General features: G+C 73.0%; 101 protein-coding genes and 2 pseudogenes (1 of these 103 cut by a window edge). 51 read left to right on the top strand and 52 right to left on the bottom strand.

Annotation, left to right across the window (positions count from 1 at the left end; translation table 11 throughout):
- Positions 1 to 297, bottom strand: the start of a protein-coding gene (locus ABD236_RS08680) for a hypothetical protein (protein ID WP_344071998.1). Its footprint begins 705 nt before the window's first position; the window shows 297 of its 1,002 coding nt (coding positions 1-297); the start codon lies at positions 295 to 297; its stop codon lies beyond the left edge, outside the window.
- Positions 298 to 301: 4 nt separating this feature from the next.
- A complete protein-coding gene (locus ABD236_RS08675) occupies positions 302 to 778 on the bottom strand; it encodes a hypothetical protein (RefSeq protein ID WP_344071996.1) in 477 nt (158 codons plus the stop codon).
- 238 nt (positions 779 to 1,016) lie between these two features.
- On the opposite strand from ABD236_RS08675, the gene ABD236_RS08670 reads away from it, so the two are divergent.
- On the top strand, positions 1,017 to 1,796 hold the full coding sequence (locus ABD236_RS08670) for an SDR family NAD(P)-dependent oxidoreductase (protein WP_344071994.1): 780 nt from the start codon (positions 1,017 to 1,019) through the stop codon (positions 1,794 to 1,796).
- Positions 1,797 to 1,822: 26 nt separating this feature from the next.
- Positions 1,823 to 2,194 carry a MerR family transcriptional regulator gene (locus ABD236_RS08665; RefSeq protein ID WP_344072267.1) on the top strand — a complete coding sequence of 124 codons (372 nt, stop codon included), beginning with the start codon at positions 1,823 to 1,825 and terminating at the stop codon, positions 2,192 to 2,194.
- 48 nt (positions 2,195 to 2,242) lie between these two features.
- Here ABD236_RS08665 and ABD236_RS08660 read toward each other — a convergent pair whose 3' ends face one another.
- Entirely contained in the window at positions 2,243 to 2,698 is a 456-nt protein-coding gene (locus tag ABD236_RS08660; protein WP_344071992.1) for a hypothetical protein, read from the bottom strand.
- Between the two features lie 381 nt (positions 2,699 to 3,079).
- Here ABD236_RS08660 and ABD236_RS08655 point away from each other — a divergent pair, with 381 nt between their 5' ends.
- Positions 3,080 to 4,939: a M1 family aminopeptidase gene (locus ABD236_RS08655; protein WP_344071990.1), complete on the top strand. Its 1,860-nt coding sequence runs from the start codon at positions 3,080 to 3,082 to the stop codon at positions 4,937 to 4,939.
- Between the two features lie 33 nt (positions 4,940 to 4,972).
- Here the strand turns inward: ABD236_RS08655 and ABD236_RS08650 are convergent, their stop codons facing one another.
- The gene (locus ABD236_RS08650) at positions 4,973 to 6,196 is read right to left on the bottom strand and encodes a citrate/2-methylcitrate synthase (RefSeq protein WP_344071988.1); all 1,224 of its coding nucleotides are present in this window, start codon (positions 6,194 to 6,196) and stop codon (positions 4,973 to 4,975) included.
- Positions 6,197 to 6,308: 112 nt separating this feature from the next.
- Between ABD236_RS08650 and ABD236_RS08645 the strand changes: the two genes are divergently transcribed.
- Complete coding sequence (locus ABD236_RS08645; RefSeq protein WP_344071984.1) at positions 6,309 to 7,472, top strand: citrate synthase; 1,164 nt, start codon at positions 6,309 to 6,311, stop codon at positions 7,470 to 7,472.
- 144 nt (positions 7,473 to 7,616) lie between these two features.
- Here the strand turns inward: ABD236_RS08645 and ABD236_RS08640 are convergent, their stop codons facing one another.
- From ABD236_RS08640 to ABD236_RS08630, 3 genes are all read right to left on the bottom strand, one after another.
- Positions 7,617 to 8,066: a hypothetical protein gene (locus tag ABD236_RS08640; RefSeq protein WP_344071982.1), complete on the bottom strand. Its 450-nt coding sequence runs from the start codon at positions 8,064 to 8,066 to the stop codon at positions 7,617 to 7,619.
- Positions 8,067 to 8,125: 59 nt separating this feature from the next.
- The gene (locus tag ABD236_RS08635) at positions 8,126 to 9,397 is read right to left on the bottom strand and encodes a phage baseplate protein (protein WP_344071980.1); all 1,272 of its coding nucleotides are present in this window, start codon (positions 9,395 to 9,397) and stop codon (positions 8,126 to 8,128) included.
- A gap of 169 nt (positions 9,398 to 9,566) precedes the next feature.
- Positions 9,567 to 10,733 (bottom strand): phospholipase D-like domain-containing protein, encoded by a 1,167-nt coding sequence (locus ABD236_RS08630; RefSeq protein WP_344071978.1) that lies wholly within the window; start codon positions 10,731 to 10,733, stop codon positions 9,567 to 9,569.
- A 470-nt stretch (positions 10,734 to 11,203) separates the two neighbouring features.
- Here ABD236_RS08630 and ABD236_RS08625 point away from each other — a divergent pair, with 470 nt between their 5' ends.
- Genes ABD236_RS08625 through ABD236_RS08615 form a run of 3 tightly spaced genes read left to right on the top strand, consistent with a single transcriptional unit; the run spans position 11,204 to position 12,778 of the window.
- On the top strand, positions 11,204 to 11,359 hold the full coding sequence (locus ABD236_RS08625) for a hypothetical protein (RefSeq protein WP_344071976.1): 156 nt from the start codon (positions 11,204 to 11,206) through the stop codon (positions 11,357 to 11,359).
- Complete coding sequence (locus ABD236_RS08620) at positions 11,356 to 11,946, top strand: RNA polymerase sigma factor (protein ID WP_344071974.1); 591 nt, start codon at positions 11,356 to 11,358, stop codon at positions 11,944 to 11,946. Before ABD236_RS08625 ends, ABD236_RS08620 begins: the two co-directional genes overlap by 4 nt.
- Complete coding sequence (locus tag ABD236_RS08615) at positions 11,930 to 12,778, top strand: hypothetical protein (RefSeq protein WP_344071972.1); 849 nt, start codon at positions 11,930 to 11,932, stop codon at positions 12,776 to 12,778. Before ABD236_RS08620 ends, ABD236_RS08615 begins: the two co-directional genes overlap by 17 nt.
- 106 nt (positions 12,779 to 12,884) lie before the next feature.
- Here the strand turns inward: ABD236_RS08615 and ABD236_RS08610 are convergent, their stop codons facing one another.
- Positions 12,885 to 13,823 (bottom strand): GDSL-type esterase/lipase family protein, encoded by a 939-nt coding sequence (locus tag ABD236_RS08610; protein WP_344071970.1) that lies wholly within the window; start codon positions 13,821 to 13,823, stop codon positions 12,885 to 12,887.
- Between the two features lie 262 nt (positions 13,824 to 14,085).
- Here ABD236_RS08610 and ABD236_RS08605 point away from each other — a divergent pair, with 262 nt between their 5' ends.
- Together ABD236_RS08605 and ABD236_RS08600 are read left to right on the top strand one after the other, a co-directional pair.
- A complete protein-coding gene (locus ABD236_RS08605; protein ID WP_344071968.1) occupies positions 14,086 to 14,772 on the top strand; it encodes a GNAT family N-acetyltransferase in 687 nt (228 codons plus the stop codon).
- Between the two features lie 60 nt (positions 14,773 to 14,832).
- Positions 14,833 to 15,732, top strand: a complete 900-nt coding sequence (locus ABD236_RS08600; RefSeq protein WP_344071966.1) for an aminoglycoside phosphotransferase family protein — start codon at positions 14,833 to 14,835, stop codon at positions 15,730 to 15,732.
- 45 nt (positions 15,733 to 15,777) lie between these two features.
- Here the strand turns inward: ABD236_RS08600 and ABD236_RS08595 are convergent, their stop codons facing one another.
- The 4 genes from ABD236_RS08595 to ABD236_RS08580 all read right to left on the bottom strand — a co-directional run bounded on the left by ABD236_RS08595 (position 15,778) and on the right by ABD236_RS08580 (position 20,153).
- A complete protein-coding gene (locus tag ABD236_RS08595; protein ID WP_344071964.1) occupies positions 15,778 to 16,242 on the bottom strand; it encodes a hypothetical protein in 465 nt (154 codons plus the stop codon).
- 53 nt (positions 16,243 to 16,295) lie between these two features.
- Positions 16,296 to 17,552, bottom strand: coding sequence for a phage baseplate protein (locus ABD236_RS08590; protein WP_344071962.1), 1,257 nt, complete (start codon positions 17,550 to 17,552; stop codon positions 16,296 to 16,298).
- 207 nt (positions 17,553 to 17,759) lie between these two features.
- A complete protein-coding gene (locus ABD236_RS08585; protein ID WP_344071960.1) occupies positions 17,760 to 19,583 on the bottom strand; it encodes a choice-of-anchor A family protein in 1,824 nt (607 codons plus the stop codon).
- Between the two features lie 165 nt (positions 19,584 to 19,748).
- Positions 19,749 to 20,153 (bottom strand): DUF4440 domain-containing protein, encoded by a 405-nt coding sequence (locus ABD236_RS08580; protein ID WP_344071958.1) that lies wholly within the window; start codon positions 20,151 to 20,153, stop codon positions 19,749 to 19,751.
- A 222-nt stretch (positions 20,154 to 20,375) separates the two neighbouring features.
- Here ABD236_RS08580 and ABD236_RS08575 point away from each other — a divergent pair, with 222 nt between their 5' ends.
- Entirely contained in the window at positions 20,376 to 21,644 is a 1,269-nt protein-coding gene (locus ABD236_RS08575; protein WP_344071956.1) for a serine hydrolase domain-containing protein, read from the top strand.
- 32 nt (positions 21,645 to 21,676) lie between these two features.
- On the opposite strand, the gene ABD236_RS08570 is transcribed toward ABD236_RS08575, so the two are convergent.
- From ABD236_RS08570 to ABD236_RS08560, 3 genes are all read right to left on the bottom strand, one after another.
- A complete protein-coding gene (locus ABD236_RS08570; RefSeq protein ID WP_344071954.1) occupies positions 21,677 to 22,492 on the bottom strand; it encodes a hypothetical protein in 816 nt (271 codons plus the stop codon).
- 134 nt (positions 22,493 to 22,626) lie between these two features.
- Complete coding sequence (locus ABD236_RS08565) at positions 22,627 to 23,817, bottom strand: GDSL-type esterase/lipase family protein (protein WP_344071952.1); 1,191 nt, start codon at positions 23,815 to 23,817, stop codon at positions 22,627 to 22,629.
- 86 nt (positions 23,818 to 23,903) lie between these two features.
- Positions 23,904 to 24,473: a TetR/AcrR family transcriptional regulator gene (locus ABD236_RS08560; RefSeq protein WP_344071950.1), complete on the bottom strand. Its 570-nt coding sequence runs from the start codon at positions 24,471 to 24,473 to the stop codon at positions 23,904 to 23,906.
- A gap of 81 nt (positions 24,474 to 24,554) precedes the next feature.
- Between ABD236_RS08560 and ABD236_RS08555 the strand changes: the two genes are divergently transcribed.
- The 7 genes from ABD236_RS08555 to ABD236_RS08525 all read left to right on the top strand — a co-directional run bounded on the left by ABD236_RS08555 (position 24,555) and on the right by ABD236_RS08525 (position 29,843).
- The gene (locus ABD236_RS08555; protein ID WP_344071948.1) at positions 24,555 to 25,049 is read left to right on the top strand and encodes an FBP domain-containing protein; all 495 of its coding nucleotides are present in this window, start codon (positions 24,555 to 24,557) and stop codon (positions 25,047 to 25,049) included.
- 441 nt (positions 25,050 to 25,490) lie between these two features.
- Entirely contained in the window at positions 25,491 to 26,072 is a 582-nt protein-coding gene (locus tag ABD236_RS08550) for a type 2 periplasmic-binding domain-containing protein (RefSeq protein ID WP_344071946.1), read from the top strand.
- Positions 26,069 to 27,337: a DUF6421 family protein gene (locus tag ABD236_RS08545; RefSeq protein WP_344071944.1), complete on the top strand. Its 1,269-nt coding sequence runs from the start codon at positions 26,069 to 26,071 to the stop codon at positions 27,335 to 27,337. The genes ABD236_RS08550 and ABD236_RS08545 overlap by 4 nt, the downstream gene beginning before the upstream one ends.
- 31 nt (positions 27,338 to 27,368) lie before the next feature.
- Positions 27,369 to 27,830 (top strand): nuclear transport factor 2 family protein, encoded by a 462-nt coding sequence (locus tag ABD236_RS08540; protein WP_344071942.1) that lies wholly within the window; start codon positions 27,369 to 27,371, stop codon positions 27,828 to 27,830.
- Positions 27,827 to 28,804 (top strand): branched-chain amino acid transaminase, encoded by a 978-nt coding sequence (locus tag ABD236_RS08535; protein ID WP_344071940.1) that lies wholly within the window; start codon positions 27,827 to 27,829, stop codon positions 28,802 to 28,804. Before ABD236_RS08540 ends, ABD236_RS08535 begins: the two co-directional genes overlap by 4 nt.
- Positions 28,801 to 29,529 (top strand): AzlC family ABC transporter permease, encoded by a 729-nt coding sequence (locus tag ABD236_RS08530; protein ID WP_344071938.1) that lies wholly within the window; start codon positions 28,801 to 28,803, stop codon positions 29,527 to 29,529. The genes ABD236_RS08535 and ABD236_RS08530 overlap by 4 nt, the downstream gene beginning before the upstream one ends.
- The gene (locus ABD236_RS08525; RefSeq protein ID WP_344071936.1) at positions 29,526 to 29,843 is read left to right on the top strand and encodes an AzlD domain-containing protein; all 318 of its coding nucleotides are present in this window, start codon (positions 29,526 to 29,528) and stop codon (positions 29,841 to 29,843) included. The genes ABD236_RS08530 and ABD236_RS08525 overlap by 4 nt, the downstream gene beginning before the upstream one ends.
- Here ABD236_RS08525 and ABD236_RS08520 read toward each other — a convergent pair.
- The 5 genes from ABD236_RS08520 to ABD236_RS08500 form a co-directional block, all read right to left on the bottom strand.
- Positions 29,815 to 33,024 carry an AfsR/SARP family transcriptional regulator gene (locus ABD236_RS08520; protein WP_344071934.1) on the bottom strand — a complete coding sequence of 1,070 codons (3,210 nt, stop codon included), beginning with the start codon at positions 33,022 to 33,024 and terminating at the stop codon, positions 29,815 to 29,817. The two genes, ABD236_RS08525 and ABD236_RS08520, sit on opposite strands and share 29 nt — an antisense overlap.
- 142 nt (positions 33,025 to 33,166) lie before the next feature.
- Positions 33,167 to 33,487 (bottom strand): nuclear transport factor 2 family protein, encoded by a 321-nt coding sequence (locus ABD236_RS08515; protein WP_344071932.1) that lies wholly within the window; start codon positions 33,485 to 33,487, stop codon positions 33,167 to 33,169.
- A gap of 47 nt (positions 33,488 to 33,534) precedes the next feature.
- Positions 33,535 to 33,960 (bottom strand): nuclear transport factor 2 family protein, encoded by a 426-nt coding sequence (locus ABD236_RS08510; RefSeq protein ID WP_344071930.1) that lies wholly within the window; start codon positions 33,958 to 33,960, stop codon positions 33,535 to 33,537.
- Positions 33,961 to 34,147: 187 nt separating this feature from the next.
- Positions 34,148 to 35,887, bottom strand: a complete 1,740-nt coding sequence (locus tag ABD236_RS08505; RefSeq protein WP_344071928.1) for a glycoside hydrolase family 6 protein — start codon at positions 35,885 to 35,887, stop codon at positions 34,148 to 34,150.
- A gap of 48 nt (positions 35,888 to 35,935) precedes the next feature.
- A complete protein-coding gene (locus ABD236_RS08500) occupies positions 35,936 to 37,423 on the bottom strand; it encodes a cellulose binding domain-containing protein (protein ID WP_344071926.1) in 1,488 nt (495 codons plus the stop codon).
- Positions 37,424 to 37,768: 345 nt separating this feature from the next.
- Between ABD236_RS08500 and ABD236_RS08495 the strand changes: the two genes are divergently transcribed.
- The 4 genes from ABD236_RS08495 (at position 37,769) to ABD236_RS08480 (ending at position 39,948) form a co-directional block, all read left to right on the top strand.
- Positions 37,769 to 37,930 (top strand): hypothetical protein, encoded by a 162-nt coding sequence (locus ABD236_RS08495; RefSeq protein ID WP_344071924.1) that lies wholly within the window; start codon positions 37,769 to 37,771, stop codon positions 37,928 to 37,930.
- A gap of 130 nt (positions 37,931 to 38,060) precedes the next feature.
- The gene (locus tag ABD236_RS08490) at positions 38,061 to 38,288 is read left to right on the top strand and encodes a DUF5133 domain-containing protein (protein WP_344071922.1); all 228 of its coding nucleotides are present in this window, start codon (positions 38,061 to 38,063) and stop codon (positions 38,286 to 38,288) included.
- Between the two features lie 50 nt (positions 38,289 to 38,338).
- Entirely contained in the window at positions 38,339 to 39,208 is an 870-nt protein-coding gene (locus ABD236_RS08485; RefSeq protein ID WP_344071920.1) for an ANTAR domain-containing protein, read from the top strand.
- A gap of 89 nt (positions 39,209 to 39,297) precedes the next feature.
- Entirely contained in the window at positions 39,298 to 39,948 is a 651-nt protein-coding gene (locus ABD236_RS08480) for an HAD family hydrolase (RefSeq protein WP_344071918.1), read from the top strand.
- Positions 39,949 to 39,984: 36 nt separating this feature from the next.
- Here ABD236_RS08480 and ABD236_RS08475 read toward each other — a convergent pair whose 3' ends face one another.
- Positions 39,985 to 40,155, bottom strand: a complete 171-nt coding sequence (locus tag ABD236_RS08475) for a hypothetical protein (protein WP_344071916.1) — start codon at positions 40,153 to 40,155, stop codon at positions 39,985 to 39,987.
- Between the two features lie 2 nt (positions 40,156 to 40,157).
- Here ABD236_RS08475 and ABD236_RS08470 point away from each other — a divergent pair, with 2 nt between their 5' ends.
- Entirely contained in the window at positions 40,158 to 40,613 is a 456-nt protein-coding gene (locus ABD236_RS08470) for a response regulator (RefSeq protein WP_344071914.1), read from the top strand.
- Positions 40,614 to 40,617: 4 nt separating this feature from the next.
- Here the strand turns inward: ABD236_RS08470 and ABD236_RS08465 are convergent, their stop codons facing one another.
- Positions 40,618 to 41,274, bottom strand: coding sequence for a maleylpyruvate isomerase N-terminal domain-containing protein (locus ABD236_RS08465; RefSeq protein ID WP_344071912.1), 657 nt, complete (start codon positions 41,272 to 41,274; stop codon positions 40,618 to 40,620).
- A gap of 121 nt (positions 41,275 to 41,395) precedes the next feature.
- Positions 41,396 to 41,755: a helix-turn-helix transcriptional regulator gene (locus tag ABD236_RS08460; RefSeq protein ID WP_344071910.1), complete on the bottom strand. Its 360-nt coding sequence runs from the start codon at positions 41,753 to 41,755 to the stop codon at positions 41,396 to 41,398.
- A gap of 139 nt (positions 41,756 to 41,894) precedes the next feature.
- Between ABD236_RS08460 and ABD236_RS08455 the strand changes: the two genes are divergently transcribed.
- Positions 41,895 to 42,317, top strand: coding sequence for an ANTAR domain-containing protein (locus ABD236_RS08455; RefSeq protein WP_344071908.1), 423 nt, complete (start codon positions 41,895 to 41,897; stop codon positions 42,315 to 42,317).
- Between the two features lie 138 nt (positions 42,318 to 42,455).
- On the opposite strand, the gene ABD236_RS08450 is transcribed toward ABD236_RS08455, so the two are convergent.
- Positions 42,456 to 42,950, bottom strand: coding sequence for a hypothetical protein (locus ABD236_RS08450; RefSeq protein WP_425543841.1), 495 nt, complete (start codon positions 42,948 to 42,950; stop codon positions 42,456 to 42,458).
- Between the two features lie 433 nt (positions 42,951 to 43,383).
- On the opposite strand from ABD236_RS08450, the gene ABD236_RS08445 reads away from it, so the two are divergent.
- The 3 genes from ABD236_RS08445 to ABD236_RS08435 all read left to right on the top strand — a co-directional run bounded on the left by ABD236_RS08445 (position 43,384) and on the right by ABD236_RS08435 (position 46,622).
- Entirely contained in the window at positions 43,384 to 44,382 is a 999-nt protein-coding gene (locus ABD236_RS08445; protein ID WP_344071906.1) for an SMP-30/gluconolactonase/LRE family protein, read from the top strand.
- 281 nt (positions 44,383 to 44,663) lie between these two features.
- Positions 44,664 to 46,163: an IMP dehydrogenase gene (locus tag ABD236_RS08440; protein ID WP_344071904.1), complete on the top strand. Its 1,500-nt coding sequence runs from the start codon at positions 44,664 to 44,666 to the stop codon at positions 46,161 to 46,163.
- A gap of 90 nt (positions 46,164 to 46,253) precedes the next feature.
- Positions 46,254 to 46,622: a VOC family protein gene (locus ABD236_RS08435; RefSeq protein ID WP_344071902.1), complete on the top strand. Its 369-nt coding sequence runs from the start codon at positions 46,254 to 46,256 to the stop codon at positions 46,620 to 46,622.
- Between the two features lie 53 nt (positions 46,623 to 46,675).
- On the opposite strand, the gene ABD236_RS08430 is transcribed toward ABD236_RS08435, so the two are convergent.
- A complete protein-coding gene (locus tag ABD236_RS08430; RefSeq protein ID WP_344071900.1) occupies positions 46,676 to 47,563 on the bottom strand; it encodes a LysR family transcriptional regulator in 888 nt (295 codons plus the stop codon).
- A 146-nt stretch (positions 47,564 to 47,709) separates the two neighbouring features.
- Here ABD236_RS08430 and ABD236_RS08425 point away from each other — a divergent pair, with 146 nt between their 5' ends.
- Positions 47,710 to 48,768, top strand: a complete 1,059-nt coding sequence (locus ABD236_RS08425) for a YncE family protein (RefSeq protein ID WP_344071898.1) — start codon at positions 47,710 to 47,712, stop codon at positions 48,766 to 48,768.
- Positions 48,769 to 48,847: 79 nt separating this feature from the next.
- On the opposite strand, the gene ABD236_RS08420 is transcribed toward ABD236_RS08425, so the two are convergent.
- The 7 genes from ABD236_RS08420 to ABD236_RS08390 all read right to left on the bottom strand — a co-directional run bounded on the left by ABD236_RS08420 (position 48,848) and on the right by ABD236_RS08390 (position 62,018).
- Entirely contained in the window at positions 48,848 to 49,339 is a 492-nt protein-coding gene (locus tag ABD236_RS08420) for a Gmad2 immunoglobulin-like domain-containing protein (protein WP_344071896.1), read from the bottom strand.
- An 84-nt stretch (positions 49,340 to 49,423) separates the two neighbouring features.
- Entirely contained in the window at positions 49,424 to 52,339 is a 2,916-nt protein-coding gene (locus ABD236_RS08415) for a condensation domain-containing protein (protein WP_344071894.1), read from the bottom strand.
- The gene (locus ABD236_RS08410) at positions 52,329 to 54,116 is read right to left on the bottom strand and encodes a non-ribosomal peptide synthetase (protein WP_344071892.1); all 1,788 of its coding nucleotides are present in this window, start codon (positions 54,114 to 54,116) and stop codon (positions 52,329 to 52,331) included. Before ABD236_RS08410 ends, ABD236_RS08415 begins: the two co-directional genes overlap by 11 nt.
- Position 54,117: 1 nt before the next feature.
- Complete coding sequence (locus ABD236_RS08405) at positions 54,118 to 56,004, bottom strand: non-ribosomal peptide synthetase (protein WP_344071890.1); 1,887 nt, start codon at positions 56,002 to 56,004, stop codon at positions 54,118 to 54,120.
- Positions 56,004 to 59,147 (bottom strand): non-ribosomal peptide synthetase, encoded by a 3,144-nt coding sequence (locus tag ABD236_RS08400; protein ID WP_344071888.1) that lies wholly within the window; start codon positions 59,145 to 59,147, stop codon positions 56,004 to 56,006. Before ABD236_RS08400 ends, ABD236_RS08405 begins: the two co-directional genes overlap by 1 nt.
- A 186-nt stretch (positions 59,148 to 59,333) precedes the next feature.
- Positions 59,334 to 60,629 (bottom strand): condensation domain-containing protein, encoded by a 1,296-nt coding sequence (locus tag ABD236_RS08395; RefSeq protein WP_344071885.1) that lies wholly within the window; start codon positions 60,627 to 60,629, stop codon positions 59,334 to 59,336.
- A 54-nt stretch (positions 60,630 to 60,683) separates the two neighbouring features.
- Positions 60,684 to 62,018, bottom strand: a complete 1,335-nt coding sequence (locus ABD236_RS08390) for an MFS transporter (RefSeq protein WP_344071883.1) — start codon at positions 62,016 to 62,018, stop codon at positions 60,684 to 60,686.
- A gap of 415 nt (positions 62,019 to 62,433) precedes the next feature.
- Between ABD236_RS08390 and ABD236_RS08385 the strand changes: the two genes are divergently transcribed.
- From ABD236_RS08385 to ABD236_RS08375, 3 genes are all read left to right on the top strand, one after another.
- Positions 62,434 to 63,081, top strand: coding sequence for a carbonic anhydrase (locus ABD236_RS08385; protein WP_344071881.1), 648 nt, complete (start codon positions 62,434 to 62,436; stop codon positions 63,079 to 63,081).
- A 129-nt stretch (positions 63,082 to 63,210) separates the two neighbouring features.
- Entirely contained in the window at positions 63,211 to 63,981 is a 771-nt protein-coding gene (locus ABD236_RS08380; protein ID WP_344071879.1) for an IclR family transcriptional regulator, read from the top strand.
- Entirely contained in the window at positions 63,978 to 64,820 is an 843-nt protein-coding gene (locus tag ABD236_RS08375) for an SMP-30/gluconolactonase/LRE family protein (protein ID WP_344071878.1), read from the top strand. The genes ABD236_RS08380 and ABD236_RS08375 overlap by 4 nt, the downstream gene beginning before the upstream one ends.
- Before the next feature lie 28 nt (positions 64,821 to 64,848).
- Here the strand turns inward: ABD236_RS08375 and ABD236_RS08370 are convergent, their stop codons facing one another.
- The 7 genes from ABD236_RS08370 to ABD236_RS08340 form a co-directional block, all read right to left on the bottom strand.
- Positions 64,849 to 65,997 (bottom strand): aldose epimerase family protein, encoded by a 1,149-nt coding sequence (locus ABD236_RS08370; protein WP_344071877.1) that lies wholly within the window; start codon positions 65,995 to 65,997, stop codon positions 64,849 to 64,851.
- Positions 65,998 to 66,040: 43 nt separating this feature from the next.
- Positions 66,041 to 67,276, bottom strand: a complete 1,236-nt coding sequence (gene mmsB / locus ABD236_RS08365) for a multiple monosaccharide ABC transporter permease (protein ID WP_344071875.1) — start codon at positions 67,274 to 67,276, stop codon at positions 66,041 to 66,043.
- A gap of 5 nt (positions 67,277 to 67,281) precedes the next feature.
- Positions 67,282 to 68,817: a multiple monosaccharide ABC transporter ATP-binding protein gene (gene mmsA, locus ABD236_RS08360; RefSeq protein ID WP_344072261.1), complete on the bottom strand. Its 1,536-nt coding sequence runs from the start codon at positions 68,815 to 68,817 to the stop codon at positions 67,282 to 67,284.
- A gap of 32 nt (positions 68,818 to 68,849) precedes the next feature.
- Positions 68,850 to 69,971 carry a multiple monosaccharide ABC transporter substrate-binding protein gene (gene chvE / locus ABD236_RS08355; RefSeq protein ID WP_425543840.1) on the bottom strand — a complete coding sequence of 374 codons (1,122 nt, stop codon included), beginning with the start codon at positions 69,969 to 69,971 and terminating at the stop codon, positions 68,850 to 68,852.
- A gap of 5 nt (positions 69,972 to 69,976) precedes the next feature.
- Positions 69,977 to 70,966: a hypothetical protein gene (locus ABD236_RS08350; RefSeq protein ID WP_344071871.1), complete on the bottom strand. Its 990-nt coding sequence runs from the start codon at positions 70,964 to 70,966 to the stop codon at positions 69,977 to 69,979.
- Positions 70,967 to 71,072: 106 nt separating this feature from the next.
- Positions 71,073 to 72,125, bottom strand: coding sequence for a zinc-dependent alcohol dehydrogenase (locus tag ABD236_RS08345; RefSeq protein ID WP_344071868.1), 1,053 nt, complete (start codon positions 72,123 to 72,125; stop codon positions 71,073 to 71,075).
- Positions 72,122 to 73,288, bottom strand: coding sequence for a mandelate racemase/muconate lactonizing enzyme family protein (locus tag ABD236_RS08340; protein ID WP_344071866.1), 1,167 nt, complete (start codon positions 73,286 to 73,288; stop codon positions 72,122 to 72,124). The genes ABD236_RS08345 and ABD236_RS08340 overlap by 4 nt, the downstream gene beginning before the upstream one ends.
- A gap of 267 nt (positions 73,289 to 73,555) precedes the next feature.
- Between ABD236_RS08340 and ABD236_RS08335 the strand changes: the two genes are divergently transcribed.
- From ABD236_RS08335 to ABD236_RS08320, 4 genes are all read left to right on the top strand, one after another.
- Positions 73,556 to 76,150 (top strand): alpha-L-arabinofuranosidase C-terminal domain-containing protein, encoded by a 2,595-nt coding sequence (locus ABD236_RS08335; protein WP_344071864.1) that lies wholly within the window; start codon positions 73,556 to 73,558, stop codon positions 76,148 to 76,150.
- A 111-nt stretch (positions 76,151 to 76,261) separates the two neighbouring features.
- A complete protein-coding gene (locus tag ABD236_RS08330) occupies positions 76,262 to 77,170 on the top strand; it encodes a DUF4232 domain-containing protein (protein ID WP_344071862.1) in 909 nt (302 codons plus the stop codon).
- A 152-nt stretch (positions 77,171 to 77,322) separates the two neighbouring features.
- Positions 77,323 to 79,080, top strand: a complete 1,758-nt coding sequence (locus ABD236_RS08325) for an NlpC/P60 family protein (protein WP_344071860.1) — start codon at positions 77,323 to 77,325, stop codon at positions 79,078 to 79,080.
- Between the two features lie 353 nt (positions 79,081 to 79,433).
- Positions 79,434 to 80,549: an enolase C-terminal domain-like protein gene (locus tag ABD236_RS08320; RefSeq protein WP_344071858.1), complete on the top strand. Its 1,116-nt coding sequence runs from the start codon at positions 79,434 to 79,436 to the stop codon at positions 80,547 to 80,549.
- Between the two features lie 71 nt (positions 80,550 to 80,620).
- On the opposite strand, the gene ABD236_RS08315 is transcribed toward ABD236_RS08320, so the two are convergent.
- Positions 80,621 to 81,220 carry a cupin domain-containing protein gene (locus ABD236_RS08315; RefSeq protein ID WP_190089390.1) on the bottom strand — a complete coding sequence of 200 codons (600 nt, stop codon included), beginning with the start codon at positions 81,218 to 81,220 and terminating at the stop codon, positions 80,621 to 80,623.
- A gap of 261 nt (positions 81,221 to 81,481) precedes the next feature.
- On the opposite strand from ABD236_RS08315, the gene ABD236_RS08310 reads away from it, so the two are divergent.
- A complete protein-coding gene (locus ABD236_RS08310; protein WP_344071853.1) occupies positions 81,482 to 81,910 on the top strand; it encodes a nuclear transport factor 2 family protein in 429 nt (142 codons plus the stop codon).
- Between the two features lie 188 nt (positions 81,911 to 82,098).
- Here ABD236_RS08310 and ABD236_RS08305 read toward each other — a convergent pair whose 3' ends face one another.
- Positions 82,099 to 83,250 carry an MFS transporter gene (locus ABD236_RS08305; RefSeq protein ID WP_344072259.1) on the bottom strand — a complete coding sequence of 384 codons (1,152 nt, stop codon included), beginning with the start codon at positions 83,248 to 83,250 and terminating at the stop codon, positions 82,099 to 82,101.
- A 354-nt stretch (positions 83,251 to 83,604) separates the two neighbouring features.
- On the opposite strand from ABD236_RS08305, the gene ABD236_RS08300 reads away from it, so the two are divergent.
- The 10 genes and pseudogenes from ABD236_RS08300 to ABD236_RS08255 all read left to right on the top strand — a co-directional run.
- A complete protein-coding gene (locus ABD236_RS08300) occupies positions 83,605 to 84,795 on the top strand; it encodes a 3-dehydroquinate synthase family protein (RefSeq protein WP_344071851.1) in 1,191 nt (396 codons plus the stop codon).
- Between the two features lie 122 nt (positions 84,796 to 84,917).
- Complete coding sequence (locus ABD236_RS08295) at positions 84,918 to 86,132, top strand: sedoheptulose 7-phosphate cyclase (RefSeq protein WP_344071849.1); 1,215 nt, start codon at positions 84,918 to 84,920, stop codon at positions 86,130 to 86,132.
- Positions 86,125 to 86,865: a cupin domain-containing protein gene (locus ABD236_RS08290; RefSeq protein ID WP_344071847.1), complete on the top strand. Its 741-nt coding sequence runs from the start codon at positions 86,125 to 86,127 to the stop codon at positions 86,863 to 86,865. Before ABD236_RS08295 ends, ABD236_RS08290 begins: the two co-directional genes overlap by 8 nt.
- A complete protein-coding gene (locus tag ABD236_RS08285) occupies positions 86,862 to 87,263 on the top strand; it encodes a hypothetical protein (RefSeq protein ID WP_344071845.1) in 402 nt (133 codons plus the stop codon). Before ABD236_RS08290 ends, ABD236_RS08285 begins: the two co-directional genes overlap by 4 nt.
- Positions 87,260 to 87,832 (top strand): VOC family protein, encoded by a 573-nt coding sequence (locus tag ABD236_RS08280; protein ID WP_344071843.1) that lies wholly within the window; start codon positions 87,260 to 87,262, stop codon positions 87,830 to 87,832. The genes ABD236_RS08285 and ABD236_RS08280 overlap by 4 nt, the downstream gene beginning before the upstream one ends.
- Positions 87,829 to 89,385 (top strand): FAD-dependent oxidoreductase, encoded by a 1,557-nt coding sequence (locus tag ABD236_RS08275; RefSeq protein WP_344071841.1) that lies wholly within the window; start codon positions 87,829 to 87,831, stop codon positions 89,383 to 89,385. The genes ABD236_RS08280 and ABD236_RS08275 overlap by 4 nt, the downstream gene beginning before the upstream one ends.
- A gap of 21 nt (positions 89,386 to 89,406) precedes the next feature.
- Positions 89,407 to 90,330 carry a VOC family protein gene (locus ABD236_RS08270; protein ID WP_344071839.1) on the top strand — a complete coding sequence of 308 codons (924 nt, stop codon included), beginning with the start codon at positions 89,407 to 89,409 and terminating at the stop codon, positions 90,328 to 90,330.
- Positions 90,331 to 90,413: 83 nt separating this feature from the next.
- Positions 90,414 to 91,088 (top strand): response regulator, encoded by a 675-nt coding sequence (locus tag ABD236_RS08265; RefSeq protein ID WP_344071837.1) that lies wholly within the window; start codon positions 90,414 to 90,416, stop codon positions 91,086 to 91,088.
- 13 nt (positions 91,089 to 91,101) lie between these two features.
- Positions 91,102 to 93,120, top strand: coding sequence for a GAF domain-containing sensor histidine kinase (locus ABD236_RS08260; RefSeq protein ID WP_344071835.1), 2,019 nt, complete (start codon positions 91,102 to 91,104; stop codon positions 93,118 to 93,120).
- An 80-nt stretch (positions 93,121 to 93,200) separates the two neighbouring features.
- A pseudogene (locus ABD236_RS08255) lies at positions 93,201 to 94,703 on the top strand (carboxylesterase/lipase family protein); the annotation flags it as partial.
- Here the strand turns inward: ABD236_RS08255 and ABD236_RS08250 are convergent.
- The 5 genes from ABD236_RS08250 to ABD236_RS35000 all read right to left on the bottom strand — a co-directional run bounded on the left by ABD236_RS08250 (position 94,685) and on the right by ABD236_RS35000 (position 100,231).
- Entirely contained in the window at positions 94,685 to 95,629 is a 945-nt protein-coding gene (locus tag ABD236_RS08250) for a cytochrome c oxidase assembly protein (RefSeq protein ID WP_344071833.1), read from the bottom strand. The pseudogene ABD236_RS08255 and the gene ABD236_RS08250 sit on opposite strands and share 19 nt — an antisense overlap.
- Positions 95,629 to 96,150 (bottom strand): DUF2243 domain-containing protein, encoded by a 522-nt coding sequence (locus ABD236_RS08245; RefSeq protein WP_344071831.1) that lies wholly within the window; start codon positions 96,148 to 96,150, stop codon positions 95,629 to 95,631. Before ABD236_RS08245 ends, ABD236_RS08250 begins: the two co-directional genes overlap by 1 nt.
- Before the next feature lie 132 nt (positions 96,151 to 96,282).
- Complete coding sequence (locus ABD236_RS08240; protein ID WP_344071829.1) at positions 96,283 to 97,167, bottom strand: anti-sigma factor; 885 nt, start codon at positions 97,165 to 97,167, stop codon at positions 96,283 to 96,285.
- The gene (locus ABD236_RS08235; RefSeq protein ID WP_344071827.1) at positions 97,164 to 99,236 is read right to left on the bottom strand and encodes a PEP/pyruvate-binding domain-containing protein; all 2,073 of its coding nucleotides are present in this window, start codon (positions 99,234 to 99,236) and stop codon (positions 97,164 to 97,166) included. The genes ABD236_RS08240 and ABD236_RS08235 overlap by 4 nt, the downstream gene beginning before the upstream one ends.
- Positions 99,237 to 99,658: 422 nt before the next feature.
- A complete protein-coding gene (locus tag ABD236_RS35000) occupies positions 99,659 to 100,231 on the bottom strand; it encodes a hypothetical protein (RefSeq protein WP_425543839.1) in 573 nt (190 codons plus the stop codon).
- Positions 100,232 to 100,511: 280 nt separating this feature from the next.
- Between ABD236_RS35000 and ABD236_RS34995 the strand changes: the two are divergent.
- Positions 100,512 to 101,393: pseudogene (locus ABD236_RS34995) on the top strand (low temperature requirement protein A); the annotation flags it as partial.
- Positions 101,394 to 101,434: 41 nt separating this feature from the next.
- Positions 101,435 to 101,671: a hypothetical protein gene (locus tag ABD236_RS08225; protein WP_344071823.1), complete on the top strand. Its 237-nt coding sequence runs from the start codon at positions 101,435 to 101,437 to the stop codon at positions 101,669 to 101,671.
- Between the two features lie 7 nt (positions 101,672 to 101,678).
- Here the strand turns inward: ABD236_RS08225 and ABD236_RS08220 are convergent, their stop codons facing one another.
- The gene (locus tag ABD236_RS08220) at positions 101,679 to 102,230 is read right to left on the bottom strand and encodes a GNAT family N-acetyltransferase (RefSeq protein ID WP_344072257.1); all 552 of its coding nucleotides are present in this window, start codon (positions 102,228 to 102,230) and stop codon (positions 101,679 to 101,681) included.
- Positions 102,231 to 102,278: 48 nt separating this feature from the next.
- Between ABD236_RS08220 and ABD236_RS08215 the strand changes: the two genes are divergently transcribed.
- On the top strand, positions 102,279 to 102,863 hold the full coding sequence (locus tag ABD236_RS08215) for a TetR/AcrR family transcriptional regulator (protein ID WP_344071821.1): 585 nt from the start codon (positions 102,279 to 102,281) through the stop codon (positions 102,861 to 102,863).
- A 240-nt stretch (positions 102,864 to 103,103) separates the two neighbouring features.
- Entirely contained in the window at positions 103,104 to 106,817 is a 3,714-nt protein-coding gene (locus ABD236_RS08210; protein WP_344071819.1) for an nSTAND1 domain-containing NTPase, read from the top strand.
- A gap of 21 nt (positions 106,818 to 106,838) precedes the next feature.
- On the opposite strand, the gene ABD236_RS08205 is transcribed toward ABD236_RS08210, so the two are convergent.
- The 3 genes from ABD236_RS08205 to ABD236_RS08195 all read right to left on the bottom strand — a co-directional run bounded on the left by ABD236_RS08205 (position 106,839) and on the right by ABD236_RS08195 (position 109,644).
- Complete coding sequence (locus tag ABD236_RS08205; protein WP_344071817.1) at positions 106,839 to 107,309, bottom strand: DUF3592 domain-containing protein; 471 nt, start codon at positions 107,307 to 107,309, stop codon at positions 106,839 to 106,841.
- Between the two features lie 134 nt (positions 107,310 to 107,443).
- Entirely contained in the window at positions 107,444 to 108,685 is a 1,242-nt protein-coding gene (locus tag ABD236_RS08200) for a serine hydrolase domain-containing protein (RefSeq protein WP_344071815.1), read from the bottom strand.
- Positions 108,686 to 108,801: 116 nt separating this feature from the next.
- Positions 108,802 to 109,644 (bottom strand): SAM-dependent methyltransferase, encoded by an 843-nt coding sequence (locus ABD236_RS08195; protein WP_344071813.1) that lies wholly within the window; start codon positions 109,642 to 109,644, stop codon positions 108,802 to 108,804.
- Between the two features lie 194 nt (positions 109,645 to 109,838).
- Between ABD236_RS08195 and ABD236_RS08190 the strand changes: the two genes are divergently transcribed.
- Complete coding sequence (locus ABD236_RS08190) at positions 109,839 to 110,456, top strand: dihydrofolate reductase family protein (RefSeq protein ID WP_344071811.1); 618 nt, start codon at positions 109,839 to 109,841, stop codon at positions 110,454 to 110,456.
- A 19-nt stretch (positions 110,457 to 110,475) separates the two neighbouring features.
- Here ABD236_RS08190 and ABD236_RS08185 read toward each other — a convergent pair whose 3' ends face one another.
- Both ABD236_RS08185 and ABD236_RS08180 read right to left on the bottom strand, forming a co-directional pair.
- Positions 110,476 to 111,279: a maleylpyruvate isomerase family mycothiol-dependent enzyme gene (locus ABD236_RS08185; RefSeq protein ID WP_344071809.1), complete on the bottom strand. Its 804-nt coding sequence runs from the start codon at positions 111,277 to 111,279 to the stop codon at positions 110,476 to 110,478.
- Between the two features lie 71 nt (positions 111,280 to 111,350).
- A complete protein-coding gene (locus ABD236_RS08180; protein WP_344071807.1) occupies positions 111,351 to 112,349 on the bottom strand; it encodes an aldo/keto reductase in 999 nt (332 codons plus the stop codon).
- 252 nt (positions 112,350 to 112,601) lie between these two features.
- On the opposite strand from ABD236_RS08180, the gene ABD236_RS08175 reads away from it, so the two are divergent.
- Positions 112,602 to 112,916, top strand: coding sequence for a hypothetical protein (locus ABD236_RS08175; protein WP_344071805.1), 315 nt, complete (start codon positions 112,602 to 112,604; stop codon positions 112,914 to 112,916).
- The last annotated feature ends 31 nt before the right edge of the window (positions 112,917 to 112,947 follow it).

Genomic DNA, 112,947 nt, shown 5'->3' with positions numbered 1-112,947 from the left:
GCCCTTGCCCGGGCCGGTGGATCCGGTGTCTTCCGGGTCCGGGGATCTCGTACTCCCGGGACCGGACGAGCTGGTGCCACCGGAGCCGCTCCGGCCGGGGTCGGTGGTCGTCGAGCCGTCCGGTGTGCCACTCGCGTCGGGGTCGCCGGGCGACGGGGACTCCTGACCGCCCCCGTCGGTGACCGCCGTCGCCGGTGGCCGTACGGTGTCCTCGTGTCCGCCCGGGGATCCGCAAGCGGCGGCGGCCAGGACGAGGACGGCGGCGGCCAGTGCCGCGTTGACTCTTCTGTACCGCATGGCCTCAGCCGGCCGTCCGGCCGGAGTCCGCCCCAGGCGGCTCCTGCCCGTCGGTGGTCCGCTGCTGGAAGAAGCCGCTGACGGTGACGTCCCGGCCCGCCGCGATACCGCCGCCGCGGATGTCGACGCTGCCGCCGCCGACGACGGCGGCGCCGGAGTTCTCGACCCGGGACCCCTGGGTCCGCCCCTCGCGCTCGGCCGCGACGAGTGCCGCCAGCGTCCGGGCGAACTCCGCGTCCGCCGCCATGAGTTCCTCCAGGTGGTCCGCGACCGCCGCGCGGCGGTTGGTGTTGCCCGGCTGGTCCCCGAGGCGCCGCAGGGCGCCGTCCGCCTGGGGGTCGCCGCGAAAGCGCTGGGCGACGGCGTCCCACACGGACCGGGCCCGGTCGCCGACGATGCCGTCGACGGCGACACCGGCCGTGTGCTGGGCCCAGCGGACCAGGACCGCGGTGATCGCGCCGACGGTCACGGGATCGGTCATGAGGTTCGTCCCCCCGGCCATGGTGATGGGACCTGTCCATGAGGTCCGTTTCTGCGGCTCGGAGCCGTCCGGCTGTCCGGAACAGCCCGGTGGGCCACCAGGATTGTCGTCCCGCCCGGTTGCGGGCGCAGGACCTGTGCGCATCTGTCGAGCCGGAATACGTCCGCTGTCGTATCCGGGGCGAGGCCTCTCGCGTAGAGCCTCTGCTTGACCCTGTCACTGGCGGCAGGGTTGAACGATGTGCGGCATGAACACCCACACCACCGCTCACTCAACCACCGCCGACAGAGTGGTTGTCGTCACCGGCGCCGGCACGGGTATCGGCCGGGCCACCGCGCACGCCTTCGCCGACGAGGGCGCCCATGTCCTGGCTGTGGGGCGGCGGGCCGAACCGCTGCACGAGACCGCCGCCGGCCGCGGGCGGATCACGCCGCTGGTCGCCGACATCACCGCCGGGGGCGAGCCCGCGAGGATCGTGGGGAGCGCGCTGGAGCTGCACGGCCGTCTGGATGTGCTGGTCAACAACGCCGGCATCGTACGCAGCGGTGCGCTCGCCACCCTGGACCCCGGGCTGATCGCCCCGCAGATCGCCACCAACCTGGTCGCGCCGCTGCTGCTGGCACAGGCCGCGCTGCCGTCCCTGGAGGCGTCCGGCGGGGTGATCGTCAACGTCAGTACGTCGGTGGGGCAGCGGGGCTGGCCCGGGAACTCCCTCTACGCGGCCACCAAGTCCGCGCTGGAGACGCTGACCCGCAGCTGGGCCGTCGAGCTGGCGCCGCGGGGCGTGCGGGTGGCGGCGGTCGCGCCCGGAGCGATCGAGACGCCGATCGGAGAACACCAGGGCCTGACACCGCAGCGGCTGGCCGCGCTGCGCGCCTGGCAGCTGGCGCACACCCCCCTGGGCCGGATCGGCCGACCCGAGGACGTCGCCCGAGCCATCACCCACCTCGCCGCAGCGGCCGCGTCGTTCGTCACCGGGGTGGTCCTCCCGGTCGACGGAGGGGCGGTGGTGGCGTGATACATCTGGTCCGGGAGGTGGAGCGGGTGCGGATAGGCGAACTGGCGAAGGCCACCGGCACGACGGCACGCGCGTTGCGCCACTACGAGGAGGCGGGCCTGATCGCCTCGGAGCGGGCCGCCAACGGCTACCGCGTCTTCGACGAGCGCATGGCCGTCCGGGTCCGCAACATCCGCCATCTGCTGGGCGCGGGGCTCACCTTGGAGGACGTCCAGGTCTTCCTGCCCTGCCTGGACGGCGACGTGTCCGCCGCGCCCCCGTCCGACCGGGGACTGCGCGTCGCCCTGGACCGGCTGGCGGTCCTCGACGCCCGCATCGCCGCCCAGACCGAGGCCCGGAACCGGCTGGCGGCCGCGCTCGGGGAGAGGGCCGGGGGACGGATCCGCCCGGTGGCCTGACGAGCCACCCTCCCTCGCGCGCGACCGTCATCCGTCACGCCGGACGCCTCACACCGAGGAGTCGTCGAACGGCGCGCTCATCACGTCCGAGGCCTGGCAGTACGCGATGACGCCCGTGCTCACCTTGATCTTGCAGACCTCGATGTAGGCGTTGTCGATGTAGCCGCCCGGCTCCGCGTACGTCGTCCACGTCGCGGTGTCCTGGCCCGTCGGGATCGTCCGCATCCGCCAGACGATGTGGCCGTTGGCGCCGTTGGTGACCAGGCGGGCGCCGATGGCGTAGCCGTCGGGCGAGGTGTCCTGGACGCTGATCGTGACCGGGTCCAGGCGGTACGGGCTGATCCGCCAGCCGAGGCTCACGCTGCCGGCGAACGAATAGTCCGTCGCTCTCAGGCTGGACGACGTGGTGAGCGGGGCCGCGGCGGCGGGTGTGGCGGCCGCCGGGACGACCACGGCGGCCAGGGCCACCGTCGTGCAGGCGGCCAGGGCGTGCTTGAGACGCATGAATCCCCCGAAAGTAGAGCTCAGTTGAACTGAGGTGCGAGATGATCACTTTAGCGCCACTCGGCTTGTTCTGATGCACGCTCAGCCGGCGCTCACCTCGCACTCCGGCGCCGCCTCGTGTGCGGATCGCCGCCACCGGCGAGGGGGGGAGGAGGTGACGAGCAGAAGACAGTTTTACCTGGTCCTGATGGCATGCTCTGGTCAAATCTGCCAGGCTTTCCGGCAGTCGCCGCCCTGGACCGCCCCGGGGAGGCGCGGCAGAAATCTCACCGCAGCGATCGCGTCAGCGATACGCGCAGTCCGCGGCCGCCCCCGGCGAACCCGAGCCGACGAGCGGCCACCGAGCACGCCGGAATCCCGGCCGCGTCAAAGGAGTCACGTGTGAGACCCACCCCCCACAAGGCCCTCGCTGCGGGCGCACTCGCCGTCGCCGCGCTGGCCGGCCTCTCGCTGACCGGCAGCGCCGCGGCGGCCGCCCCGCAGGCCGCCCCCCGGGCCGCCGCCTGCACCCCGGCCCAGGCCGTCGCCAACGGCGGCTTCGAGAGCGGGACTTCGCCCTGGACCCAGTCCCAGACCAGCGTGATCACCAACCGCGCGGGCCAGAGCGCCCACGGCGGAAGCTACTTCGCCTGGCTGGACGGAGTCGGCCGCACCCACACCGACACCCTCTCCCAGAGCGTCACCATCCCCTCCGGGTGCGCCTCCGCCACACTCACCTTCTGGCTGCACATCGACACCGCCGAGACGACGTCGTCCACCCAGTACGACAAGCTGACGGCAAAGATCGGCAGCACGACGCTGGCGACCTACTCCAACCTCAACAAGAACACCGGCTACGTCCAGAAGTCCTTCGACGTGTCGGCCTTCGCGGGGCAGACCGTGAGCCTCGCCTTCACCGGCACCGAGGACTCCAGCCTCCAGACGAGCTTCGTCGTCGACGACATCGCCCTCAACACCTCCGGCGACACCACCCCGCCGGGCGACTCCACCCGTACGCCCGCCGCACCCGCGTACACCGTCAACCTCAGCAGTGACACGAGTGGTTCGGTCTGGAACGGGCACGAGAGCGCGACCTTCACCAACGCCTCCGCCACGCCGCTGAGCGAGGTGTATCTGCGGCTGTGGGACAACTACCACGGCACCTGCTCGGCCATGCCGATCACCGTCACCAACGTCACCGGCGGCACGGCGGGCTCGCTCTCGGTGGGCTGCACCGCCCTCCAGATCGCCCTTCCCGCCCCGCTCGCCCAGGGCCAGAGCGCCACGATCGGCTTCGACCTGGGCATCACCGTGCCCAGCGGAGCCGACCGCTTCGGCCACGACGGGGCGTTCAACAACATCGGCAACGCCCTGCCCGTACTCGCGGTCAAGGACGGGGCCGGCTGGCACCTGGACCCGTACACCAACAACGGCGAGTCGTTCTACTCCCTGGCCGCCGACTTCAAGGTGACCCTCGACCACCCGTCGTCGCTGCTCGTGCCCGCCACCGGCACCTCGGTCGACACCCCCGGCTCCAGCGGCCGTACGGTCACCACCGCCACCGCCGCCAAGGTCCGTGACTTCGCCTGGGCGGCGGGTCCGTTCAGCAAGATCTCCGGCACCTCGGCCGCCGGGACCGCGATCAACATCTACTCCGTCTCGGGCATCAGCTCCACCGACGCCCAGTCGATGCTGAGCACCGCCAAGAGCGCGGTGGACAGCCACGCGGCACGCTTCGGGGCCTACCCGTACGGCGAGCTGGACGCGGTGATCGACAACAACTACTGGTTCGGCGGCATGGAGTACCCCGGCTTCGTCCTCGACCTGGTCAGCACCACCGCGCTCACCCACGAGATCGGCCACCAGTGGTTCTACGGCATCGTCGGCGACGACGAGTACACCAGCCCCTGGCTGGACGAGTCGTTCACCGACTACGCCACCGACCTGGCGCTGAACAAGACCGGCAGCGGCTGCTGGAACAGCGTCTCCTGGGCGTCGTCGGCCGAGAAGATCACCAACTCGATGGCCTACTGGGATGCCCACTCCTCGCGCTACTCCACCGTCGTCTACGGCTACGGCAAGTGCGCCCTGCACGACCTGCGGCGCGTCCTCGGTGACACCGCGATGGCCACACTCCTGAAGGACTACGCCACCGCGCACTGGTACGGCGTCTCCACCACCGCCGAGTTCAAGGCCGCCGCCCAGGCGGCCACGACCACGGACCTGACGTCGTTCTGGACCCAGCACCGCATCGACGGCTGACGCCGCAGCCCGAAAGGTGTCTTCCCTCGCCCGTCACGGCAGCGGCTGTGGCGGGCGAGGGCCCGTGTAGTGGGCGCTCGGGCGCATCCGCAGCGGGTGCTCCTCGTACTCCTCCAGGGCGTGCGCGATCCAGCCCGCCGTGCGGGCCACCGCGAACACCGTCTCGCCCGCCTCGGCGGGCATTCCGCAGGCCACGCTGAACACCGCGAGCGCGAGGTCGACGTTGGCGTGCAGCTCGGTGTGCCGGGCGGTGGTGGCGACCACGTCCCGGGCGGCGGCGAGCGCCTCCTCGGCCTGCGGAACCTGGGCGAGCAGTGTGAACAGGGCCTGCGCGCGCGGGTCCTCGCCCGGGTAGAGGCGGTGGCCGAGGCCGGGCACCCGGCGACCCGAACGCAGGTGCGCGGCGACCACGGGGGCCGCGCCGCCGCGCTCCAGCACCTCGGCCAGCATCTGGTGGGCGAGCCCGCTGGCGGCTCCGTGCAGCGGACCGTCGAGCGCGCCGAGCCCCGCCGAGACGACGGCGTACGGATGGGCGCGCGCCGACGCCGCGACCCGGGCCGCGAGGGTGGACGCGGCCAGATCATGGTCGATCAACAGGGCGAGGGCGGTGTCCAGTACGTTGACCGACGCCTCGTCGGGGAGCCTGGGTGTGAGGCGGTGCCAGAGCTGCCAGGCGAGCCGCTCGGCGCCCCGGTGGCGCTTGCCCACCGGCGGCAGCGCCCCGACCAGGGTCGGGATCAGCGTCCGGGCGCAGCCGAGCACCGCCGCGGGCTCCAGGTCGAAGCGGAGCGGATCGGCGGCCGAGACGGCGACCGCGGCGGCCCGCAGCCGGTCCATGGCGCCGCTGTGCGCGGGCAGCGCGCCGATCGCCAGCCGCGCCGCGTCGAGGAACTGCTGGGGGGCGGTGAACCGGGCGCCGCGCGGCAGCGTGCCGGTCCACACCCACTCGGCGACCTCCTCGAAGCCGTATCTCCCGGCGAGTTCGACCGCGTCAACGCCACGGAAGTAGTAGCGGTCCCTGTCGATGAAGGTCAGTCCGGTACGGAAGGCCAGCTCGCCGGTGCGTACGGCGGGCTCGCGGCGGGCGCTGCGCCGGGCCAGCGCGTCGACCTCCTTGGCGTCGAAGGTCGAGCCGCGCCCGCCGGGCGCCCGCTCACTGCTGAGCTGGCCACGGCTGACATACGCGTACACCGTCTCCGGCTTCACACCGAGCCGTTCGGCCGCCTCGCGGGTGGTGAGTCGCGACTGATCCGTCATGAGGTCACCGTATCCAAGATCGATCAACGTTGATTCAATCAATATTGACAGGAATCTCGTCAATCATAGACAGTCGAATCAATATTGAGGGAGATCGAGGGAGGAACAGACCATGCCGACCACGACCATGCCGACCACCACCCCGGCAGTGCCCCGCGGGCTCGCGGGCGTCGTCGTCACGGACACCGCACTCGGAGACGTCCGCGGCCGCGAGGGCTTCTACCACTACCGCCAGTACTCGGCCGTCGAGCTCGCGCGGACCCGGAGCTTCGAGGACGTCTGGCATCTGATGTTCCACGGCGAACTGCCCGACGCCGCCGCCCGCGCCGACTTCACCGCCCGCACCGCGACCCTGCGCCGACTGCCCCGTGAGGTGAGCGAGGCCCTGCCCGGTATCGCCGCGGCGGGCGCGGCCTCCGGCCCGCTCGCCGGACTGCGCACCGCGCTCTCGCTGCTCGGTGCCGCCCAGGGGCTGCGGCCGGTCTACGACCTCGACGCCGAACAGCGCCGCGCGGACGCGCTCGCGGCCTGCGCCGCCGTCCCGACCCTGCTGACCGCGCTGTACCGGCTCGGCCAGGGCCTCGAACCCGTCGAGCCGCGCGACGACCTCTCGTACGCCGCCAACTACCTCTACATGATGACGGGTTCACAGCCCCAGGCCGAGCGTGTCCGGGCGATCGAGCGCTACCTCATCTCCACCGTCGACCACGGCTTCAACGCCTCCACCTTCACCGCGCGCGTCGTCGCCTCCACCGGCGCAGACATGGCGGCGTCGCTGGTAGCGGCGGTCGGGGCGCTCTCCGGCCCGCTGCACGGCGGCGCCCCCAGCCGCGCCCTGGACACGCTCGACGCCATCGGCTCGCCCGACCGCATCGACGCCTGGGTGCGCGAGCGCGTCCTCGCGGGCGACCGGATCATGGGCTTCGGCCACCCCGTCTACCGCACCGAGGACCCGCGCTCGCGGATGCTGCGTGGTATCGCCGAGGGCATCGGCGGCCCGCTGGTCACCTTCGCCGTCGAGGTGGAGCGGCGCGTCGAGGCGATCCTCGCCGAGCTGAAGCCCGGCCGTGAACTGCACACCAACGTGGAGTTCTACGCGGGCGTGGTCATGGAGCTGTGCGGGGTGCCGCGCGAGATGTTCACCCCGACGTTCTGCGCGGCGCGCGTGGTCGGCTGGAGCGCCAACATCCTGGAGCAGGCGACGGACTCCAAGATCATCCGCCCGGCGGCCCGCTATGTGGGCCCGCCCCCGCCGCAGCCCGTCCCGGCGCCCTGACGTGACCGCGCGAGGCCCGGCTGCGGGCGGGCCGGTCGCGCACCCGCCGGGGCCCCGACGGGGGGCGGCCCCGGCGGCGCGGCGGCCCCGCTCGGGCCGAGGCCTGAGCGGGCCGCCGTAGGACGGGGTGTCAGGCGGTCGGTGTCAGCGCCAGATCGTCTGGACCGAGTCGAACTGCACCCAGGTGATCGCGTTGCCCGAGTTGCCGCCGAAGATGGTCACGGAACCGGCCGTGTTCACCTCGAAGCGGCAGGAGTTGATGCCCTGGCTGTTGTTGCGGGGCGCGGTGGCCCGGATGTACGAGGTCGGCCTGGCCATGGCGGCGGGCAGCGTGGCGACCTTGGTGTCGGCGGCGAAGCTGCCGTTGATGATGCCGCGGGCCTGGAGGAACTGGGTGCCCGCGATGGTGACGAGGCGGACCTGCGGGGTCGCGCCGGTCTGCGCGGTCACACCGGGCTCCAGGACGAGGTCGGCCCAGTCGCCGGCCTCCACGCCCGCGGCGGCCGCGGGGGTGGCGGTGGCGATGTTGGCGACGGCGACGGCGGCGGGCAGCGCGAAGGCGGCACCGAGGATGCTGCGGCGGTTGTAGGACATGCTGGTTGGTCTCCTTGACGAGGCCTGGTACGAGATGACGGAGAGGTCGGGGGGCGCGGTCAGCGCCAGACGGCGCTGAAGCTGTCGAGCTGGGCCCAGGTGATGGCGTTGGTGTCACGCCCGCCGAAGAGCCGCAGCACGCCGTCGGTACCGGCCTCGACCCGGGCGACGCACGTGCCGCCGTTGTTGTTGCGCGGGACGTTGCAGCGGGCCGCCACGCTGGGGGTCAGCGCGTCCGGCAGCGTGCCGAGGTCCACGTCGCCCGTGAAGCTGCCCTTGACGCCACCGCTGAGCTGGAGCGTCGTGGTGCCGGCGACGCTGATGAGCCGGCCCTGGGGCGGGTTCACGTCGGCGGTGACACCCGAGGCGAGCGCGATGGGCGTCCAGTCCGTCATCACCTTGACGCCGTCGACCTCGACGGTGTCCGGGATCGTCAGGAGGGTGCAGGTGCGCGGGCCGGGGTCCTCGCAGGCGAAGCCGAAGTGGAGGTTGGTCACGCCGTTGCGCGTGTCCACGTGCATGCCCTCGGGCTCGCGCCACTCCAGGCCCGGCGCGGCGGTGATGAACTGGTGGGCCAGGACGTTGCCGGTGGCCCACTCCATCGCGGTGATGTAGGTGTTGCCCGGCGGCGGGTTCCTGGTGGCGGTGCTGGACTCGCCGTTGAGCATGTACAGCACGCCCCGGTGGGAGGCGTACCCCTGGAAGACGCCCAGGTCCGCGGGCAGCTCGACGCGCTGGAGCGGCTCGAAGACGCCCGCCGAGGCCTTGGCCAGGTCGTACCGCTCGAAGTGCGTCGCGCCGTCGGAGTAGAACCGCACCACGAGCTCGTTGGAGCTGCGGTCGATGGTGGGCGTGGCGAAGAGCGCGGTCGGCGTGGGGCGGTACGGCTTGGCGTGCAGCGAGGAGCCGAAGTCGAGCACCGAACCCGAGCGGAAGTCGAAGTTGGTGATGGAGGTACCGAAGCCCTCGTTCTTCGAGTTGGGCTGCGAGGCCGTCTCGGTCCACAGGCGGATGGTGCCGTTGCGGTTCTCGACGCCGAGGTTGACACCGTGGCCGAAGCCCCGCAGATACATGTATCCGGTGATGGCGCCCGACCGGTTGAGGCGGGTCACGCACATGTCGCCGCGGCTGTTGCGGGTGTCGTAGTCGACCGGAGCGGACTCCCCGCTGAGGGTGAGCCCTCCCTGCATCAGCTGGAGCACGAAGATATCGCCCGACACCGGGTCGGTGTGGAACGACTGCATCACGGTGCTGTTCTTGAGCGGGCGGCGGTGCAGCAGCTTGCCCACCGGGCCCGCGATGTCTATCTGTCCTTCAATGGTGACGCTCAACGACGCCGCTCCTTCATGCACATTTCGGTGCTGCCGTGATCGGAACGGCGTCAGTGTCGCATGGGTGTTCCCCGGAAGAGGAGCCGTGGTGCGCCGGGAAGGGCCGCAGCCCCGCCCGGCGTACCAGCAAGCCCGACATGTCAGGAATGGCTGCCTCCGGTTGTCGGTGTCAGCCGGTCAGGGTCGCCTTGGCGCGCATCGCCAGGAAGTTCGTCCGGTAGGCGTCGTGGGTCGCGGCGCCCTCGACGCGCAGCAGCGCCTCGTCGTTCTCCCTGAGCGAGGAGACGTCGAGGTTGTGCGAGCCGGTGAAGGTCCACTTGGTGTCCGGGTGCCCCGCGTAGTTCCCCTCGACCAGCAGGTACTTGGAGTGGACGAACAGGTCGTCCGCCTCGCTGTCGGGCGTGCCGTTGTCGAGGTGCAGCCGGTACGGCTTGATCCGGGCGTGGTTGCCGAGGGTGGCGAGCTGGCTGGTGTCGTTGTAGACGACCTCGATCCAGCAGTCCTGGTCGGCCAGCTGCCGCAGCTTGCTCGCCACCTCGGTGCGAGTGAAGGCGTAGGCGGCGACGCGGACGACCGTCTTGTGGGAGGCGGAGCCGACCGTCGTGTTGCCGGTGCAGGAGACGTTGTTCAGCACGTCGACCATGAGGTCGCCGGTCGACTGCGGGAAGAAGTAGTACTTCTCGCCCCCGGCCGTGCTGCCCTGCCGGTAATAGTCGGCGTTGCGCTTCTCGGCGGCGAGGTCGTTGAAGTACGCCGTGTACGCGGTGTAGAGGTCCGTGTTGCCCACCGAGGTGTAGGCGTTGTTCCAGAACCGGGAGGTGTTCGCCGCGGTCTGGTTGGCGGACGTCTGGATCACCACGTCCTCGGCGACACCGGGGTCTCCCACCCGGGAGAAGAGGAAGAACTTGTTGTGGTTGATGTGGTTCTTGCTCGGTTCGAGCGTGGTGTCCGCGATGCACGCCCGGTCCTTCGGGCACACATGGACCCAGGACGGCTGGGTCATGTCCTTGCCGAGGGCGGCGACCAGCTGGGTGGCCGCGGTGGAGGTGGAGTACGAGTAGTCCAGGACGACCCGGACCTGCACACCCCGGTCGTGGGCGCGGGTGAGCGCGTCGCTGTAGACGGTGTCGGTCAGGGCGTACAGGGCGGCGCGCAGCGTGCGCCCGCTCTGGGTGTTGTCGATCGCCCCGATGATGTGGTCCTTGATCGCGTTCTGCTCGGCCACGGTGCCCTGCGGGTCGTTGAAGACCGCGCCCGTGGTGGGCATCGGCGCCGGGTCCGCCACGGCGGCCGGGGCCGGGACGAGCAGCGCGGCCAGAAGGGACCCGGCGAGCAACGCCGCGGCACATATGCGTCTGATGTCTCTCACTCCTCGACAAAGATCGTTCCTGCTGTGAGCAGGTGCACGATAGCCCCCCGGCGCCGGTCCCCCGACGGCGCCCGGCGAAATCGGTTGCCTCGCCTGTCGTGTGTCTTGCATCACATGCGCCACGGACGTTGCGTTGCTTCCGGTTTGCGCAATCTTGCGCCAGTGCGCTCCGCCGACCGCGCGAACGGCAGGTCAGGCGCCGGGTGTCGAGACGTACGTACCCTCGCCGCCTGCCCGGACGGGCAGCGGGAAAGGCGCTGCAAACGCATGTTCGGGACGGGAGCGCAAGTGCCCGGTGACCTTTCACGGCTCCGCGGTTGCACATTCCGGCGCCGCCGGGCGTCATCTGTTCGAAGGCCCGCACCGGCGCCTTCCGGGGCCGTCGGGGGGCGGGACGGACGGGCCCCGTCGTGCACCAGAAAGGAGCCCGAGGTCTCGTGACGAATGATCGGGTAGGCGATGTGGTCCTGGCGGTTCTCGCGCTGCGGGTGTTCGGCCGCGACGCGGCCCTGTTACTGCGGCGCGCGGCCGCCGCCGGCGTACGCACCGGCGTGAGCGAGTTGCTGCGCACGGGCGGTGAGGGAGACCGGTGACCCAGGAACTCCCGCACGGCGCGCCGGGCAGACCCGCGATGACGAACCAGCAACTTCCGGTGGACTTCAGCGCGTTCCACCATATGCACCGGCCGGTCTATCTGCGCTGGGCGCAGACGATCCTCAACCACCGCGCGGACGCCGAGGAAGCCGTCGACGCCGCCTTCGAGCAGCTCCTGATGATCTGGACGGTCGTCCTGTCGAAGGAGAACCCCGCCGCGTACGCCTGGAGCGTGCTGCGCAGCCGCACCCTGGACCTGGCCCGCGCCCGCAGCCGCCGCCCGGCGCTGCTGGAGGCGGCCGCCTTCGAGACGGTGGCGCTCACCCGCACCGCCGACCCCATCGGCCAGTTGGAGGAGAGCCTCGCCCTCTTCCACGCCATGAACCAGCTCCCGCCGCGCCAGATGGACGTCATGGTGCTGCTCCACCTGCACGGCCTGACCCCCGCACAGGCCGGCGACCACCTCGGCATCACCGCGGCCGCCGTCCGCTCCACCGCCCGCCACGCCAAGCGCCGGCTGCGCCACACCCTCGGCCTGGCGGCCCAGCAGACCGAGGAGGGACACGCTGATGACATCGCCCATTGACGCAGTGCTCGCCCGGGCCCGTCTGACCCACCGGCCCTGCACCGAGGCCGAGGTCGGCGCCGCCGAGCAGCGCCTCGCCGCGTGGGTCGGCGCCCCGCCGTCCCGCCTCGCGGCCCGGCCGGGGCGTTCCCGGCCGGCGGTCTGGCGCGCGCTCCTGTCCGAGCCCGGGCCCCCGCTGGACGAGCTCAGCGCGGCCCAGGACCTCACCGTCGTCTGCGAGATGTTCGTCATCCACCCCGACGCGCTCGACGACCTCACGCTCTTCTTCGCCCGCGCGCTGCCCGAGCCGGCGGGCGCCCGGGTCCTCGGTTGCATGCTGCATCTGACCGGCCGCCCCGAGTCCGCCCGGTTCTGGTGGCAGTACGCGGCGGGAGCGGGCGACGCGGCCGCCACCTTCTGCCTCGGCCTGCACCACCGAGCCCTGGGCGAGCACCCCGAAGCCGACTGGTGGCACCACCAGGCAGACACCCTCGGCGCCCACCGGACGACCGCCGGGGACGTCGACCTGACCACCACCCTGCGCATCCTGCGCGCCCTGCGCACCGGCCCCCTGCCGGTGCCCGATCTCGTCCACGCCGTGCTCGACTACATACCCGCCGCCCTCTCGTACGTCGACGACGACCTCGACCTGCCCCTGCCCGACCCCGACTTCGCCGACCACATCACCGCCCTGACCACGCACGCGGCCACCACCACCGGCTCCCCCCGCACCCCGCCCGGCCGCGCTCCCGTCCCCCTGCCGGAACGCCCCACCCGCGACCGCCCGGCCTCCTGCGCGTCGGGCCGGTGCGTCACGGGCGAGCCGTGGCCGCGCCGTCCTGGAGGCGGGTGAGGAAGGTGAGCACCCGGCGGGTGAGCAGCGCGGCCGCGCTTTCTCTGTACGAGGGCAGGCTGTCGTCGGCGGGGCGGACCACCGAGCGTCGCCCCGGCCCCCGCGCTCAGCGGCCGACGGTGAGGAGGTGCTGGTAGAGCGCCTCGTGTCCCTCGGCCGCCGGGTGCAGGCCGTCCACCAGCAGGTCGCTCTTGCCGTGCAGCGGCTCCCACATGTCGAGGTAGTCGATGTGGTTCTCCCGGCACCAGGCGCGCAGGGACTCGCGTACGGCCAGCGCCCGGGCCTCGGTGAAGCGCAGGCCCCCGTAGTCCGTGGTGCGCTCCTCGTCGAGCCAGGTGGGTCCCATGACGACGAGCCGGGCGTTATGGGCGTGGGCGGTCGCGGCGAGCGAGTCGAGGCTGTCCGTGAGGTGCGCCAGTGCGTCGCGGGAAGACTGCGCGGGGGCGAGCGGTACGGCGGAGTCGTTGATCCCGGCGGCGACGAGGAGGGTGTCCGGCAGACGGGGAGCCAGCAGGGCCGGTGTCTGCTCGCCGACCTGGGCCAGGGTGCTGCCGGGGATGGCCAGGTTGAAGACCCGGTGGCCGGCCTCGTTCGCGGCGATGTGGGAGGCCGCCAGCCGGGCCGCCCACCCGCCCCGAGGATCGCAGCGCCCGTACGCGATGCTGTCGCCCACGATCACGATGCGCGCCGCCGGGCGCAGCGGCCGGGCGTCCAGGTAGGCCCAGGCGCTCTCCCCGGAGGAGAGCAGGACCCGCCGGCGGGTGTAGTCGTCGACCTCGTAGGCGTCGGCCGCGGCGAGGTCCTGGTCGGTGAGGCGCAGCACCGCGCCCTCGACCGAGGCGCCGTACTCGCGCTCCAGGGTCAGATGGACGTCCAGGCCGCTGGTGGCGATGACGGCCGGGTCGGTGATCGGCAGTGGCCGGGTGGTGTACCCGGCGAGCGACGCGGGGGAGGTCGGCACGGCCTGGCCGAAAAGGGCGGTCTGGACCCGCTCGTCCCTGAGCGTGCCGAAGGAGAAGAGAGCGTGAGGGCGTGAGGCGGTCACTTTGGGGTGCGGGGCCTTTCTTGACGGGTTGATCAACATCACCCTAACGGGTGCCCCGGACCCGTCCCTGGGCGCCGAGGACCGTGGCCCACCCCGCATTCATCCCGGCGTCGGCATCCCTTCACGTACCGGTCCTCCCCAAAGCGGCCCTCGGGCCCCACACTGATCCACATCCCGCACGCAACGGTGGCGAGAACCGTCCGCCGTGCCGTCGACCGGGCGCCTCACCCACCCCGCCCCTTCGCTCAAGGACGCAAGGCCCGTGCCCGAACCCGTCACCCTCCACGGCCGCACCGTCCGGCTGGAGCCGCTCGCCGAACACCACGTCGAGGCCCTGGCCGGGGCCGCCGCCGAGGACCGCGGCAGCTATGCCTTCACCCCCGTGCCGTGCGGCGTCGAGGCGACGAGGCGGTATGTCGCCGACGCGCTGACGGCTCGCGCGGCGGGCCGGGCCCTGCCGTTCGTCACCGTCAGGGTCGCGGACGGCCGGGTCGTGGGCTCGACGCGGTTCTGCGAACTGGACTACTGGCAGGGGCCGGTGCCCTGGCCGCCGGCCCCGCGCGGCCCGCTGGGACCGGTGGCCACCGCCGTCCCCGACGCGGCGGAGATCGGCGGCACCTGGCTCTCCGCCCGTGCTCAGGGCACCGGCATCAACACCGAGGCCAAACTGCTGATGCTGCGCCATGCCTTCGAGACCTGGGGCGTCAGGCGCGTCTCGCTGCGCGCCGACGCCCGCAACCTGCGCTCCCGCGCCGCGATCGAACGACTCGGCGCGACCCTCGACGGAGTGCACCGGGCCCACTCCCGGGGCCTGGACGGCACGGTGCGCGGCACCGCCTTCTACTCGATCCTCGACGAGGAGTGGCCCGGAGTACGGGAGCGGCTGCGCCGGCGCGTCGACGTGCGGCCGAGCCCCACGGACAGCATGCGCTCGCTCGTCCCGGCGTGAGAGGGGCGCGGCACAAAAGGGTTTGACGCCCTCCGCCCTGCGACGATCGGATGGTGGCCCATGAGCACCGCGCAGCCGCACCCCGACGCACACCCCGTCGACGACGCCCTCGTACGGCGGTTGGTGGCCTCGCGGTTTCCCCGGTGGGCGGGGTTGCCCGTCGTGCGCTTCCCCTCCGGAGGGACGGTCAACGCCGTGTACCGGCTGGGCGACGACATGGCCGTACGGCTGCCGCTGACCCGGGGCGGAGCCGAGGACGTGGCGATGGAGCAGGAGTGGCTGCCGCGTCTCGCGCCGCTGCTGCCCACGCCGATCCCCGAGGTGCTCGGCGCCGGGCGGCCGGCCGAGGGTTTTCCCTGGGCGTGGTCGGTGCACCGGTGGCTGACGGGGGAGAACCCCGAGGCCGGGGCGCTGACCGAGCCCCTGCTGCTGGCCGAGGACCTGGCCGGGTTCGTGGGCGCGATGCGCGGCCTCACCCTGCCCGGCGCGCCCCCGGCCTATCGCGGCGGGCCCCTCGCCGCGCTCGACGTGGCGACGCGGGCGGCCGTCGACGAGCTGCGCGGGATCCCGGAGGAGGGGATCGACTGCGACGCCGTGCTCGCCGTGTGGGAGGACGCGCTGCGCGCCCCGGCCTGGAGTGGCCCGCCGGTGTGGCTGCACGCCGATCTGATGCCGGGCAATCTACTGGTGGACGGCGGCCGGCTGACCGCGGTGATCGACTTCGGGTGCATGGGCGTGGGCGACCCGGCCTGCGACCTGTTCCCCGCGTGGAACCTGCTGCCCGCCGACGCGCGGGAGGTCTTTTGCGACGCGCTCGCGGTGGACGACGCGACCTGGATCCGCGGCCGTGGCCGGACCCTGTCGCAGGCGCTGATCGCGCTGCCCCACTACCGTACGACCAACCCGGCGATGGCGGGCAACGCCCGGCATGTGATCCGGGCGGTGCTGGGCGAGGACTGAGAGCCTGGCCGCGGGTGGGGGCGTAGGCGCCCCCACCCGCCCGCGTCAGCGCTGTACGGACGAGAAGTTGTCGAGCTGGATCCAGGTGACCGGGTCCGAGGTCTGCGGGCCGTAGACCATGACGCGGCCCGCCGTGTCGGCCTCGATCCGCGTGGCGTTGACGCCGAGGTGGTTGTTGCGCGGGCAGACACCGCGGGTCATCTTCGGCGGGCGGATGGTCGCCGGGAGCGTGCCGAGCTGCGCGTCGTTGGAGAAGTTGCAGGTGACCACACCGCGCAGCTGGAGGAACTCGGTGCCCGCGATGCTCACCACCCGGGCCTGCGCGGGGGTGTCCGCGCCGGCGGAGACGCCCGCGGCCAGCGTGATGGCCGTCCAGTCCACGACGATCTGGACCCCGGTCGGCGCGGCCGCCGCGGGCGAGGCGGCGAGCAGCGGCACACCGACGGCCGCGGTGGGTACCGCAAGGGCGGTGGCGAGCAGGGAGCGGCGGCTGGTGCTGCGCGAGGGCATGGTCGATCCTCCGGATCGCGAGAGCTGGTGAGAGGGGGAGCGGTCCGGCGTGGTCATCGCCAGGCGACCGAGAAGCAGTCGAGGTCGATCCAGGAGATGGCGTTGTCCGCGCTGGCGCCGTACGCCCACAGCTCGCCGAGCTTGTTCGCCTCGACCCGGCACACACCCACCCCGTAGTACATGTTGCGCGGGGTGTTCTGCCGTACGGTCCGCGTGGGGTAGAGCCGCTGCGGCAGCGTCGCGACGAGGGTGTCGGCGGTGAGGGAGCAGCTGAGCGTGCCACGCAGCTGGAGGTAGGTGGTGTCGGCGATGGCGACCAGCCGGCCGCGCGGCGCCTCGGCGCCCGCCTGGACCCCGGCGGCGAGGTTCAGGTTCTCCCAGCCGCTGAGCACCTTCACCCCGTCGACCGCGGGCTGCGTCGGGTACCAGCCGATGGTGACGTTGCGCCGCCCGGTGGTGCCGGGAACCGTGTCGCTGAAGCCGAACAGCAGCCGGGTCTCGCCCGTCGCGGGGTCCACCTCGACGGCCAGCCCCTCGGGCTCGCGCCGCTCCAGACCGTCGGCGCCGGTGACCACCTGCGAGTCGATCCTGGTCTTGGAGTCCAGGGAGTACGAGGTGATGTACGTGGTCCCCGGGTAGGTCGTGACCGGGTCCTTCTTCCACTGGTACACGTACAGCACACCGCCCAGCGTGGTGTATCCCTGGAAGGTGAGGCCCGTCTCCGCTCCCGCCGGGAGCTCGAAGGTGCTGCCCACCTCCACCCACTCGCCCTGCGCCGCCCTGGCCAGGTCGTAGCGGGTGAAGCAGCGCACGCTGCCCTTGAAGTAGACGATCGTGAGGGTGTTGTTGGCCAGGTCCACCGACGGACCGGTGTTGCGCCCGCCCGGCGGGCAGAACTTCTGCGCGGCGGGGACGTCGGCCTGGTCGAGGGTGGCTCCGTCGACGAAGCGGAACCGGGTGACGGCCTGGCCGAAGGCGTTGCTCACACCGTCGTTGGGGGAGACCGGACCGACCTCGGTCCACAGATAGGTGTCCGCCCCGACCGGCTGCGCACCCATCGAGATCCCGTGCCCGAAGCCCGTCAGATACATGCTGCCCGTCAGCCGGCCGGTGGTCCGGTCGATGCGGTTGAGATACATGTTCCCGAGCGGCGTCTTGGCGGCGCTCTCCATCTGGAGCACGAAGACGTGCCCGTTGACCGGGTCGGACGCGATCGCCTGCGGAGCGGGATTCTTCGTCAGCGCCACGGTCTGGATGAGCTTGCCCGTCACTCCGGACAGGTTGATCCCGTTTATGTCGGTAATGGCCATGGATTCCCCTTCTGTGGGGCGCGAACCGGCCCCACCGACCGAGATCGTACGCATGTGCCACACCGGCTGATCACCGCCGACGGCCGCGCTGCCGCGAGCGGGTGTACGCGGGAGCGGCCGCGCACCGTGGGTCACACGGGGGCGCGGCCGCTCCGCGAGGTGACCGGCCGGGGTCCGGCCGGTCGCCCTCTCACTGGGGCGCGGGTGTCAGCGAGGCCCGCCCTTGCCGCCCTTGCCGCCCTTGTCGGGCTCCCCGCGCCGGTTGCTGAGGTTGACGGTGACACCCGTCGACGCGTTGGCCGCGGTCACCTCGTGGGGGCCGCTGACCCGGTTCGCCGGCAGCACATACCCCTCCGGTACGGCGGTCTCCTGGACGTAGTACGAGCCGAGGGCCAGATCCGTGAAGGCGCACCGGCCCGAGCTCCCGGTCGCGCAGCCGGGGCCGACCGGGGTGTCGGCGTCGGTCCCGGAGGTCTGCAGCCCGAGCACCCCGTTGGTCTCGTGCCACAGCCGGAACACCGCTCCGGCGAGCGGCCGACCGGTCTCGGCGTCCGTCTTGTGCACGGTCAAGGACCCCTTCGGCACGACGTGCCGGTGGTCGGCCGCCGTCACCGAGACACCCTGCGAGGCGTTGGCCGCGGTGAGGACGAGCGGCCCGAAGTGAGCGGGGGAGGGCAGGTCGTAGCCCTGCGGAGCCCTGGTCTCCACCCAGTAGTACGTGCCCGGCGGCACGGTACGGGTGCACAGACCGGACCCGCCGGTCGTGCACGCGCTGCCCCGGCGGGTGTCCGGCGTCTGACCCGACGTCTGGAGCCCGCGGACCCCGTTGGTCTCCTCCCACAGCTCGAAGACGGCTCCGGCGAGCGGGCGGCCGGTGGCGTAGTCCGTCTTGAGGACCCGTACCTCGCCCTCGGTGGGCGCGGTGCCGCAGTCGGGCAGGTTCCCGTCGAAGGCGTAGTTGTGGAACTCCTGGCCGCCCGCGCCCGACGGCGGGCTGGTGTGCGTGAGGGAACCGGTGGTGAAGAAGCGTCCGTTGACGCCGGGCAGACTCACCGTCGCCAGGGACCCCTGGTTGCCGATCAGCACACTGCCCTGGAACTGGCCGGTGCCCTTGAGGCCGACGGAGGTCGCGTCGGGGAAGTTCCACAGCAGTCGCCCGCGCAGATGGTTGAACGGGCTGGAGTCGTCGATCGTGCCGCTGTAGGTGTTGATGGTCCGGTTGGTCCCGAGCACGTTGACCAGCACGGTCGCCCCGGCCGGGATGCGGGCGAAGCGGATGCCCTCCTGGCCGCCGTTCGCGCTCTGCATGTCGAAGTCGACGGTGAACACCTGGAGCATGGCGGAGCCGTCACCGGTGAACAGCGTCTCGCCGCCCGCGTGGACGGCGGTGCCGGTGGGTGTACGGGTGACACCGCCGGGGTGCGCGTAGCACGTGCTGGCATCGGTGAGCCGACCGCGCAGCGCGGTGTACGGCCCTGCCGCGTCCGCGTCGTGGACGGTGCGCTGGGCCAGGACGGTCCCGCTGAGGGTGCCCGCGTGGCGTACCACGCCCTGCTCGGCGAGCAGCCGCTGCCCGGTCGCGACGGTGACGTCGCCGCCGGTGGTCAGCCAGTCGGCGCCGACGGGCGGGGCGACACGGGAGCCGACGCCCGCCTCGCCCACGTTGTAGATGGCGCTCGCCCCGGCCGCCTTGCGCTGGTCGAAGGAGCCGAGCACGACGACCCGGCCCTCGGCCTCCGCGGCCTTCTCCCGCACGTGGAAGTCGCCGCCGACGTACACGTTGACGCCGTTGTCGCGGAACCGGATGGGGCCGTTGTGGACGGGCGGATAGCCGTCGGGGGGACAGGTGCCCGGCACACACGGGCCGAGCCCGCCGGGCAGCGGAGCGGCGGCGAGGGCGGCCTCGCGGGAGAGCTGGCCGCCGGGCAGGGCCATCGCCGTGACGGGGAGCGCGGCCGCGCCCAGCACGGCCGCGGTCAGCAGGGGTCTGAGGGATCTCGCGCCGGGACGGGCCAGGGAGAGACGGAACACCGGAACAACCAGCTCCTCGGAAGTGGGTTGGTCCCCCCTCGGCGGCCAGGCTCACACACCGCCGGTCGCCGAGCGGCGCGACCCGGCGGGTGTGGCGGACGAAGACCACCGCAAAGGACCATCGCCGCCTCCGTGGCCGGCGCGGTGACGGCCCCCGCCTGTCGTCTAGATGTCGTCCCAGGCCATCGAGCTCATCCGCCAGCCGCCGGGCGTCCGGACGAACTGGGTGGTCTTGCGGCCGGAGCCCTCGAACCACTCGCCGTTGAGGCACCCGGACTTGCGGTACTCGCTGAACCGGTGCGCGATCGAACCGAAGATCTCGGTCCGCTCGGCCACCTCCCACTCGGAGAAGTCCGTCAGCGTCCCGTCCGTGAGCATCTTCTCCCGGGGCGCGATGAACGACTCGACGTCGTAGACCACGGGCTCGTCCCCGGCATTGCTGATGATCATGCCCTGCGGGATGAACACCTCGCGGATCAGCTCGACGCGCGGCCGGGTGCCACCGGTGTTGGTGAAGGCACCGAGGAAGGTGCACATCAACTGGTTGAGCTCGGCTTTGACCTCGGACACTGCTGTCCCTCCCACGGGTGAACGTTCGGCGCTTGATCGTCGCCTACGCCCGGTGGGTCGGCAAGGGCCGTTCGGGAAGACCAGGGGGAACCGGCTCCGGAAAGGAGGATTCCGTCGAGGGCCGGGCCGCGCCGCCGTCCTGACATATACGATCTTGGGCGTACGAGTGCTGCGCAGGCCGGGGCACTGACCAAGTCGCCGGGGAACAGGGGTACTTCTCATATGGCTGGAATCACGATCGCGCGTTCGCTGACCACGCTCGCGGCGAGCACGGCGCTGCTGGCCGGGAGCGCCGTGTGCGCGTCCGCCGCACAGGCGCCGGCCGAGCCGGACGTCACGGCGGTGCGCGCCGCTCTGCAGCGGGTGGTGGACGCGGGGGCGCCGGGCGCGTTCGCGGTGATCCGCGACCACGGCGCCCGCGGCGCCGGGCGGACGGTGACCCTGGGCAAGGCGAACCTCGACGGCACGCCCATGAACGCCGGCTGGCGCTTCCGGGTGGGCAGCAACTCCAAGATGTTCACCTCGGTCCTGGTGATGCGCCTGGCCGAGCAGGGCCGCATCGACCTCGACAAGCCGCTGCGCGACTACCTGCCCGCCGGGACGCTCCCCGAGAGCTGGTCGATCACCGGGCGCCAGGTCATGGAGCACCGCGCCGGTGTGTACGACCACACCAACGACCTCCTGGAGCAGAGCGGGGAGGAGACCACCGACGTCTACGAGAAGCGCATCCGCAACAACGTCTACGAGCCCAAGGACCTCGTGGCGATGTCGGTGAAGCACGGCCTCCAGTACACCCCGGGCACCGCCTACGCGTATTCGAACACCGACTACGTGCTGATGGGCCTGGCCGCCGAGCACCTCACCGGGCGCCCCTACGCCGAGCTGCTGCGCGAGCAGATCTTCAAGCCGCTGAAGCTCGACCAGACGACCTTCACCGTGCCGCAGAAGACCATCAGGGGCGCGCACGTCACCGGCTATCTGACCAACGACGACCGCACCAAACCGCTCCTCGACTCGACCGAGCAGACCGCGTCCTGGGTGTGGAGCGCGGGCGGTGTGGTCTCCTCCGCCCGCGACCTCGACCGCTTCATGACCGCGCTGCTCGCCGGGAGCTCCGGCGGGCTGGTCTCCGACGAGTCGCTGCGGCAGATGACAAACGTGCTCCCCACCAGCACGGCGAAGATCAGCTACGGCCTGGGGATCCGGGAGATCGCGCTCTCCTGCGGCAAGGTGCTCGGCCACGGCGGCATCGTCCAGGGTTACCAGACGCAGACGTTCTCCACCAAGGACGGCAAGCGCACGGTCGTCCTCTTCGCGAACGCCTCCAACAACGGTACGGTCACCAGCGCCTTGACGAACACGCTGGAGCCCGCGTTCTGCGGCACCGCCCCGGCCAAGTCCCCGGCGCCGCGCAGCTCGATCACCGGGAACGGGCACGCGGACCAGGACAGCGGCCGCTGGATCCCCACCGTGGAGGACACCCGCGTCTGATGTGACGCCGGAGCCTGTCCGACGACAGGTTCTCAGGCCGCCGGGAGCTCGTCGTACGTCTTGAAGGTGTAGTACGCCGTGTACGTGACGCTGCTCTCGGCGGCCTTGGCGGGCAGGCCGAAGTGGTGGTTGACCCAAGGGGTGAGCGGGCCGCAGCCGGTGGCGGCCGGGACGGTGAGGTCCCGGTCGTACGCGCTGAAGCGGACCAGCGGCGGGTTCTTCGACAGCCAGGTGCTCGGGCCGTCCTTCCTCAGATGCAGGGCGACGGGGCGGGTGTCGGTGCCGATGGCGCACCGCTCGCCCAGCAGCGGTGAGACGAGCCGGAACTTCAGGTCCAGCGCGCCCTTGTCGGTGCCGGTGCCCAGGAAGTCCGCGTACCCGCCGTACTCCGGCTGGATCGCCAGGCCGAGGAGCGGGTTGGGGCCGCCCTGCTCCGCCTTCCGGCCCAGCAGGCCGCCCGGTACCGGCGTCGGTTCGGCCCGCAGCGTTCCGAAGACCTGACCCGGCTTGCCGTCCGGCATCGGCCCTTCGGCGTGCGTCAAGGTGATCGGCTTCATGTCCGGCACGGCGATCCCGCCCAGTGCGAAGTGGGAGTAGCCCACGGTCACCTCGCAGCGCCACTCCTTCCGGTCGACGCCGGCGGGGAGTTCGGCGGGGCAGTCTCTGTAGTCGACGCGGGAGAACACGTCGGTGGCCGGGTCGGCGGGGTCGGCCGTGCCCTGGGCGAAGGCGGGCGCCTGCGCGGCTGCGGTGAGGAGGGCGACGGAGGCGGCGACCGCCCCAAGTGCCGCTGTGGCGCGGCCTGTTCGGGTGGTCGGGACCGGCTTCCTGGGCTTGTTCGTCTTCATACCGCCGATCCTGGCGCCCGGCCGGATCCCGATCATCAGGGGGCGACCCTGACTCGGCCCGAAGGCGCCCCTGAGCGGCCGTCAGGGGTTGCCTCGGGGTGTCGCCGGGGGCAGGCGACTCCGGCCGAGCCGGTTCAGGCCCGTACGCCGTCTTCGAACGCGCCCCGGGTGCCGAAGGCCGCCTCGGCGAAGCGCTCTGCGATGTGCCGGTGGGTGGCGGCGTCGGGGTGGAGCTGGTCGGGGAGCGGCAGGCGTACCGCGTCGGCGTCGCCGTACAGGGCGCGGCCGTCGAGGTAGTGCAGACGCGGGTCCTCGGCCGACCGCTGCTCGACGATCCGGGCCAGCTCGTCCCGGATCACGCGCAAGGTCAGCTTTCCGGCCGCGCGTTCGGCCGGGTCGCCCGTGGCGGTGAACCGCAGACGTCCGGAGCCGAGCGCGCTGACGTCCACGGCGCTGGGGCCGGGGGTGTCCTCGTGGATGGGGCACAGGAGCGGTGAGACGACGAGCAGGGGTGCGTCGGGGTGGCCGTCACGGATGGTGTCGAGGAAGCCGTGGACGGCCGGGGTGAAGGCGCGCAGCCGCATCAGGTCGGTGTTGACCACATTGAGGCCGAGCTTGACGCTGATCAAGTCGGCCGGGGTGTCCCGCAGGGCGCGGGCGGTGAACGGGTCGAGCAGGGCGCTGCCGCCCAGGCCCAGGTTGATCAGCTCGACCCCGCCGAGGGAGGCGGCGAGCGCGGGCCAGGTGGCCGAGGGGCCGGCGGCGTCCGAGCCGTGGCTGACCGAACTGCCGTGGTGCAGCCACACCTTGCGGCCCCGGTCCGGCGCGGGGGCCACGGGCGCGTCGGTGCGCAGGGCGACGAGCTCGGTGGTCTCGTTGTACGGCAGCCAGATCTCGACGTCCTTGGGGGTGCCGGGCAGACCGGTGAAGCGCAGGGTGGCGGGCGGCCCGGGCCGGTGCTCGACGGAACCGGTGGCCATGTCGATGGTCAGGGTCTCGCCGCCGACCGCGCTCGCCTGCCGGGTCAGTACGCCGTCGACGAGCAGGTCGTACACACCGTCCGGACGGGGCGGCGCGCCCACGTAGGCGCGCTTGGTGGGCAGGGTGTCCAGCTCGACGGCGGTGGCGGAGGTGCGGAAGGCCAGCCGCACACCGGAGGGCTGGGACTCGGCCATGGCCAGTTGCCCGTCCGTGTTCTGCGCGCGGGCCCGGGCGGGCAGCCGGTGCGGCAGCAGGCCGCGCCCGGTGCGCTCGAGGTCGAGGGCGCCGCGCAGGAGGCCGGCGGTGACGGGCGTGTTGATCCATGTGTACTGGGTGTTGTCCATGGCCCCTGCTCGGTGGGTCGGTGTGGCCGTATGCCGGTTCGTGGGCGCGCCCGCTCAGGCGGTTCGGGCCCGGGCGCGGGGCGGGGTCACTGCGTCGGCCAGTTCCGCAGCAGCGCGTCCAGCGCGTCCAGGATCTTCGTCCACGTCTGCTGGGTGTCGGGGGCGCTGTGGCTGAAGCCGCCGCCGAGTTCGAGGGTGATGTAGCCGTGGAAGACGCTGCCCAGCAGCCGGACCGCGTGCGTCTGGTCGGCTTCCCCCAGGTCGTAGCCGCGCAGGATGGCCCGGGTCATCTGGGCGTGTCTGCCGCCCGCGCTGGCCGCCGCCGCTTGCGGGGTGAGTCTGAGCTGGGCGGCGGCGTAGCGGCCGGGGTGTTCGCGCGCGTAGTCGCGGTAGACGTTGGCCAGGGCGGACAGCGCCTCCTTGCCCGCCCGTCCGGCGAGTGCGTCGGCGCCGCGGTCGGCGAGCTCCTCCAGGGCCAGCAGGGCGATCCGGGTCTTGAGGTCCTGGGAGTTCTTCACGTGCGAGTACAGGCTGGCGACCTTGACGTCGAACCGGCGGGCCAGCGCCGAGACGGTCACCTGGTCGAACCCGACCTCGTCGGCGAGCTCCGCCCCGGCCCGGGTGAGGCGTTCCGTACTCAGTCCCACGCGTCCCATGGTCTCCCTCTCAGTCACCCGCGTCCGGCTGAAGCGATTATGCATTTGCCTAACACCTTTAGGCAAACTAGCCTCGCCCTTATGAAGCAGCTGACCGAGAAAGAGATCCGTGCCGCGTTCGTGAACTGCACGAAGGGCGAGGCCAAGCGCCTGTCCGTGCCGCGTGACCTGGACGACCACCCCTGGGACGACCTGGACTACTTCGGCTGGCGAGATCCGCAGGCGCCGGGCCGGGCGTATCTGGTCACCGAGCTGGACGGCACGCTCAAGGCCCTGGTCCTGCGCAGCCCCGGCCACACCTCCGGGCAGGGCCGCCGCAGCATGTGCTCGATATGTCTGACGACCCACGACGGCAACGTCTCCCTGATGGTCGCGCCGAGGGCGGGCAAGGCCGGACAGCAGGGCAACTCGGTGGGCGTCTATATCTGCGACGACCTCGCGTGTTCGCTGTACGTACGGGGCAAGCGGGACGCGGGCGCCGGCGCGCGGCTGCACGAGACGATCACGCTGGAGGAGAAGATCGAGCGGACCGTGGCCAACCTCGCCGCGTTCACCGCGAAGGTGACGGCGGTCTGACCGCCGGGCCGTGCTGTCCCTCCTTCGGGCGACATGCGGGAGGGGCGTGCGGCGGTGGGAGCGGACCGGAGCGCTCCGGCGGGTTCCGGCGGGTTCCGGCCGCCCCGGACGGAGCTCACGGCGCGCGGGACGCACGTGTTGCGCCGGTGTGCGCCGTAACGCGGCCCGGGGAATGACGCGATGCGTACCGCAACGGACCGGGTGAGAGGCGGAAAGGGCGTGAATGCCCCCCGTCCCGGCGGCATTTGTCGCCGGATTTCCGGAACGTTGAACGGGCGGAAGTGGCCACAGTGTGGGAAATCATTCGGTGCGCGCCGGGCGCGGTGGCAGCCCTGGGGCGGGGCCGCTTAGGATCACCGACGCGGCCGTGCACCGACGCACAGCCCGCGTGTTGCCCGAGGGCGACAGGAGAACCGCGGGGGAAGACGTGGGGAAGTGGGAATGGTGACGCGGGAGTCAGTGTGCGCCAATTCTTTATCGCCTTCGCCCATCGGCGAGATACGGCATCTGCATACGCTGGGGCCGACCGGCACCAATCTGGAGGCCGCCGCGTACGAGTGGTTCCGGCGGCGGGGACTTGAGGGACAGGGGCGGGTGACCCTGCACGCGACCCTCGAATACGCGATGGAGACCGTGCCCAGAGACGGTGCACACGCCCTCGTCGCCTGCGCCGTCTATCCGGAGCTGCACACCCTGGTCTTCGGCAATCTCCGGGTTTGCCGCATGGTGGACTCGTTCGTGTGGCCCACCCACGAGATGGTGCTCGCCGTCGCCCCGGGCGCCCGCACCGAGCCGCGCACGGTGGCCACCCACCCGGCGCCCGTGGGCCTCGTACCGCCGACGAGCGAACGGCAGTTGGTGACCAGCAACGCGCAGGCGGCCATCGACTGCGCCGACGGCAAGACCGAGGGCTGTGTCACCACCGTCGTCGCGGCCAGGGCCCATGGACTGCGGGTGCTGCGCAGCTTCGGCGAGGTGCCGATGGTCTACACCGTGCACCATGTGCGGGAGGACACTCCGTGACCGGGACGACCGGCGCCCACCGCCTCCAGGACGGCATGCTCGGCGAGGCGGAGGCGCTCGGCCGGGGGCTGCTGCCCCGGATCGACGCCTTCCGCGCCCGCCAGCGCGACGACGGCACGGTCCCCGAGCCGGGCGCGGAGGACCGGCGCGACCTGCTGGCCGTCAAGGACGAGGCCGTACGCTGGTTCGCCGGGCGCGGCAGGGCGGCCCAGGCCGACGCGCTGGCCGCCGACATCGACGGCTGGCTGGCCGCCGGACTCGACACACCGCCGCACTTCGCCCGCTGCCGCGACGCCCTGACCGCCCCGGCCGACGGTGACTGGGCGGCGTTCCTCGCCCCCGTGCAGACCACCAACAGCGTCCCGCCGGTCGGCAGCCGGCTGGAGTTCTTCCTCGTCCGCCGCAAGGAGCCGGACGCGCTCGCCGAGCTGGCCGGGCGCTATCCGCACCCCAAGAACAACTGTCAGGCCACCGTGTTGCTCGCGGGCAGCGAAGGAGTGGCCAAAGGCAACTGCATCGTCTTCTTCCCGGAGAATGTCGCGGCCCACGACAAGGTGGCCGAACAGGCTTACGCGATCTTCTTCTTCAATAAATTCCGCAGGATTCACGAGGCTTACGCGGTGCCCTCCGCGCGGGCCGTGCTCACCCCCGACTCCGTGCCGCCGGCCTCGGCCGGAATGGACCCCGAGGCGTGTTACGAGGCACGTTCCCTGTGGGGATATCTGCACGACTACTTCCACCACCAGGGGAAGTGGCCGCTGGACCGGCACATCAAACTCAAGATGAACTGGTTCATCGGTCTGCTGGAAGAGCTCAAGGTCGACGCCAAGACCGTGCTCGCCTGCCACGAGGACGCCGTTCCGTACGCCGACGAGCAGATCGCCATGATCCTGCTGGAGCGGATGTTCCGCTATCCGCTCGACGCCCGCGCGGTGCGCAACTTCGACGCGGGCACCGGGGTCTTCCTCTACTCGTGGCTGCGCGAACGCGGCGCCCTCGCCGACCACGGCAGCCGCCTGGCGCTGTCGTACGAACGCGCCCTTGAGGCCCTGCGGGAGCTGGTGGACACGATCGAGGCCATGGAGGCCGAGGTCGGCACGCCCGCGGAGTACCGTACGGCGGCCAGGGAACTGGTACGAACGCAGCTGCGCGAGGGCGCCGTGGGCGACCGCTACGCGTTCACGGCCGACCAGTCCAGACTCGTCCGCGCACAGGGCCGGCTGGCTTCCCTGCCGCCCCTGGAATTCGCGCCGGCCGAGATGTGAGCAGGCATCGAGAACCGAGGAGACGAGCGACATGGACACCGACGCCACGGGCAACGGCGGGCGGGCGCTGGACCGGGCCGCCATGGAGGCCGCGGTGCGGCTGTACTTCGAGGCCTGCAACAAGGTCGACCGCGACCTGTTCGCCCAGTGCCTCTCCGAGCAGGTCGTGCACTACCTGGCCACCGGTATGGCGGGCCCGATCGAGGGCATCGACCCGGTCGTGGAGCGCTGGGGCGCCGACGTGCGCGCCAACGACTCGCACTGGGCGGTGGACGCCGTCTACGCGGACGAGCACCGCCGTACCGCGCTCTGCGAGTGGACCGCCTTCAAACCGCGACTGGGCAAGGTGCTGCGCGGAGCGGAGGTCTACCGCTTCGACGACGCGGGTCTGATCGACGAGGTCCGGATCTACTACGCGTCCCGGCGCGACGACACCGTCGCCGTCAACGAACTGGAGGGCTTCCCGTACGCGGACCGGGGGTTCGCCACATGAGCGAGGAGAGCCGCAGGAGCCCCGTGGGCCCCGGCGGCGCCGCCCGCACGGCGGCCGTCCCGCCGCTCGACGACCGGGACGGCGCCATCTGGCTCGACGGCCGCCTCGTGCCCTGGCGCGAGGCCCGGCTGCACGTCCTCAGCCATGGGCTGCACTACGGCGGCAGCGTCTTCGAGGGCGAGCGCGTCTACGGCGGCCGGGTCTTCAAGCTCCACGAGCACAGCCTGCGGCTGGTCGCCTCGGCCCGGGAGATGGGCTTCACCCTCCCCTGGAGCGCCGAGGAGCTGGACGCCGCCACCCGCGAGGTCGTGGCCGCCGCGGGCCTGGCCGAGGGCTATGTCCGCCCGGTCGCCTGGCGCGGCAGCGACACCCTGCGGCTGGTCGCGCCGGGCAGTTCGGTGCATGTGGCCGTCGCGGCCTGGCCCTGGCCGACGATCTTCACCGAAGGGCCGCGCGGCATCCGGCTCAGCACCTCGCGCTGGCGGCGCCCCGCACCCGACACCGCGCCGGTCCGCGCCAAGACCGCGGCCCTGTACGCGCTGGGCTCCCTCGCCGGGCAGGAGGCCGAGGAGGCGGGCCGCGACGACGCGCTGCTCCTCGACCACCGGGGCCGGCTCGCCGAGGCCACCGGCGCCAACCTCTTCCTGGTGATCGACGGCGCACTGCACACCCCGCCGCCGGAGTGCGTACTGGACGGCATCACCCGCCGCACCGTGATAGCCCTCGCCCGCGAGCGGGGCCTCGGCGTGGTCGAGCGGCACATGGAACCGGCCGAACTGGCCCGCGCCACCGAGGTGTTCCTGACCGGCACGGCGTACGAGGTCCAGCCGGTCACGGCCGTCGACGCCCTGGACTACCCGGTCGGCCCGGTCACGGTCGCGCTGAGGGAGGCGTACGCGAAGGCCGTACGGGGCGAGGAGAGCGGCGGACCGGCGCGTGGGGCCGCCCCGGCGGTGGCGGGCGAGGGCGGATGACCGGCACCGAGTCCGAGCCCAGCCGTCCGGCCCCGCCCACCGGACGGCGCGCGGCCTGGATGGCGGGCGCCAGAGCCGCGGTGCCGTTCACCGTGGCGATCTTCGCGTTCGGCATCTCCTTCGGCGTCCTCGCCAAGGGCGCGGGCTTCGGCGCGCTCGGCGCGACCTCGATGTCCGGCCTGGTCTTCGTGGGCTCCTCGCAGTTCGCCGCCGTCTCCGTGATCGTCAACGGCGGCGGCTGGGCGGCCGCCGCCGTGGCGGGCACCCTGCTGAACCTGCGCTACCTCGTCATGGGCTTCGCCATCCTGCCCGCGCTGCGCGGCGGCCGGGCCCGTCGCGCGGTCGAGTCCCAGCTGGTCATCGAGGAGTCCTGGGCCATCGCCAGCGACGCGGACGGCCGCTTCGACCGCACCCGGCTGCTCTCCTCGGGCGTGGTGCTCTGGCTCGGCTGGGTCCTGGGCACGCTGCTGGGGGCGATCGGCCCCTTCAAGGCCGTCGACGTCCTCAACTACGGCCTGGACGCCGTCTCGCCGGTGCTGTTCTTCCTGCTGCTCGCACCCCATCTGGGCACGCCCCGCAAACGGGCCGCCGCCGCCACCGCGGCCGTGTGCGCGGCGGCCCTCACCGCCGCCGGGCTGCCCGACACGGCCATCGCCGTGGCCTGTCTGATCGCCGTGGTGTGGACGGCCAGGCCGACGACCCGCCCAGTGAAGGAAAGCCGTTGAGCAACGACCCCTGGATCGTCGTCGGCGCCCTGGTGGTGACCACCTTCCTCATCAAGGGCGCCGGTTCGCTGGTGATGGGCGACCGCGAACTGCCCGCGTGGTTCCCCCGGTTCGTGGAGTATCTGACGCCCGCGCTGCTCGCCGTCCTCGTCGTCACCCAGCTCGTGGGCTCGGCGGGCGCCCACGGCATGACCTTCGACGCCCGCCTCGCCGGGTTCGCGGGGGCGCTGGTGGCCTGGCGGCTCAAGGCGCCCGTGCCGCTGGTCGTGCTGGTGGCCGCGGTCGTCACGGCGGTGGTACGGGCCGTCGGCTGACGGCGTCGCGCACGGCCGCCTCGGCCTCCAGGGCCCGCGCGAGGCCCGGCCCGTGCCCGGCGGCCCGGTGCAGCCGCACGGCCCGCTCCACGGCCTGCGAGGCCTTGGTGTGGTGGCCGAGCGCCAGATGCACCCGGGCGAGTTCGGTGCGCGCCTCGCCCTCGACGAGTCTGAGCCCGGCCTGCCCCGCGGTGCTCAGCGCCCGCCGGGTGTACGCGAGGGCCTCCCGGTTCTCGCCCAGGTGCCGGTGCGCGGCGGACAGGCCCACGCACGCCGCCGCGTCCGCCCGCAGACAGCCGGTCGCCCGGGCCGCGTCCAGGGCGCGCCGGTGGTGGTCGAGGGCGCCGGGCGCGTCGTCCAGGTGCAGCAGTACGGTCCCGATGGTGTTGAGGGCGTCCGGCTCGACCAGGCGGCGGTGGGTGCGGTGGGTGATGCTGAGCGCGTCCATCGCGTACTTGAGGGCGAGCCGGGGGTCGCCGCTGTCGCGGCACACCGCCGCGAGGGCGTTGAGCGCGCCCTCCGCCGCGTACGTGGACAGCAGCCTGCCGTGGGTGGCCAGCGCCCGGGTGAGCAGGCGCTGGGCCTCCTCCAGGTCGCCCCGCGCGTGGTGGACGGCGCCCAGCCCCCACAGGGCCAGCATCACCGTGTGCTCGTCGCCCGACGCCTCGGCGCGCTCACGGGCCCCGGTGAAGTACGGCTGGGCGGCGTCCAGCTGGCCCCGGTCCAGGTGGACGGAGCCGAGCAGGAACAGCGCCCACGCCTCCCCGGCGGGCTCCCCGCCCTCGCGGTAGAGGGCCAGCGTGTGCTCGGCGTGGCGCTGGGCCTGGTCGAGGGCGCCCAGTTCGCGGTGCGAGGCGGCCAGCCCGAGCACGGCCCCGGCCCGCTCCACGGGCAGCCCGGCCCGTCCGAACAGGGCGTCGGCGCGGGCGCTGTGCCGCAGCGCCTCGTCGTGCCGGGCCAGCTCCCACAGGACGTAGCACAGGCTCCAGTGCATCACCGCGCGCGCGTGGTCGTCGTGCTCGGCCTCGGCGGCGCGCAGCCCCGTCTCCGCGGCACGCAGCCAGTCGGTGCGCTGGCCGTGTTCCATCAGATGGCCGTGGGTGGCCAGCGCGGACTTCCAGGCGAAGGCGCGCGGCCCGCTGCCCAGCGCGTGCCGGGCGCAGGCCAGCAGCGCGGCCCGCTCGTCCTCCAGCCAGGACAGCGCGGCGGCGGGCCCCTTGAACGTCAGCGGCGCCGTGGGGGAGCCGTCCGGCTCGGGCGGGGCGGCGGCGTACCAGGAGTAGAAGGTGCCGTAGAGCAGGTGACCGGCCTGCTCGGCGGTCCCCAGATACCAGGTGAGCAGCCGGTCCAGGGCCTCTTCCCGTACGGCCCTGTCGTCCTCGGCGCGGGCCCGCTCACGGGCGAACAGGCGCACCAGGGCGTGCAGATGGAAGCGGCCGGGGCGGTGCGTCTCGAGGAGGCTGCGCGAGACCAGCTGGTCCAGGAGCCGGGCCGTGGCGTTCGGCGGCGCCCCGGCCAGGGCGGCGACGGCCGGGGTGGAGACCTCGGTGCCGGGGGTGAGCGAGAGCAGCCGCAGGAGCCGGCGCTCCGGCGCGGGCAGCGAGCGGTAGGACAGGGCGAGGGCGCTGCGTACCCCGGTGTGCTGCTCCTGGTCGAGCGCCAGGTCGTCCAGGCGGTCCTCGCCGCGCAGGGTCTCGACGACCTCCGCCAGGGGCAGGTGCTGGTCGCCGATGAGATGGGCCGCGACGATCCGTACGGCCAGCGGCAGCCCGCCGCACAGCCGTACCGCCTCGGCGGCGGCCTCGGGCTCGCCGCGCACCCGGTCCGCGCCGATGACCCGAGCCAGCAGCGCGAGCGCCTCCTCGTCGTTGAACGCCGCCACGCTGACCCGGTGGGCGTCGTGGAACGCGGTCAGGCCCCGCAGGTCGTTGCGGCTGGTGACGACGACGAAGCAGGTGGGCGAGCCGGGCAGCAGCGGGCGCACCTGTTCGAGACCGGCCGCGTCGTCCAGGAGGATCAGCATCCGCTTGCCCGCCAGGAGCGAGCGGTACAGCGCGGCCTTCTCGTCGGTGTTCTCCGGCAGGTGCCCGGCACCCACCCCCAGGGCCCGCAGCAGCTGGCCGAGGGCCTCGTCGGCCGTGGTCGGGGGCGCGTCGGCGTGGCCGCGCAGGTTCGCGTACAGCTGTCCGTCGGGGAAGCGGTCGGCGGCCCGGTGCATCCAGTGCACGGCGAGCGCGGTCTTGCCGACGCCCGCCATCCCGGACAGCGAGGAGATCACCAGCGTCTGCCCGGGGCCCGCGGCGTACTGGGAGAGCAGGGCGTCCAGCTCGCGCAGATAGCCGGCGCGGCCGGTGAAGCTGCCGACGTCGGGCGGCAGCTGGCGGGGGACCGGCAGCGCGGCGGGCGGGGGAGCGGGCTCGGGAGCGGGCCGTGCGGCGAGGCCGGGGTCGCCCACCAGGACGCGCTGGTGGAGCTCCTTGAGCGGGCGGCCCGGCTCGATGCCCAGTTCGTCGTCGAGGAGCTGGTAGTAGTCGCGGTAGGAGGCGAGGGCGTCGGCCTGGCGCCCCGAGCGGTACAGCGCCAGCATCAGCTGGCAGCGCAGCCGCTCGCGCAGCGGGAACTCCGCCACCAGCGTGCTCAGTTCGGGCACCGACTGCTCGTAGCGGCCCAGCTCGACCAGTGCGTCCAGCCGGTCCTCGCGGGCCACCAGGCGCAGCTCCTCCAGCCGGTCGGCCTCGGCCAGCGCGAAGCTGCGGTCGCTGACGCCCTCCAGCGCGGGCCCGGTCCACAGGGCCAGGGCCTCGTCGAGCAGGGCGACGGCGGCCTCGGCGTCGTCGTCGGCCGCCGCCTTGCGGGCCTGATCGGTCAGATGCACGAAGTGCAGGGCGTCGACCTGCTCGTCGGCCACCTGGAGGGTGTAGCTGGTGTTGCTGCGGGCTCCCGCGCTGAGCACGATCTCGAAGCCGGAGGTGGCGCGCCGCCCCGGTTCCAGGACGCGCCGCAGATGCATCACATGGGTGCGCAGGGCGCTGACCGCGCCGTCCGGGGCGTCGCCCTCCCACAGCAGCTCGGAGAGGCGCGAGGTGCTGACCGGGCGGCCCCGGGCGAGCGCCAGCGCCGCAAGGAGCGCGCGCTGCTGCGGCCCGAGGCCGATGTGCCGGCCCTGGACCTCCACACTCACCGGGCCCAGCAGGCGGATCCGGACCGACTCCTTCGGTGCCGGTTGCGCCCCTGGCCCCGAGGTGCGGCTCACACCATTGCCTCTGCTTCCCTGTTCCCGCTGCCCGTTGTGCGTACCCCTGTCTCGTACGGCGCGGGGAGGCTCAGCCGGGTCCGGTGACGAAACCCCGGATGACGGGGCCGGAGACGGAGAACTCCCACGCGGTGTCGATGTCCCCCCAGATGTCGTTGTGGAAACGCGCTGTCACGGACAGACCGTCCGGTGACTCCCGTACCACCTCCATCCGGGCGTGCGAGGAGAAGATCTCCCGCTCCACCCAGGCCTGCGGATCGCGCTCGGTGCCGACGTCGACCACCGAGGCGTCCTTGGCGAGCACGGTCCACAGGGCCTGCTGGTCCTGCGCGTTGACCGCGTCGACGAAGGCGCGTACGACCGGGTGGGAGGGCATGCCTGGGGACGTCATCTCTCGTGCCTCTCTGCAGGGGTGGGGGGCGGCCGGGGGAGGGGTGCTCAGTCGTCGGTGACGGCCCGGTGCAGCGCGTGGGTGTCCTCGAAGAGGTGGTAGCGGGCGATCTTCCCGTCGACCACGGTGACATGGGCGGCGAAGGGGGTCACGAGGGGCTTTCCGGTGGCTTTGACGGTGTCCCGGAGATGGCCGATGATCACCCCCTGTTCACCGTCGACCACGATGTGCGTCACCGTGAACTCCTCGGGCTTCAGATACTCGTGGAGGGTCGTGAAGAACGTCATGACCCCCTCCCGGCCGGTCCTGAGCCCCGACCACGGCACCGCCGAGGAGCCTGGAGCGTTGAATTCCGCCGACTCGGCGAAGACCTGGACGGCGCCCTCCAGATCCCGCTGCGAAAGCCGGCTCAGATAGGCGTCGATCGCGGCTCGGGTGGCCTGCGCGGCTCCCTCGGCGGCCTGCGTGGACATCTCACCAACTCCTCGTCCGTGCTGTTCCCTGGTCGTGGGCCACCAGTGTGGTGCGCCTGTGGCGGCGAGCGTAAGTCGCTCGCCGTTTTCCGGCCATGTGCGGGGGAGCGGCGGCGAACGGGCTGCGGGCGACGGTGGGCGGTGCGGACCCGGTCCGCACCGCCCACCACCCTCCCGCCAGGGGGGTCTACAGCGCCGGGTAGGCGTTCTTCATGAGCTCCTGGAACTGGGCGGAGAACCAGTGGCCGGACAGCGGCGCATTCGGCAGCGCACCCGAGAGGTGGTTGTTGTTGCGGGGATTGCCGGTGTACGTCGGGTCGCACATCCGGTCGAAGCCCTTGCCCTCGTCGTTCGGGACCGCCGAGCTGGCGCCGTCGGACTCACCCGGCGGCTTCATCCACACGTACGCGTCGATCCCGGCGGCCGGGGCGGCCTGCGGGCGCTCGCCCAGACCCGCGCCGGACTGGTTGCACCAGTTGCCGACATGGATACGGCGGTCGTAGCGGCCGCCCTCCACATAGGTGTCGACACTCGTCCTCGCGCCGGGGCCGGTGGGCCTGGCGGTGCCGCCCCAGCCGTTGCGCGAGGTGTCGATCAGCATGCCGATGCCGGGGTCGAAGCCCACCGAGACCAGCTTGGTGCGGAACGCCTGGGCGAAGGAGAGCTCGTCGACGTACCGGTTCCAGTCGACCCACTGGGACTGGCGGACCGACACGCCGTTGACGGAGTCGTCGATGGTGAAGTTGTTCTCCTTGAGGGCGCTGTAGTTGGCGGTGTTGGTGATGAAGCCGTGGACGTCGGCGGGCGTGGCGCCCTCGGACGTGGCGGCCTTCTTGAACATGTCGGCCGAGGGCCCCAGGTTGTCGTCCCAGCCGAGCCAGCCGTGGTGGCCGGCGTCGACGTAGTTGTACACGTTGGGGACGGCGCCCAGCTTGTGCAGCGCGTAGCCGACGCCCCTGACGTAGTTGCCGTTGGCCGCCATGGTGTCGCACTGCGGGGTGGCCGTGGCGCGGCCGCCGGTGTTGGTGACGAGGTTGGGCAGCGAGTCGATCTCGACCGCGGTGACGATCCGCAGACCGGCGTATTTGCTGTCCGCGAGGATCGCCGCGATCGGGTCGATGAACTGCGTCTTGTACTTGTCGATCTCGGTCGGGCCGAGTTCGCCGTTGGAGGCGAGCGCCGAGCAGTCGCGGCCCGGCAGGTCGTAGACGACCAGCTGGACCACCATCTCGCCGCTGCCCTTCTGCTTGAGGGCCTCGTCGAGGTGGGCGCGCAGCCCCATGGTCCCGTTCGCCCCGGTGATGGCGGCGATCCGGTCGAGCCAGATCCCGGTGGGCTGGTTGGAGACCCGGGTGCCCCCGGGCTCGGCGGCCGCGTGCGCGGACCACTCGGGGTTCACGTACACCTTGGCCCCGGCGTACGGGTTGTCCACCCGGTTGCCGGCCGGGGGAGTGGTGGGCGGGGTGGTCGGCGGGTCGGTGGGGGTGTCGCCGCCGTTGCAGGCCACGCCGTTGAGGGTGAACGCGGTGGGGAGGGCGTTGGTACCGCTGTAGGAGGCGTTGAAGCCGAAGGTGGCCGAACCGCCGGTCGCCAAGCTGCCGTTGTAGCTCTCGTTGGCGGCGGTGACCGTCGCCGCGGACTGGCTCACCTTCGCGTTCCAGCCCTGGGTGACCTGCTGGTTCCCGGCGAAGGTCCACTTGGCGTTCCAACTGGTGACGGCGGGGCCGTTGTTGGTGACGGTGACGGAGGCGGTGAAGCCGGTGGACCACTGGTTCTGGACCTGATAGGCGACGGTGCAGGCGGACGTCGCGGAGGCGGTGCCCGCGGTGCCGACGACGCCGGCCGCGCCGGTGGCGGCCGCGACGAGGATCCCGGCGGCGATCAGCGCCGTTCGCCTTCGGGAGGAGTGGACGGGTATGCGGCTCATGTGGGGTCGTGTCCCTTCGGTCGGTCGAGCGGGGTGAGGTGACGCGGTTCAGTCGGCGGAGCGCAGGTGGTCGCGCAGGCCGCTGCCGTACGCGGTGGGGGTGCCGTCGTAGCTGCTGATCAGCGAGGGCCCCGAGGAGCAGTCCCAGGTGTTCCACGTCCAGCCCAGATACGAGATCCCCCGGTCGTCGAACCACTTCATGGCGCGGTCGACGAAGGAGTGCGCGCAGGTGTTCTCGCCCAGTTCGCCCGCGACGAGCGGGACCCGGGCGGCGACGGGGGCGAGCGTGGAGTCCCAGCACGACTCGCTCGCACAGCTGTTGAAGTTGTAGCCGTGGTAGGCGGCGGCCAGGTTGCCCGCCGGGTCGGCGGGGGCGCGGGCGAGCCACTGCGTGAGGTCGTTGGCGTAGGCGATGCCGCCCGCCAGGACGAGGTTGCGGGCGCCCGCTCCCCGTACCGCGTCGAGCAGGTCCTGCATCCCGGCGACCTCGTAGCCGATGCCGGGGCAGTTTCCGCCGTCCCGCCAGCAGCTCCAGGCCTGGTCGGCGGTGGAGGTCGCGCGGTCCGGATACGGCTCGTTGAACAGGTCGAAGACGACCGCCGGGTCGCTCTTGAAGGTGGTGGCGACCGAGGACCAGAAGGCGGGTGCGTACTGGGCGTCGGGCATCGGCTTCTGACAGCTGGTGTGGATGTCGGAGCAGCCGGCCGAGTTGCCGGTGTACTGCCCGTACGACCAGTGGAGTTCGACGATCGGTGTCATGCCGTGGGACTCGACGCGGTGGACGAGGTCCTGGACGGCCGCGATGTAGCGGGCGCCCGCGTAGGCGGGGTCGATGTTGGCCAGGCCCAGCCAGCACTCCTCGTTGAGGGGAACGCGTACGGTGTTGGCGTGCCAGGCGGCGATGGCGGCCACCGAGGCGTCGTCCACCGGGCCGTCGAAGACGCCACGGCCCTGGACGCACATGAACTCGCCGCCGGACCGGTTGACGCCCAGCAGCCTGCGGGTGGCGCCGCCGGCGTCGAGCAGCTTGTTCCCGGAGACGTGGAGCGCGGGCGCGCCGGTGCCGGGGGTCGGGGAGGGCGAGGTGGGAGTGGGCGTCGGGGTGGGGTCGCCGGCGCCCGTGGTGGCGCACGGCTCGCCGTTGAGGGTGAAGGCGCGGGGCGGTGTGTCGGCGCCGGTGAGGGAGGCGAGGAAGCCGAGGGTGACCGTGGCGCCGTGGGCGAGCGAACTGTTCCAGCTCTCGTTGGTGGCGGTGACGGTGGCGCCGGACTGGGACCACTTGGCGTTCCAGCCCTGGGTCACCTTCTGGTTGCCGGAGAACGCGAAGCCCAGGCTCCAACCGGTCAGCGCGGAAGCGTTGTTGGTGAGCGTGACGGAGCCCTGGAAGCCGCTACCCCACTCGTTGGTGACGGTGTACGCCACCGAACAGGACGGCTCGGCTCCGGATGCCGCGACATGAGGGACGACGACCACGGCGCCGGCGAGCACGAGCGCCGCGGCGGACAAGGACAGGGCCAAGTGCGGGGGGTGTCGCATGAGCGGATCCTTCACGGCCGGGACGACGGCGAAGGCCCGGCGTCCGACGGATGGAAGCGCTCCCACTGGTGGGGCATCACCGTAGGGGCTCGGGTGGCACATGGCAAGGGAGGAGGACCGCCAACTGCCCCAGCAAGCGAACGAGTTGGGCTCTGCGGGGCGCCTGCTGGCTTCGACTCCTCAAGCATCTTGACCGCGGGCCCGTCCAACTCCATGCTGGGAGCGCTCCCACTGGTTCAAGACTTGTGCGCAACCTCCCTTCGTCCTCCGCGCCGCGCTACCTACTGGCGGGTAGCGTAGAGAGATCCGTCGGTCGCTACTTCGCCGGGCAAGCCTGACTTGACCTTGGCGAGGTCCCGCCCCCGGCGCTGGATCTCCGCGAGCGCGGGGGACGCCCTCGCCCTCCCCGACGGCCTCACCCTCGACGCCGAGGGCCGCCCGCTGATCGCCGCCCACGCGGCCGGCGCCGAGCTGCAGGAGCCGGGCGGGGGCTCGGCGGGGCAGTGACCGGCTCCGGCGTCGTCACCTGAGTGCCTCCCGCCGACTCGAACGAGGTGTGATGGGGGTGTGTACAGACGTAAACCGGGGGCAGGGGGAAACGTATCGTGAGTGTGACCGTATCCAGTGGAGGCTTCTCATGTTGATGGCTCACCCGGCAGTGCTGCGTGATCTCCTCGACGAGTACGACGCGCTGTGCGCGCTGAACGCGGGCGAGGGCGGCGAGGCCACCCGGCGGCGGCTGGAGGACGTCTCCTACACGCTGTGTGTCGCCACGGGCACGCGGGACATCGACGCGGCCGTGATCGCCGCCCGGCACCAGCTGCCCGGGGCGCGTACGTTCGACGACTCCGTGCTGAGCGCGTGAGTGGAGCAGATGACAGGGAAAGCAGACGGCAGGGAAAGCGGCGGGAGTACATGAGTGACGGCGGTGTGTCCGGCGGCCGGGCGGTGGAGGGCGCGGGGGACGAGGCGGCGCGGCTGCGCGAGGAGGTGCGCAACCTGCGCGCCCAGGTCCGCAGCCGTCCACTGATCTCGCACGCCCAGGGCATCCTCCAGGAGCGCTACCGGCTGCCGGACGCCGACAGCGCCTTCACGCTGCTGCGCCAGTCCTCCCAGCGCTTCAACGTGAAGCTGCGCATCCTGGCCGAAGCGGTGGTGCGTACCCAGAGACCCGACGGCCCCACGGGCCTGTGGTTCCCCGGACGGGCACGAAGAAAGCCGCCGCTCCTGGACGCGGTCGGCGTGGAGGACCCCGGCCAGGTCAACCGGGGCGCGGTGATCGACGCGGTCCTGTCGCAGACCCTGGCGATCGCGGGCACGGACATGGGCAACGTCCAGATCAGCGACCCGGTCGCCGGCGGACTGCGAATCGAACACCACACGGGGCTGAGTGAGCACTTCGTGGAGTTCTTCGCCTTCGTCGGCGAGGACGGCACCTCGTGTGCGAAGGCCGCCAAGAACGTGGCGTTGACCACCGTGCACGACGTCGCCACCGACGAGGTGTTCGCCGAGGACGCCCGGCAGACCATCCTCGCGGCGGGCAGCCGCGCCTGCCACAGTGTGCCGCTGGTCAGTGCGTCGGGCTCCTGCCTGGGCATGGTCTCCGCCCACCTCGAAAACCCCACCAAGGGACTGCACCCGGCCCAGGCCAAGGCCCTCGCCGCCACCGGCGCCCAGGTCGGCCGCTGGCTGGCCTGGCACGATCGCACCGTCGTCATGGACGCGTTGGAGTACCTCCACGCGCAGGGACGGTCGAGGGGTACGGGCGCGGGTACGCGTCCTTGAGCCGAGGCGGGGAGACGGGTCGGGAACACTGAGGCCCGTACGCCCGGAGCCGGAGCCGGAGCCGAGCCGGAGCCCTCTATGCTTCCTCGATGATCAAGCCTGTTGAACTCGTCATATTCGACTGCGACGGTGTGCTCGTCGACAGCGAACGCATCGCCGCCCGCGTACAGGTCGCCCTGGGCGCGGAGCTGGGGTGGCCGCTCACCGAGGACGAGGTGATCCACCGTTTCATCGGGCGCTCCACCGCCTCCATCGGCGAACAGGTCGCCGCCCGGCTCGGTGACGAGGCGGCGACGCTGTGGCGGGAGCGGTTCGAACAGCTGCACCGCGAGGCGGTGGACGCGGGGCTGCTGCCCGTCGACGGCCTGCCCGAGGCCCTCGACGCGATCACCCTGCCGACGTGTGTCGCCTCCAGCGGCTCCCACGACAAGATGCGGCACACCCTCGGCCGCACCGGCCTGTACAAGCGTTTCGAGGGACGTATCTACAGCGCCACCGAGGTCGCCCGGGGGAAGCCGGCCCCGGACCTGTTCCTGTACGCCGCCCGGCGGATGGGTGTCGATCCGGCCGCGTGTGCGGTGGTCGAGGACAGCCGCCCCGGCGTCGAGGCCGCCCGCGCCGCCGGGATGCGCTCCTTCGGCTACGCGGGCGGCCTGACTCCCGCCGAGCGGCTCGAAGGCCCGGACACCGTCGTCTTCCACGACATGCGCAAACTGCCGTATCTCCTCGCCGAACAGTGACCGGCCGCCGGGGAACAGGGCTCGGGCGGGGCCTGCTCAACTCCCCTGTTCCCGCAAGGAGGACGCGTGCCTCGGCCCGTCGACGGCCCAGGTGAGAAGCCCGAACCGGGTGGCCGTCGACCCGTCGAAGTGGATATGCTCGCCGTCCGAGGTGGTCAGGAAGCGGCTGCCCCGCTCATCGCCGTACAGCCGATCAGTGGGAGCCATCTGTGCCCGTACCATCCCCCTCGTCCACTCTGCCCGGAGACAGCCCGCCGCCGGGACAGGGGCAGGCTCTTCTGCTGGTCGACGACCACGAGGACAATCTGTTCGCCCTGGAACACGCCCTCGCCCCGCTCGGCCGTCCCATCCTGCGGGCGACCAGCGGCGAACAGGCCCTGAAGACGGTGTTGCGCGAACCCGTCGCCACGGTGGTGATGGACGTCGTCATGCCGCGCATCGACGGCTTGCAGACCCTGTCCTATCTGCACCGCCTGGACCAGACCCGCGATCTGCCGGTGCTCCTGGTCACCGGTACCAGCCGCGACAACCAGCTCGCCCGGCTCGCGTTCGACCTGGGCGCCGCCGGAATCCTGCTGAAACCCCTCGACCCGTGGGGGCTGTGCTGCCACGTGCGTACCCTCGCCGACCTCTACACCCGTACAGCGAGGGTCGGCGCCGTGTAGGGCGTCAGCCGAGGACGAAGGGCAACCGCTGGGCCAGCCCGCCGAGTTCGGCCCGCTCCACCGACGTCGGTGCCCGGCGGCCGGTGCCGATCAGGAGGGCGTCCTGGTCGGTGAACGAGGCGGGGAAGTCCGCTCCGGCGATCTTCTCCAGTGTCGCGCGCGAGTGGGCCAGGCCCTCGGCGGGCGGCCGGGCCGCGTCCGGGAGGTGTGCGGTGAGGTCGAGGTGGTGCAGCGTCCACTCCAGGACGTACGCGCTGAGGTAGTCGGCCACGGTGAGCACCTGGTCCTGGGTGCTCACCCGGGTCGCGGGATCCGCCAGCAGGGCCGCGCGTCCGGCGGCGGAGCCCACGTCGTCGAGGTGGAACCTGAGCAGGCCCGGGTCCTCGTACGCGGCGGCCAGCCGCACGGTCAGGGCGTCGAGGGGGTCCTCGCCGCTCGGCAGTTCGCTCCCGACGTGCCAGTAGGTGACGGCGTCGACGGTCGGTTCCGCGTCGGTGGGCGTGGCCAGGGTGATCAGGACGTCCTGGGCGTCGATGACCAGGTGGCACACGAGGTCCCGGACGAGCCAGCCGGAGCAGCCGGATGCCTGGGCGAAGTCCTCGTCGGGGAGGTCGGCGACCGTGGTGAGCAGTGCCGTCCAGGAGCGCGAGAAGAGATCCACGCGGCCACGGTAGTGCGGTGCCGGAACGGCGGACAAGCCCGTAGCCGTCCGACGGCCGCGAGCCCCTCGCGGTGCTGCCGGCCCTGCGGCCCGAGACGGCCGCCCGGCGCGGCCCGGGGCCTCAGCCGCCCTCGGTACGCGGGGGCGCGCCGCTGTGGAGCCGGTCGGTGCGGTACGCCTCGTCCTGGGCCAGCAGTGCGAGGAGCGAGGCCACGGTGAGGCCCGCCTCGGCCTCGGCCGGGTGACGCAGGACCTTGCCCGGCTCGATCCGGTAGATGTTGCTCCGCCCCACACGCGTGTGGGAGAGGAAACCGGCCTCTTCCAGATCGGCGATGATCTTCTGCACGGCACGCTCGGTGAGTCTGCAGTGTGCGGCGATGTCGCGTATGCGCGCGGTCTGGTTCTCCGCGATGGCCGCGAGCACGCGCGCGTGGCTGGTGATGAACGTCCATCCTGTGTGCGGTTCCGGCACTCCACTCATGAATGGATCGTACGCCCTGTGGTTCGTGTATAGGAATAGATGAATCTCACTTCATGTATCTCTTGACGTGTCTCCGGGTTCAGGGCGAATCTGGGGGCGGAGGATTGGACCCGGAAGCGTTGAGTAACAGGAGATGGCCATGGCGCAGCCGTCGCACTCTGCCGAGCCCGTCGAGCCGGGCCCAGAGGTGGATCCGGGTCTTGAACTCGGGCAACTGCGGCGTGCGATGGAGAGCCGGGGGACCATCGACCTGGCCAGGGGGGTGCTGATGGCCGCCTTCGCCGTCAGCCCGGAGGACGCCTGGAGCGCGCTGGTCATGACGTCCCAGAACACCAACATCAAGCTGCACCGCGTGGCCCAGCAGGTCGTCGACTCGGCCGGTGGCAGGCCCCTGCCCGGGCGGGTGCAGAAACAGCTGTCGGCGGCGATCGCCAAGCTCGCCGCCGAGGCCGGCTCGCTGCCGGCGCAGCGGAACGGTCACACGCCGGACGGTCACACACCGGACGGGGAGCGGAACGGTCACACGCCGGACGGCGAGCGCAACGGCAGCGCCCCGCGCTGACCGAGCCCGCACCAGCCCAGAGCCTGCACAAGGATTCGATGTTTTCACCGCTGCGAGTGAGGTAGTCCGATAGGGCGTTGTCTTCGTACGGAGGACGTAGGCGCCGGAAGGGTTGGGACCATCAGCCACCGGCGCCGCCTACGTCGGCAGTTGTTCACCGCAGCGGGCGCAGTAACGTGCGTCCGACTCCACCGCCATGCGCCCGCACTCCGGGCAGACGCGGTCCAGCGAGCAGGGCGCCTCGCCGCCCTCGTCCACGGCGGCGGCCCGCACGCCGATCCGCAGCCCGGGGCGCCGGCGGTGGACGGAGAGGTAGGCGAGGCCGTCCGGACCCGCGCGCAGTGCGCGGCGGGCCGTTCTCGGCAGCCAGGCCACCGAGCCCGGCCGCAGGGCCTGCGGCTCCCCGCCGTCGTCGAGGTGGCCGTCGCCCTCGACCACGACCAGCAGCACGTCCAGCTCGGACTCGACGTGCTCACCCACGGCCGAACCCGGCGAGAGCCGCACCAGGTTGGCGTCCAGTTGTCTGCCGCCTTCGGCCAGCCGCCACAGCGCGCCCTCCTGCCCCGCGTCGGCAGCGGCGAGGCTCTCGTACAGGGCTACGAGCACTCGGGACGTCTCGGCTGGGGCGTGCAACGGTCTCTCCTGGCGGCACTGGCGGACGCTGACGGACGTTCAAAGACAGGCTCTGAACGAGGGACCGTACCGGATCGGGGCGGGTGTACGGGGGAGGGCTGAGCGCGACCGGAGCGGCGGCGGGCGAGGGGGCACGGGAGGGCGTGCCGCCCGTCAGCGCCGTCACCAGGTGCGTCATCCGGGCCCCTGGGCCGGCCGCGCCCGGCCGGTCAGCAGGAGGTGGTGAGCGGCGCCCCTCACGGCCGGTGCCACGTCCTGGCCGGTCACGGCGGGCCGCCCGGCCCGAACCCGACCGCCGGGCGTTTTCGGCGACCGGGGCCGGGCATGGGGGAGGAGGCTGTCTCCGTACGAGGAAGATCGCGCCGGAGCCCCGCGCCGCGCGGGAGCCGCACGAGGAACGCCATGCCGGAGCCTCACGACGAGAAGGGCTGCCATGCCGAATCCCACCCCAGCGCGTCCGGCCCCCGCCCCGCTGCCGCCGCTGCGCCGCGTCGGGTTGGGGGGCACGGGCCCCGAGGACGTCGTCTTCGACAGCTCCGGGCATCTGCTGACCGGCATCGCGGACGGTCGTGTCCTGCGGATCGGGCTGCCCGAGCCGGGCCGCCGCGACCGCCCCGCCGACGTGGTGGAGGTCGCGCGTACGGGCGGACGCCCGCTGGGCCTCGAAGCCCTGCCGGACGGGCGGCTGTTGGTGTGCGACGCCGAGCGCGGGCTGCTCCGCCTCGACCCCGGCGGCAAGGCGGACGTCGAGGTGCTGGCCGACGCAGTGGCGGGGAGGCCGCTGCGGTTCTGCAGCAACGCGGTGGCGGCGTTGGACGGCACGGTCTACTTCACCGTGTCCAGCCGCCGCCACGGCCTCGACGACTGGCTGTCCGACATCATCGAGCACCGGCCCACCGGCCTGCTGGCACGGATCGCGCCCGGCGGCGAGCCCGAAGTCCTGCTCGACGGGCTCCAGTTCGCGAACGGGGTGGCGCTCGGGCCGGACGAGTCGTACGTGGTGGTGGCCGAGACCGGGGCGCGACGGCTGACCAGGCTGTGGCTCACGGGCGCCGACAAGGGCCGCCACGACATCCTGGCCGACGACCTGCCGGGCTTCCCCGACAACATGACCCGCACCCCACGCGGCGGGTTCTGGGTCGCGCTCGCCGGGCCGCGTCAGCCTCCGCTGGAGTGGCTGCACCGGGCCGCGCCCCGGGTGCGCCGCGCGGTGGCGGCCGCGGCCCGCCGACTCCCGCCCCCGCCTGCCCTCGGCGGCGCGCGGGTGGTCGAGGTGGACCCGTACGGCCGGGTGGTGCGGGAACTGCGGGGGCGCGGGTACCGGATGGTGACCGGCGTCGCCGAACACGGGGGACGGCTGGCCCTGGGCAGCCTCCAGGAGGGGGCGGTGGCCTGGTGCGACCTCGGCGAGCCGGCCACAACCGCCGTGTGACATCGGCTGAATGACCTGCTCGCCCACCCCCACGGCCCAGCGAACCGGAGGTCGCCCCTCCGTCTCCCGTACCGGGTCCGCCGATTCGTGCTGTAGGCATGCCAACCGCTAAGGTCCCAGGTCACGACCGCACCCCGTTCGATCCACGGGGCGGTCAGGGCTCTGCCGCGGCTGGTGGCGACTCCACCGCCGCGTGCCGTTCTCTGCCTGCCCGGCCCCGGGACACGGGGGGCGTCGCACGGCGGGGCAGCGGGCCCCGGCCGACGGGCCAGGAGGAACGAGTGGCACAGATCATCGCCGAGGTCTCACGGACGTTCAACGAGTTTCTGCTCTTGCCGAACCGGACCCGGACCGACTGCTCGGCAGCCACCGTCGACCTGCGTACGCCTCTGGTACGGCACCTCGCGGGCGAGGCGCCGGCCATCGAGCTCCAGTCGCCGTTCACCTCCGCGATCATGCAGGCGGTCAGCACGCCGGAGCTCGCCATCGCCCTCGCGCGCAGCGGTGGTCTGAGCTTCCTGCACCACAACCAGCCGGTCGAGGACCAGGTCGCGGCGGTCCGCCAGGTGAAGAACTTCAAGGCCGGATTCGTCACCAGCGACACCAACGTCCGTCCCGAGGACAGTCTGGGCCATCTGGTCGACGTCATGCGCCGCACCGGCCACAGCACCGCCGCGGTCACCCACGACGGGACCGCCACCGGCCGGCTGCTGGGCCTGGTCACCTCCCGGGACTTCCACCCCCAGCGCCATGACCTGGAAGCGCCGGTCAGCGGGCGGATGAGCGCCGTGGCCGAACTGGCGCACGCCGGGCCCGACATCACGCTGTCCGAGGCCAACGCGCGGCTGTGGGACGAGCGGCTGGACTGTCTGCCGGTGCTGGACGCCGAGGGGCGTCTCCAGCATCTGGTGTTCCGTTCCGACTACACCGACAACAAGCGCTTCCCGAACCAGCTCGTGGATACGGCCAAGCGGCTGCGGGTGGGCGCGGGCATCAACACCCACGACTACCAGGAGCGCGTCCCGGCGCTGCTGGAGGCGGGCGCGGACGCGCTGTGCTTCGACTCGTCCGACGGCTACAGCGACTGGCAGGCGCAGGCGCTGACCTGGGTCAAGAAGCACTACCCGGAGATCCCGGTCGGCGGCGGCAACGTGGTCGACGGCGAGGCGTTCACCTTCCTCGCCGAGGCGGGCGCGGACTTCGTCAAGGTCGGCGTGGGCGGCGGCTCCATCTGCATCACCCGGGACCAGAAGGGCATCGGCCGGGGCCAGGCCAGCGCGGTGCTGGACGTGGCGGCGGCCCGCGACGCCTTCCTGGAGCGCACCGGCGAGTACGTGCCGATCTGCTCCGACGGCGGTCTGGTGCACGACTACCACGTGGCCCTGGCGCTGGCGATGGGTGCCGACTTCGTGATGATGGGGCGCTACTTCGCGCGGTTCGACCAGGCGGCGGGCGCGAAGGTGCCCACCCGCGACGGCTTTGTGAAGGAGTACTGGGGCGAGGGCTCCCACCGGGCCCGCAACTGGTCGCGTTATGGCCAGGGTGGCGGCCAGGGGCTGCTCTTCGAAGAGGGCGTGGACGGCTTCGTCCCCTACGCGGGCGACCTCGAGGAAGGGCTGGCGCTGACCGTCGCCAAGATCAGGGCCACCATGGTCTCCTGCGGCTCCACCACCCTGCCGGAGTTCCGGTCCACGGCCCGGCTGACCCTCGTCTCGGAGCAGAGCTTCCAGGAGAGCCACGCCAACGTGACCCTGAGGGACACCCCGACGACGGTCTCCTGACCTCGGCGCGGATGCTCCCTGCGAAACCCTTGTGCGGGCGCCCCCCCCGCGCACGCCAGCCGAAAGCCCGTCGAGCGGACCGGAGTTGCCATGCCCCTGCGGATGAAGTTGACCGCGATCACCCTGGACTGCCCCGACCCGCCGGCCCTGGCGGCGTTCTACCAGCAGGCCACGGGACTCGCACCGCACCCGAAGTCCGATGCCGAGTTCGCCGGACTCACCGGCGCGGACGGCTTCTTCCTCGGTTTCCAGCGGGTCGACGACTACCGGCCCCCGCGCTGGCCCGACCAGAGCGTCCCCCAGCAGATACACCTGGACTTCCAGGTCGACGATCTGGACGAGGCCGAGGCCCGGCTGCGGGAGCTGGGCGCGGACAAGCCGGAGCACCAGCCGGGCGGGAAGCGGTGGCGGGTCCTCACCGACCCGGCTGGTCACCCCTTCTGCCTGGTCACGAGCTGATCGGGCTACGGGCTGACCGGGTCACGGACTGATCGGGTTATGGGCTAGCCGGGTCACGACCCCGTCACCGCGGCCGCCAGGTGGTCCCGGAACCAGCGGTGGCCCGGGTCCGCCGAGTTGCGGGGGTGCCAGGCCATCCCCAGCTCCAGCGGGGCCAGGTCGAGGGGGACGGGGAAGGTGCGCAGCCCCAGCGCGGCGGTGGTGTCGGGGAGCCAGTCGGCCAGGGTGAGGGCGACGAGGTCGGTGGTCCGGGCGAGCAGCATCGCGCTCGTATGGCTGGGGACGACGACCGCGATCCGGCGCCGCAGCCCGAGGTCCGCGAGCGCGCTGTCGATCGGGCCGAGGCGTTTGCCCAGCCGTGAGATGCCGATGTGGTCGGCCGCGGCGAACCGGCGGGCGGTGATGCGCCCGTCGAACAGCGGGTGACCGCCGCGGGCGATCCCCACCAGGGACACCCGGGTGAGGGGGCGGGTGCGGATCTCGGGGTCGAGGTGTTCGAGGACGCCGAGTTCCACGTCCACCAGGCCCTGCCGCAGCGCCGGGCCGCCCTCGATCGCCTCCGGCAGGAAGACCACGTCCACATGCGGCGCCCCCGCGTGGATCCGGTCGGTCAGGGTCCCCGCCAGCCCCGTCAGGAGCACATCGGTGGCCTGCACGGTGAAGGTGCGCCGAAGGTGCACGGCGTCGAACCCGGCGCCCGGCCGCAGCAGGTCGTCGCAGCCCCGCAGCAACGCACCGACCTCGTCCCGGAGTTCCAGGGCGCGCGGCGTCGGCACCATGCCCTGGCCCGCCCGCACCAGCAGCGGGTCGCCGACGGCACGCCGGAGCCGGGCCAGCGTACGGCTGACGGCGGCCGGTGAGGTGCCGAGGCGCTCGGCGGCGCGGGTGACGCTGTTCTCCTGGAGCAGGGCGTCCAGGGCGCGCAGCAGATTGAGGTCCAATGATGCTCCTGAGCTGCATTGTTACGCCTGAGGCAATGATCAGGTGCTCATTCTTGCATTGTTGACAGGGGGTGCCGGTGGCGAGAGTGGGGACGTCCGCGAAACACCTCGCGGGACATCTTCTCCACCCCTCCAGGGAGCTTTCCGTGCAGCAGTCCCCCCGCGCCGGCCGAGACGGCGACGTTCTGGCCGTGGTCAGCCAGAGCGGCCCCACCCTCTCGTTCTTCGACGCTGCCACCGACCGGCACATCGACACCCTCGACATCCTGGCCGAGCCCCACGAGGTGTGCTTCGACCCGACGCAGCGCCTGCTGTGGTGCACCACCACGTACCACTCGGGCTACTACCACGCGAACGGCGGCCGGCGCACCCAGCTGACCGTCGTCGACGCCGACACCCGCCGGATCGTCGAGGTGGTCGACCTCGCCCCCGAACACGGGCCGCACGGCCTGGCGTTGGACACCGGGCGCAGCCGCCTCTACGTCAGCGTGGAGAGCTCGGCGGACCGGCCCGGCGGGGTCGTGGTGATCGACACGGAGACCCGCCGGCCCCTGGGCAGGATCGACACGGACGCGCCCGGCCCGCACTGGTTCGCCATCGACCCCTCGGGGACGACGGGTTACGCCACCAACAAGGAAGCCCCCTTCGTGTCGGTCGTCGACCTCGAACGGGGTGTGCTGACCGCGAAGGTCGAGGTGCCGGGCAGTGAGGGCCTCGCCGTGTCCGCCGACGGCTCGTACGCCTATGTGGCCTCGCCGTACGCCGGTTCCTTCTTCGGGCCCGAGGGAGGCGGGCGGCCGGAGACGGGGATCAAGGTCATCGAGGCCCTGACGGCGTCGGTCGTCGACACCCTGCCCACGGACGGCGTCGTCCTGCCGGTGCACCTCACCTCGACGGGCAGGCTTCTGGTGGGTGAACTGCGTACCGAACCCGACCCGGCGTCCCAGCTCGGACGCCAGGCGCCGGGCCGGCTGACGGTGTTCTCCGCCGACACCCGCGAGCGGCTGGGCTCGGTGGAGGTGGGGCTCTTCCCGCTGACGATCACCTCGTCACCGGACGGCCGGATCGGATACGTGTCCTGTGTGGTCTCGTCCACCGTCCACGTCGTCGACCTGGAGACGATGGCCGAGCTGAGCCGGCTGGACATCGCCAAGGCGGGCGAGCCCGGGGCGCACGGACTCGCGTACGTCCCGCGCGCGGACTGACAGGGACTGGATGGGGCGGCCGGGCGGCCAGGTGGCCGGGCGGGAGAGGCTGGAGCCCGCTGTCCGTACCGCGCCCCGGCTACGACCCGATCGGTATACGGAGCACCTGCCCGGGCGTGATCCTGTCCGGGTCGGTGATCTTGTCCGGGTTGGCGCGCACGATGCGCGGGTACAGGGCGGCGTTGCCGTAGTGCGCCTTGGCCAGGGCCGACAGGGTGTCGCCCTTCACCACGGTGTGCTCGCGGTAGCCGTAGTAGCCGGGCACGATGTGCGGGCCGTAGAGGACCGGGACGGTGACGACGTTGATCTCGCCGCCGTCCCTGGCCCTCGCCTCGAAAACCTGGACGAGCAGCCGGTCGGCCTGGAAGCCGGCGTGATCCACCTCGACGGTGAGGTGGAACTGCCCGTGCTCCCCGGTGCCGCCGCCCGCCGTGAACGTGCCGGTCACCTGGCGGTGGCCGTCACCGACGCGGTACTCGAGGGTCGCCTCGAACCCCGTGGCGACACCGCCGACGTGGATCGGGCTGCCGACCAGGTCGAGCGGGCGGGGCTGGTCCACGCGGTTGGTCATGACGCCTCCACGGGTGGGGAGTTGTACGGCACTGGCAGCATCGGCGGCGGACCGGCGGAAGGCAACCGAGGGCTTCGGTCGTTTTTACGTACGGCCGGGTCGCTGTCCCGTAGGGCCGCTCGCCGTTGTGCCGATCATCTCGGCCAGTACGCTCCGCCGGTCCTCGCCCGGCAGAGCCCGCAGCGGGCGGGCGAGCCGGCGGCTGTCGTAGTGCCAGCGGTGGTCGAGGTCCCGGGGGACGTCGTCCCTCTCGCGGATCTCGGCATCTGTGCCGAGCAGATCCGTGAGGTCGTGGGCGAGCTCCTGCCAGGACACATGGCCGCTCACGGCGTTGGCGACGCCGTGGACGGGGCGGTCCAGACACGCGGTCACCGCGCGGGCCAGGGCCGCCGCGTGCACCCAGGCGGCGCCGTACCAGGGGTGCCCGCCGGCGCCGGGGCGCGGCACCTCGATCGCCTCGCCCCGGGCCGCGGCCTGGTACAGCGTGCCGATGGCGCCCCAGCGCAGCTGCTCGCGCAGCCGCTCGTGCGCGCCCCAGACGATCGGTGACCGCACGGCGCTCGCTCCGCCGCGGCCACCGGTGCCCGCGGCCCGCAGCACCATCGCTTCGCAGTCGCCCTTGGCCCTGCCGTACGGGCTGAGGGGCTCGTGGGGCGGGGCCTCCTCCACCACCTGGGGTGTGCGCGGGTGCCCGTAGGCGTCGACGCTGCTGACGAAGACGAACGGCCCGCCGCTCCAGGCCTCGACCATCGCCTCCATGGCCGCCAGATCGACTTCGGGCCGGGTGAAGGTGGAGGCCGCGTGGACGATCGCGTCCGCGCTCGCGACGGCGTGGCGCAGTCCGGCCAGGTCGGTGAGGTCGCCCTCGACGACGTCGACGCCCTCGGCCGCGATCAGATGGGCGGACTCGGGCCGGGCCAGGGCCAGCACGGGGCGTCCCCGCGCGGCCAGTTCCCGCAGGACGAACGCGCCGACGCCGCCGCTCGCGCCGGTGACCAGCACCGTGCCGGGGTGCACGGCCCGGGGGCGGGCGGGCCTGGCCGTGGCCTTCGCCGCCGCCTGCCGGGCCGCGCGCTCGTCGAGGAGCGCGGTGAGCGCCGAGGGCGTACGGGTCTGGAGCACGTCGAGACCGGTGAGCGGCAGACCCAGTCGGGTGCGCAGCCGTTCCGCGAGCTGCACGGCGACCAGGGAGTGGCCGCCCAGTTCGAAGAAGTCGCCGTCGGGCGGCGGGGTGAGACCGAGCAGGGCGGTGAAGGCCTCGATGACAGCGGCGGCTCGCGGGCCGGGGAGAGCGGCCCCGGCCGGCCCGGCGGGGCCGGGGATCCGGGCCGTCGTCTCCGGCAGTTCGTCGAGCAGGGTGACGGCGGCGGGCACCTCCTCGGGTGCGAGCGAGCGGCGCAGCAGAGCGAGCAGCTCGCCCCCGGAGGGGCCGGTGCTGTCGCCGAGGACGGCGTAGGCGACGGTCGGGCCCTGGTCGGTCTTGACGACCAGGGCGTCGGCGACCTGCGGGTGGGCCCGCAGGACGCGCACCGCCGGGTGGGCCGCGGAACCGGGGTCTCCCTTACGCCGGGTTTGGCCGCTGAGACCGGACAGGGCGCTCAGGGGGAGCTCGGGGGTGGTTGCCGCCGCGTCGAGCAGGGCGGCGTAGTCCCGTACGGTCGCCTCGGCCGCCGCCTCGTCCAGCGCGTCGCGGTCGAACTGGACCAGGGCCGTGGGCCGTTCGGCGTCGGCCGGCGCCAGGCCGTACGACAGGGTGAACTTGGCGCCACCGGTCGGCACGTCCACGTATGCGGCCGAGGTCCCGGGCAGCCGCAGCACCGTGGGCTCGCCCAGCACATCGCAGGTGACGCGGACCAGCGCGGTGCCGTCGGCGCCGCGTGCCGTGGCGCCGAGGCGTTCCAGGGCCAGGTCGAAGGGGAGGTGCCGGTGGCGCTGCGCCTGGAGGAGCGCGTCGCGTACGCGGATCAGCAGCTGTACGAAGGACGGGTCACCGGAGGCGTCCACGCGGACGGGCAGGGTGTTGACGCACAGGCCGACCAGACCGCGCATGCCGATGCCGGCGCGGTGGGTGCCCGCCACGCCTATGACGAGGTCGTCGTCGCCGGTGAGGCGGTGCAGCGCCCCGAAGGCCGCCGTCAGCGAGACCGCGAAGAGCGTGGCGCGGTGCTCGGCGCCCAGCGCCCGCAGGGCGTCAGGCAGCGCCGGCGCGAGCGGCACGGTGTGCACGGCCGCCGAACCGGTGGTGGTGCGCGCCGCCGGGGCGGGCAGCCGGGGCGGGGTGGCGCCGGCCAGCAGGGCGCTCCAGCGGTCGAGTTCGGGACCGAGGCCCGGGATGCCGTCGTGCTCGCGGCGCGCGTAGTCCGCGTACTGCGGCGGTGCGGTGAGCGAGGCGGGCGGCCCGGAGCCTTCGAGCGCCGCCGTGTAGAAGGCGGCGAGTTCGTCGGCCACGGTCTCCAGCGAGCCGCCGTCGATGGCTATGTGATGGAACGTCAGCAGTACGGTGTGGTCCTGCGCGCCGTGGCGCAGGACGCGGGCGCGCACCGCCTCGCCCGCCGCCAGGTCGAACGGGCGGGCCGCCTCCTCCCGCAGCAGCGCGGGGGCGTCCGCCTCGGCCGTGTCGACGACCGGCACGGGGACGGTGCCCGGCGCCGGAAGCACCTCCTGGACGGGTTCGCCGTCCTGCTCCGCGTAGCGGGTGCGCAGGATCGTGTGGCGTTCCACCAGCGCGCCCAGGGCGGTGGCGAGCGCGGCAGGATCGAACGGGCCGCGCACCCGGGTGGCGAAGGGCACATGGTACGAGTCGCCCGCGCCGCCGAGCCGTTCCATCAGCCACATCCGGCGCTGGGCCCGGGACAGCGGGACCCGGCCGGTCCGAGCGGCGGTGTCGTCCGGGGCGGCCGTGGTGGAGCGCCGGGCGGCGTCGGCGCGGGCCCTGCGCAGCAGTTCGAGCTGGAGTCGCCGCTGGTCGGCCTGGGCCGTGGAGTCGCTGTCAGTGGACATCGCTGTGCTCCGGGGTGCGGGGGTGGAGGTCGCTGTGGGCGGCGAGCAGGGCCCGTTCGATGAGGGCGGCCTGGGCGGCGACGGTCGGGGCGGCGAAGAAGTCGGCGAGGGCCAGCTCGACGCCGAGCTCCTCGCGCAGGTCGTCGGTGACGGCGAGGGCCAGCAGGGAGTGCCCGCCCAGGGCGAGGAAGTCGGCCTCGCCGCGGGTGACCTCGCTGCCGAGGGACCGGCTCCAGATCTCGGCGACGGCCTGCTCCAGGGGGCTCAGCGCCGGGGCGGGCGCGTCCGCGTGCTCGCTGGCGGTCTCGGCCCGGTCGGCCAGCGCGCGGCGGTCGACCTTGCCGGACGGGGTCAGCGGGAGGCGCTCCACCAGGGTGATGGCGTCGGGCACCAGATGGGCGGGCAGGACGTCGGTGAGCCGCTCGCGCAGGACGGACGCGGCGGGCACCGGCCCGGGCGCGGCGACCACGAACGCGACCAGGCGCGCCTGGGGCGTCCCCGCGCCGTCCGCCGTGACGGCGGCGTCGTCCACGTCCGGCAACTGGCGCAGGGCGTGCTCGACCTCGCCGGGTTCGATGCGGAAGCCGCGGATTTTGACCTGGTCGTCGCCTCGGCCGTGGAAGTCCAGGACGCCGTCGCGGCGGGCGGAGACGATGTCGCCCGTGCGGTAGAGGCGCCCGGCGGTGGGGTGGTCGACGAAGCGCTCGGCGGTGAGCTCGGGCCGGCCCGCGTAGCCGTCGGCGAGCCGGGTGCCACCGACCCACAGCTCGCCCCGGCCGCCCTCGGGCACCGGGTCGCCGTCGGCGTCCAGGACGTGGACGGTGGCCCCGGCGATCGGGCGGCCGATCGGCAGCGGCGCGTCGCAGTCGCCCTCGGTGACGGTGTGCGCGGTGGCGAAGGTGGTGGTCTCCGTCGGCCCGTAGCCGTTGACGAGCTCCAGCCACGGGAAGGCGGTGAGCACGTCGCGGGCGTGGCCGGCGGCCATCGCCTCGCCGCCCACGACCACCGAGCGGAGCTGGGCGAAGACGCGCGAGCGGCGGGCGGCGAGCTGGTGGAAGAGCGCCGTGGTGAAGAACGCCACCGTCACCCCGTGGCGTTCGACGTGCCGGGCCAGGTCCTCCAGGGAGGGCTGCGGCACGGTGCACACCACGACCGCGGCGCCGTTGGCGAGCGCGGCCCACACCTCGAACGTCGAGGCGTCGAAGGTCATGGGCGAGTGGAACAGCACCCGGTCGCGGGCGGTCACGGTGACGTACTCGGGCGCGGTGACCAGCTCGGCGATGGCCCGGTGCGGGAGGGTGACGCCCTTGGGGCGGCCGGTGGAGCCGGAGGTGAACATGATGAACGCCGGGCTGTCCGGGTCGGCGGCGCTCGTCGACGGGCCCCCGTTCAGGGGTACTTCGGGCAGCGCCAGGACAGGTCCGGTGAGCCCGGCGGATTCCAGCAGCTTGGCGTCGCCGACGGTGAGCGTGACGCCCGCGTCCTCGATCATCGCCTCGGTACGGGGCCGGGGCTGCGCGGGGTCGAGCGGCACGCACACGGCTCCCGCTTCCCACAGGGCGAGCTGGGCGACGACCGTGCGGGCGGAGCGGGTGGTCAGCAGTGCGACCCGGTCGCCGGGCGCCACGCCGTGCTCGCGCAGATACGCGGCCAGGGCGCCTGCGGCGCGGTCGAGTCGGCCGTAGGTGAGGGTGGTGTCGCCGTCGACGACGGCCAGGGCGTTCGGCGTGCGGGCGGCGTGCCGGGCCACGAGGTCCGGCAGTGCGGTGGGTGTCATCTCAGGCTCCTGCCGGTCGCGGGGTCCAGCGCTGGTCGAGGAGGGCGGCGAAGGCGCCCAGGTCGGTGCTGCGCAGCAGTTCGTGGGCGCGCGGGCGGATGCCGCTCTCCCGCTCGACGGCCGCGAGCAGCCGTGCGGCGACGACGGAGGTGCCGCCGATGTCGGTGAAGTTGTCGCCGAGTACGGTCTCGGGCCGCCCCAGCAGGTCGCGTACCGTCGCGAGGACCAGCCGCTCGCCCGGCGTCGCGCCGGCCAGGTCGTCGGCGGGCGGCGCCGAGGGGGCGGGGGCGTCCGTGGCGAGGGCGGCCCGGTCCACCTTGCCGTTGGCGTCGAGCGGATAGGCGTCGACGAACCGTACGGTGGCGGGCACCGCCTGCTCGGGCAGCCAGGCGCGGACCGCGTCGAGCAGCTCGGCCGCCGCCGGGGTGGCGGCGGCGCACTTGAGGTGGGCGACGAGACGGGGGAGACCGGCGCCGTCGCGCTGCACGGTGACGACGGCGGTGCGCACCCGGGCGTCCTGCTCGAAGGCGGCCTCCACCTCGCCGGGTTCGATCCGCACCCCGCTGATCTTGACCTGGTTGTCGAGGCGGCCGAGGAACTCCAGACCGCCGTCGGCGGCCATACGGACCCGGTCGCCGGTGCGGTAGAGGCGCTCGACGCCCTTCAGCGCCGGGTGGCCGGCCGGGGCGGTGAAGCGCTGGGCGGTCAGCTCCGGGTCGAGGTAGCCGAGGGCCAGGCAGTGGCCGCCGATGCGCAGTTCACCGTCCTGTCCGCGCTCGACGGGCCGGCCGTCGTCGTCGGTGACGGCCACGGTGGCGCCCGGCAGCGGAGTGCCGATCGGCGGCGGAGCCGTCCCGCCCGCGTCCGCGTCGGTGGCGCGCATCGCGTACGCGGTGGTGACGACGGTGGCCTCGGCCGGGCCGTAGGCGTTGTGGACGGTGGCGGTGACGTCCGGGCCGGGGCGGCGGCGCATACGGTCACCGCCGACGACGAGATGACGCAGCTTCAGGCCCCGCGGCCACGGCCGGTCGAGCAGCGGCTCGACGGTGGGCGTCGCCGCCACGCACACGGTCACGGCGGCCTCGCGCCACCAGTCGGTGAGCAGGGCCGCGTCCCAGCGGGTGTCGTCGGGGGCGGGGACGAGGGCGGCGCCCGAGGTCAGCCCGGCCCACAGCTCCAGCAGATGCGGGTCGAAGGCGACGCCGATCAGCAGGGACTGCCGGTCGCCCGGCGCCAGAGCGGTGGCCGTCCGGTACCAGTCGAGGGCGACGGACAACGAGGCCTCGCCCACCGCGACCGCCTTCGGCCGGCCGGTCGAGCCGGAGGTGAGGACGGCGTACAGGGCGTCCTCGGGAGCGCGCCGCGCACCCTGCGGGCGGGCGGCGAACGCGGCCACCGCGCCGACCGGCGCGTTCACACCGCCGTCGGGCAGGGGCAGCGCGAGGCGCTCCCCGTCGCGGTGGGCCGCGGGCAGGACGCCCGGGTCCCCGATGAGGCAGACGACGTCGAGGTCCTCGGTGACGGCCTGGGCGCGGCGCTCGCCGGGGCGCGGGCCGAGCGGCAGATAGACGGCGCCCAGCCGGGCGAGCGCGACGGCGGTCACCACCAGGGCGGTGGACCGGTCGAGGCAGACCCCGACCAGGTCCCCGGGGCGTACGCGCTCGCGCAGTGCGGTGGCGAGGTGCTCGGCGGCGGTGTCGAGCTCCCCGTACGTCCAGGTCCGCGTGCCGTCGACGACGGCGGGGGCCTGCGGGGTGCGCCGGACCCACTCCTCGAAGCGGGCGACGACGGCGGTCGGTTCGGCGGCGGGCCCATGGGCGACGCTCGGCGCCGCGTCGGTTCCGGTGGGCTCGACGGTGGTCTCCGCGAGGGAGGGGGACTGGATCATCACGACTCCGTGGAGAGGGGGGCGGTGGCGGCGAGCGCGTCGGCCTGGTCGGCGAGCACGGGGTTGCGGAAGAGCACCTTCAGCGGCGGGCGCGTGCCCAGGTGGGGCTCCAGCCAGGCGGCGAGCTCGGCGGCCAGCAGCGAATGGCCCCCGATGTGGAAGAAGTGCGAGCCGGTGTCGAAGCGGCTGTGGCCCAGCACTTCACGCCAGCCGTTCACCAGCAGGGCCGTCATCGGATCGTCCGGAACGACGGTCTCCTCGGCGGCCTCGGAGACGGTCACGGGCGCCGCCGGAGCCTCCGGGGCGAGCGCGGCCGCGCGGCGGGCCAGCGCGGTACGATCCGGCTTGCCGCCCGCGAGGGTCGGCATCGCCTCGAGTCGGGCCCACCGGGCGGGCACCAGCGCACCGGGCAGCCGACGGCCCAGCTCGGAGTGCAGCGCCTTCTCGTCGACCTCGGCGCCGTCCTCGAAGAAGCCGACGAGCCGGGGCGCGGCCGGGCTCTCCCGGTCCAGGACGACCGCGCAGGAACGCCCGCCGAGCGCGGCGGACGCGGCCGCCTCGATCTCCTCCAGCTCGATGCGGTGGCCGCGCAGTTTGACCTGGTTGTCGCGGCGGCCCAGGAAGTAGAGCAGACCGTCCAGGCCTCGGTAGCCGAGGTCGCCGGTGAGGTAGACGCGCTCCCCGCCGAGCGCGTCCACGGTGATGAACCGGGCGGCCGTCACCTCCGCGTTGCCGGGGTAGCCCTCGGCGAGCCCCGGACCGGCGATGGCCAGTTCACCGACGGCGCCGCTCGGCAGCGGCCGGTGGTGCGCGTCCAGGACGTGCACGCGCTCGCCCGGCAGTTCGGTGCCCAGCGGGATCTCGGCGCCCTCGGCCAGGGCGTCGCGGGAGATCTCGTGGACGGTGGAGCTGATGGCCGCCTCGGTGACGCCGTACGCGTTGAGGACGGTGGCGTCGGTGTCGGCGAGGATGCCGCGCAGGGCCTCGGCGGGCAGCCGCTCGCCGCCCAGGACCAGCAGCCGGGGCGCCCAGCTCTCCTCCCGCAGCGCCGGCCGCAGCTCCTCGCGGGTGGCGAGGAAGTAGCTGGTGGGCAGGTTGGCGACGGTGACCCGGGCGGCGCCGAGCAGTTCGGCGAGCTCCGCCCCGGTGGGCACCTCGTGCTCGGGCACCACCAGGCAGGCTCCCGCGTGCAGCGCCGGCAGCACCTCCTCCAGCGCCACGTCGAAGGACGGCTGCGCGAACAGCAGGACCCGGTCGGCGCTGGTCAGCGCGAACCGGTCGGCCGCCGCGGTCAGATGGTGCTCCAGCGCCGCACGCCCGACGGCGACCGGCTTGGGCGTACCCGTGGAGCCGGAGGTGTGGATCACGTAGGTCGTACGGGGCAGGACGTCGGCCGAGTGGGCGCGGGGCAGCACCGGCGCGTCGATCCGGGCGGCGGGCAGGCCGTCCGGCAGGGCCGGACCGCCCTCACCGGTCAGCACCAGCGCCGGGGCGAGCCGCTGGAGCAGCAGGGCGAGCCGGGCGGGCGGGTCGGCGGGGGACAGCGGGCAGTAGACGGCGCCGGTGCGCAGACAGGCCAGCAGGGCGGTGACCGAGTCGGTGCCCCGGGGCAGCACGACGGCCACCGGCTGCCCCGGCGCGACCCCGGCGGCGCGCAGCCGCTCGGCGAGCGAGGCGACCCGCTCGTCGAGTTCGCCGTACGTCACCCGGCGCGCCCCGCACAGCAGCGCGGGCAGCGACGGGTGCTGGGCCGCCACCGGATCCAGCAGGTCGCGTCCGGCCGGGGCGGGCGGGACCTGGGCGGCCGCCTCCACCGCGGCCGGGGCCAGGTCGGCCAGCGCGGCCTCGGGGGCGTCGAGATAGGCGCGCAGCAGGTCCAGGAAGCGGCCGGAGAGCAGCCGGGCCACGTTCTCGCCGAACAGGTCGGCGTCGTAGTCCCACACCAGCGTCATACCGGGCGCGCCATGGCGGGTGGTGACACCGCGCCGGTCGTCCGGCAGCAGCACCACGTCCAGGTCGAAGCGGGTGGTGCCGGTGTTGAACCCCTCGAACAAGGTGATGTCCAGGCCCGGCAGGTCGAGCTCGGGCAGCGGGGCGTCGTGCGCGCTGAACATCACCGAGAACAGCGGGTTGTCGGCGCCGGAGGTGTGCAGACCGAGCGCCCGGGTCAGCTCCTGGACCGGCACGTCCTGGTGCGGCAGGGCGCGGATGAGGGTGTCGGTGACCTCGTCCATCACGTCCTGGGCCGGGGCGGTGGCGTCCAGGGCGAGCGGCAGCGGGATGGTGTTGACGAACATGCCGACGGCGTCCTCGTACCCCAGGGGCCGGTTGCCGACCGCGGTGCCGACGACCATGCGGGAGCGGCCGCTGTGGCGGCGCAGGAGCTCGGCGAACAGGCCGAGCAGCGTGGCGAAGGGGGTCAGACCGCGCTCCCGGGCGTGGGCGCGCAGCCGCTCGGCGAGATCGGCGCCGACCGTCTGGCGCAGCTGGCCGCCGTGGTGCCGGCGCCGGGCGCCGGGGCGGGCGAGGCCGGGCAGCGGCAGGTCGTGGGGCTGGTCGCGCAGTTCGGCCTGCCAGAACTCCAGGGACTCGGGGGCGTACGCGGCCGCTGCCCGGGCCTGTACGTGGTCGGCGTAGGAGGGCGCGGGCGGCAGGGTGAGGGGCTCTCCGGTCACCTGGGCGCGGTAGGTGCGGAAGACGTCGTCGAGGAGGATCGCGAACGAGTGCCCGTCGTGGATCAGATGGTGCTCGACGTGGACGAGCCGGTGGTGCCGCTCGGCGAGCCGGACGAGGGTCCAGCGGATCAGCGGTGCCTCGAAGGTGTCGAGCGGTGTCTCGGCCTCGCGGCGCAGCAGGTCCTGGAAGGCCGCCTCGGGGTCCTCCTCGCCGCTGAGGTCGGCGGTGTGCAGCCTCGGCTCGCACCGCTGGGCCACCCGCTGCCCCGGTACCGACCCGGGCCGGTCCACGAGCTCCAGCCGCAGGCCGGCGTGGCGGGCCAGGGTGGCGCCGAGGCCGTGGCGCAGGGCGTCGGTGTCGAGGGGGCCCCACAGGTCGAGCGCGGCGGTGAAGTTGTAGGCACGGCTGCCTGGCTGCATCTGTTCGTGCAGCCAGACGATCTCCTGCGAGGCGGAGAGCGGAAGCATGAGCGGTCCCTGAAGGTCGTCGGGGCGGTTTCGGGCCCGGTCACGGTGGTGCCGGGCATGTGCGTACGGGCGGCTCCGCGGGTCGCGCGGGGTCGCTTCGCAAAGGTGTGGGGTCTGGGGACGCACCGGGTGCGCCGTGGTTCCGGGGAGCGGGAAGGCTTCCCGCCCCTGTCGCCGGTGCCGGGTTCAGCCCGCCGTTCGCACCGCCGCCGGGCGCAGGGCCCGGGTGAGCGCGTCGAAGGCGCGGTGGGCGGTGGCGTCGTCGAGGACCGCGCGGTCCCACACCATCCGCAGGCGGATGTCCGCGCCCTGGGTGACGGAGACGGCGAAGGGGCCGCGTACGGGTCTGCCGTCGACGTGGACCTCACGGCCCCGCACACCGGCCAGCCGCAGCGGCGGGCGGCGGCTGTCGTCGTCGACGGTCAGCAGGCCGTCCAGAGCGCCGTTCCAGCCCGTACCGGCGGACCGCGCGGCGGCTACCACCGCGTCGAAGGGCATGTCGGCCCGGTCGAGGTCGTCCCACCAGGCGTCGGCCGTCGCCTCTGGCGCGGGCTCGTGGCCGGCGGCGGCGGGGAAGACGACGGTGTTGAGGAAGCAGCCGACGACCGGCCGCGCCCCGGCGGGCCGGCCGCCCCACGGGTAGCCGAGCGGGACGGCGCGGTCCGGTCCGTACAGCGCGCCCGCCGCGGCGCGGCAGGCGTCGAGCAGTCCGGGGAAGGGGACACCGCCGTCGTGCGCGGGCAGCAGGGCCTCGGCCGACCCGCTGGGCAGGGCGCCCGCGGGCACCCGGTCCGGCCGGGGCAGTGGGGCGTGTGCACGGACGGCGCGCAGCCGGTCCGCCCAGTAGGCGGCCGCCTCGGGCGTGTCCGCGCGTTCCTCGGCGGCGAGTTGGAGCAGCACGGCCTCGCGGTAGGCGGCGAGTTCGGCTTCCGTCTCCTCGGGCGCGACGGCCGAGCCGGCGCCCTCCTCGGTGTAGGCGGCGCCGAGTTCGTCGGCGATCCGGGCCAGCGACCGGCCGTCGCAGACGGCGTGGTCGAGGGCGATGACGAGGACGTCCTCGGTGCGGTCCTGTTCGTCGCGGGCGAGGAAGAGGCGCAGCGGCGGGCCCTGCGGCTCCCAGGAGGCCAGGGCGCGGCGCAGGGTGTCGGCGGGGCGCTCGCCCGGCGCGGGAGCGGGCAGCGTGACGCGGATGTCCGGTTCCCCTACGTCCAGGACGGGGGTGCCGCGCACCACGGTGAGCCGTGAGCGCAGAGCGGTGTGCCGTGCGGCCAGCCGTCGGGCGGCCGCCTGCAGACGCTCGGGGTCGACGGTCCCGTACGGGAAGGCGAAGAACATCGGCACCACGTCGGGCCGTCCGGCCGGGTCCAGCGAGCGCACCAGCGCGAAGCGGCGCTGTGCCCCGGTGACGGGCAGCAGGGCGCCGGGCCCGTCGGCGGTGATGCGCCGGTAGCGGGCCAGGTACTGGCTCGTGATGCTGGGCACGGAGTCCTCGTTCTGTCGTGGTGGGGTGGGGCGGGGGCGCGGCGCGCCCGGTGGTTAGCGGGACGGGCCGGCGGCCGGCTCCGCGTCGCCGTCCATGGCCGGGTTCGCGTCGGATCGCCCGGCCTGCGCCAGGTGGTCCTCCGGCTCGGGCAGGTCCCGCATCCGGCGCAGCGGGGAGAGCAGCAGCGGCAGCGGTACGGCGAGGAATCCGGCGGCGCAGCAGGCCAGGGCGGTGCGCGGGCCGAAGGACTGGGCGAGGGCGCCGCCCAGGAGCGCGCCGAGCGGCAGGGTGCCCCACATCAGGAAGCGCAGGGTGGCGTTCATCCGGCCGAGCAGCCGCGGCGGGCAGAGCCCCTGGCGGAAGCTGACCTGGGCGATGTTGTAGACGACGGCGCCGAAGGAGGTGCCCGCCGAACCGGCGGCGAACAGGATTGCGCCCCAGGTGCCGTGCCCGGACAGCGGCCACAGTACGGCGAACGGCCCGCTGAGCAGGACGGACCAGAGGATGAGCCGGGCCTGTCCCCAGCGGGCGGCGAGCCGCCCGGAGCACACGGCGCCCAGCAGTCCGCCGACGGCGGAGGCGGAGAGCACCAGTCCCAACGCGCCCGGCTCCAGCCCGACGACGCGTACGAGGTGCACGGTCTGCGTGGCCATCAGGACGGCCATGCACAGATTGCAGAGCGCGGTGGTGAGGGCGATGACGCGCAGCAGCGGATGGCCCGTGACGAAGCGGATGCCTTCGGCGATGTCCTTGCGCAGGGACGCGTCCGCCGCGACCCGGGGCGGCTCCTCGCGCTGGTCGATACGGAGCAGGAACAGGGCCGAGAGCAGATAGCCGAAGGCGTCGGCGAGGACGGCGAGATGGGCCCCGACGAGCTGCACCAGCCCGCCCCCGGCCCCCGGCCCCGCCACCTGAGCGGTCGAACGCACCGTCTCCAGGCCGCCGTTGCCCGCCATCAGCTCCTCGCGCGGCAGGATCTGCGGCAGGAAGCTCTGGTGGGCGACGTCGAAGAACACGGTGGCCACGCCGGTGATCAGCGCGACGGCGTACAGCTGGGCCATCGTCAGGGCGTCGGCGAGCGCGGCGGCGGGGATGCTGGCCATCGCCACGGCGCGCACCAGGTCCGCCCGGATCATCAGGGGACGCTTGCGCAGCCGGTCGGTGAGGGCCCCGGCGGGCAGCCCCACGAGCAGGAAGGCGGCGGTCTCCGCGGCGGTGAGCAGACCTACCTGGAAGGCGGACGCGTCGAGTTCGAGGACGGCCACCAGGGGGAGGGCCACCAGCGTGACCTGGGCGCCGAGTTGTCCGGCGGCAGCTCCCGCGAGCAGCATCCGGAAGTCGCGTCGGCGCATGGGGCTTCCCGGGGAGGCTCCGGATGTGACGGACATGTGAATGACCTTCACCGAGTCGCCGATGGAGAGTCAAAGGATCGCGGTCAGTTTCGGTCGAGTCTTGTCGTCTGTTGTCATAAAGGCATAAGAATTTTCGCCGAACTCACGGTAAGTCCGCATGAATGCCTGCCACTCGGTGTGCATGGCGCAACAGTCGCGCGCCCATGGACACAGGGGGAGGGCCGGGAGGGGAGCGGATACCCTGCACACGGAGTGACGGCCGTGATCCTGGCCGAAAACCACCACTGTGGACCGCATTGGTACGGAATCATCCATTCCGTCGAATATGGAGCCTATGCGGCGTTGCGCCCCGCCTGCACGCGGCGGCCGTCGGGGCCGAGCGACCCCGCGCGTGCAACTGCGCGGACCCGGGACGTGCGGCGATGCCGTGCGCCTCGTAGAGTCTGGCGATATGGCATCCACTCCCGTCTCTCCCGCTGACGCTCTCGACTCCCTGCTCGACGGAAACCGGCGCTTCGTGGCCGGGGCCCCGCAGCACCCGAACCAGGACGCCGCGCGGCGGGCCGAGCTCGCGCCGGCGCAGAAGCCCTTCGCGGTACTGCTGGGGTGCTCCGACTCCAGGCTGGCCGCCGAGATCATCTTCGACCAGGGCCTCGGCGACCTGTTCGTGGTGCGCACCGCGGGCCACATCCTGGGGTCGGAGGTCCTGGGCAGCATCGAGTACGGCACCAGCGTGCTGGACTGCCGTCTCGTCGTGGTCCTCGGCCATGACTCCTGCGGCGCCGTGGCGGCCGCCCGCGCCGCCGTCGAGGACGGCCTGCCCGCGGCCGGGTACGTCCGGGACGTCGTCGAGCGGGTCACCCCGAGCGTGCTGGCCGCCCGCGCCGCCGGGCGCACCTCGGACAGCGACATGATCGACTCGCACATACAGCACACCGTGGACCTGCTCCTGGACCGCTCCCGGGTGCTCGCCGACCAGGTCGCCTCCGGCCACACCGGGGTCGTCGGCCTCGCCTACCAGCTCGCCGAGGGCAACGCCCGGCTCGTCACCGCCCGTGGGGTCAGCGCACCGGAGGCGTCCACCGCCGTCGCGAGCTGATCTCCGCACGACCGGGTCCGGGCGCCCGGGGGGCATGGCCATTGCCCCCCGAACCCCCCTGTCGCTAGCCTGTGTTCGTCATTCCGGTCGTTGATCGGAGTTTCGAACACGGAGGGTGGGTGGCGGGCCATGGGACGACTCGTGCCGGCGGTGGCCAGAGCACTGGACGTGCTGGAACTCTTCCTGGAGAGCGAGGCACCGCTCTCCGCGCCCGACGTCATGCGCAGGCTCGGCCTGCCACGGACCACGGTCCATGAACTGGTCACCACGCTGGCCGCCCGCTCCTACCTGGTCGCCACGCCGGAGCAGCCCGGCCGCTACCGGCTCGGCGTGCGCACCTACCAGCTCGGCAGCCGGTACGCCGAGCAGCTCGACCTCGCCGCCGAGGGGCAGCAGGTGGCCCGCGAGGTCGCCGAGACCTGCGACGAGACCGTCCACGTGGCCATCCTGGAGGACACCGACGTCATCTACATCGCCAAGGTCGACTCCACCCACGCGGTGCGCATGGTCTCCGCGGCCGGCCGCCGGCTGCCCGCCCACTGCACCTCTGTCGGCAAGATGCTGCTCGCCTCGCTCCCCGAGGCCGAACTGGACGCCAGGCTCGCCGACGGCGAGCTCGTCGCGATGACCCCCGACAGCATCACCGACCCCGCCGCGCTGCGCACCGCGCTCGCCGGGATCCGCGCCCGCGGCACCGCGTTCGAGCACCGGGAGTCCAACCCCGACGTCAGCTGTGTGGCCGCCCCGGTCCACGACAGCGCCGGACGGGTCGTCGCCGCGCTGTCCATCTCCGTACCGATGATCAGGTGGACCGAGGAGCGCGAAGAGGAGCTCGCCGAGCTGGCGTTGAAGGGCGCGGGCGACCTGTCCGTGCGGCTCGGCCACCGGGGGGCGCGATGAAGCCGGACGTGGCGGTACGGGAGGGGGCCGAGCTCGGCGAGGGCCCCACCTGGGACCCGGCGACCGGACGGCTGATCTGGGTCGACATCCTGGCGTCGCGGATCCACACGTACGAGCCGGGCAGCGGCAGGCGTACGGTCATGGCGACCGGGCAGCACGTCGGCGCCGCCAAGCCGCGCGCGGGCGGCGGCCTGGTCGTCAACCTCCGCGACGGCGTCGGGCTCTACGGCCCCGACGGAGCCTTCCGCTGGCTGCTGCGGGACCCCGTCCCCGGGCGGCGCGGCAACGACGCGGCGGTCGCCCCGGACGGCGCCCTGTGGGCGGGCACGATGCGCTATGACGAGGCGCCGGGCGGCGGCTCGCTCACCCGGATCACGGGCGACGGCGCGACCACGGCGGTGCCGGGCCCGGTGTCGGTGAGCAACGGCACCGGCTGGAGCCCGGACGGACGGCTGATGTACTACGTCGACAGCCCGACCCGCCGGATCGACGTCTTCGACTTCGACGGCCGACTCGCCCACGGCAGAAGGCCGTTCGCGGCGCTCGGCGACGAGGACGGCTTCCCCGACGGGCTCACCGTCGACGCGGAAGGCGGTGTCTGGGTGGCGCTGTGGGACGGCGGCGCGGTGCGCCGCTACGGCCCGGACGGCACCCTCGACCTGGTCGTCGAACTGCCGGTGCGCCGTCCCACCGCGTGCGCCTTCGGCGGCCCCGGCCTCACCGACCTGTACGTCACCACGGCCCGCACCGGCCTGCGGCAGCCGCACCCGCTCTCCGGGGCGCTGCTGGTGCTGCCCGGGGCTGGGCGCGGGCTGCCGGGTACCCCCTTCGCGGGCTGAGCCGAAGGGGGTACCCGGCCCCGGAGGGTCAGCGCGTGGAGAAGGTGTGCACGGTCGACGTCCGGTAGGTCGCGCCGGGGCGCAGCACCGTGGACGGGAAGGCGGGGTGGTTGGGCGAGTCCGGGAAGTGCTGGGTCTCCAGGCAGAGGGCGTCGCCCTGGCGGTAGGTGCGGCCCGAGGTGCCGACCAGCGTGCCGTCCAGGAAGTTGCCGCTGTAGAACTGGAGTCCCGGCTCGGTGGTGGACACCCGCATCACCCGGCCGGAGCGCGGCTCGGCCAGCGTCAGCGCGTACTCCGGTTCGGCGGTGATTCCCTTGTCGAGCACCCAGTTGTGGTCGAACCCCTTGCCGTACAGCAGCTGTTGGTGGCCCTGGCGGAGGTCCCGGCCGATCGGTTTCGTACGCCGGAAGTCGAACGGGGTCCCGGAGACGCGGGCCAGCTCACCGGTCGGTATGAGGCCCGCGTCCACCGGGGTGTAGCGGGCGGCGGCCAGTTCGAGGGTGTGGTCGCTCACCGGGCCGCTGCCCTCGCCGGCCAGATTGAAGTAGGTGTGGTTGGTGAGGTTGACGACGGTCGCCCGGTCGGTGGTGGCCGCGTAGTCGATACGCCACTCGCCGCGCGCCGTGAGGGTGTAGGTGACCTGGACCTTCAGCGTGCCGGGATAGCCCATCTCGCCGTCCGGCGAGGTCCGGGAGAGCGTGATCCCCGTACGGGAGCCGTGGGTGAACGGCTCCACGTGCCACATCTGCTTGTCGAAGCCCTTGGTGCCGCCGTGCAGGCTGTTCGCGCCGTCGTTGAGCGGCAGTTGGTGGGTGTGGCCGTCGAGGGTGAACCTGCCTGCCGCGATGCGGTTGCCGTAGCGGCCGATCAGCGCGCCGAAGTACGGGGACTTGGCGACGTAGTCGGCGAGGTTGTCGAAGCCGAGCGCGATGTTCGCCAGGCGCCCGTGCCGGTCGGGCACGTCGAGGCGGTGCACGATCCCGCCGTACGACAGCACGCCCAGCCGGATGCCGCCACGGGCCAGGGTCCACAGGTGTACGGGCGTGCCGTCGTCCAGGGTGCCGAAGAGCGTCCTGGTGGGGGCGCGGCCGGTCGTGGCGCGGGCCGTGCCCGCGCTCGTCGCCGCCACACCCGCGGCGAGGCCCGCGGCGATCACCGTACGTCTGCTGGTGTTCATGTCCACTGCTCCTTGGTGGTTCCTCGGGGAAGATGACGGGGTGTCATGAGCCGACCTTGCGTTTGTTCCAGACGTCGAAGCCGACGGCGGCCAGCAGGACGAGTCCCTTGATGACCTGCTGGTAGTCGGTGCCGACGCCGACCAGTGACATACCGTTGTTGAGCACACCGAGCACCAGGCCGCCGATGATCGCCCCCAGTACCGTTCCCACGCCGCCGCTCATCGAGGCGCCGCCGATGAACGCCGCCGCGATGGCCTCCAGTTCGAAGTTGACGCCCGCGTTGGGTGTGCCCGCGTTGAGACGGGCGGCGAAGACGACACCGGCGAGCGCCGCGAGCACCCCCATGTTCACGAAGACCAGGAAGGTGACCCGCTTGTCCTTGACGCCGGAGAGCTTCGCCGCCGCCTGGTTGCCGCCGAGCGCGTACACATGCCGTCCCACGACCGCGTTGCGCATCACGAAGCCGAGCCCGATGAGCAGCACCGCCAGCAGGAGCAGCACCACCGGCACACCCCGGTAGCTGGCCAGGGTGAGCGTGAAGGCGAGCACGGCGGCGGCCATCGCCCCGCACTTGGCGAGGAACAGCCCCCGGGGCAGCACATCGAGGTCGTACGCCTGCTCGCGCCGCCGCGAGCGGACCTCCTGCACCAGGACCACGGCGATCAGTGCCAGCCCCAGCAGGACGGTGAGGTTGTGGTAGTTGGTGTCGGGGCCCACCTCCGGGAGGTAGCCGGTGGAGATCTTCTGGAAGCCCTCGGGGAACGGCCCCAGCGAGCGGGATCCGAGCAGGATCTGGGTGCCGCCCCGGAAGAGCAGCATCCCGGCGAGCGTGACGATGAACGACGGTATGCCGACGTACGCGATCCAGAATCCCTGCCAGGCGCCCGCGACCGCGCCGATGGCCAGCGCCACGGCCAGCGCGAGCACCCACGGCACATGGTGCTCCACCATCATCACGGCGCACGCCGCCGAGACGAAGGCCGCGAGCGAGCCCACGGAAAGGTCGATGTGACCGGCGATGATGACGATGACCATGCCGATGGCCAGGACCAGGATGTAGCTGTTCTGGAGCACCAGGTTGGTGACGTTGTTCGGCTTGAGCAGCACGCCGTCGGTCCATATCTGGAACAGCACGACGATCAGTCCGAGCGCGACCAGCATCCCGTACTGGCGCATGTTGCGGCGGGCCGCGTCCAGGAGCAGCGCCCCGGTGGGCGGGCGCGGTGGCCCGGGAGCCCTCGGGGTGCTCGGCGCGGCGTCGGTGGTGACCGGACCCATAGCGGCTACCTCTTGTTCGTGGTCATGTCGTGCGTGGTCATGAGGCGCATCAGCACTTCCTGGGTGGCGTCCGCGCGGGCGGTCTCGCCGGTGAGCCGGCCGGCCGCCATGGTGTAGACGCGGTCGCACATGCCGAGCAGTTCGGGCAGTTCGGAGGAGATGAGGACGACGGCCTTGCCCTGGGCGGCGAGCCGGTCGACGACGGTGTAGATCTCGTACTTGGCGCCCACGTCGATGCCACGGGTGGGCTCGTCGAGGATCAGCACATCGGGCCCCGCGAAGATCCACTTGCTCAGGACGACCTTCTGCTGGTTGCCGCCCGAAAGGCGCCCGACCGGCTCGAAGACGGTCGGCGCCTTGATGCCCATGGAGGTGCGGTACGACTCGGCGACCCGCCGCTCCTCGTGCTCGTCGACGATGCCGCGCCGGGACACCTTGTCCAGCGCGCTCAGAACGATGTTGCGGCTGATGCTGTCGATCAGGTTGAGGCCGTAGTGCTTGCGGTCCTCGGTGACGTACGCGATACCGTGCCCGACCGCCTCGGGGACGGTCCTGGTACGGATGCGATGGCCGTCCTTCCACACCGTGCCGCTGATGGCCCGGCCGTAGGAGCGGCCGAAGACGCTCATGGCCAGTTCGGTGCGGCCGGCTCCCATCAGTCCGGCGATGCCCACGATCTCGCCCCGCCGCACATGCAGCGTGACGTCGTCGACGACCTTGCGCTGCTGGTCGATGGGGTGGTGCACGGTCCAGTCCCGGACCTCCAGAGCGGGGTGGGCGCCCGGGTCGCCCGTGTACGGGGTGCGGGGCGGGAAGCGGTGGTCGAGGTCGCGGCCCACCATGGCGCGGATGATGCGCTCCTCGGTGGTGTCCGGGGACTTCACGTCGAGGGTCTCGATGGTCCTGCCGTCCCTGAGGACGGTGACCGAGTCGGCGACCGCCGCGATCTCGTTGAGCTTGTGCGAGATGACGATGGAGGCGATGCCCTGGGCCTTCAGCTCCAGGACGAGGTCGAGCAGATGGGCGCTGTCCTCGTCGTTGAGGGCGGCGGTCGGCTCGTCCAGGATCAGCAGCCGGACCTCCTTGGAGAGCGCCTTGGCGATCTCCACGAGCTGCTGCTTGCCGACGCCGATGTCCGCCACCCTGGTCTGCGGATGCTCGCGCAGCCCCACCCTCCTCATCAGCCGCGCCGCGTGTTTCAGCGTCTCGCCCCAGCTGACGATGCCCCGGGTGGCGTGCTCGTTGCCGAGGAAGATGTTCTCGGCGATGGAGAGGTAGGGGACGAGCGCCAGCTCCTGGTGGATGATGACGATGCCGCGCGCCTCGCTGGCCCGCATGTCCTTGAAGGCGCAGGGCTCGCCCCTGAAGAGGATCTCGCCCTCGTAACTGCCGTGCGGGTGGACGCCGCTGAGGACCTTCATCAGGGTGGACTTGCCCGCGCCGTTCTCGCCGCAGATGGCGTGCACCTCACCGTCGGCGACGGTGAGGGAGACGTCGGAGAGCGCGCGGACGCCGGGAAACGTCTTGACGATGGAGCGCATCTCCAGGACGGGCGCCCCCGTGTCCGGGGTGCTCACTTCAGGTCACTCGCCTTGATGTAGCCCGAGTCCACCAGGACGGCCCGGTAGTTGGACTTGTCGACGCTGACCGGGTTGAGCAGGAAGGCCGGGACGACCTTCTTCTCGTTGTCGTACGTCTTGGTGTCGTTGACCTGGGGCGTCTTGCCGGTGAGCACCGCGTCGGCCATCTGCACGGCCTGCTTGGCCAGTGCGCGGGTGTCCTTGTAGACGGTCTGGGCCTGGTTGCCCGCGATGATGGACTTCACCGACGCCACCTCGGCGTCCTGTCCGGTGACGACCGGGTACGGCTTGGCCGCGGTGCCGTAGCCGCCGGAGCGCAGGGCGGACAGGATGCCGATCGAGATCCCGTCGTACGGCGAGAGGACGGCGTCCACGTGCTGGGTGGAGTACGCCTTGGTCAGCAGGTCGTCCATGCGCTTCTGGGCGGTGGCGCCGTCCCAGCGCAGCGTGGTCACCTGGTTGAGCCGGGTCTGGCCGCTGCGCACGACGAGCTGCTTCTTGTCGATGTAGGGCTGGAGGGTCTTGAGGGCGCCCTGGAAGAAGTAGCGGGTGTTGTTGTCGTCGGGCGATCCGGCGAACAGCTCGATGTTGAAGGGGCCTTCCTTGCCGCCGCCCTGCTGGGGGTTCTTCAGGCCGAGCTTCTCGACGATGTACGTCGCCTGGAGCACGCCCACCTTCTCGTTGTCGAACGAGGCGTAGTAGTCGACGTTCGGCGAGCCGAGGATCAGACGGTCGTAGGAGATGACCTTGATGTGCTGGTCGGCTGCCTGCTTGAGGACGTCGCCGAGGGCGCGTCCGTCGATCGCGGCGATCACCAGGGCGTCCACACCCTTGGTGATCATGTTCTCGATCTGGGCGACCTGCTGGTCGACGCTGTCCTCGCCGTACTGGAGGTCGGTCTTGTAGCCCAGCGCCCGGAACTGCTCGGCCATGTTGTTACCGTCGGCGATCCAGCGCTCCGACGACTTGGTCGGCATGGCGATGCCGATCGTGGCTCCCTTGCCGCCCTTGGGCGTCGCCTTGCCGCCGCCCTCGCTGTCCTGTCCGCAGGCGGTCAGGGCGAGGGCGAGGGATCCGGCGACGAGGGCGAGTGCGGCTGGTCGGGTGCGGCGCATGGTCATCAGTCCTTCGGGTTCGCGGGGAAGCGGTGCAGGGGGCCGGGGCGGCGGGAGCCGAGCGGGGACATACCGCCCTCGGCGCCGAGGCGGGCGAGCAGGTCGAGGACGAGCCGTCCCCGGCGCACCCGCTCGCGGGCGGTGTCCAGGGCGGTGTCGCGCAGCTGGGCGCCGTAGGGGTAGATGCCGGGCGCCCTGGAGAGGCCGAACTTGAGGTAGAGCGGGGCGGCGCGGCGGATCAGCTCGGCGGCCTCGTACATCCGCACATAGCCGCCGAGGTCGTCCGGAGCCTCGATGTAGAGGTCGAGGGGGACCCGGGAGACCCGCCGTATTTCGGTGAAGTGAGCGGCCGTCAGATCGGAGGGTACGTTGACCGAGTCGGCGCCCAGCTGCTCGTACACGGCCACCGAGGCCGGGTTGACCGGGCCGATCAGTGCGGAGACCTTGAGGGTGGTGTCGGCCGGCAGCAGCCCCCGCTCGCGCATCCGGTGCAGGCTCCACAGCACGCCCTCGTCCCCGACGAGAAGACAGCGCACCCCCAAGGCGGCCGCCCGCAGGGCGTCCTCGACGCATCCGGCGAGCGCGTCATGGCCCCGGGCGCGCAGGCCCGCGCCGCCCGAGTCGGTACGGGCGGAGGCGCCGGTGTCCCAGGTGCCGCGCGGCCCGGTGAACAGGCAGAGCTCGATGTCGCGCTCGGCGCAGCCCTCCACCATCTCGGTGATCTCGGCGTCGGAGAGCATCCACACACCGCTGCCCTGGCTGACGCGGTGGACCGGCAGACCGAGGCGGGACGACTCCTTGAGGACGACGGCGAGCGCCTCCGGCCCCTCGACGGAGGGGATCTCGGTGCGCCAGGTGCCACCGTCGGGGAAGGTGTGCGGGGAGGAGTCGGCGGGGTTGTCGCGGGGGGCGGCGAGGCCGAGGCTGGCCAGGGCGGGTTCGCCGGGGCGGCGGGGGCCCTCGGGGCCCGGGGCGGGGGCTGGTGCGTCGGTCACAGGCGGGTTCCTTGTACGGGAGAGGTACGGGAGAGTCGAGTTCGTTCGATATCTCGAACGAGGTTCGGGTCATGGGGAGTGCGAAAGGCGCTGCGGCCGCCCGGCTTCAGGGGCGCAGCAGCACCTTTCCGGTCTTCGGGTCACCGCCTCCGACCAGTGCGAGAGCGTCGGTGTACCGCTCCAGCGGGAGCTCGTGGGTGATCAGCTGCGCGGGGTCGATGAGGCCCGTGCCATAGGCCCGTACAGCGAGCGACCAGGCGGCGGACGGGGCGCCGAACACGCTCCGCACGGTGAGCTGGCTCACCGAGAGGTGCACCGGGTCGATGCCCACCGCGCCCCGGGCGAACATCCCCGTGAGGACGACCCGGCCGCCGCGCCGGGCCAGCAGACAGGCGTCGGCGGCGGTGGTGCGGGCCCCGGCCGTCTCCACGACGAGGTCGTAGTAGCCGTGCGCCTCGGGGGAGTCGGCGGGAGTGCGGGCCTCGGTCGCGCCCATCCGGCAGGCCAGCTCGGCCCGTTCGCGCCGGGGGTCGATCACCGTCAGCTCCGCCGGCGAGTACGCGGTCAGGAACTGGACCGCGAGCAGCCCGAGCGTTCCCGCGCCGACCACCGCGATCCGCTCGCCCGCCTCCGGTGCGCCGGCCCTCACGGCGGCGGCGACCACGGCGGCGGGCTCGAGCAGGGCCGCGCCGCGCGGGTCCGCGTCGTCGGGCAGCAGATGCAGCAGCCCGGCGGGCACCACCAGGTGGTCGGCGAAGGCGCCGGGGTGGGTGAAGCCGGTCTCGGCGTACGCGGCGCTGCACAGGGAGGTGTCCCCGGCCCGGCACCGCTCGCAGGTCCCGCAGCGGCGGAAGCCCTCGGCGACCGCCTTGCGTCCCACGAGCGCGGGGTCGGTGCCCGGCCCGGCCGCGACGACGGTCCCGGACCACTCATGGCCGGGGGTGACGGGGTAGCGGACATAGCCCGGGGCGCGGCGGCCCTCGTACACCTCGCGGTCGCTCATACAGACCCCGGCGGCGGCGACCTCGACGAGCACCTCGCCGGGGCCGGGCTCCGGGACCGGCCCGGTGACCAGGCGGTGGGTGCCGGGCGCGTTGACGACGATCGCGCGGCTGCCCGCCGGGGCGCCGCCGGCGGCCCCGGCCGCGCGGCCGGTCATCCGGCCGCCCCCGAGCTCTTGGGGGCACGCTTCTCCCAGCCGTCCGCCCAGAGGTCGAAGCGGGCCTGCTGCTGGGGGAACTCGGCGGCCGCGTCCACATCGAGCTCGACGCCCAGACCCGGGGCCTGGGGGAGGGCGAAGTAGCCGTCCACGACCTGGGGGGCGCCCTTGACGACCTTCTTGATCTCGGCGTCCGCGAAGTCGTTGAAGTGTTCGAGGATCTTGAAGTTCGGTGTGCAGCCCGCCACTTGGAGGCTGGCGGCGGTGAGCACCGGGCCGCCCACGTTGTGCGGCGCCACCAGCATGTAGTGCGTCTCGGCGGTGGCGGCGAGCTTGCGGGTCTCCAGGATGCCGCCGATGTGGCCCACATCGGGCTGGATGATGTCGGCGGCCTGCGACTCGAAGAGCTCCCTGAATTCGATGCGGTCATGGATGCGTTCGCCCGTCGCGACCGGGATGTCGACCTTGGCGGCGACCTTCTCCAGCGCCTTGAGGTTCTCCGGCGGCACCGGCTCCTCCAGCCAGGCGGGCTCGAAGGGCGCGAGGTCGCGGGCCAGGCGCACGGCCGTGGAGGGGGAGAACCGCCCGTGCATCTCCAGCATCAGCTCGGTCCCGGGGCCGATCGCGTCCCGTACCGCCTCGATCAGCGACACGGCGTAGCGGGTCTGCTGGTGGTCGAGCTCGTAGTGGCCGGTGCCGAACGGGTCGATCTTCAGCGCCCGGTAGCCCCGATCGACCACCGCCCTGGCCGCCTTGTGGTAGGCCTCCGGCGTCCTTTCGGTGGTGTACCAGCCGTTGGCGTAGGCCTTGACGCGGTCCGTCACCTTGCCGCCGAGCAGTTGCCAGACGGGGACGCCGAGCGCCTTGCCCTTGATGTCCCAGCACGCCATCTCCACGACCGCGATGCCGGACATCACGATCTCGCCGGCGCGCCCGTAGTCGCCGTACTTCATCCGGCGCACGAGGTCCTCGACCGCGAACGGGTCCGATCCCGCGATGTGGTTGGTCTCGGCCTCGCGCAGATAGCCGAGGAGTGCGTCGGTGTGGCCGAGCATCCGGGTCTCGCCGACGCCGGTGAGGCCCTCGTCGGTGTGGACCTGGACATAGGTGAGGTTGCGCCAGGGCGTCCCGACGACATGTGTGCTGATTCCCGTGATTCGCAAGGCGGTTGCTCCCGAGGACGCAGGCTGGACCGTTCGATATTTCGTCACACGTTCGAAATGTTGGCGTGACGGTAATGACCTGCGGTCGCGGGTGTCAATGGGTCGTACGGGAACCGTTTCCGGAGGCGGTGGCGGACAACGCCTGTGCCATGGCCCGGGTGTTGACGTACGGGCGGGAGAAGCGGAATGCTCCGGCGACGTAACAGCGACGAAATGCAGAACACTGTCCGAAATCTCGAACCCTCCTGGAGAGATGAGGAGTTCAGCATGACCCCACGCACCCCCCACGGACCGGCGGAGCAGCCCGAACCCGGGCCCAGCCGCAGAGCGGTCGTCAGCGCGCTCGGCGCCGTACCCCTCGCCGGAGCCATCGGCCCCGCGCTCGCGGCCTCCCCGGCGCGGGCGGCAGCGGCGCTCCCCGCGCCCGTCGCCCACTGGGCCTTCGACGAGACGGCCGGATCCACCGCCGCCGACAGCGCCGGCGGCCCCGCCCTGACCCTCGCCGGGGGTGCGCGCTGGGGCGCGGCCAAGTCGGGCGCGTCGAGCCTCGACGTCTCGGCGGGCGGCAGCGCCACCGCCCGGGGGCCCGTCGTGGACACCACCAGGAGCTTCAGCGTCTCCGCCTGGGTCCGGCTCACCGCCACCCACGGGTACCAGACCTTCGTCTCCGTCGACGGCGCCCAGGTCAGCGGCTTCTTCCTGCAACTGCGCGACGACACGGGCGCGTTCGCCTTCACCCGGCTGCCCTCCGACGCCGCCTCCGCGAACGGCGCCGCCGCCGTGGCCGGCGCGTCCTTCGCTCCCGTGACCGGGGTCTGGTACCACCTCCTCGGAGTCGACGACAGCGCGGCCGGAGTGGTCCGGCTCTATGTGAACGGGGTCCTGGAGGGCGAGGTCCCGTATCCCGGCGGCTGGCGCGCCACCGGTGCCACCGCCGTCGGGCGCGGCTTCTTCGGTGGCGCCGAGGTCGACCAGGCACACGCCCTCATCGACGACGTCCAGGTCTTCGACACCGCTCTCACCGCCGCCCAGGCGGCAGCCCTCGCAGGAGTGCCCGTGGACTCCACCCTTCCGCTGCTGACCGTCGACACCACCCGGCTCGGCCCCGTGGTCAGCCCGCAGCTCGGGGGCATCTTCTTCGAGGACATCAACCACAGCGGCGAGGGCGGCCTGTACGCCGAACTCGTCAACAACCGCAGCTTCATGGCCGCGGCCACCCCCCTGCACTGGTCCACGGTGGGCGGGGCGACCTTCGCGGTGGACACCGCCCAGCCACTCAACCAGGCCCTCACCCAGTCGCTGCGCGTCACCGCGGCCGCGGCCGGGGACGGCGTCGCCAACGAGGGCTTCTGGGGCATCCCGGTGCGCCCCTCCACCACCTACCGCGCCTCCCTCCACGTCAAGTCCCCGTCGCTCACCGGCCGGTTGACCGTCGCGATCGTGGGCACGGACGGTACGGTCCACGCCACCGCGACCACCGGAGCGCTCACCGGTTCATGGCGCGAGCACGAGCTGACCCTGCGCACCGGACCCGGCGCCCCCACCACCCTCAACGCCCGGCTGGTCGTCACCGCCCCGGCCGCCGGCACGCTCTGGCTGAGCCAGCTCTCCCTCTTCCCGCCGACCTACAAGGGCAGGCGCAACGGCCTGCGGGTGGACCTGATGGAGAAGCTCGCCGCGCTGCGACCGGCGTTCCTGCGCTTCCCCGGCGGCAACTACCTCGAAGGCAACGTCATCGCCGACCGGTTCGACTGGAAGAAGACCATCGGCCCGGTCGAGCAGCGGCCCGGACACCGCAACTCCGCCTGGGGATACTGGTCCACCGACGGCCTCGGCCTGCCGGAATACCTCCAGATGACCGAGGACCTGGGCTGTGTGCCGCTGCTGTGCGTGTACGCCGGGTACTCGCTCCAAGGTGCCCATGTCACCGGTGACGCCCTGAAGCCCTTCGTGCAGGACGCCCTCGACCAGATCGAGTACATCACCGGTCCCGCCACCTCCACCTGGGGCGCCCGGCGCGCCGCCGACGGGCACCCGGCGCCCTTCCCGCTCACCCATGTGGAGATCGGCAACGAGGACTGGTTCGACCGGTCCGGCTCGTACGAGGAGCGCTACGCCGCCTTCCACGACGCCATCAAGGCCCGCTACCCCGCCCTGAAGCTGATCGCCACGACACCCGTGACCTCCCGCCCCTACGACCTGATCGACGAGCACTACTACCAGTCGCCCTCAGCCTTCCAGGCGGGCTCCCACAAATACGACGGCCGGGACCGGAGCGGTCCCAAGGTGTTCGTCGGGGAGTGGGCCGCGCAGGAGGGCCGCCCCACCCCCGACCTCGACGCGGCCCTTGGCGACGCCTCCTGGCTGGCCGGGCTGATCCGCAACTCCGACCAGGTCCTGATGGAGTGCTACGCGCCGCTGTTCAGCCACGTCAACGACAACACCTGGGCCACCAACCTCATCGCCTACTCCGGTCTGGCCAGCTACAACTCGCCCAGCTACTACGCCCAGCAGATGCTGCGCACCCACCGGGGCACGGTGGTGCTGCCCACCGAGGTGCGCGCGCTGCCCGGCCTCAACGTCGTCACCACCCACGACCCGGCCGCCCGCCGGATCTACGTCGCGGCGGTCAACACGAGCGGCACGGCCCGCCGGACGGCCGTCTCGCTCAAGGGGGTCGCCCGCACGGCGCCGTACGGTACCGTCACGGTCCTCGCGGCCGCGGACCGCAAGGCCACCAACACCCTGGCAAACCCGGACGCGGTGGTGCCGCACAGCCGGTCCGTCAGTGGTATCAGCCCCACCTTCACGGCGACGTTCGCGCCGTACTCGGTCACGGTTCTGGAGGTGCGGACGATCTGAACAAGGGGGCGGCGCGGTCGCACGCCGGGAGATGACGCTGTATCAGGAGTGTGACAAAGCGTGTGACCCATCCCCTTGCCCGGCAGGTCGGTCCACTGATCAGCTGGGCGCATGCGTCCCGCCGCCCTCCTCGCCGTCTGCGCCCTCGCCGTGAGTCTTCTCGTCGCCGGGTGCGGCACGGAGGAGGCACCCTCCGTCGGCCGCGCCGCGGACGGTTCGCCCACGTGCCGCTCGCGCCCGTCCACGGCCGAGCCCACCGACATCAAGCGGGACGGTGTGAGGATCCTGCCGCCCGGCTGCGACACGGCATCCGGTGCGCCGATCGACTTCGAGGTCACCAACTCGCGGACCGAGCCGCTCACATACACCGTCACCTTCGAGATCCGCGACAGCGCGGGAGCAGTCGTCTCCAGCCCGCGCCGGACGGTGGCGGCCGTGGCCCCGGGGCGGACCGTCCGCGACACCGTCCAGCCGGGTGAGGTTCTCGGCGCGGGGGCGGCCCTGCGGGTACGTATCGCCAAGGTGCGGGCGGTTCCGGCCGGCGAGGACACTGCGGACTCGGCGACGTGCCCGCCCTCCGGCATGCGCGTCACCACCGACCGGGGTGACGCCGCCATGGGGCTGCGTGCTGTGGGGCTGCACCTGGCCAACTGCGGGACCGCGGCCGTCCGGCTCCACGGCTATCCCCGCCTCCAGGTGCTCGACGAGGAGCTGCGGCCGGTCACCGGCGTACGGATCCTCGACGGGACCGGTGCGATCTCCACGGCGGGCGGCCCGGACACCCCGCCTCGGCCCGTGACCCTGCGGCCGGGAGAGACGGCGTCCGCGTCCCTGATGTGGCGCAACACCACCGAGTCCGGCGAGCCCGTGAACGCCCCCTACCTCCGGGTGACCCCGAAGCCCGGCTCGCCCCCCGCCGTCGTCACCCCGGAACTCGACCTCGGGACCACCGGCAGGCTCGGCGTCGGCCCGTGGGTGAAGGACAAGGACAGGGCCCCCGGCAGCGGCGAGCGGCCCTGACGGCCCGAGGCGCCGCCCGACTGCTGGAGGAATATCCGGATTGCCCGCCCACATCACGTTCGGGCAGGGGCGCAAAGCGGCGAGTCGCTCACATCGGACGCACAGGGGACCCGGTGTCACCTGTCAGCCACCCCTGACTCATGATGGCGCGCATGTCCCACACTTCCAGGCGCAGCCTGCTCGGTATCTTCGCGGCCTCCGCCGCCTCCGTTCCGCTCGGCGGTCTGGCCGCCGCTCCGGCCCGCGCCGCCACCACCGCCGTCGCGGGTGCCCCCACCGGGGTGCCCGCCGGTCTCACCTCACCGCGCTCCTCGGTGACCCTGCCGACGCTGGACGCCTCGTACTTCAGCCAGCTGACGCTGAACACCCCGCTCACCGCGACCGTGCTGTCGGGCACCCCGAACCGCACCGAGGTGACCTCCGGCGGCAAGCGCGTCGCCCTGCTGACGCACGGCGCCCGCACCGTCGTCCTGCCCGGCCCGGAGCGCACCTTCACGGAGAACAAGCAGTCCTTCGAGGACCTGTTCAAGCGCACCCTGCCGGACACCACGCTGCCCGTCGCCGACCGCTCGTACTGGGGCAGCTCCCCGGGCGGTGGCAGCTGGTCGACGCTCGGCCCCAACGACACCGACTACTCGGTCGTGCCGAACTCCGGCATCATCAACCTCACCACCGACTTCGCCAGCCGTCACGCGACGCTGCGCGACGGTGAGATCACGGACTTCGACGTGCAGTCCGTGGCGCACTTCGACAAGGTGCCCACCGGCCAGGCCTGCTCCTACGCGCTGTCCTTCGGCTACCAGGACACCAGCAACAACTACCGCGCCCGGCTCTCGTTCCTGACGACCGGCGCGGTCGAGCTGCGCATCGAGAAGGAGGTCGCCGACGCGGTCTCCGCGCTCGGGACCACGTCCGCCGTCACCCTCGCCACCGGTGTGCCCGCGGGCACCGACTGGACGATCCGGGTGCGCCGCGAGGGCACCCGCATCCAGGCCAAGGCCTGGCGCACCCTGTCGAGCGAGCCGGACAGCTGGACCTTCGACGTCACCGACAGCAAGTTCGGCAAGGGCCGGGTGGGTCTGCGCGCGCTGGCCAACGACGGCTGCACCAACCTGCCGGTCAAGCTCGTGGTCAGCAAGTTCAAGGTCACCGAGTCCACCTGGGCGACGCCGCCGAGCGTCACGCACAGCGACTGGGTGCGGGTGCTGCCCGAGCCCTTCGACGGCACCTGGACGCCGGAGCTGGAGAAGACCATCCGCGGCTGGGCCGGCTCCACGGCCCCGGACGTCCTCGCGTACGCGGCCATGTTCCTCGCCGACGCGCCCCAGGTGGTCAGCGGCTCCGGCCCGGCCAAGGACAAGCAGGTCCTCGGCAAGGCGCACTACGGCTACCTCGACCCGCAGGGGTACCTCTACGAGGGCGCCGACTTCCACGAGTACATGGGCATCGGCTGGACCTTCCCCGACGGCTACACCGGCCCGTCGAGCCAGCAGGTCGGCAACCTCGACTGCTCCGGCTACACGCGCATGGTGTACGGCTACCACATGGGTGTGCCGATGGCGAAGGCCACCGACACCTCCCACACCCGGCTGCCGCGCAAGTCCCGCGACATGGTCGACTACGCGCCCGGTGCGCGCATCGACCGGACCGATGGCACCAACCCGCCCGCCGCCGCGCTGCTCCAGCCCGGTGACCTGCTGTTCTTCAACGCGGACTCCAGCGACGACCACCCGACCGTCACCGTGGACCACGTCGGTATCTACCTGGGCAAGGACGCGGCCGGACAGCGCCGCTTCCTGTCCAGCCGCAAGACGAACAACGGTCCCACCATGGCGGACATAGGCGGCGCCTCGCTGCTGGACGGCACGGGCACCTACGCCACGAAGCTGCACACCGTCCACCGCGTCTGACGGCGCCGGGCCCGGGCCGTGCCCCGCACGGCCCGGGCCTCGTCACCGGACCGGTGAGCCGGGTCAGTACGGGAGCGGGCGTCCACTGGGCGTACGCAGGTCCAGGGGCGGCCGCGGGGCCGGGGGCTTCGGCTTCCTGATGACTGTCTGTCGCATCACGCTCACCACCTGAACCGGACCGCATCCTCGGCCCCTCGCGTTCACCCCCGTTCCGCAGAGGCGAATACCCGCAATCCCCGAGCGCAGTCATCCGTACCCACGGGTGGCGAGGGGAATGACCCACCGTCGCCGGGGCACCCGGTGGGGACCGCAGGGGCTCTGCGGGAGCGGCGGGCGGAAGGCGGTGGACGACCGTGGAGCAGCAGCACGGCCCGTGGGTGGACGGTGTCGAGACGGCTGTCTACACCGTGCCCACCGACCTTCCCGAGGCCGACGGCACCCTGGCGTGGAACTCCACGACCCTGGTGCTGGTCCGGGCGCGCTCCGGAGACACCACCGGCCTCGGCTACACCTACGGCGCGGCTCAGACCGCCGCCGTGGTGGACGGCCTGCTGGCCGACGCGGTCACCGGGCGACCCGTCTGGGACATCCCGGCCGCCAATGACGCCATGAACCGGGCCGTACGCAACGCCGGCCGCCCCGGGCTGATCGCCGGGGCGGTCTCCGCCGTCGACATCGCCCTGTGGGACCTCAAGGCGCGCCTGCTCGGACTGCCGCTGGTCCGTCTGCTGGGCGCCGCCCGCACGGAGCTGCCCGTCTACGGCAGCGGCGGCTTCACCACGTACGACGAGGACACCCAGGACCGTCAGCTGCGCGGCTGGGTGGAGGAGCAGGGCATTCCGCGCGTCAAGATCAAGATCGGTGAGTCGTGGGGGCGCGCGGAGGAACGCGACCTGGCGCGCGTGGCGCGGGCCCGCGCCTGCATCGGCGACGGCGCGGAGTTGTACGTGGACGCCAACGGCGGATACACCGCCAAGCAGGCCGTGCGGGTGGCCGAGCGGCTGCACGCGCAGGGCGTGACCTGGTTCGAGGAGCCCGTCTCCTCCGACGACCTGCCGGGCCTCGCCCTGGTCAGGGCGGCCGTCCCGCTGGATGTCACCGCCGGTGAATACGGCTATACGCTCGCCTACTTCGACCATATGCTGCGGGCGGGCGCCGTCGACTGCCTCCAGGTGGATGTGACCCGGTGCGGCGGCATCACCGTGTGGCTGCGCGCGGCGGCCCTCGCGGAGGCCGCGGGGCTCGAGGTCTCCGGACACTGCGCACCCCATGCGCACGCCCATGCGGCGGCGGCCGTACCGAATCTGCGCCACCTGGAATGGTTCCACGACCACGTCCGCATCGAGAGCCTCTTCTTCGAGGGCGCCCTTGCCCCGGACGGCGGGACGATCAGCCCCGGCGAGAGCGGCGCCCCCGGCCTCGGGCTGACCCTGAGGGAGGAGCAGGCGGAGAAGTACCGCGTCGCCTGACGCACGGTCAGGGACGCGATACGGCACGGCGGTTGGCGCCCGATATGCCGGAGGCCGCCTCCGCGACCTGGTCAGGCGGGCTGGTTGGTGACGTAGAAACCGGGGTCGTGGATAGGGGTGATCTCGGCCTTCTCGCCCTCCGCGGCCAGCCACTCCGCACGCAGCCGCGCGGCCTCGTCGTCGGCCTGCGAGGCGGGCACGAGGCGGCCGTCGGGGGTGAGGCGCATCGGTGTGTCACCGGCGGGGCGCCAGTCGAAGCGGGCGGCGATCTTGAAAAGGTCTTCCTGGGTGAGCGGGCCGCCGTTGTCCTTCTCGGCCTGGAGCGCGGTCGGGTGGTAGTCCTCGTAACCGCCCGGCATGTGCAGGGTGAGGAAGTGGCAGCCCTCGCCGGGCGGGGTGGCCCAGGTGTGGCGGGTGCCACTGGTGATGTGGGCCAGGGCGCGCGGGCGCAGCTCCACGACCTCGTCGTCGACCTGGACCAGAAGGGTGCCGGAGACGACGTAGTAGGTCTCCGTCGACTCGGCGTGGGTGTGCAGCGGAGGCCCCGACCAGGCCGGGCCCTGGCGGGTTTCCACCCAGGAGGCCGCTTGGCCGGTCATCTTGCTGGAGAGGACGATCTCGAACCCGCGGCGGCCTTCGGGGCGTTGGCCGGGGAGGACGATGTGCGTCATAAGAGGGCTTCTCTTTCCGCTTGATAATGGCTTGAGTTCTGATCTACCCCACATCAGGCCTGTTCGTCTGCGGGCGCCCGTCCGCAGTCGAACGCGGGCGCACCACCGCCGCGCGCCCGTGCGCCGTCGGCTGGGGCTGCCGTCACCTCCTGGGACTCCGTGCAGGTGGCACGGCTGCCGGTGGGGGAAACTCCCTGCGTGCCGGGCACTCCTGTGGTGAGGTGGGACTCCTGCCCGTCCGGCCTGTCCAGGGAGCCCGCCGTGTCCAGTACGCCCCGTTCACCGCAGGAAATCTTCCAGAGCCTCGTCCACGCGGGCACCTTGACGCGGAACGCCGAGGCTCTTGCCGAACTGTTTACCGAGGACGGCGTGCTGGAGGCGCCGCTCGTACCGGCGGGCGCGGCCTTCCCCCGGCGGATGGAGGGGCGCGAGCAGATCCGGACCGCGATGGCCGCGTACTACGAACGGCAGACGAAGGACGGGGGCGCGCCGAACGCGGAGAAGTCCGGGTACGTGCTGCATCTCACCGACGACCCCGAGGTGTTCATCGTCGAGATCGACGCGGTCTTCGACGGGGACGAGGACGGGGGCGACGGGGACAGGTCCGTCTCGCTGGTCCAGATCTTCCGCATCCGCGACGGCAGAATCGCCCGCCTGCGCGACTACTTCGCTCCGGACCAGGTGAGTTGAGCGGAAGGTTTTCAGGGGCGCGGGGAACTGCGCGAGCAACCGGCCACGGCCCGCAGACGAACGAGGGTTTCCAGGGGCGCGGGGAACTGCGCGAGCAACCGGCCACCGCCCGCAGCCGAAAAGCGTGCCCGGGGGCCTGGGGGCGCAGCCCCCGGGAACGCCTAGTGCGGGAAGGACCCCGCGTCCCTTCACGCGTTCCGCGCCACCGGTCGCAGCCACAGCAGCACCGCCGTGGTGGCCGCCAGCGCCGCCACACACGCGGTGAAGATCAGACCCGAGGTGCGCAGGCCCAGGGTGACGGCCATGATTCCCACGCCCACCACGGGGATCGAGATCGCCACGTACAGCACGACGAAGAGGGCGGAGGTGATCTCCCCCCGCCGCTCCGGCGGGCTGTGTTCGCTCACCTCCGTGACCCCGGCCCTGAACGACAGACCCTGCCCCGCGCCCGCGGTGACCGCCCCCACCACCAGCAGCGGCAGCGAGGCCGCCAGCAGCGCGCCGGCGATCACGGCCATCCCCACCACCAGGACCACACAGCCCCACGGCAGCGCCCGGCGCACCCCGACCCGCCCCATCAGCAGCTGACCGGCCGTCGACGCGGCGAAGACCGTGAAGACCACCGTGCCGGACACCGCCGGCTCGCTCACCCCCACCACCTCGCTCAGAAAGCTCGGCGCCACCGAGGTGAACAGCCCCATGGTGGCGAACCCGGCGAAACCCGCCATCGCCGCCGGGACGAACGCCGGGCGCACCGACGCCGGCACGCGCAGCCGCCGGGGCCGGCGCGACCCGCCCTCGCGGTCCCGTACCGTCGCCGGGATCAGCAGGACGCCGACCACGCCCGCCGCGACGAGCACCAGGTCGACGATGAACACCTGGCGCAGCGGGTCGGGGGCGAACTGCGCCAGCAGGCCCGCCAGCAGCGGGCCGCTGCCCAGGCCGCCCATGTTCGCCGCGGTGGCGACCAGCGTGGCGGAGGCGGCCCAGCGCGGCGGGGCGAGCTCCACCACGGCGGCGGTCGCGGTGCCCGTGAACAGACCGGCGGAGAGCCCCGACAGCACGCGGCCCGCGAACAGCTCCGGCAGCCCCTGCTCGAAGAGGAAGCACACCGCGCTCAGCGCCGACGCCACCAGCCCCGCCAGCAGCACCGGCCGGCGGCCCACGGCGTCCGACAGCTGCCCCAGCAGAAGCAGCGCCACGATGACACCGACGGCGTACACCGCGAAGATCACCGTGACCATGAAGGAGGAGAAGCCCCACTTCTCCTGGTACATGCGGTACAGGGGAGTGGGCAGGGTCGTGCCGCACATCGCGACGGTGAAGGCGTAGGCGGCCATGGCGAACGGCAGGCCGCGCCCGGCGCCGCTGTGGCCGGGGCCGCTGTGGCCGGGGCCGCTGTCGTCCGCTCCGCGTGCGGACCCGTGGTTGCTCACTCGCGACTGCCTATCAGGAAGACCCTGGTGAGAGCCGCGCGCCCCGCGCAACGGCGGTGATGACTCACCGGCTGGGCGAAGGCGGGGGCGCGGCGCCGGTACGGGAGGGCGCACCCGCCCGGGACCGGTGATGGGGCCACGTCGGGGCCGGGGCCTCATGCGTCCGGGGCCCGGGGGCGCCGACGGTGGGAGGGCAATCGATCCCGCGTCGGGCAGTGCCCGGTCTGTGAGTCCCTCATGCTCTCCTCCTCTCTCCCCGTGGCCTCGCCGGCCGTGGCCATCGACCGGAGCGTCGGCTCCGGCCCCGCCCACTTTCCCGTGCAGATACGGGCCGGCTCCGCCTCGTGGGACGAGCTGACCGCTATCGCCCGGGGGCTCGACGCCGACCGTTTCGTGGTCGTCTCCGACCAGGGCGTCCCCACGGCCCTCACCCACCGCGTCCTGCACCACCTCGGCGCGGCGGCCCCCGCCCGCTGGGTCGGGACCTCGGGGCCGGACGGCGTCGGGGCCGAGGAGATCCCTTCCGAGGCCGTGATCGTCGCCCTGGGCGGCACCAGCGTCCTCGACGCCGTCGGCCGGGCCGCCGCGCACACCCGCCGGGGCCCGCTGCTGCTGCCGACCACGCTGCCCGCCGCGCTCGACACGGCGCTGTCGCTGGTCGGCCCCACCGGGCCGCGCCGGGTGCCGGTGCTGGTCCGGGCGCAGCTGGAGTTCCTCGACACCCTGACACCCGGAGCCGTGCGGCCGGGGCTGTACGCGCTGGTCAGGAATGTGCTGTCGGTGTGTCCGGCCTCGTACGACCAGATCTGCGCGCGGCTGCGACCCGACGGCCGGTACGACCGGAGCGCGCTGGCTTCCTTCATCGCGCTGTGCGCGGACGCCCGGGCCGCGCTCACCTGCTACGACCCGCTGGAGGACGGCCCGGCCGGGGTGTTCCGCTACGGGCACACCGTGGCCGACGCCCTGCGTGTGCTCGGCGTCGGAGCCCTGCGGTACGGCGACGCCGTCGCGCTGGGGCTGCTCGTGGCCGCCCGGTGCGCGCGCCGGACGGGGCTGCTCGACGCGGCGGGGGAGGCCGCACACCGCGAGCTGCTGGCGCGCTGGGGCGCTCCCGACGTCCTTCCCGCGCCCGTCACCGCCCAGGACGTGCTGGGCGTTCTGCGGACCTCCGCGACCGGCCCCGGCGCGCACGACTTCACCGCGCACGAGTTCACCGGCGAGCCGGACCGCAGCCTCGGCATGGTGCTCCTCGACACCCTGGGACAGCCGCATGTGTGCGGTGGCCACACCGTCGCCACGGTCGGCCTCGACACCCTGCGGGCCGGCCTGGAGGCGGTCGCGGCGGCGGAGGACGGTCTGGTGCCCCGCCCCGGCGGCCGGGACCGGGCCGGGACCCGGTCGGGACCGGCGCCTCATGTGCCCGGGGCACCGGGAACCGCAGCGTGGTGAGGGACATCCCGAACCGGGCCACTGGCCTGATCGCCCCACCAGACCCACCAGACCCACCAGACCCACCAGACCCATAGGACCCACCGGCCCCCGCCCCCCCACTTCCTGTGAGGAGACCCCCCGTGACCACCCTGGCCCCTCGTTCCTCCCACGGCCTGTTCACCTCGGGCGAGCCGGTCCGCTCCTGGATCGTGAGCACCGCCAAGCCCGTCCGCTACGAGGTGGGCTTCACGCCGGACGTCCTGGATCCGCGCAATCCCGCGCTCGCGGGTGCGGGGGTCCCGGGCGACGGCCCGGCCCCGCCGCGCCGGCTCCTCGTCGTGGAGAGCACGGTCGACGAGCTGTACGGCGACCGGCTGCGCGCCTACGGAGCCGCCCGCGGCCTCGACTACGAGATCCATGTGCTGACCGCCCATGAGCAGCTCAAGACGATGGACGCCGTCTTCTCGGTGGCGCGGGCGATGGACCGGTTCGGCATCGCCCGGCGCAGCGAGCCCGTCGTCGCCCTCGGCGGCGGTGTCCTGATGGACGTCGTCGGCCTGGCGTGCAGCCTCTACCGCCGCAGCACCCCGTACGTCCGCGTCCCCACCACGCTGATCGGCCTCGTCGACGCCGGGGTCGGGGCGAAGACCGGGGTGAACTTCGGCCCGCACAAGAACCGGCTCGGCACCTACCACCCCGCGGCCCAGACGCTCCTGGACCCGCGCTTCCTGGCCACCCTCGACCGGCGGCACCTGAGCAACGGCATGGCCGAGATCCTCAAGATCGCGCTGATCAAGGACCGTGAGCTGTTCGGTCTGCTGGAGACGCATGGCGCCCGACTGGTCGGCGAGCACTTCCAGGGCGGCCGGCGGCTGAGTCCGGTCGTCCGGGAGGTACTGGGCCGGGCCGTGCACGGGATGCTGGAGGAGCTCCAGGGCAACTTGTGGGAGAGCGAGCTGGAGCGGGTCGTCGACTACGGCCACTCCTTCAGCCCCACGCTGGAGATGCGCGCCCTGCCCGAGCTGCTGCACGGCGAGGCGGTCTGCCTCGACATGGCCCTGACCACGCTGATCGCCGAACGGCGCGGCCTGGTCCGGCCGAAGGAGCGACGGCGGATCCTGGACGTGATGCGCGGGCTGCGTCTGCCCATCTGGCACCGGCTGTGCGAACCGGCCGTGCTGGGCGAGGCGTTGGTGGACACGGTCCGCCACCGCGACGGCAGCCAGCGGCTTCCGCTGCCCGCCGGCATCGGCGACGCCGTCTTCGTCGACGACGTCACCCCCGGCGAACTGGCCGACGCCGCCGGGCGCCTGAAGGCCTCTCACACCGCAGACGAGGAGGCCGGTCATGCGTGAGGCAGTCGTCGTCGCGGACGTCCGCGAACCGGCCGACGTCCACGGCGTGCACGCGGCGGGCGGCCACTCGCGCTGGACGTGCCTGGCCCGGCGCACCGGACTGCACGGCCGGTGGGAAGCGGTCGAGTGGGCGTGGCTGCCGCCCGGCGGCGTCAGCGGCGAACACCGGCACACCCGCACCGAGGAGCTGTACTTCGTCCTCGAAGGCGAGGGCGAGATCACCCTGGACGGGCGCCCCCACGCCGTCCGGCCGGGCACGGCTGTCCTCACCGCCCTCGGGCGCCGCCACGGCCTGCGCAACACGGCCCAGCGCCCGCTGTCCTGGCTGGTCATCGAAGTCCCGGCGCCACCCGGCCCGACAACCGGGCAGCCCGACTCCCGGAAGGACACCGCCATGCACCATGCAGCCCGCACCGGCCACGCCGTCATCGCCGACCTGCGCCGGGCCGGCCCGGTGGACGCCGCCACCGTGCTCAGCGGCCCCCTGCGCACCGTGCGCGTCACCCGGCTGCTCCCGAACGACATGGCCGAACTGGCCGCCGAGAGCGTCGAGCACACCGTGTACGTCACGGACGGCGCCGGGACGGCCGAGGTCGGGGCCACCGGCGTGGCGCTCGGCCCGGGCGTCTCGCTGACCCTGCCCCTGGGCACCAAGACCCGCCTGCGGGCGGGCGCCGAGGGCCTGGAGTACTTCCACGCCCTTCTGGACGTACCGAGAGAGGACCACCCGTGATCATCAACGCGAGCCGCCGCACAGCCGCTCTCCACACCGACGGGCAGGACCCCGTCCGCGTCCGCTGTCTGGCCCGGCGGGGCATGCTGCACAGCGAGTGCGAGGCCGTCGACCGGATCAGCCTGCCGCCGCACGCCCAGTACGACCTCGTCGGCCGGGGCGACGCCGAAGCGGCCTGGTACGTCCTGAGCGGCCCGCTCACCGCCCGGTGGACCGGCGCCCGCCGACCCGCCAGGGCGCTGGGCGCGGGCGGCCTGCTGCTGGCCCGCACCGCGCGGGACATCAGCCTGCGGGCCGGACCCCGGGGCGCCGAACTGCTCTGTCTGACCGTCACCCCGGCCGCCGTCGCCCGGCGCCTGCCACCCCGTACCCCCGACACGACCAAGGAGCGGACATGACCACCAACGTCCCTGCCCCCGCCACCACTTCGCGCGTCCCGGGTCTGCGAGGCGCCCACCACATCGCCTTCACCGTGCCCGACCTCGATGAGGCCGTCGCCTTCTTCACCGGCGTCCTGGGCGCGGAGGAGGCCTACCGCACCGGGCCGATCGCCGCCGACGACGACTGGATGCGCCGCCAGCTCGGCGTCGACCCCAGGGCCACCGTCCAGATCGCGATGCTGCGTCTGGGCGCCGCCCTCAACGTCGAACTCTTCGAGTACACCGGGCCCGGCCGACGTCGGCAGATGCCCCGCAACAGCGACGTGGGCGGCCACCATCTGGCGCTGTGGACGGACGACTTCGAGGGCAGCGTCCGCCACCTCACCGCGACGCCCGGCGTACGGATGCTCGGCGAGCCGCAGGAGGTCGGCGAGGGACCCATCCGCGGCACGCGATGGGTGTACCTCACCACCCCCTGGGGCCTGCACCTCGAACTCGTCCACGCGCCCCCGCACCAGCCCTACGAGGACCACACCGACGTACGCCTGTACCGACCGAGGGCACCGCACGAAGGGAGAGGGACATGACTGGCATCTGGGGACCGGGCACCCCGCCCGTGGTCCGCCACGACGCCACCCGCTACGACGCCGACGTCGTCGTGATCGGCTCCGGCGCCGGGGGAGCGACCGTGGCGTGGGCCCTCGCCCGGACCGGCGCCCGCGTCCTGGTCGTCGAGCGCGGCGGGTTCCTGCCGCGCGAGGAGGCCAACTGGTCGCCGGAGGCCGTCTTCGGCGACGGCCGCTACCGCAACGCGGAGACCTGGCGCACCACCGGCGGCCGGCCCTTCACCCCCGCCGCCCACTACTACGTCGGCGGTACCACCAAGGTCTACGGGGCGAGCCTGCCCCGGCTGCGCGAGAGCGACTTCGACGCGGTCGAGCACCTGGACGGCACCTCCCCGGCCTGGCCGTTCGGCTACACCGACCTGGAGCCGTTCTACGCCGAGGCCGAACGCCTCTACCGGGTGCACGGCCAGGGGGGCCACGACCCCACCGAGCCGGACCGCTCCGGGCCCTACCCGCACCCGCCGGTCGCCCACGCGCCCCGGATCGCGGAGCTGGAGCAGCGGCTGCGCGCCCAGGGGCTCCACCCCTACCCGCTCGAACTGGGCGTGGACCTGGCCGAGGGAGGTACGTGTGAGCGCTGCGGCACCTGCGACGGCTTCCCGTGCCGTGTCGGCGCCAAGAGCGACGCGGAGACCCGGGCCCTGTGGCCGGCCCTGCGCTCCCCGACGGTCCGGCTGCTCACCGACACCTATGTCTCGCGGCTGCGCACCGACCCGTCCGGGCGCCGGGTCACCACCGTCGAGGCCGCCAGGAACGGCCACCCCGTCACTCTCACCGCCGGGACCGTCGTCGTCTCCTGCGGGGCCGTCAACTCCGCCGCGCTGCTGCTGCGTTCGGCGGACAGCGCCCACCCCGAGGGGCTCGGCAACGGCAGCGGCCTGGTGGGACGCAACCTGATGCTGCACCACAACAGCATGCTGATGGCCGTCGATCCGCGCCGCCGCAACCCGGCGGTCTTCCAGAAGACCCTCGCCGTCAACGACTTCTACCGGGCCGGCGCCCGCACCCCGCACCCGCTGGGCAACCTCCAGCTGATGGGCAAGGTGCACCCGGCCGCGATGGCGACCGCGCACCCGCGGGTGCCCCGCCGCGTCCTGGGCGAGCTGGCGGCCCACAGCGTCGACTGGTGGCTCATCTCGGAGGACCTGCCGCGCCCGCAGAACCGGGTGCTGCTCGGGCCCGGGGGAGGCATCACCCTCCACTGGCACCCCGCCAACGCCCGCGCCCACCGGCGCCTGGTGCGCGAAGGGGCCCGGATGATGCGCCGTGCCGGATACCCGCTCGTCCTCACCCACCGCATGGGCGTCGAGCACACCGGCCACCAGTGCGGCACGACCCTCGCCGGGCACGACCCCGCACGCTCGGTCCTCGACCCGTACTGCCGCAGCCATGAGGTGCGCAACCTGTTCGTCGTCGACGGCGGTTTCTTCCCCTCGTCCGCCGCCGTCAACCCCACCCTGACCATCGTCGCGCAGGCCCTGCGCGCGGCACGCGGCGACGCCGTCCTGCCCTGACACCACGAAAGGAACAGCGCCATGTCACTGCACCGCCTGTCCTCCGTCACCATCGGCGTTCCCGACCCCGAGGCGACCGCCCCGTACTACACCGAACTCGGGCTGCGCGCCCAGGACAACGGCTGGTTCGCCACCCGCGACGGCGGCCGCCAGCTGAGGATCGTCACGGCGCCCACCCGCCGCCTCGTCGAGATGCGCGTCGGCGTCGACGACCCCGACGACCTCGACGCGGCCGACGCCCGGCTGCGCCGGATGGGCATCGTGGCCGTCCGCGGGCCCGGCCCCACCCTGAGCGCGGCCGAACCCGTCACCGGGGCCCGGGCCGTCCTCCAGATAGAACCCCGCCCCGCTCCGGCCCCGACGCCCCCCACCCCGTACAACGGGCCGGGGCGCACCGAGCGCACGGCGGGACGCGCCCCGGGCATCCTGCGCCCCGACCGGGTGCGGCCCAGCAAGCTGGGGCACGCCGTCCTCGGCACACCCGACCCCCGGGCCACCGCCGCGTTCTTCGGCGACGGCCTCGGCTTCAAGACCAGCGACTCGCTGGGCGACGCGGGATCCTTCCTGCGCTGCACCACCGACCACCACAACCTGCTGGTCCTGAAGGCGCCGGTGCCCTTCCTGCACCACACGTCGTGGCAGGTCGACGACGTGGACGACATCGGGCGCGGCGCCATGGCCATGCTGGAGGACCACCCCGAGCGCCACATCTGGGGCTTCGGCCGGCACCACATCGGCTCCAACTTCTTCTGGTACCTCAAGGACCCGGCGGGCAACTTCACGGAGTACTACTCCGACATGGACTGCATCGTCGACGACCAGCTGTGGGACCCGGAGGTCTTCGACGTCAACGAGAGCTTCTTCAGCTGGGGCCAGCCGCCCCCGCCCTCGTGGATCGCGCCGGAGGACATGGCCGCGCTGATGACCGGTACCCACCAGGCCTGACCCCGTCCCCCCCGGCGCCTTCGACGGCGCCGGGGCGGGCGACAAAACGGGAGATCGCCCGGGGCGGCCGCTAACGTCGCCCTGTGAGCCAAGAAGACGAGGACGCCGCCGTGCCCCGTGTCCTGATCGTCGACGACCACCCGCTGTTCCGCAGCGGCCTGAGGGCCGCCCTGGAGAGCACCGGCGCCACCGACGTGGTCGCCGAGGCCGCCACCGGCGCCGAGGCGCTGGAGGCGGTGGCGCGCCGGACCCCGGACGTGGTCGTCATGGACCTGTCGTTGCCCGACGCCTCCGGCATCGACGTCACCCGCCGGCTCGGCGGCCTCCACCCCGGGCTTCCGGTGCTGATGCTGACCATGTCCGACGACGACGGCAGCCTGCTGGCCGCCCTCCAGGCCGGTGCCCGTGGCTATCTGGTCAAGGGCGCGGGCGCGGCGGAGGTGCTGCACGCGGTACGCACGGTGGCCGCCGGCGGTGCGGTCTTCGGCCCGCAGACCGCCGAGCGCCTCACCGCGCTGCTGCGCGAGGGCCGCCACCACGACGCCGAGCAGCTCTTCCCGGCGCTCACCGCGCGCGAGGCGGAGGTCCTGGAGCTCATCGCCCGGGGCCTGGACAACCGCCATATCGCCCGGCAGCTGGTGCTGTCCGAGAAGACGGTCCGCAACCACGTCACGCACATCTTCGACAAACTCCAGGTCACCACGCGCGCCGAGGCGGTCGCCAGAGCGCGCGACGCGGGCCTGGGCGACGAGGACTGAAGGGGCGCTCGCGGTGGACGAGAGGGCGAGCGTACGAAGCGGGCGGGCGGCTCCGGCCCTCGCCGCGTACGGCCTGACCCTCGCCTCCGCGGTGATCTGGGCGGTCCTCGCCCTCGCCCATCTGGACGACGCGCGGCTGACGCCGTACATCCTTCCCCGCGGTGTCCCGGTCGTGGCCGCCACCGGAGTCGTCCTGCTGGGCGCCTTCATGACGGCCCATCGCCCCCGCAGTGTGCTGGGGCCGCTGCTGGTCGCGGCCGGCACGTCCAGCGTCCTCTCCGACGCGGCCCTGATCGCCGTCACCGTCGCCGGCGCCCCGCACGCCCTGGGCGTCACCGTGGCCCTCTTCTCCCGGCTCTCCTACGCGCTGGCCGCGTTCACCTTCTACGCGCTGCCGCTGTACCTGCCCAGCGGCGAACTGCCGCACCACCGGGTGTGGCGGCCCTACCTCGTCCTGGTCGCGCTGTGGAGCCTGCTGCCCGCCTACACCGACCCCGTCCCCTACACCGTGCCCGACCCGTTCGCCCAGGGTGCCTGGCAGCGGCTGCGGGTCGCCCTGCTCGACCATGTCTCCGTCACCCCCGTCACGACCGTCCTCCTGCTGACCGGTCTCACCGTCATGGCCGTGCGCTGGTGGCACACCCCCGACCGGCGGCAGATCGTCCCCGTACTGCCGTATGTGCTGTGGCTGGTGTTCCTCTACGTCAACCGCGTCGCCCCGCCGACCGGCGCCCTGTGGACCTACGCGTACGCCGTGGCGTTCCTCTGGCCCTTCTGCGCGATCTACGGCATCAGCCGGGACCGCTCGGGCCAACTGGACCGCGCCACCCGCAAGATACTGGCCTCCCTGCTGCTCACCGCCGCCCTGATCGCCGTGTACACCCTCGGTTCCCTGCTGGTGCTGCGCGCCCTGCCCGGCGGGCTGAGCAGGCAGGCCCTCGTCTCGGGCGCGGTGGGCCTGGCCTGCGGCGCGCTGCTCTACCCCTGCGCCCGGCTGGCCGTACGCGTGGTGGACCGCGTCTACTACGGCGACCGCGCCCGCCCCTACCAGGTCGTCCGCGCCCTCTCCCGACGGCTCAGCCAGGCCGCCGCCCCGGCCCAGGCCCCACGGCTGCTGTGCGACACCGTGGTGAGCACTCTCAACCTGCCCGGGGCCGAAGTGGTGGTCGACACGCGCGGCGGCCCGCGCACCCTGGCCGCCGCCGGGGAGCCGGTGCCCGACTCCTACGGGTTCCCCCTCACGTACGAGGGCAATGTCGTCGGCGAGCTGCGCGTCGCCCCGAGGGCGGGGCAACGGGTGCTGGACCGCCAGGACCAGGAGGTGCTGCGCTCCCTCGCCGACCAGGCGTCGCCCGCGCTCGCCTCCGTACGCCTCTACGAGGACCTGCGGGCGGCCCGTGAACGCATGGTGGTGACTCGCGAGGAGGCGCGCCGCGCCCTGCGGCACGATCTGCACGACAGTCTGGGGCCCGCCCTGTCGGGGGCCCGGCTCCAGATCGACACCGCGCGCTTCGCCGTGGCGGACGGCTCCGCCGCCGCCAAGCCGCTGGAGACGGCCTCCGAGGGCATCGGGCAGGCCATCGCCGAACTGCGCCAGATCTCCGCCGGCCTCGCGCCTGCGGCGCTGGACCGCAACGGGCTCGACGGCGCGCTGCGGCAGCTGGCCGACCGGTTCGGGCAGCGGCTGCCGGTGGACGTGTGCTTCGCCCCCGACCCGCTGCCCGGGCTTCCGGCCGCCGTCGAGGTGGCCGTCTACCTCATCGGGGGCGAGGCGCTGAACAACGTCGTACGGCACTCCGGGGCCGACGCGGCCGTGCTGCGGGTGCGGGTGGTGCCGGACGAGGTGCTCATCGAGGTCAGCGACGACGGGCACGGGTTCGTGGAACACCGCTCGGGCGACGGGGTGGGCATCCGTTCCATGCGGGAGCGGGCGACCGAGCTGGGCGGGCAGTTCACCCTCGCCCGGCGCCCGGGCCGGGGCACGGTCGTCAGGGCGTCCTTCCCGCCGGTGGCGGGCCCCTTCCCGGGGTGACCACGCCCGGGTGCACGGTCGTTCAGGTGTGCCCCTTTCGGGGGAAGGAAAGCCGTCCCGCGCCCGGGTAGAGACCTCTCATGGCCTCTCCACGCAGCCTGTTCGCGTCCCTGCTCGCCCTGCTCTGCCTGACCGCGGCGGTACCGGCCCAGGCGGGTGGGCGGGCGCCGGACGACCCGTCCGTCGTCGCCACGGACACCGGACGCGTACGGGGAGTGGTCACCGACCGCGGCCGGGCCTTCCTGGGCATCCCGTTCGGCGCGCCGCCGGTGGGGGAGCGCAGGTGGCGGCCGCCGGCGCCCGTCACCCCGTGGTCCGACGTCCGCGACGCCACCCGCTTCGCCGGGGCGTGCGCCCAGCAGGCCCGGCCGGTGCTCGGCGCCGCCGAGGTCACCAACGAGGACTGCCTCTACCTCAACGTCTTCACCCCGCCCGGCGGCGGCGGTGGCAAACCCGTCCTGGTGTGGTTCCACGGCGGCTCGTTCGTCTCCGGGACCGCCGCCCACTACGACGCGTCCCGGCTGGCCCGGACGGGCGACCTCGTCGTGGTCACGGCCAACTACCGGCTCGGCGTCTTCGGATACCTCGCCCACCCGGGGCTGACCGCCGAGGCCCCGGACACCGGGTCCGGCGACTACGGCCTGCTGGACCAGCAGGCCGCGCTCCGGTGGACCCGGGCCAACGCGGCGGCCTTCGGGGGCGACCCCGGCAAGGTCACGGCGGCCGGCCAGTCCTCGGGCGGCCTCAGTGTCTGCGACCACCTGGTGGCGCCCGGCTCGCGCGGCCTGTTCGCGCGCGCCGTCGTGCAGAGCGCGCCGTGCGGAGTGGCGGCCCGGCCGCTGGCCGAGGCCAGTTCGGCGGGCACCGCCTTCGCCCGGGGCGCGCACTGCCCGGGCGGCCCCGCCGCAGTGGTCAGCTGCCTGCGGGGCAAGTCCGCCGCCGAGCTGCTCAAGGCGCCGACCAGCGGCGCGGCGCCCTGGTGGCCGGTCTCCGGCACCCCCGTCCTGCCCGTGCCGCCCGCGCGGGCCATCGCGGCGGGCGACCACGCGAAGGTCCCGGTGCTGCTCGGCAACACCCTGGACGAGGGCACCATCGGCGCCCTCATCGTCGAGTCCGGCGGGGTGCGCCTGAACGCCGTCACCTACCCCGTCGTCCTCGCCACCCTGTTCAAGCGGGACGGCCTGCGGGTCGCCGCGCGCTACCCGGCGTCGCGGTACGGCAACGACCACCGGCTGGCCTTCGCGGCCGCGTTCGGCGACTACCTCGTCGCCTGCCCCGTCCGCGAGTCGGCACGGCAGCTCGCCACGGCGACACCGGGCCGGGTCTTCGCCTACGAGTTCGCCGACCGGTCCGCGCCCGTCCTGTACAACGTGCCCCCGGACTTCCCGCTGGGCGCCTACCACGGCGCCGAGATCCCCTACCTGTTCGGCTATCTCGCCGCGCCCGAGGTGCATTTCGACCCGGCCCAGACACGTCTTGCGCAGACCATGACCACCCTGTGGGCCCGGTTCGCCACCACGGCGGCCCCCGACCCCGTCACCTGGCCCGCCACCGCCCCGGGCCCCTATCGCCCGCTCTCCCTGGCCCCGGACGCGGTGACCCTTCGGGGCGACTTCGAGGCGGCCCACCAGTGCGCCTTCTGGGCCACGGTCGCGGCCCCGACGTCGCAGGGACCGCTGAAGGCCTGACGGCGGCTCAGTTGGCGCTGTCGGCCGGTCGCCGTGGGGGCCGCGGGGACGCCCCGGCGGCCGGTGGCGGTGTACCACTGGCGGGCCAGTACGGCCGCCAGGGCGATCTCCACCAGGTCGCCGCCGTAGTACATCATCTCCGCGGCGCGGGCCAGGTCGGGGCCGGTGAACGCGGTGCCGGGCGGCGGGGCGCCGTAGAGCGTCTTGGCCAGCACCCCGTGGGCGGTGCCGGCGGCGACCAGGGTGGCGGCGCGCAGCGGCAGGCCGTAGCGGTGGCGTACGGGGTCGAGTTGGCACAGGGCGAAGCCGAACAGCAGACCGGCGGCCAGAACGTGGGTGTGGACGGCGGCGTGCAGCCAGGGGTGGTCGTGGACCCGGGCGAACAGCCGGGTGCGGTACAGCAGCCACAGGCCTCCCACGTCGAGCAGCGCGGCCACCGGCGGCAGGAACAGCGGCCCGAACAGCCGGGTGCGGACCACCGCGCGCAGAGCGCGCCGTACCGGGCCCGCCGGCAGAGCGCGCAGGGCGAGGGTCACCGGGCGCCCCAGCACCAGGAGCAGCGGGGCGGCCATGCCGACGACCAGATGGCGGACCATGTGCGCGGTGAACTCCCCGCCCGGTACCGGTGCCAGCGCCACCGCGGCCAGCGCGGCCTGGCCCGCGCCGAAGAAGGCGTCCCGTGACCACGGCCACTCATCGCCTCGGCGCCGCAGCCGTCGCGCCGCCAGGAGGTAGGCCGCTCCCGCGCTCACGGCGAGCACGGCGGCCAGCCCGGCCGGGGCGCCCAGGGCGTGTGCCGAGTGCGGGGACGCGGACACCATCAGCCCGGCTCCGGGCCCTCGGCCGCCTCGGGCCCGTGCGCTTCGCGGGAGTGGGCACGCCTGACCAGCAGGGCGCCCACGATCAGGAGGACCACCGCCAGTACGTTCCAGGTCCAGTCGTAGGGGACGAGGTCGACGTGGTAGCGGATCTGGTGCAGTTTGAGGAGCTTGTGCTGGATCGTTCCGTCGTAGAGCTGGAAGAACCCCGCGCCCAGCAGGATCCCGCCGGTCAGACCCACTCCGGTGAGCGCGCCGCACCGCCGCAGGTCCGCCACCAGGACCAGCCCGAGGACGACGGCCAGCCAGCCGAAGGCGTGGAAGAGGCCGTCGGAGACCAGGCCCACGCCCGGGGTGGACTTGTCGTAGAAGTGGTGCCAGTGCAGGAGTTGGTGGAACACCGTCTCGTCGACGAACGCGGCGATCCCGACCCCGATGAGCACTCCGGCCCACAGGGAGCGCTTCGGGCGGACCGTCCCGTAGTCCGGGGGCGGCCGGCGGCGAGGGGGCGAGGTGGTGGCCATGGGCGGCCTCCTGACGGGACGGGGAACCGGGCTCTCTCCCGTGCGCCTACCCTCACCGCCCCCGCCAACCGCCGTCCTTCGGCCGTTGTGGCCGCCCGGTCCGACGACGGCCCTGCCTGATCCGATCCCTGATCAGCTCTTCTTGGTCTGGTCCATGCCGACGACCTTGAAGTAGGCGCGGTCGGTCGCCGTGTCCTCCAGACAGCCGCGCAGCCGCATCCGGTCGTGGTCGGTGAGGGCGGGGCGGACGGCCCCCGCGTAGAGGCCGTCGCCGAGGCTGCCGAGCGTGGTCTCGTACAACGGTACGGCGGTGGAGTGGCGGCAGCGGTTCCAGATCTCGTCGGCCAGCAGGGCCCGGTACTCGTCGCCGACGACGCCCCGGGTGGCGAGGCGCACCACCACGGAGGTCGCCACGGTGTCGGAGGGGTGTTTCTCGGGGCGGGTTTCGGTCAGTTCACCGAGGCCGAGAACGAGCGCGGTCAGTGCTGTGGTTCCGGCGATGAAACCGGTGACGCGGTGGCGGGTCTGCCGCCGGTCCGGGCGGGTCGGCGGCAGGGTGTCGAGGTCGGTGCCCAGCGGCGGCGCGGCGAGGATGGCGAGACGGCCCGCGGCCCGGCGGTCGGCGGCCGGGCGCACGGTGCTCTGGGCGATCTTCTGGACGAGCCGCGCCAGGCCCGAGAGCACGGCGCCCGCGGCCATCAGGACGGGCACGAACACATGGGTGCGCTCCACACGCACGTCGTCCAGCCAGCGGAAGCGTGCGGCGGGGTGCTGGGCGCGGGGTTGTTCCAGACGCGCCAGGACGTCGGCGTGACGGCGGTCGCCCTCGCTGATGCGCTGCTCGATACGGCTGAGCCGGCCCAGGACGATCAGGCCGAGCAGCAGCACCTCGGCGACGAGCAGCAGGACACCGCACATGATCGCGCGCTGCCACTGCCAGCGGTAGAGGTAGATGACGACGTACGAGCCCGCGCCGAGCCCGGCGGCGCCCGCGAAGAGGTGGGCCAGTCGCTTCATCGGTCGGCCGCCTCTCGGGTGCGGGTGTCCTCGGCGCGCAGCTCGCCGCTGGTGCCGTCGACGGCCAGCCGGGTTCCGGGCGCGAAGCGCTGTACGGCGTCGGCGGCGCCCACCACGGCGGGCACCTTGAACTCCCGTGCCAGGACCGCCAGATGGGACAGCGGGCTGCCGGTCTGGGCGACCAGGGCGGTCAGATGCGGCAGCAGCGGGGCCAGGGCCGGGTCGAGGGTGCGGACGACCAGGACGGGGTCGTCGGGGCGCTCACCCCGCCCGTCCCAGACGGTTCCGCTGGCGCGCCCGCCGGAGACGCCCTGGGCCGGCGCCCCGCCCTCGCGCGGGCGTTCGGCGACGACGACCGAGTCGTCCGCCACACGGAAGGCGTCCGGCAGCGGCGGCGCGTCGGGGCGGGGGAGCCGCTGGGCCACGTCGGCCGGGAGACGGCCGCCGTCGAGCGCGCCGAGCAACTCGGGCCAGCGCAGCAGCGCGACGGCTCGGCGGGACAGGGCGAGGCGGCGTGCGGCGTCGTGGACGAGGTGGGTCTGGAGCTGGTGGACCCAGCGGACGCGCAGCCGCAGGGACTCCCGGGCCGGCAGGGCGGGGAGAGCGGAATCCGCAGCCGTGCCTGCGGGTCTGTCGCCGTCATGCGTCGTCGGTGGCAGCCGTAACGGGGTGGTGAGGCTCGGCGGAGTGAGTGCCAGGACCACCGGTGCCACCGCCACGGTCTCGGCGTCCGTGAGTCCTCGGTCTCGGCACTCGGCGAGTGCGGCGAGCGCCGCGCCCGCGGCCGTACGGGTGTCGCTCTCGCGCAGCAACGCGCCCGCCAGCGCCTCCTGGGCGTGCAGGGCCACCAGGGCGGAGCGGGTCCAGCGCAGCAGATCGGCCAGCTCGGTACGGGAGAGCTCGGCCGGTGCCGGGGTCTCGGCCAGCCGCCGGTCGATGTCGGCCGTGAGATCGAGGGCGAGGTCGGGCAGGGCGCGGGTGAGTCGTCCGGTGCGCCAGGCGGCCGCGAGCCGGCGGGCGCCGGGCAGCGGGTTGAGCCGGGCGAGCAGCCGGTGGCGTGGCGGCACCGCACCCAGCAGCCGCAGGTCCGCCGCGGCGCGGCCGGCGACCGTGGTCACCACGGGGTGGGTGCGCAGCAGCCGGCGCGGTGCGCTGCCGCCGATGTCGAGCGCCGCGCCGAGCCCCCGGGCCATCGGCGCCACCCACAGGTCCTCCTCCAGGGGTTGCAGGGTGCCGGGGAGGGTTTCGGCGACGGGGCCGGGGCCGAGCAGCCGGGCGCCGCGTGCGGGGCGCGCGGTCATGGCGGTGATGGGCCGGGCCTGGAACAGCCACAGGCGACCTGCCGCGTCGAAGCTGAACTCCATGTCCTGCGGGCCGCCGAAGAGTTTCTCCACCTGTCGGGCGAGGCGCGCGAGGCGGTGCAGCTCGGTGCGGGTCAGCAGGTGTTCACCGGCGGGGTGCGGGGGAGTGGGGCGCAGCCGTCGGCCGGAGCGCGTCAGGTGGTAGCTGGTGCCGTCCTGTTCCCCGCTGACCAGCGCATCGGGCCCGCCGCGCACGGCGCTGACCAGCATCCGGTCCAGTCGGCCCTCGACGGGGTCGGCGCCGAAGAGCACACCGCCCACGCGCGCGTCGAGCATGGGCTGGACGAGGACGGCCATGGGGACCCGGGTGCCGTCCGGCCGGTCCGCCGAGTCGAGGACCGTGCGTACCGCCGCGCGGAACGCGGGCCAGCCGCGGACGTCGAGCACCGAGGCGAACTGCCCCGCCAGGGAGGACTCCTGGGTGTCCTCCTGCGGCGACGAGGAGCGTACGACCAGCGGGGCCGTGCCGTCGTGGGAGAGCTCGCGCCAGGCGTGCCGCAGGGCCTCGGCGTCGTCACCGGCGTGGTCCGGGATGACGAAGCCGGGCAGGACGGGCAGCCCGGCGGCCGCGGCCCGCGCCAGGTTGGCGGCCTTGGAACCGGCGGACAGCGGGAGCAGCGCGGCCGGGTCGTCGAGGGCGACCGCCGCGCCGGTGCGCAGGGCCGGGTCCTCGTCGTGCTCCCGGCCGCGTTCGTCGAGGGTGGTCATCGGGCACCGTCCGCAGCGGGCGCCGAGGGGCGCTGCCGCACGGTGGCTGGGGAGTGCGGTGCGGATGTCGGGCTGGTCCACGGCAGTGCGAGCATGGTTCTCCCCCTCGGCCCCGGGCCCGGGATCCGGCGATCCCGCGCAGCGGGTGCGGTGCGGCGTGCGTCAGGAGCGAGACACCGGTGTGCGACCCGGTCGGTGGTCGAGTCGGGTGTCCTGCGGTGTCTCGGTGGAGTCCCCTGGTGACGACCCCGCTCCTTCGCTGTTCATGTCAGCTTTCGCTTGAGTCTGCCTTGCCTTGTGGAGGAGGTGAGGGCGGAGCAGTGCGGAACAAGCCACCGGGCAGGACGACGTCCGCGCCGGGGCCGCGGCGGGCGGCCCCGGCGCGGTGCGGGCGTCGGTGTGCGCCCCGGGGGCGCGGGGTCCTACTCCTCGAAGTACGCGTTCAGCACTTCTTCGAGCTGCTCGGACCACTGCGCGAGACTCGCCCGGTCCGCGGCCTGGATGTCGTTGCGGAACCAGCGCGGCCGGGGCAGATGCACGGTGATGGTGAACCGCCGGTTCCAGCGCGAGGTCGCGTACTCGACGGCGCTCAGCTCGTCCCAGCCGAACTCGGCTTCCTCGCCGTCCAGGCACAGCCGGATCCCGGAGCGGTCGGCGGTGATGGATCCCCGCCGGTCGGAGGCGGAGAAGACGGGTCCGTCCCCGGCCGCGTCGGCCTCTTCGGGGGCGGGTTCACCGGCGGCGGCGTCGCCGTCCGCCGCCCGTGCGGCCGGGACGGTGGCACCGGTCGGCGCGTCCGCCACCTCCGCGGCCACCTCCTCCGTCTCGGGTTCCCGCTCGGGCTCCGGTCCGGCCGCGCCCTGCCGGTCCGCGGGCGCCTCGGGCGCGGCCGCGGGGGCGGGGGTGAGCCCGGGGATGTGCGCCGGGTTCAGTGCGGCGGCGTTGAGGGCGGCGGCGTTGAGGCCGGTGTGTTGGTCATCTGTTCGCTGGTCCACGGCGCGAAGTATGGCGAACAGAGCTGTGTGAGAGCCATAAGGGGTCGTCATATCCGGGTCGGCGGCCATCTGATCATGTCCTGGAGTCGACGGTCCCACAAGGCGTCCACGGGTCCGGCACGGGTGTTCCACGCGCCTTCCACGGTTGACGTGCCCTGCGGTCCTACGGTCCCGCCGTCCCGCGGCGGCCACTGGCCCGCCCGGGCGTCTCACCCGCCCGTCCCCGGCGCGCCCGGTCCGTACCGCCGGGCGGGCCTCGCACAGTGGGCGGGTGAGCGAGATGGCAGACGCCGGGGCCGCCGACGGTATGGGCAGTGCGTCCGAGGAGCACCGCGCGGGCTGGTTCGAGCTGTTCTTCGACCTGGTCTTCGTGGTGACGGTGAGCGTGCTCGCGCACGGGTTGCACGGGGACCCGGGCGCGGCCGACTTCGGGAAGTTCCTGGTGCTGTTCTTCCCGGCCTGGTGGGCGTGGGTGAACCTGACCGTCACCGTCAACCTCTTCGGCTCGGCCTCGGCCCGGGTGCAGGGGATGCTGCTCGCCGCGATGCCCGCGCTGGGGCTGATGGCCGCCGCCTCCCCGGCCGGGCTGGCGGAACGGGCCTGGGCGTACGCGCTCGGGGCGGCCTGGGTGCGGCTGGTGCTGTTCCTGATCTGGTTCGGCCACGCCCGCCGCCCGGGCAGCCCGCTGCCGCTGTGGCGGCCGCTGCTGTACTGCCTGGTGCCCGCCGCGCTGTGGGCGGTCTCGGCCGTGCTGCCGGGGGCGGGGCGGTTCGTGGTGTGGGGGCTGGCGATCGTTCTGGAGATGGCGCTGCTCGCGATCCGGGCGGGGATGGGCACCGCGCCGTACGAGCGGATGTCGGTGGAGCATCTGGTCGAGCGGATCGGCCTGTTCGTGGTGATCGTGCTCGGCGAGAGCGTCTTCACCGTGGTCGTCACCTTCGAGGAGCACTTCACCGCCGCCTCCGGCCTGACCGCGCTGTTCTCCTTCGTGGTGGCGGCCGAACTGGCGCTGATCTTCTTCGTCTGGGGGACGGGCAACGCCGAGCGGGGCCTGAGCCGGGCCCAGTCGGGCCGGGCCACCCAGGTCATACGGGACACCGTGATGTATCTGCCGTTCGTCCTGGTCTGCGGCATCACGGTGATCGCGGCGGCGCTCGGCACGGCGGTCGCCGAGCCCCACCACGTGCTGCCCCGGGGCGCCGGATGGGCGCTGTGCTCGCCTTCTACAGCGCCAACGCGGCCATCTCCACGCGCTACGGCGACGGGCTGCGCTACGTGCTGCGCTGGTATGTGCCCTGTCTGGTCCTCACCCCGGGCATGCTGCTGCCCGCCGCCCTGCTGCTGCCCGCGTGGGCCGCGGTGGGGTGTGCGGCGGCCCTGGTGTTCCTGCTCGCCAAACTGTCCCGGTGGCGCACCCGGGGGCGGGTCGTGGCGGGGTGAGGCGGACTCACCCGGTGTGGGCGCGCCACTCGTCGGCGAGGACCGCCCAGATCTGCGTGTCGTGGCGGGTGCCGCCGTACGACCAGGACTCGCGGCTCACGCCCTCCAACGTCATACCGAGCCGCTTGGCCACGGCGGCGCTGCGTGCGTTGTCGGCGCGGCAGTGCCACTCGGCGCGGTGCAGCCCACGGGTGGTGAAGGCCCAGTCCAGCAGAGTGTGGCAGGCGCGGGTGACGACGCCGTGGCCCTCGGCGGCCGGCTCCAGCCAGCAGCCGACCTCGCAGGAGCCCAGGGCGGCGTTGAAGTCCGTGAACATCACTCCCCCGACCAGCGTGCCCTCCAGCCATATGCCGTAGAGGCGGGCGCCGTCGGCGGCCTGGCGCTCGGCGTAGCGGCGCAGTGTGCCGCGTGCCCCCTCGACGTCCTGGCTGATGAACCCCGCACCCACCCAGGGACGGATGTGCTCACGCGCCCGGTCCATATGGGCGGCGAACTCCTCTGCGTGCCACACCTCCAGCGGACGGAGGAGGGCGTTGTCCTGGACGGGGAGGGAGAACATGATGACCTCATTCACATAACAAGCGTTACGGTTATGTACCGTAGCAGCATGCCACGTACCAAGGGTGATCACGAAGCCCGTCGACGCGAGGTCTCCGAGGCGGTCTGGCGGGTGCTGGCCGCGCAGGGCTTCGGCGGACTGACCCTGCGCGCCGTCGCCGCCGAGCTCGGCGCGACCACCGGCCTGCTCACCCACTACTTCCCCGCCAAACGCGATCTCGTGGCGCACGCCCTGGAACTGCTCGACGAGCGGACCACCGCCCGCCCCCGGCGTGCGCCCGGCACGGGTCTGTCCGCCGTGCGGGCCGCTCTGCTCGACATCCTGCCGCTGACCGCCGAGGCCACCGCGACCAACCGGATCTGGGTGTCCTCCTGGGACGCGGCCCTCGCCGACCCGGCGTTGAGCGGGGAGTACGCCCTCAAGTACGGGCGGAGCCGCGAGAGGCTGCGCGATCTGGTCGCGGCGGCCCAGGAGCTCGGCGAACTGCCCGCCGGCGACCCGCTGCGCATCGCCGAGGGCGCCCAGTCGTTCGTGCTCGGTCTGGTGGTCCAGGCGCTCTTCGCGCCCGAGGCGTTCTCCCCCGTACGCCAGACGGAGCTGCTCGACGACTATCTGACGGCCCTGACGCATTGATTAGCCGCCCGGACAGGGGCTGCGCATCAATCGGCGGGACGCTGGGATCGATGGGTCACACCGGTACCGCCGCCCACGGGGGTGGTCGCGGTACCCCGGCGGACGGTGTGCGGCGGCCGGTGCTCCTGATCCGCCGCCGCACACCGCCGGCCCTCCGCGCACACCTGGCCGGGGCCCTCCTTGCCGGTCCCGGCCACCGTTCGTAGCCTGACGACTACGCGATCACTGAATGGGGAGACAGTGGGACGCTGTGAGAAGCCGCTCGACCCGGCGGCCGGTCCCGTACAGCAATTCGCCGAGGAGCTGAGGCGGTTGCGCCAGGAGGCGGGCGGTCCGACCTACCGGGACATGGCCCGGGAAGTGGAGTACTCCGCCGCCGCGCTCTCCCGTGCCGCCTCCGGCGACACCCTGCCCTCGCTCGCGGTGGCGCTGGCCTATGTGAAGGCCTGCGGCGCCGATCCGGCGGGCTGGGAGGAGCGCTGGCACGCGGCGTCCCGGCAGGACGCCGGCCGGATCGGCGCCGAGGACGAGGACGCCGTCCCGCCGTTCCGGGGTCTGGCGCGGTACGAACCCGCTGACGCGGACCGGTTCTTCGGGCGCGACCGGCTCACCGACGAGCTGGTGCGGACAGCCCTGGACCACCGCGTCACGGCGGTCCTCGGCCCCTCGGGCAGCGGCAAGTCGTCCCTGTTGCGCGCCGGGCTGATCCCCCGATTACGGGCCCTGGACGAGACCGGCGGGCGCCCCGCCGCCCTCCGGATCCTGACCCCGGGTCCGCACCCCGGCCGCGTTCACGAAGCACTCGTCGCCCCGGACGCGGCGGCCGGGGACACCTGGCTGATCGTGGACCAGTTCGAGGAGGTCTTCACGCTCTGCCACGACGTCGAGGAGCGCAACCGGTTCATCGCCCTGCTGATGGGCGCGCGCGATCCCGCGAGCAGGCTGCGCGTGGTGCTGGGCATCCGCGCGGACTTCTACAGCCACTGCCTCGAACACCCCGACCTCGCCGCCGTCGTCCACGAGGCGAGCCTGCCCGTCCGGCCGCTCACACCCGCCGAGTTGCGCGAGGTCGTCCTGAAGTCCACGGCGGCCGAGGGGCTGATCGTGGAGCGGTCCCTGACGGCCAGAGTGCTGGAGGAGGCGGCCGCCGAGCCCGGCAGCCTGCCCCTGCTCTCCCACGCCCTGCTGGAGACCTGGCGCCGCCGCCGGGGGCGGACCCTCTCCCTCCAGGCGTACGAGGTGGCGGGCGGACTGCACGGCGCGCTCGCCAAGAGCGCCGAGCACACCTACGGCCAACTGCCGGACGGCCAGGCCGAGGTGGCCCGGCAGCTCCTGCTGCGGCTGATCACGCCCGGGGACGGCACGCCCGACACCCGGCGCCCGGTCGCCCGCGAGGAACTGGACGCCGTCGACCCCGTGCACGCCGCTCCGGTCCTGGAGCGGCTGGCTCGGGCCCGGCTGGTCACCCTGGACCAGCGGAGCGTCGACCTGACCCACGAGGCGCTGATCACCGCCTGGCCACGGCTGCGGCAGTGGATCGAACGGGACCGCGACCGGCTGCGCGCCCACCGCCAACTCGCCGAGGCCGCCCAGGACTGGCACGACCTCGGCCGCGACTCCGACGCCCTGCTGCGCGGCACCCGCCTCGCCCAGGCCCGGGCCGCCTTCGGCGCGGCGGACCGGCGGATCGGCCTCACCGCCCTGGAGGAGGCCTTCCTCAGCGCGAGCGGGCAGGCGCACCGCCGCGCCCGCCGCATCCGGCACACGCTCGTGTCCGCCGTCTCCGTCCTGGTGGTGCTGGCCGTGGTGGCGACCACCGTCGCCTGGCAGCAGGGCCGGGCCCGCGACCAGCAGCGCGACGAGTCGACGGCCCGTGGCACCGCCGCGCTCGCGCAGAGCTACCTCCAGTCCGACCCGCAGACCGCCATGCGGCTGAGCCTCGCCGCCTGGCGGCTCGCGCACGTACCGGAGGCGCGCGCCGCCCTGGTGGCCGCCGCCTCCCGCCCGGACGTGGACACCGACCCCGGCCCGGATCCGGACGCCGACCCCGACACGCCGCGCTTCCTCGACCGGTACGGACGTACGCTGACCACCGGCGGCAGCGGCATCGAGCGCCGTGACGTGGACGGCCATCGCACGCTCTCGTCCGACTCCGTGGACGGCGCGGCGACGGAAGCGAGTCCGGACGGCCGGACCGTGCTCCTCACCGGCGGCCCGGGCACCCGGCTCTGGCAGCCCGGTCAGCGCCGGAGCGACCGGCCGCCCGCCTTCGCGGGATCCGTCCTGACCGTCGGCGCCTTCCGGGCCGATGGGCGGGCCCTGGTGCTCACCGACCCCTACGACACCCCGTCCCTCCAGGTGTGGAGCGTCGCCGACCGGCGCCTGCTGTTCAAGACCACCGCCGACCATCCGCTGGACGCCCGCCGCACGGCCGTCAGTACGGACGAGCGCCTCCTCGCCACGTGCGCGGCCGGCGCCCCGCTCGAAGTCCGAGACATGGCGGCGAAGCGGCGGCAGGCCCTGCCCCGCGCCCTCGCAGCGGCCGCCCGCTGCCCGGGCGAGGGCGAGTTCCACCGTATGCGGTTCACCTCCGACGGGGAGGGCCTGACCGTGATGAACAGCACGGGGGTCCGGACCTGGAACCTCACCACGGGCCGCCGGGAGTTCGCCATCGAGCAACACGACATGAAGGAGGCCGAGTTCAGCGCCGACGGACGGCTGCTCGTGGCCGTCGTCGGCACCGAGATCCTGATGTGGCGGACGGCCGCCCCGAAGGTCCCCGTGTTCCGCTACCGGCTGGTGGACGAGGGGGCCAAGAGCCTGCGGCTGGACGTGGAACGCGGCCTGCTGCGCTTCCTCGGCGGCCGCCATATGACGGCGGTCCGGACGCTGGACGTGCGGGGCGTCGTCCGGGCGGCGGCCGTCAACGACCCGGTGGACGCCTCGGTGTTCAGCCAGGACACGCGCGTCCTGGCGACCTCGGTGCCCCAGGGGACGAGGATGACGTTCCAACTCCGTGATGGGGCGAGCGGGAAGGTGCTGGTGGAACTCCCGCCCCAGCCCTGCCCGGTGGGCACCGAGCGCTGTCGCGGCGACATGGCGTTCAGCGCCGACGGCCGGACCCTCGCCTACGGGGTGCTGACGTCGGACCAGCCGCGCCCCCGCCAGGACATCACGCTGTACGACGTGCGCGGGCGCCGGACGAAAGCCGTCGTCGACCTCACCTCCCCCGGCAAGCCCCGCCAGCGGACCCTCTCCCTCGCCCTGGACCCTTCGGGCGAGAACCTGCTGGCCATCCGGGAGACCGAGGAGCGCAGATCCCTCGAAGTCCGCAATGCCCGAACGGGCAAGCTGACCACGGTGTCCGACAACGCGGGGTACTACTTCCTGCTGCCGCCGACCAAGGACCAGGCGGTCACGGCGGCCGGAATCGTCGTCGACCTGCGGACCGGACGCACCAGCCTCCACCCGCACGCCTCGGACATGGCTGCCGTCGCGGCGGCCGGCGGCGGCCTGGTGGCCTCGGAGAGCGCGATCGACCAGATCAAGGTGTGGGACGAGAGCGGGCGGCGGGCCACGAAGCGCTTCTCGCTCAGGACGGACGACAACCCGGCGCCGAGCGACGACTTCACCCAGGTCTTCGCCCTCGCCCTCTCCCACGACGGCCGCATCCTGGCGGCCTCCGGCTCCGACGGATCGCTGCAGTTGTGGGACACGTACACCCAGCGCCCCCTCGGCACGGCCCTGCCCACCGGGGGAGACGTGATCAGATCGCTGGCCTTCAGCCCGGACGGCAACGCCCTGTACGCGGCGGGCCTCCTCACACCCTGGCGCTCCTACCCGCTCGGCCCCCGCGCCCTCTCCGCCGACCTCTGCCGCCGCGTCCACCACGAGTTCAGCCGGAAGGAATGGCACGATCTGATCCCCGACGCCGGCTACCGCAGGCTCTGCTGAGTCCACACCCCGCAGAGCCCGTCAGCTCGTCCCCAGGAACGCCGCCACGCCGAATCCCATCGCGGCGAAGAGCAGCCCCACGCAGGTGAAGAGCACCATCGCCGCGCCGAAGCAGCAGGTGATCGCGCCCACCCCCGGGGCGGCCTCCGCCGCCATCGCCCGGTCGGGGCGTTCGGGCGGATACCGCACCGGCACGACGTCCCCGGCCACATACGGGTGCCGCGAGACGACCTCGGCCCGGGCCTCCCGGCCGTCCCCGGTGCGGAACGCGACGATCAGACGGCGCTGGCTGGTGCCCGGCCCGTCGCCGGAGTGGCGGTGCACCACGTACGTCTCCAGGCAGCGCGCCTCGGCGAACCGCCCCTCGCGCAGGACCCGCCGGTACTCGGCGCTCTTGCGCGCGCCCAGCACGAGCATGGTGATCCCGAAGGCCGCGAAGAGGAGTCCTACCGAGCCGAACACCACCCCGAACGCCCCGCCGACTGCCAACATCCCTCGTCCCCTCGCCGATCCGGCCCGGGCCCCGCCCGGATCTGGCGCACCTCGCGGGCGCCGATGCCCGTGAAGATGTACCGGGGGAGCGGGTGGTTCCCTCTCGGGTGGGCCGGATCAGGAGGAGGCGCAGGTCAGGCGGCTGACAGCGGGGTGTCGGGGGCGAGTGCGTCCGCGATGCGCTCGGCGATCCGCTCGGCCATGTTGCCGTCCGGGGTGGTCGCGGTCTTCGTGGCGGAGACCGCGATGGCCAGCCGGTCGGAGGGGAGGTACGCCTGGATCGCCGCATAGCCCGAGAACGACGGGTTCTGAACCACCCAGCCGTTGACGACGATGACGCCCACACCGAAGTGGAAGACCGGGGTCTGCTTCACGCAGACGGTGGCCGGGCATGTCCTGGTCGCGCCGCCGAGGCCGACCGTGCCGGGGTCGAGGAGGGTGCGGTAGGAGTGGCGCGAGAGGAGCTCACCACTGCCGATCGCCCGCGCCGAGCGGGCCAGGTCGCAGATGTGGGTGGTGATGACCGCGCCGGGCGCCGTGGTCCAGGACGGGTTCCAGAACGTGGACTCCTGGTATGTGCCGCGCTCGGAGGTGAAGGCGTGCAGGACCGGGGTCGGGATGTCGGGGGTGAAGTTGTTCCGGGTGTCGTGCAGGCCCAGCGGGCCGGTGATCCGCTGCTCCAGGAACTCGTCGGTCCGCATGCCGGTGATCTTCTCCAGCGCGGCGGCCAGGAGGACGTAGTTGGCGTGCGAGTAGCTCCAGCTGGTGCCCGGCGCGTACCAGAAGGGGTGGCGCAGCGGGTACGCGACCAGCTCCTTGGGGGTCCACTGGCGGAACGGGTGCGCCGTCAGCTCGGCGAGGAAGGCCGGATCGGTGACGTAGTCGTGCAGACCGGTGGTGTTGGTCGCCAGCATCCGCAGGGTGATCTTGCGGGCGTTGGGCAGGCCGGGCAGCCAGCGCTCCACGGTGTCGTCGAGACGGACCCGCCCCTCCTCCACCAGCTGGAGCAGGGCCGTGCCGATGTAGGAGAAGACCACGGAACCGGCGCGGAAGTGCATGTCCGGTTCGGCCGGGACGTTGGTCATGGACTCGCCGAGCGCGTCGGTGAGCACGTCGTGCCCGTCGACGGTGACCCGCAGTTCCACGGCCTTGAGGTGGAGTTCGGCCTTGGCCCTGCGGGCGATGTCCCGGACCTCGCGGGCCTGGTCGTCGAGGTGGCCCCCGGTCTTCACACAGCCGCGTTCCTCATGGCCGGGCCCGCCCGCGAAGGCGGGGGAGACGGCCGCGGTCTGGACCGTGGCGGCGAGGAGCGCGGTGCACAGCAGAGCCGTACGGGCGCGGGCGCGCAGACGCGCGGACAAGCGGGTTGGTGTCATGACCGCACTATGGCGAGGGCGACCGCGGGAAATCAGCCGAACACTCCGCAGAACATGACAGAACTGCCCATGTGGTGCAGGAGCGTCGTCGGCTCCCGGCGGTCGAGGACCCCCGGTCAGCCGCGGCGGCAGTGGAAGATGCCCCAGCGCAGGTGCCCGCGGCGGGCCGCGTCCACCCACAGGGGGAGATTGGCCAGCACAGTGTCGACGTAGGCGGGGCTGATGATCTGCCGCAGCTCCTCCTCCCGTCGACGGGTCTCCGCGGTGAGGCGTTCGTAGTGGGTGACGACCTGGCGGCCCCGGTCGTCGAAGTCGGTGCGGGCCAGGTCCAGTCCGGCCAGCGTGCGGCGGTAGAAGTCCACGGTGGCCAGGGCGTCCACGCCCAGCCGAGACACGGCGGGGTACAGGGTCTCGGCGGGGACGTCCTCGGCGGCCATCAGGTCGGTGAAGACCAGCGCCCCTTCCGGCTTCAGCACCCGGGCGGCCTCGCCGAGCAGCCGGATGCGGTCGCCGCTGTGGCAGAACGCCTCCTGGGACCAGACGGCGTCGAAGCCGCGGTCGGGGAACGGGATGTCGTGGAAGGAGCCCGTGACGACCTCGATCAGGTGGTCGAGACCGCGCTCCACGTTGGTGGCGCGGTGGCGCTCGTTCTGGGAGGCGCTGAGGTTGAGGGCGACGACCCGGCACCCGAAGCGCTCGGCCAGATACCGGGTGGCGCCCCCGTAACCGGACCCGAGGTCCAACACCGTGCTCTCGGCGGAGAGCAGACCGTCCAGCCTGTCGGCGGCCTGCTCGACGGTACGGCGGGAGGCCGTCGCGATCGACTCCTGGTCGTGGGTGTAGATCCCGGTGTGGATGTCCTCGCCGCCCCACACGGCGTCGTAGAACGCGTCGACGTCGGCGGTGTCGTAGTAGCTGCGGGTCGCCTGCTCGGAATTCGACGCGCGGTCGTACGGCATGGGTGTCGCTCCTTGCCCGTGGTGGCGGTGCGGTTCGCAGACCAGCTCAACGTACGCGCCGCCGCCGTCACAGAGCGCGAACAAGCCACCCGGCCAGGTCGTCGTGAACTGTTCGCCCGGCCGCCGATGAGTTTCGCCGGCCCGCGCCGTCTTCATGGAGCAGACCGCGACGGCGACCCTTTCGGAGGAACATCATGCGTAAGATCACGGCCGGCCTCTTCATCTCCCTCGACGGAGTCGTCGAAGCCCCCGACCAGTGGCACTTCCCGTACTTCAACGACGAGATGGGCGCGGCAGTCGGCGAGATGCTCGGCACGGCGGACACGGTGCTGTTCGGCCGCAGGACGTACGAGAGCTTCGCCGGGGCGTGGCCGGAGCGCGAGGCGGCCGGCGGCGAGGACGCGGGCTTCGCCAAGACGCTCGGCGACCAGCGCAAGATCGTCGCGTCCAGCCGGAAGCTGGAGTTCACCTGGCGCAACTCCGAGCAGCTGGAGGGCGACCTCGTCGAAGCGGTCACCGCCCTGAAGAACGGGCCGGGCGGTGACATCGCCCTCAGCGGCTCGATCTCGGTCGTCCGCCAGCTGCTGGCCGCCGGCCTCCTGGACGAACTGCATCTGCTGGTGCACCCGCTGGCCGTACGCAAGGGAATGCGCCTGTTCGACGAGGGCGACACCGCGATCCCGCTGAGGCTGACCTCGTCCCAGGCGTTCCGGACGGGCGTGCTGCATCTGGTCTACGCCCCGGCCGAGCGGGCCGACGAGGCCGACTACGACGACGCCAAGCCGCATCTTCCCCAGGAAGACCAGCGGTGACAGCGCGGCGCCGCGCACCTCAGACGGGCGGGACCAGGGTGAAGTAGCGTTCGAGGAGCGCCGCGTCACCCCGCACTTCCAGGCCGTCCACGGGGATCCGGCGCCAGAGGAACAGCATCAGGTCCGACGCGGTGGCGGTGAGCTCGACATCGCAGCACCCGCCGCCCGGGTTCAGCAGGACCCCGTCGGGGTCGGTCTGCACGATCCAGACGCGGGAGCCGTCGGACTGCCGGAAGCGGAGCCGTTCGCCGGCGCCCGGCGGTGCATTGTGCCGGGCCCGGCCGGCGGGAGCCATCACCTCGAACGAGTGGGTGACGGCGTCCGCGGCCAGTTGACGGTCGACAGGTCCGGGGGCGCCGATCGCGTTCTCGGCGTCCCAGCGGTGCAGGGCGGCCTCGATGGTCTGCATCCGCTGCCAGAACCCGACGGACTGGTCCCGCGACCAGGTCCACACCGGCTCGGCCGCGTCCCGGGTGGCCAGCAGTCCGGCCAGCGAGGAGGCCCCCTCGGTGAACCACTCGACGAGCCCCGGCGGAAACGGGACGCGGTTCGGGGCGTCCTGGGGGAGCGGCCAGTGCGCCGCCGCGGCCGGGAGACCGAGGACCGAGAGGTCGTCCGCGCGCGGCGGCTGCCGGCGCCGCCCGCCGATCACCTCGCTCACATGGCGGTGCACCGACCCCAGGTGGATCACCAGGTCGACCACCGACCACTCGGGACACGACGGGACCAGCGCGGCCCCGTCGCCTGCCGCCGCCGACGACGCCTCGCGGATCGCCGCCTCGAACGCCTGGATCTCGCGCTGGAAGTGCGCAACGTAGTCCATGCTCCATCCTGTTGCGCTCCTCGCCGCGGGTGCAACCACCCCCACGCCGCCCCAGGCCCCGCCGTACGCGCTCAGTTGCCGACGAAGGTGAGGTTGGTGGCGTCGTAGCGGGTGCCGGCGATCCGGTCGGCCGGTGCGGCGGACTCGATGGCGGCGAGGTCCTCGGGGGAGAGCTCGACGGTGAGCGCCGCGAGGTTCTCCTCCAGGTACTTCTGGCGCCGGGTGCCGGGGATCGGCACCACGTCGTCGCCCCGGTGCTGCACCCAGGCCAGCGCCAGCTGCCCGGCGGTGACGCCCTTGGCCTCGGCCAGCTCGTCGAGCTTCGCCACGATCGCCAGGTTGCTCTCCAGGTTGCCGTCGGCGAAGCGCGGCTGGGTGCGCCGTATGTCGCTGGCGGCAAGCTTGTCGACCGAGCTGTACTGGCCGGTCAGGAAGCCGCGGCCGAGCGGTGAGAACGGCACGAGGCCGATGCCGAGTTCCCGGCACACCGGGGCGATATCCGCCTCCAGGTCGCGGGTCCACAGCGACCACTCGCTCTGCAGCGCCGCGATCGGGTGGACCGCGTGCGCCCGCCGGATGGTCCGCGCACCGGCCTCGGAGAGCCCGAGGTGGCGCACCTTTCCTTCCCGTACCAGCTCGGCCATGGCGCCGACGGTCTCTTCGATGGGCACGTTCGGGTCGACGCGGTGCTGGTAGTAGAGGTCGATGTGGTCGACGCCGAGCCGGCGCAGCGACGCCTCGCAGGCCTCGCGTACATAGGCGGCGTCGCCGCGGATGAGGGTGGGCTCGCCCAGCTTGTTGGCGAAGCCGAACTTCGTGGCCAGCACCACCTCGTCACGCGGGCGCCCGGCGATCGCCCGCCCGATGAGCTCCTCGTTGTGCCCGTGGCCGTAGTAGTCGGAGGTGTCAAGCAGGGTGACCCCGAGGTCCAGGGCGTGGCGCAGGGTCGCCGTCGACTGGGCGTCGTCCGTGTCGCCGTAGCCGTGGCTCATGCCCATGCAGCCCAGGCCCTGCGCGGAGACCGCCAGGTTGCCCAGGTGGCGGGTGGGGAGTGCGGGAACGGTGGTCATGGTGGTGCCTCCTGAACTCGAAGTGATCTGTTCAGGACGCTAGGTGCTGGAGTGCGCTCCAAGTCAACCGGGCGCCGGATCCCGGACTTGGCGTCACAGGGCGGCCCGGCCGTACCCGAATCGCGTCCGGCCCCACCCGTCCGACGATCCGACCAAGCCGTCAGCTCGTGTCGCACCGGGCCGAGCGTCGTTGTGAGGGTGGTGAAGCACTTCCGCTTCGCCGTCCGTCGTCCGTTGTCCAGCAGGGGATCAATGATGCGTGTTATCCGTCCGTTCGCCGTCTCTCTCATCGGGCTGGGCATGGCCCTGACCGTGTCCGCGGGGACGGCGGTCGCCGCGAAGGGCCCGTTCACCTTCCAGAGCGGGGGCCGGCCGTTCTTCGTCCAGGACCTGCCGGACGGCAAGTGCTTCACGATGTCCCAGCCGGCTGCCGCCCCGCACAACGGGACGGGCACGGCGGCCTTCGTGTTCCCGGGCAAGCAGTGCAAGGGCAAGGCGACGCGGATCGCCCCCGGCCAGAAGGCGCCGGCCAGGCTGCGCTTCGCCAGCGTGCGGTTCGGCCGCTAGAGCTGGGATGAGCGGGCGGGGTGCGGGGCGC

The organism is Streptomyces crystallinus (genome assembly GCF_039521265.1).
Classification (GTDB): Bacteria; Actinomycetota; Actinomycetes; order Streptomycetales; family Streptomycetaceae; genus Streptomyces; species Streptomyces crystallinus.
This window is presented reverse-complemented; position numbering and strand designations above follow the sequence as displayed.

What these genes read in the sequence shown, in the direction of transcription:
- ABD236_RS08185 (WP_344071809.1), bottom strand. Translation starts at nt 111,279, where the DNA reads ATGGACTACGTTGCGCACTTCCAGCGCGAGATCCAGGCGTTCGAGGCG.
- ABD236_RS08175 (WP_344071805.1), top strand. Translation starts at nt 112,602, where the DNA reads ATGATGCGTGTTATCCGTCCGTTCGCCGTCTCTCTCATCGGGCTGGGC.
- ABD236_RS08670 (WP_344071994.1), top strand. Translation starts at nt 1,017, where the DNA reads ATGTGCGGCATGAACACCCACACCACCGCTCACTCAACCACCGCCGAC.
- ABD236_RS08270 (WP_344071839.1), top strand. Translation starts at nt 89,407, where the DNA reads ATGTCACTGCACCGCCTGTCCTCCGTCACCATCGGCGTTCCCGACCCC.
- ABD236_RS08390 (WP_344071883.1), bottom strand. Translation starts at nt 62,018, where the DNA reads ATGTCCGTCACATCCGGAGCCTCCCCGGGAAGCCCCATGCGCCGACGC.
- ABD236_RS08280 (WP_344071843.1), top strand. Translation starts at nt 87,260, where the DNA reads ATGACCACCAACGTCCCTGCCCCCGCCACCACTTCGCGCGTCCCGGGT.
- ABD236_RS08490 (WP_344071922.1), top strand. Translation starts at nt 38,061, where the DNA reads ATGTTGATGGCTCACCCGGCAGTGCTGCGTGATCTCCTCGACGAGTAC.
- ABD236_RS08275 (WP_344071841.1), top strand. Translation starts at nt 87,829, where the DNA reads ATGACTGGCATCTGGGGACCGGGCACCCCGCCCGTGGTCCGCCACGAC.
- ABD236_RS08235 (WP_344071827.1), bottom strand. Translation starts at nt 99,236, where the DNA reads ATGACCACCCTCGACGAACGCGGCCGGGAGCACGACGAGGACCCGGCC.
- ABD236_RS08575 (WP_344071956.1), top strand. Translation starts at nt 20,376, where the DNA reads ATGGCTGGAATCACGATCGCGCGTTCGCTGACCACGCTCGCGGCGAGC.
- ABD236_RS08415 (WP_344071894.1), bottom strand. Translation starts at nt 52,339, where the DNA reads ATGTCCACTGACAGCGACTCCACGGCCCAGGCCGACCAGCGGCGACTC.
- ABD236_RS08595 (WP_344071964.1), bottom strand. Translation starts at nt 16,242, where the DNA reads ATGCCCTCGCGCAGCACCAGCCGCCGCTCCCTGCTCGCCACCGCCCTT.
- ABD236_RS08325 (WP_344071860.1), top strand. Translation starts at nt 77,323, where the DNA reads ATGTCCCACACTTCCAGGCGCAGCCTGCTCGGTATCTTCGCGGCCTCC.
- ABD236_RS08335 (WP_344071864.1), top strand. Translation starts at nt 73,556, where the DNA reads ATGACCCCACGCACCCCCCACGGACCGGCGGAGCAGCCCGAACCCGGG.
- ABD236_RS08190 (WP_344071811.1), top strand. Translation starts at nt 109,839, where the DNA reads ATGCGTAAGATCACGGCCGGCCTCTTCATCTCCCTCGACGGAGTCGTC.
- ABD236_RS08435 (WP_344071902.1), top strand. Translation starts at nt 46,254, where the DNA reads ATGCCCCTGCGGATGAAGTTGACCGCGATCACCCTGGACTGCCCCGAC.
- ABD236_RS08590 (WP_344071962.1), bottom strand. Translation starts at nt 17,552, where the DNA reads ATGGCCATTACCGACATAAACGGGATCAACCTGTCCGGAGTGACGGGC.
- ABD236_RS08330 (WP_344071862.1), top strand. Translation starts at nt 76,262, where the DNA reads ATGCGTCCCGCCGCCCTCCTCGCCGTCTGCGCCCTCGCCGTGAGTCTT.
- ABD236_RS08515 (WP_344071932.1), bottom strand. Translation starts at nt 33,487, where the DNA reads ATGACGTCCCCAGGCATGCCCTCCCACCCGGTCGTACGCGCCTTCGTC.
- ABD236_RS08290 (WP_344071847.1), top strand. Translation starts at nt 86,125, where the DNA reads ATGCGTGAGGCAGTCGTCGTCGCGGACGTCCGCGAACCGGCCGACGTC.
- ABD236_RS08215 (WP_344071821.1), top strand. Translation starts at nt 102,279, where the DNA reads ATGCCACGTACCAAGGGTGATCACGAAGCCCGTCGACGCGAGGTCTCC.
- mmsB (WP_344071875.1), bottom strand. Translation starts at nt 67,276, where the DNA reads ATGGGTCCGGTCACCACCGACGCCGCGCCGAGCACCCCGAGGGCTCCC.
- ABD236_RS08475 (WP_344071916.1), bottom strand. Translation starts at nt 40,155, where the DNA reads ATGGCTCCCACTGATCGGCTGTACGGCGATGAGCGGGGCAGCCGCTTC.
- ABD236_RS08530 (WP_344071938.1), top strand. Translation starts at nt 28,801, where the DNA reads ATGACCGGCACCGAGTCCGAGCCCAGCCGTCCGGCCCCGCCCACCGGA.
- ABD236_RS08675 (WP_344071996.1), bottom strand. Translation starts at nt 778, where the DNA reads ATGACCGATCCCGTGACCGTCGGCGCGATCACCGCGGTCCTGGTCCGC.
- ABD236_RS08315 (WP_190089390.1), bottom strand. Translation starts at nt 81,220, where the DNA reads ATGACGCACATCGTCCTCCCCGGCCAACGCCCCGAAGGCCGCCGCGGG.
- ABD236_RS08445 (WP_344071906.1), top strand. Translation starts at nt 43,384, where the DNA reads ATGCCGAATCCCACCCCAGCGCGTCCGGCCCCCGCCCCGCTGCCGCCG.
- ABD236_RS08420 (WP_344071896.1), bottom strand. Translation starts at nt 49,339, where the DNA reads ATGACCAACCGCGTGGACCAGCCCCGCCCGCTCGACCTGGTCGGCAGC.
- ABD236_RS08555 (WP_344071948.1), top strand. Translation starts at nt 24,555, where the DNA reads ATGAAGCAGCTGACCGAGAAAGAGATCCGTGCCGCGTTCGTGAACTGC.
- ABD236_RS08640 (WP_344071982.1), bottom strand. Translation starts at nt 8,066, where the DNA reads ATGTCCTACAACCGCCGCAGCATCCTCGGTGCCGCCTTCGCGCTGCCC.
- ABD236_RS08225 (WP_344071823.1), top strand. Translation starts at nt 101,435, where the DNA reads ATGGGCGCTGTGCTCGCCTTCTACAGCGCCAACGCGGCCATCTCCACG.
- ABD236_RS08410 (WP_344071892.1), bottom strand. Translation starts at nt 54,116, where the DNA reads ATGACACCCACCGCACTGCCGGACCTCGTGGCCCGGCACGCCGCCCGC.
- ABD236_RS08405 (WP_344071890.1), bottom strand. Translation starts at nt 56,004, where the DNA reads ATGATCCAGTCCCCCTCCCTCGCGGAGACCACCGTCGAGCCCACCGGA.
- ABD236_RS08460 (WP_344071910.1), bottom strand. Translation starts at nt 41,755, where the DNA reads ATGAGTGGAGTGCCGGAACCGCACACAGGATGGACGTTCATCACCAGC.
- ABD236_RS08510 (WP_344071930.1), bottom strand. Translation starts at nt 33,960, where the DNA reads ATGTCCACGCAGGCCGCCGAGGGAGCCGCGCAGGCCACCCGAGCCGCG.
- ABD236_RS08220 (WP_344072257.1), bottom strand. Translation starts at nt 102,230, where the DNA reads ATGTTCTCCCTCCCCGTCCAGGACAACGCCCTCCTCCGTCCGCTGGAG.
- ABD236_RS08455 (WP_344071908.1), top strand. Translation starts at nt 41,895, where the DNA reads ATGGCGCAGCCGTCGCACTCTGCCGAGCCCGTCGAGCCGGGCCCAGAG.
- ABD236_RS08600 (WP_344071966.1), top strand. Translation starts at nt 14,833, where the DNA reads ATGAGCACCGCGCAGCCGCACCCCGACGCACACCCCGTCGACGACGCC.
- ABD236_RS08180 (WP_344071807.1), bottom strand. Translation starts at nt 112,349, where the DNA reads ATGACCACCGTTCCCGCACTCCCCACCCGCCACCTGGGCAACCTGGCG.
- ABD236_RS08385 (WP_344071881.1), top strand. Translation starts at nt 62,434, where the DNA reads ATGGCATCCACTCCCGTCTCTCCCGCTGACGCTCTCGACTCCCTGCTC.
- ABD236_RS08345 (WP_344071868.1), bottom strand. Translation starts at nt 72,125, where the DNA reads ATGACCGGCCGCGCGGCCGGGGCCGCCGGCGGCGCCCCGGCGGGCAGC.
- ABD236_RS08250 (WP_344071833.1), bottom strand. Translation starts at nt 95,629, where the DNA reads ATGGTGTCCGCGTCCCCGCACTCGGCACACGCCCTGGGCGCCCCGGCC.
- chvE (WP_425543840.1), bottom strand. Translation starts at nt 69,971, where the DNA reads ATGCGCCGCACCCGACCAGCCGCACTCGCCCTCGTCGCCGGATCCCTC.
- ABD236_RS08560 (WP_344071950.1), bottom strand. Translation starts at nt 24,473, where the DNA reads ATGGGACGCGTGGGACTGAGTACGGAACGCCTCACCCGGGCCGGGGCG.
- ABD236_RS08565 (WP_344071952.1), bottom strand. Translation starts at nt 23,817, where the DNA reads ATGGACAACACCCAGTACACATGGATCAACACGCCCGTCACCGCCGGC.
- ABD236_RS08370 (WP_344071877.1), bottom strand. Translation starts at nt 65,997, where the DNA reads ATGAACACCAGCAGACGTACGGTGATCGCCGCGGGCCTCGCCGCGGGT.
- ABD236_RS08195 (WP_344071813.1), bottom strand. Translation starts at nt 109,644, where the DNA reads ATGCCGTACGACCGCGCGTCGAATTCCGAGCAGGCGACCCGCAGCTAC.
- ABD236_RS08375 (WP_344071878.1), top strand. Translation starts at nt 63,978, where the DNA reads ATGAAGCCGGACGTGGCGGTACGGGAGGGGGCCGAGCTCGGCGAGGGC.
- ABD236_RS08540 (WP_344071942.1), top strand. Translation starts at nt 27,369, where the DNA reads ATGGACACCGACGCCACGGGCAACGGCGGGCGGGCGCTGGACCGGGCC.
- ABD236_RS08245 (WP_344071831.1), bottom strand. Translation starts at nt 96,150, where the DNA reads ATGGCCACCACCTCGCCCCCTCGCCGCCGGCCGCCCCCGGACTACGGG.
- ABD236_RS08650 (WP_344071988.1), bottom strand. Translation starts at nt 6,196, where the DNA reads ATGACGGATCAGTCGCGACTCACCACCCGCGAGGCGGCCGAACGGCTC.
- ABD236_RS08200 (WP_344071815.1), bottom strand. Translation starts at nt 108,685, where the DNA reads ATGACACCAACCCGCTTGTCCGCGCGTCTGCGCGCCCGCGCCCGTACG.
- ABD236_RS08505 (WP_344071928.1), bottom strand. Translation starts at nt 35,887, where the DNA reads ATGAGCCGCATACCCGTCCACTCCTCCCGAAGGCGAACGGCGCTGATC.
- ABD236_RS08500 (WP_344071926.1), bottom strand. Translation starts at nt 37,423, where the DNA reads ATGCGACACCCCCCGCACTTGGCCCTGTCCTTGTCCGCCGCGGCGCTC.
- ABD236_RS08400 (WP_344071888.1), bottom strand. Translation starts at nt 59,147, where the DNA reads ATGCTTCCGCTCTCCGCCTCGCAGGAGATCGTCTGGCTGCACGAACAG.
- ABD236_RS08535 (WP_344071940.1), top strand. Translation starts at nt 27,827, where the DNA reads ATGAGCGAGGAGAGCCGCAGGAGCCCCGTGGGCCCCGGCGGCGCCGCC.
- ABD236_RS08240 (WP_344071829.1), bottom strand. Translation starts at nt 97,167, where the DNA reads ATGAAGCGACTGGCCCACCTCTTCGCGGGCGCCGCCGGGCTCGGCGCG.
- ABD236_RS08570 (WP_344071954.1), bottom strand. Translation starts at nt 22,492, where the DNA reads ATGAAGACGAACAAGCCCAGGAAGCCGGTCCCGACCACCCGAACAGGC.
- mmsA (WP_344072261.1), bottom strand. Translation starts at nt 68,817, where the DNA reads ATGCGCTCCATCGTCAAGACGTTTCCCGGCGTCCGCGCGCTCTCCGAC.
- ABD236_RS08205 (WP_344071817.1), bottom strand. Translation starts at nt 107,309, where the DNA reads ATGTTGGCAGTCGGCGGGGCGTTCGGGGTGGTGTTCGGCTCGGTAGGA.
- ABD236_RS08550 (WP_344071946.1), top strand. Translation starts at nt 25,491, where the DNA reads ATGGTGACGCGGGAGTCAGTGTGCGCCAATTCTTTATCGCCTTCGCCC.
- ABD236_RS08305 (WP_344072259.1), bottom strand. Translation starts at nt 83,250, where the DNA reads ATGGCCGCCTACGCCTTCACCGTCGCGATGTGCGGCACGACCCTGCCC.
- ABD236_RS08485 (WP_344071920.1), top strand. Translation starts at nt 38,339, where the DNA reads ATGAGTGACGGCGGTGTGTCCGGCGGCCGGGCGGTGGAGGGCGCGGGG.
- ABD236_RS08645 (WP_344071984.1), top strand. Translation starts at nt 6,309, where the DNA reads ATGCCGACCACGACCATGCCGACCACCACCCCGGCAGTGCCCCGCGGG.
- ABD236_RS08660 (WP_344071992.1), bottom strand. Translation starts at nt 2,698, where the DNA reads ATGCGTCTCAAGCACGCCCTGGCCGCCTGCACGACGGTGGCCCTGGCC.
- ABD236_RS08380 (WP_344071879.1), top strand. Translation starts at nt 63,211, where the DNA reads ATGGGACGACTCGTGCCGGCGGTGGCCAGAGCACTGGACGTGCTGGAA.
- ABD236_RS08615 (WP_344071972.1), top strand. Translation starts at nt 11,930, where the DNA reads ATGACATCGCCCATTGACGCAGTGCTCGCCCGGGCCCGTCTGACCCAC.
- ABD236_RS08480 (WP_344071918.1), top strand. Translation starts at nt 39,298, where the DNA reads ATGATCAAGCCTGTTGAACTCGTCATATTCGACTGCGACGGTGTGCTC.